Annotated in this window: 97 protein-coding genes and 1 tRNA gene (1 of these 98 running past the window's edge); 51 read left to right on the top strand and 47 right to left on the bottom strand. The window is 44.4% G+C overall.

Going from position 1 to position 115,343, the window contains the following annotated elements:
- Both CES79_RS07670 and CES79_RS07665 read left to right on the top strand, forming a co-directional pair.
- Positions 1–231 carry the final stretch of an iron-containing alcohol dehydrogenase gene (locus tag CES79_RS07670; protein WP_054654544.1) on the top strand. It extends 939 nt beyond the left edge of the window, so only the last 231 of its 1,170 coding nucleotides appear in the window; its start codon lies off the left edge, out of view; it ends in the stop codon at positions 229–231.
- 550 nt (positions 232–781) lie between these two features.
- Complete coding sequence (locus CES79_RS07665) at positions 782–1,207, top strand: Hsp20/alpha crystallin family protein (protein ID WP_054654542.1); 426 nt, start codon at positions 782–784, stop codon at positions 1,205–1,207.
- 71 nt (positions 1,208–1,278) lie between these two features.
- Here CES79_RS07665 and CES79_RS07660 read toward each other — a convergent pair whose 3' ends face one another.
- On the bottom strand, positions 1,279–2,127 hold the full coding sequence (locus CES79_RS07660) for an aldo/keto reductase (protein WP_089136811.1): 849 nt from the start codon (positions 2,125–2,127) through the stop codon (positions 1,279–1,281).
- Positions 2,128–2,279: 152 nt separating this feature from the next.
- Between CES79_RS07660 and CES79_RS07655 the strand changes: the two genes are divergently transcribed.
- From CES79_RS07655 to CES79_RS07640, 4 genes are all read left to right on the top strand, one after another.
- Entirely contained in the window at positions 2,280–4,604 is a 2,325-nt protein-coding gene (locus CES79_RS07655; protein WP_054654540.1) for a cation-translocating P-type ATPase, read from the top strand.
- A gap of 101 nt (positions 4,605–4,705) precedes the next feature.
- The gene (locus tag CES79_RS07650) at positions 4,706–5,233 is read left to right on the top strand and encodes a DUF1836 domain-containing protein (RefSeq protein ID WP_054654538.1); all 528 of its coding nucleotides are present in this window, start codon (positions 4,706–4,708) and stop codon (positions 5,231–5,233) included.
- 353 nt (positions 5,234–5,586) lie between these two features.
- Positions 5,587–8,196, top strand: coding sequence for a bifunctional acetaldehyde-CoA/alcohol dehydrogenase (adhE, locus tag CES79_RS07645; RefSeq protein WP_191983073.1), 2,610 nt, complete (start codon positions 5,587–5,589; stop codon positions 8,194–8,196).
- A 335-nt stretch (positions 8,197–8,531) separates the two neighbouring features.
- A complete protein-coding gene (locus CES79_RS07640) occupies positions 8,532–9,227 on the top strand; it encodes a glycerophosphodiester phosphodiesterase (protein WP_054654536.1) in 696 nt (231 codons plus the stop codon).
- An 87-nt stretch (positions 9,228–9,314) separates the two neighbouring features.
- Here CES79_RS07640 and CES79_RS07635 read toward each other — a convergent pair whose 3' ends face one another.
- From CES79_RS07635 to CES79_RS07625, 3 genes are all read right to left on the bottom strand, one after another.
- Complete coding sequence (locus tag CES79_RS07635; RefSeq protein ID WP_089136809.1) at positions 9,315–9,851, bottom strand: DUF1097 domain-containing protein; 537 nt, start codon at positions 9,849–9,851, stop codon at positions 9,315–9,317.
- A 92-nt stretch (positions 9,852–9,943) separates the two neighbouring features.
- Entirely contained in the window at positions 9,944–11,209 is a 1,266-nt protein-coding gene (gene preA, locus CES79_RS07630; protein WP_054654534.1) for an NAD-dependent dihydropyrimidine dehydrogenase subunit PreA, read from the bottom strand.
- Positions 11,199–12,434: an FAD-dependent oxidoreductase gene (locus CES79_RS07625; RefSeq protein ID WP_089136808.1), complete on the bottom strand. Its 1,236-nt coding sequence runs from the start codon at positions 12,432–12,434 to the stop codon at positions 11,199–11,201. Before CES79_RS07625 ends, preA begins: the two co-directional genes overlap by 11 nt.
- 403 nt (positions 12,435–12,837) lie before the next feature.
- Here CES79_RS07625 and CES79_RS07620 point away from each other — a divergent pair, with 403 nt between their 5' ends.
- Entirely contained in the window at positions 12,838–13,722 is an 885-nt protein-coding gene (locus tag CES79_RS07620; RefSeq protein WP_089136807.1) for a helix-turn-helix domain-containing protein, read from the top strand.
- Positions 13,723–13,793: 71 nt separating this feature from the next.
- Here CES79_RS07620 and CES79_RS07615 read toward each other — a convergent pair whose 3' ends face one another.
- A complete protein-coding gene (locus CES79_RS07615; RefSeq protein ID WP_225362347.1) occupies positions 13,794–14,447 on the bottom strand; it encodes a response regulator in 654 nt (217 codons plus the stop codon).
- 198 nt (positions 14,448–14,645) lie between these two features.
- Here CES79_RS07615 and CES79_RS07610 point away from each other — a divergent pair, with 198 nt between their 5' ends.
- The 4 genes from CES79_RS07610 (at position 14,646) to CES79_RS07595 (ending at position 18,025) form a co-directional block, all read left to right on the top strand.
- Complete coding sequence (locus CES79_RS07610) at positions 14,646–14,963, top strand: hypothetical protein (protein ID WP_089136806.1); 318 nt, start codon at positions 14,646–14,648, stop codon at positions 14,961–14,963.
- Positions 14,964–15,118: 155 nt separating this feature from the next.
- On the top strand, positions 15,119–16,966 hold the full coding sequence (locus CES79_RS07605) for a hypothetical protein (RefSeq protein ID WP_089136805.1): 1,848 nt from the start codon (positions 15,119–15,121) through the stop codon (positions 16,964–16,966).
- A gap of 163 nt (positions 16,967–17,129) precedes the next feature.
- Positions 17,130–17,657, top strand: coding sequence for a MarR family winged helix-turn-helix transcriptional regulator (locus CES79_RS07600; protein WP_054654523.1), 528 nt, complete (start codon positions 17,130–17,132; stop codon positions 17,655–17,657).
- A gap of 2 nt (positions 17,658–17,659) precedes the next feature.
- Positions 17,660–18,025 (top strand): rhodanese-like domain-containing protein, encoded by a 366-nt coding sequence (locus CES79_RS07595; RefSeq protein ID WP_089136804.1) that lies wholly within the window; start codon positions 17,660–17,662, stop codon positions 18,023–18,025.
- Between the two features lie 87 nt (positions 18,026–18,112).
- Here CES79_RS07595 and CES79_RS07590 read toward each other — a convergent pair whose 3' ends face one another.
- Positions 18,113–18,916 carry a MerR family transcriptional regulator gene (locus tag CES79_RS07590; RefSeq protein WP_089136803.1) on the bottom strand — a complete coding sequence of 268 codons (804 nt, stop codon included), beginning with the start codon at positions 18,914–18,916 and terminating at the stop codon, positions 18,113–18,115.
- A 92-nt stretch (positions 18,917–19,008) separates the two neighbouring features.
- On the opposite strand from CES79_RS07590, the gene CES79_RS07585 reads away from it, so the two are divergent.
- A complete protein-coding gene (locus CES79_RS07585; RefSeq protein ID WP_054654519.1) occupies positions 19,009–19,953 on the top strand; it encodes a zinc-binding dehydrogenase in 945 nt (314 codons plus the stop codon).
- Between the two features lie 60 nt (positions 19,954–20,013).
- On the opposite strand, the gene rbsK is transcribed toward CES79_RS07585, so the two are convergent.
- Entirely contained in the window at positions 20,014–20,946 is a 933-nt protein-coding gene (rbsK, locus tag CES79_RS07580) for a ribokinase (RefSeq protein ID WP_089136802.1), read from the bottom strand.
- A 209-nt stretch (positions 20,947–21,155) separates the two neighbouring features.
- Positions 21,156–21,908: a type I 3-dehydroquinate dehydratase gene (gene aroD / locus CES79_RS07575; RefSeq protein ID WP_054654517.1), complete on the bottom strand. Its 753-nt coding sequence runs from the start codon at positions 21,906–21,908 to the stop codon at positions 21,156–21,158.
- Positions 21,909–22,152: 244 nt separating this feature from the next.
- Between aroD and CES79_RS07570 the strand changes: the two genes are divergently transcribed.
- Positions 22,153–22,812, top strand: coding sequence for an HD domain-containing protein (locus CES79_RS07570; RefSeq protein ID WP_089136837.1), 660 nt, complete (start codon positions 22,153–22,155; stop codon positions 22,810–22,812).
- 133 nt (positions 22,813–22,945) lie between these two features.
- Here the strand turns inward: CES79_RS07570 and CES79_RS07565 are convergent, their stop codons facing one another.
- Complete coding sequence (locus CES79_RS07565) at positions 22,946–23,458, bottom strand: aminoacyl-tRNA deacylase (protein ID WP_089136801.1); 513 nt, start codon at positions 23,456–23,458, stop codon at positions 22,946–22,948.
- A gap of 160 nt (positions 23,459–23,618) precedes the next feature.
- Here CES79_RS07565 and CES79_RS07560 point away from each other — a divergent pair, with 160 nt between their 5' ends.
- Both CES79_RS07560 and CES79_RS07555 read left to right on the top strand, forming a co-directional pair.
- The gene (locus CES79_RS07560; protein ID WP_054654515.1) at positions 23,619–24,347 is read left to right on the top strand and encodes a GntR family transcriptional regulator; all 729 of its coding nucleotides are present in this window, start codon (positions 23,619–23,621) and stop codon (positions 24,345–24,347) included.
- A 321-nt stretch (positions 24,348–24,668) separates the two neighbouring features.
- On the top strand, positions 24,669–27,047 hold the full coding sequence (locus tag CES79_RS07555) for a phosphoketolase family protein (RefSeq protein WP_089136800.1): 2,379 nt from the start codon (positions 24,669–24,671) through the stop codon (positions 27,045–27,047).
- A 395-nt stretch (positions 27,048–27,442) separates the two neighbouring features.
- Here the strand turns inward: CES79_RS07555 and CES79_RS07550 are convergent, their stop codons facing one another.
- Positions 27,443–28,111 carry a hypothetical protein gene (locus CES79_RS07550; protein ID WP_089136799.1) on the bottom strand — a complete coding sequence of 223 codons (669 nt, stop codon included), beginning with the start codon at positions 28,109–28,111 and terminating at the stop codon, positions 27,443–27,445.
- Positions 28,112–28,293: 182 nt separating this feature from the next.
- Here CES79_RS07550 and CES79_RS07545 point away from each other — a divergent pair, with 182 nt between their 5' ends.
- The 3 genes from CES79_RS07545 to CES79_RS07535 all read left to right on the top strand — a co-directional run bounded on the left by CES79_RS07545 (position 28,294) and on the right by CES79_RS07535 (position 31,593).
- Positions 28,294–28,851 (top strand): hypothetical protein, encoded by a 558-nt coding sequence (locus tag CES79_RS07545; RefSeq protein WP_089136798.1) that lies wholly within the window; start codon positions 28,294–28,296, stop codon positions 28,849–28,851.
- Between the two features lie 123 nt (positions 28,852–28,974).
- Complete coding sequence (locus tag CES79_RS07540; RefSeq protein WP_054654509.1) at positions 28,975–29,766, top strand: MarR family winged helix-turn-helix transcriptional regulator; 792 nt, start codon at positions 28,975–28,977, stop codon at positions 29,764–29,766.
- 36 nt (positions 29,767–29,802) lie between these two features.
- Complete coding sequence (locus CES79_RS07535; protein ID WP_089136797.1) at positions 29,803–31,593, top strand: ABC transporter ATP-binding protein; 1,791 nt, start codon at positions 29,803–29,805, stop codon at positions 31,591–31,593.
- Positions 31,594–31,882: 289 nt separating this feature from the next.
- Here CES79_RS07535 and eutC read toward each other — a convergent pair whose 3' ends face one another.
- From eutC to CES79_RS07520, 3 genes are read right to left on the bottom strand one after another with little or no spacing between them, the layout of a single operon-like run.
- Positions 31,883–32,698, bottom strand: coding sequence for an ethanolamine ammonia-lyase subunit EutC (gene eutC / locus CES79_RS07530; protein WP_089136796.1), 816 nt, complete (start codon positions 32,696–32,698; stop codon positions 31,883–31,885).
- On the bottom strand, positions 32,699–34,075 hold the full coding sequence (locus CES79_RS07525) for an ethanolamine ammonia-lyase subunit EutB (RefSeq protein WP_089136795.1): 1,377 nt from the start codon (positions 34,073–34,075) through the stop codon (positions 32,699–32,701).
- Between the two features lie 13 nt (positions 34,076–34,088).
- Positions 34,089–35,504, bottom strand: coding sequence for an ethanolamine ammonia-lyase reactivating factor EutA (locus tag CES79_RS07520; protein ID WP_089136836.1), 1,416 nt, complete (start codon positions 35,502–35,504; stop codon positions 34,089–34,091).
- 262 nt (positions 35,505–35,766) lie between these two features.
- Between CES79_RS07520 and CES79_RS07515 the strand changes: the two genes are divergently transcribed.
- Complete coding sequence (locus CES79_RS07515) at positions 35,767–37,410, top strand: amino acid permease (RefSeq protein WP_089136794.1); 1,644 nt, start codon at positions 35,767–35,769, stop codon at positions 37,408–37,410.
- Positions 37,411–37,555: 145 nt separating this feature from the next.
- Here CES79_RS07515 and CES79_RS07510 read toward each other — a convergent pair whose 3' ends face one another.
- The 7 genes from CES79_RS07510 to CES79_RS07480 form a co-directional block, all read right to left on the bottom strand.
- Positions 37,556–37,960 carry a GtrA family protein gene (locus tag CES79_RS07510; RefSeq protein WP_089136793.1) on the bottom strand — a complete coding sequence of 135 codons (405 nt, stop codon included), beginning with the start codon at positions 37,958–37,960 and terminating at the stop codon, positions 37,556–37,558.
- The gene (locus tag CES79_RS07505) at positions 37,953–39,926 is read right to left on the bottom strand and encodes a glycosyltransferase-like membrane protein (protein WP_089136792.1); all 1,974 of its coding nucleotides are present in this window, start codon (positions 39,924–39,926) and stop codon (positions 37,953–37,955) included. Before CES79_RS07505 ends, CES79_RS07510 begins: the two co-directional genes overlap by 8 nt.
- 10 nt (positions 39,927–39,936) lie before the next feature.
- On the bottom strand, positions 39,937–40,893 hold the full coding sequence (locus CES79_RS07500) for a glycosyltransferase family 2 protein (RefSeq protein WP_089136791.1): 957 nt from the start codon (positions 40,891–40,893) through the stop codon (positions 39,937–39,939).
- Positions 40,894–40,895: 2 nt separating this feature from the next.
- Positions 40,896–41,546 carry a phosphatase PAP2 family protein gene (locus CES79_RS07495; RefSeq protein WP_089136790.1) on the bottom strand — a complete coding sequence of 217 codons (651 nt, stop codon included), beginning with the start codon at positions 41,544–41,546 and terminating at the stop codon, positions 40,896–40,898.
- Positions 41,536–42,192, bottom strand: a complete 657-nt coding sequence (locus tag CES79_RS07490) for a VTT domain-containing protein (protein WP_089136789.1) — start codon at positions 42,190–42,192, stop codon at positions 41,536–41,538. The genes CES79_RS07495 and CES79_RS07490 overlap by 11 nt, the downstream gene beginning before the upstream one ends.
- A gap of 240 nt (positions 42,193–42,432) precedes the next feature.
- A complete protein-coding gene (locus CES79_RS07485) occupies positions 42,433–43,809 on the bottom strand; it encodes a sensor histidine kinase (protein WP_170173447.1) in 1,377 nt (458 codons plus the stop codon).
- Positions 43,810–43,814: 5 nt separating this feature from the next.
- Complete coding sequence (locus tag CES79_RS07480) at positions 43,815–44,522, bottom strand: response regulator transcription factor (protein ID WP_054654507.1); 708 nt, start codon at positions 44,520–44,522, stop codon at positions 43,815–43,817.
- 293 nt (positions 44,523–44,815) lie between these two features.
- On the opposite strand from CES79_RS07480, the gene CES79_RS07475 reads away from it, so the two are divergent.
- Positions 44,816–45,064 carry a hypothetical protein gene (locus tag CES79_RS07475; protein WP_054654505.1) on the top strand — a complete coding sequence of 83 codons (249 nt, stop codon included), beginning with the start codon at positions 44,816–44,818 and terminating at the stop codon, positions 45,062–45,064.
- A 49-nt stretch (positions 45,065–45,113) separates the two neighbouring features.
- On the opposite strand, the gene CES79_RS07470 is transcribed toward CES79_RS07475, so the two are convergent.
- Positions 45,114–46,022: an RluA family pseudouridine synthase gene (locus tag CES79_RS07470; protein ID WP_089136788.1), complete on the bottom strand. Its 909-nt coding sequence runs from the start codon at positions 46,020–46,022 to the stop codon at positions 45,114–45,116.
- A 62-nt stretch (positions 46,023–46,084) separates the two neighbouring features.
- A complete protein-coding gene (locus CES79_RS07465) occupies positions 46,085–46,555 on the bottom strand; it encodes a universal stress protein (protein ID WP_054654503.1) in 471 nt (156 codons plus the stop codon).
- Positions 46,556–46,908: 353 nt separating this feature from the next.
- Between CES79_RS07465 and lplA (CES79_RS07460) the strand changes: the two genes are divergently transcribed.
- From lplA (CES79_RS07460) to CES79_RS07435, 6 genes are all read left to right on the top strand, one after another.
- Positions 46,909–47,919, top strand: a complete 1,011-nt coding sequence (lplA, locus tag CES79_RS07460) for a lipoate--protein ligase (protein ID WP_054654501.1) — start codon at positions 46,909–46,911, stop codon at positions 47,917–47,919.
- A gap of 110 nt (positions 47,920–48,029) precedes the next feature.
- A complete protein-coding gene (lplA, locus tag CES79_RS07455; protein WP_054654499.1) occupies positions 48,030–49,040 on the top strand; it encodes a lipoate--protein ligase in 1,011 nt (336 codons plus the stop codon).
- 362 nt (positions 49,041–49,402) lie between these two features.
- Positions 49,403–49,852, top strand: coding sequence for a hypothetical protein (locus tag CES79_RS07450; protein ID WP_054654497.1), 450 nt, complete (start codon positions 49,403–49,405; stop codon positions 49,850–49,852).
- Between the two features lie 11 nt (positions 49,853–49,863).
- Positions 49,864–50,364 (top strand): hypothetical protein, encoded by a 501-nt coding sequence (locus CES79_RS07445; protein ID WP_089136787.1) that lies wholly within the window; start codon positions 49,864–49,866, stop codon positions 50,362–50,364.
- Between the two features lie 1,200 nt (positions 50,365–51,564).
- Positions 51,565–52,719 carry an aminotransferase class I/II-fold pyridoxal phosphate-dependent enzyme gene (locus CES79_RS07440; protein ID WP_089136786.1) on the top strand — a complete coding sequence of 385 codons (1,155 nt, stop codon included), beginning with the start codon at positions 51,565–51,567 and terminating at the stop codon, positions 52,717–52,719.
- Between the two features lie 12 nt (positions 52,720–52,731).
- Positions 52,732–53,907 (top strand): aminotransferase class V-fold PLP-dependent enzyme, encoded by a 1,176-nt coding sequence (locus CES79_RS07435; protein WP_089136785.1) that lies wholly within the window; start codon positions 52,732–52,734, stop codon positions 53,905–53,907.
- Between the two features lie 23 nt (positions 53,908–53,930).
- Here CES79_RS07435 and CES79_RS07430 read toward each other — a convergent pair whose 3' ends face one another.
- Complete coding sequence (locus CES79_RS07430) at positions 53,931–54,623, bottom strand: YoaK family protein (RefSeq protein WP_089136784.1); 693 nt, start codon at positions 54,621–54,623, stop codon at positions 53,931–53,933.
- 193 nt (positions 54,624–54,816) lie between these two features.
- Here CES79_RS07430 and CES79_RS07425 point away from each other — a divergent pair, with 193 nt between their 5' ends.
- Both CES79_RS07425 and CES79_RS07420 read left to right on the top strand, forming a co-directional pair.
- On the top strand, positions 54,817–55,617 hold the full coding sequence (locus tag CES79_RS07425) for a hypothetical protein (protein WP_089136783.1): 801 nt from the start codon (positions 54,817–54,819) through the stop codon (positions 55,615–55,617).
- A 12-nt stretch (positions 55,618–55,629) separates the two neighbouring features.
- The gene (locus CES79_RS07420; protein ID WP_054654486.1) at positions 55,630–56,001 is read left to right on the top strand and encodes a DUF1304 domain-containing protein; all 372 of its coding nucleotides are present in this window, start codon (positions 55,630–55,632) and stop codon (positions 55,999–56,001) included.
- Here CES79_RS07420 and CES79_RS07415 read toward each other — a convergent pair.
- Complete coding sequence (locus CES79_RS07415; protein WP_054654484.1) at positions 55,966–56,586, bottom strand: endonuclease III domain-containing protein; 621 nt, start codon at positions 56,584–56,586, stop codon at positions 55,966–55,968. The genes CES79_RS07420 and CES79_RS07415 overlap by 36 nt on opposite strands.
- 148 nt (positions 56,587–56,734) lie before the next feature.
- On the opposite strand from CES79_RS07415, the gene CES79_RS07410 reads away from it, so the two are divergent.
- The 3 genes from CES79_RS07410 (at position 56,735) to CES79_RS07400 (ending at position 61,539) form a co-directional block, all read left to right on the top strand.
- Positions 56,735–57,697, top strand: coding sequence for a LacI family DNA-binding transcriptional regulator (locus tag CES79_RS07410; protein WP_159459477.1), 963 nt, complete (start codon positions 56,735–56,737; stop codon positions 57,695–57,697).
- Positions 57,698–57,863: 166 nt separating this feature from the next.
- Positions 57,864–59,234 (top strand): SLC45 family MFS transporter, encoded by a 1,371-nt coding sequence (locus CES79_RS07405; RefSeq protein WP_089136781.1) that lies wholly within the window; start codon positions 57,864–57,866, stop codon positions 59,232–59,234.
- Between the two features lie 52 nt (positions 59,235–59,286).
- A complete protein-coding gene (locus CES79_RS07400; RefSeq protein ID WP_089136780.1) occupies positions 59,287–61,539 on the top strand; it encodes a glycoside hydrolase family 65 protein in 2,253 nt (750 codons plus the stop codon).
- A gap of 101 nt (positions 61,540–61,640) precedes the next feature.
- Here CES79_RS07400 and CES79_RS07395 read toward each other — a convergent pair whose 3' ends face one another.
- The 8 genes from CES79_RS07395 to CES79_RS07360 all read right to left on the bottom strand — a co-directional run bounded on the left by CES79_RS07395 (position 61,641) and on the right by CES79_RS07360 (position 69,470).
- Positions 61,641–62,069: a MarR family winged helix-turn-helix transcriptional regulator gene (locus CES79_RS07395; protein ID WP_054654478.1), complete on the bottom strand. Its 429-nt coding sequence runs from the start codon at positions 62,067–62,069 to the stop codon at positions 61,641–61,643.
- A 440-nt stretch (positions 62,070–62,509) separates the two neighbouring features.
- Entirely contained in the window at positions 62,510–63,301 is a 792-nt protein-coding gene (gene trpA, locus CES79_RS07390) for a tryptophan synthase subunit alpha (protein ID WP_089136778.1), read from the bottom strand.
- A complete protein-coding gene (trpB, locus tag CES79_RS07385) occupies positions 63,294–64,508 on the bottom strand; it encodes a tryptophan synthase subunit beta (protein ID WP_054654476.1) in 1,215 nt (404 codons plus the stop codon). Before trpB ends, trpA begins: the two co-directional genes overlap by 8 nt.
- Before the next feature lie 17 nt (positions 64,509–64,525).
- Positions 64,526–65,104, bottom strand: a complete 579-nt coding sequence (locus CES79_RS07380; protein WP_054654474.1) for a phosphoribosylanthranilate isomerase — start codon at positions 65,102–65,104, stop codon at positions 64,526–64,528.
- Positions 65,105–65,108: 4 nt separating this feature from the next.
- A complete protein-coding gene (trpC, locus tag CES79_RS07375) occupies positions 65,109–65,888 on the bottom strand; it encodes an indole-3-glycerol phosphate synthase TrpC (RefSeq protein ID WP_089136777.1) in 780 nt (259 codons plus the stop codon).
- Positions 65,885–66,907: an anthranilate phosphoribosyltransferase gene (trpD, locus tag CES79_RS07370; RefSeq protein WP_054654588.1), complete on the bottom strand. Its 1,023-nt coding sequence runs from the start codon at positions 66,905–66,907 to the stop codon at positions 65,885–65,887. Before trpD ends, trpC begins: the two co-directional genes overlap by 4 nt.
- A 495-nt stretch (positions 66,908–67,402) precedes the next feature.
- Positions 67,403–68,011 (bottom strand): anthranilate synthase component II, encoded by a 609-nt coding sequence (locus CES79_RS07365; protein ID WP_089136776.1) that lies wholly within the window; start codon positions 68,009–68,011, stop codon positions 67,403–67,405.
- Positions 67,995–69,470: an anthranilate synthase component I family protein gene (locus tag CES79_RS07360; RefSeq protein WP_089136775.1), complete on the bottom strand. Its 1,476-nt coding sequence runs from the start codon at positions 69,468–69,470 to the stop codon at positions 67,995–67,997. Before CES79_RS07360 ends, CES79_RS07365 begins: the two co-directional genes overlap by 17 nt.
- Before the next feature lie 1,281 nt (positions 69,471–70,751).
- Between CES79_RS07360 and CES79_RS07355 the strand changes: the two genes are divergently transcribed.
- From CES79_RS07355 to aroB, 3 genes are read left to right on the top strand one after another with little or no spacing between them, the layout of a single operon-like run.
- Positions 70,752–71,618: a shikimate dehydrogenase gene (locus tag CES79_RS07355; protein WP_054654470.1), complete on the top strand. Its 867-nt coding sequence runs from the start codon at positions 70,752–70,754 to the stop codon at positions 71,616–71,618.
- A gap of 11 nt (positions 71,619–71,629) precedes the next feature.
- Entirely contained in the window at positions 71,630–72,649 is a 1,020-nt protein-coding gene (gene aroF / locus CES79_RS07350; protein WP_089136774.1) for a 3-deoxy-7-phosphoheptulonate synthase, read from the top strand.
- A gap of 1 nt (position 72,650) precedes the next feature.
- Positions 72,651–73,727, top strand: coding sequence for a 3-dehydroquinate synthase (aroB, locus tag CES79_RS07345; RefSeq protein WP_054654468.1), 1,077 nt, complete (start codon positions 72,651–72,653; stop codon positions 73,725–73,727).
- Positions 73,728–73,847: 120 nt separating this feature from the next.
- Here the strand turns inward: aroB and CES79_RS07340 are convergent, their stop codons facing one another.
- Together CES79_RS07340 and CES79_RS07335 are read right to left on the bottom strand one after the other, a co-directional pair.
- Positions 73,848–74,696, bottom strand: a complete 849-nt coding sequence (locus CES79_RS07340) for an SAM-dependent methyltransferase (RefSeq protein WP_089136773.1) — start codon at positions 74,694–74,696, stop codon at positions 73,848–73,850.
- A 62-nt stretch (positions 74,697–74,758) separates the two neighbouring features.
- Complete coding sequence (locus CES79_RS07335) at positions 74,759–75,202, bottom strand: helix-turn-helix domain-containing protein (RefSeq protein WP_089136772.1); 444 nt, start codon at positions 75,200–75,202, stop codon at positions 74,759–74,761.
- Positions 75,203–75,702: 500 nt separating this feature from the next.
- Here CES79_RS07335 and CES79_RS07330 point away from each other — a divergent pair, with 500 nt between their 5' ends.
- From CES79_RS07330 to rny, 3 genes are read left to right on the top strand one after another with little or no spacing between them, the layout of a single operon-like run.
- Complete coding sequence (locus CES79_RS07330; RefSeq protein ID WP_089136771.1) at positions 75,703–76,647, top strand: alpha/beta hydrolase; 945 nt, start codon at positions 75,703–75,705, stop codon at positions 76,645–76,647.
- 44 nt (positions 76,648–76,691) lie between these two features.
- Positions 76,692–77,375, top strand: coding sequence for a YoaK family protein (locus CES79_RS07325; RefSeq protein ID WP_089136770.1), 684 nt, complete (start codon positions 76,692–76,694; stop codon positions 77,373–77,375).
- 49 nt (positions 77,376–77,424) lie between these two features.
- Complete coding sequence (gene rny / locus CES79_RS07320; protein ID WP_089136769.1) at positions 77,425–79,017, top strand: ribonuclease Y; 1,593 nt, start codon at positions 77,425–77,427, stop codon at positions 79,015–79,017.
- An 87-nt stretch (positions 79,018–79,104) separates the two neighbouring features.
- On the opposite strand, the gene CES79_RS07315 is transcribed toward rny, so the two are convergent.
- Both CES79_RS07315 and gltB read right to left on the bottom strand, forming a co-directional pair.
- Positions 79,105–80,535: a glutamate synthase subunit beta gene (locus CES79_RS07315; protein ID WP_089136768.1), complete on the bottom strand. Its 1,431-nt coding sequence runs from the start codon at positions 80,533–80,535 to the stop codon at positions 79,105–79,107.
- An 11-nt stretch (positions 80,536–80,546) separates the two neighbouring features.
- Entirely contained in the window at positions 80,547–85,013 is a 4,467-nt protein-coding gene (gltB, locus tag CES79_RS07310; RefSeq protein WP_089136767.1) for a glutamate synthase large subunit, read from the bottom strand.
- A 982-nt stretch (positions 85,014–85,995) separates the two neighbouring features.
- On the opposite strand from gltB, the gene ilvD reads away from it, so the two are divergent.
- The 3 genes from ilvD to CES79_RS07295 all read left to right on the top strand — a co-directional run bounded on the left by ilvD (position 85,996) and on the right by CES79_RS07295 (position 89,213).
- On the top strand, positions 85,996–87,786 hold the full coding sequence (gene ilvD, locus CES79_RS07305) for a dihydroxy-acid dehydratase (protein ID WP_054654462.1): 1,791 nt from the start codon (positions 85,996–85,998) through the stop codon (positions 87,784–87,786).
- 22 nt (positions 87,787–87,808) lie between these two features.
- Positions 87,809–88,147: a metal-sulfur cluster assembly factor gene (locus CES79_RS07300; RefSeq protein WP_089136766.1), complete on the top strand. Its 339-nt coding sequence runs from the start codon at positions 87,809–87,811 to the stop codon at positions 88,145–88,147.
- A 73-nt stretch (positions 88,148–88,220) separates the two neighbouring features.
- Positions 88,221–89,213 carry a bile acid:sodium symporter family protein gene (locus CES79_RS07295; protein WP_089136765.1) on the top strand — a complete coding sequence of 331 codons (993 nt, stop codon included), beginning with the start codon at positions 88,221–88,223 and terminating at the stop codon, positions 89,211–89,213.
- A 581-nt stretch (positions 89,214–89,794) separates the two neighbouring features.
- On the opposite strand, the gene CES79_RS07290 is transcribed toward CES79_RS07295, so the two are convergent.
- Positions 89,795–91,375 (bottom strand): bifunctional metallophosphatase/5'-nucleotidase, encoded by a 1,581-nt coding sequence (locus tag CES79_RS07290; RefSeq protein WP_089136764.1) that lies wholly within the window; start codon positions 91,373–91,375, stop codon positions 89,795–89,797.
- Between the two features lie 503 nt (positions 91,376–91,878).
- A complete protein-coding gene (locus CES79_RS07285; protein ID WP_159459476.1) occupies positions 91,879–94,137 on the bottom strand; it encodes a cation:proton antiporter in 2,259 nt (752 codons plus the stop codon).
- A 469-nt stretch (positions 94,138–94,606) separates the two neighbouring features.
- Here CES79_RS07285 and spx point away from each other — a divergent pair, with 469 nt between their 5' ends.
- Positions 94,607–95,005, top strand: coding sequence for a transcriptional regulator Spx (gene spx / locus CES79_RS07280; RefSeq protein WP_054654587.1), 399 nt, complete (start codon positions 94,607–94,609; stop codon positions 95,003–95,005).
- A gap of 330 nt (positions 95,006–95,335) precedes the next feature.
- Here spx and CES79_RS07275 read toward each other — a convergent pair whose 3' ends face one another.
- The 3 genes from CES79_RS07275 to CES79_RS07265 form a co-directional block, all read right to left on the bottom strand.
- On the bottom strand, positions 95,336–95,668 hold the full coding sequence (locus CES79_RS07275) for an ATP cone domain-containing protein (RefSeq protein WP_159459475.1): 333 nt from the start codon (positions 95,666–95,668) through the stop codon (positions 95,336–95,338).
- Between the two features lie 375 nt (positions 95,669–96,043).
- The gene (locus CES79_RS07270; RefSeq protein ID WP_089136761.1) at positions 96,044–96,517 is read right to left on the bottom strand and encodes a C40 family peptidase; all 474 of its coding nucleotides are present in this window, start codon (positions 96,515–96,517) and stop codon (positions 96,044–96,046) included.
- 333 nt (positions 96,518–96,850) lie between these two features.
- Positions 96,851–97,735, bottom strand: coding sequence for a linear amide C-N hydrolase (locus CES79_RS07265; RefSeq protein ID WP_089136760.1), 885 nt, complete (start codon positions 97,733–97,735; stop codon positions 96,851–96,853).
- Between the two features lie 176 nt (positions 97,736–97,911).
- On the opposite strand from CES79_RS07265, the gene CES79_RS07260 reads away from it, so the two are divergent.
- Positions 97,912–98,556, top strand: a complete 645-nt coding sequence (locus CES79_RS07260) for an LVIS_2131 family protein (protein ID WP_054654452.1) — start codon at positions 97,912–97,914, stop codon at positions 98,554–98,556.
- Between the two features lie 221 nt (positions 98,557–98,777).
- Here CES79_RS07260 and CES79_RS07255 read toward each other — a convergent pair whose 3' ends face one another.
- Positions 98,778–99,335, bottom strand: coding sequence for a M15 family metallopeptidase (locus tag CES79_RS07255; protein WP_054654450.1), 558 nt, complete (start codon positions 99,333–99,335; stop codon positions 98,778–98,780).
- Between the two features lie 295 nt (positions 99,336–99,630).
- Between CES79_RS07255 and CES79_RS07250 the strand changes: the two genes are divergently transcribed.
- Positions 99,631–101,157 carry a YfcC family protein gene (locus CES79_RS07250; protein WP_408005808.1) on the top strand — a complete coding sequence of 509 codons (1,527 nt, stop codon included), beginning with the start codon at positions 99,631–99,633 and terminating at the stop codon, positions 101,155–101,157.
- Between the two features lie 233 nt (positions 101,158–101,390).
- Positions 101,391–102,725 carry a M20 family metallopeptidase gene (locus CES79_RS07245; RefSeq protein ID WP_054654446.1) on the top strand — a complete coding sequence of 445 codons (1,335 nt, stop codon included), beginning with the start codon at positions 101,391–101,393 and terminating at the stop codon, positions 102,723–102,725.
- Between the two features lie 74 nt (positions 102,726–102,799).
- Here the strand turns inward: CES79_RS07245 and CES79_RS07240 are convergent, their stop codons facing one another.
- From CES79_RS07240 to thrC, 3 genes are all read right to left on the bottom strand, one after another.
- Positions 102,800–103,441 (bottom strand): NAD(P)H-hydrate epimerase, encoded by a 642-nt coding sequence (locus tag CES79_RS07240; RefSeq protein ID WP_054654444.1) that lies wholly within the window; start codon positions 103,439–103,441, stop codon positions 102,800–102,802.
- Positions 103,442–103,609: 168 nt separating this feature from the next.
- Positions 103,610–104,104 (bottom strand): MarR family winged helix-turn-helix transcriptional regulator, encoded by a 495-nt coding sequence (locus CES79_RS07235; RefSeq protein ID WP_054654442.1) that lies wholly within the window; start codon positions 104,102–104,104, stop codon positions 103,610–103,612.
- A gap of 74 nt (positions 104,105–104,178) precedes the next feature.
- Positions 104,179–105,675, bottom strand: coding sequence for a threonine synthase (gene thrC / locus CES79_RS07230; RefSeq protein WP_089136759.1), 1,497 nt, complete (start codon positions 105,673–105,675; stop codon positions 104,179–104,181).
- A 252-nt stretch (positions 105,676–105,927) separates the two neighbouring features.
- On the opposite strand from thrC, the gene CES79_RS07225 reads away from it, so the two are divergent.
- Both CES79_RS07225 and CES79_RS07220 read left to right on the top strand, forming a co-directional pair.
- Positions 105,928–106,254, top strand: coding sequence for a hypothetical protein (locus CES79_RS07225; protein WP_089136758.1), 327 nt, complete (start codon positions 105,928–105,930; stop codon positions 106,252–106,254).
- A gap of 43 nt (positions 106,255–106,297) precedes the next feature.
- Positions 106,298–106,369, top strand: a tRNA-Arg gene (locus CES79_RS07220).
- 69 nt (positions 106,370–106,438) lie between these two features.
- Here the strand turns inward: CES79_RS07220 and CES79_RS07215 are convergent.
- The gene (locus CES79_RS07215) at positions 106,439–107,584 is read right to left on the bottom strand and encodes a tyrosine-type recombinase/integrase (RefSeq protein ID WP_089136757.1); all 1,146 of its coding nucleotides are present in this window, start codon (positions 107,582–107,584) and stop codon (positions 106,439–106,441) included.
- 52 nt (positions 107,585–107,636) lie between these two features.
- Positions 107,637–108,218 (bottom strand): helix-turn-helix domain-containing protein, encoded by a 582-nt coding sequence (locus CES79_RS07210; protein WP_159459474.1) that lies wholly within the window; start codon positions 108,216–108,218, stop codon positions 107,637–107,639.
- Between the two features lie 148 nt (positions 108,219–108,366).
- Between CES79_RS07210 and CES79_RS07205 the strand changes: the two genes are divergently transcribed.
- The 5 genes from CES79_RS07205 to CES79_RS07185 all read left to right on the top strand — a co-directional run bounded on the left by CES79_RS07205 (position 108,367) and on the right by CES79_RS07185 (position 115,237).
- Positions 108,367–108,639 carry an excisionase family DNA-binding protein gene (locus CES79_RS07205; RefSeq protein ID WP_054654431.1) on the top strand — a complete coding sequence of 91 codons (273 nt, stop codon included), beginning with the start codon at positions 108,367–108,369 and terminating at the stop codon, positions 108,637–108,639.
- 260 nt (positions 108,640–108,899) lie between these two features.
- The gene (locus CES79_RS07200) at positions 108,900–110,012 is read left to right on the top strand and encodes a VapE domain-containing protein (protein WP_225362345.1); all 1,113 of its coding nucleotides are present in this window, start codon (positions 108,900–108,902) and stop codon (positions 110,010–110,012) included.
- A 507-nt stretch (positions 110,013–110,519) separates the two neighbouring features.
- Positions 110,520–112,457 (top strand): hypothetical protein, encoded by a 1,938-nt coding sequence (locus CES79_RS07195; protein ID WP_089136754.1) that lies wholly within the window; start codon positions 110,520–110,522, stop codon positions 112,455–112,457.
- Positions 112,458–112,670: 213 nt separating this feature from the next.
- A complete protein-coding gene (locus CES79_RS07190) occupies positions 112,671–114,608 on the top strand; it encodes a DNA/RNA helicase domain-containing protein (RefSeq protein ID WP_089136753.1) in 1,938 nt (645 codons plus the stop codon).
- 23 nt (positions 114,609–114,631) lie between these two features.
- Positions 114,632–115,237 (top strand): GIY-YIG nuclease family protein, encoded by a 606-nt coding sequence (locus tag CES79_RS07185; RefSeq protein WP_089136752.1) that lies wholly within the window; start codon positions 114,632–114,634, stop codon positions 115,235–115,237.
- Positions 115,238–115,343: the final 106 nt, after the last annotated feature.

Here is a 115,343-nt window from a genome sequence, read left to right as displayed (position 1 = left end):
ACTGATGGTCTGTCAACGCGTGACGCTGCTGAATTGTCGATCAAGGCAATGCGTCAGATGTGTGACGACTGTGGCATTCCACGCTCAATCAAGTCAATTGGTGCAAAGCCAGAAGACTTCGAATTGATGGCTGAAAATGCGTTGAAAGATGGTAATGCACCTTCGAACCCACGTAAGGGTACTAAAGAAGACATCGTTAAATTGTTCCAGGAAGCGTATGACCAAAAGTAGAGAGCGCAATTAAAAGCGTTTAGCTCCCGGCCACATAAACAAATAAGAACCAGAACCCTGAACTTGGGGTTCTGGTTCTTATTTGTTTATGTGGCCGGGAGCTGCTTTTAAGTGCGCGTTTCGGCAAGAGAACATAGAAGAACCAATCCCTGAACTTGGGGTTCAAGTTCTTATTTGTTTATGTGGCCGGGAGCTGCATTTTATTGCGCGTTTCGGCAATATAGCCTAGAAAAAGGTGGGGTTTTATTGAAGCACCAACTGGCTAAAAATAGCCAGCCAATAAAGTGCATAAAAAGTTTGACCTTTACTGATAATAAATTAAAAAAGTTGTAGGTGTCATTTTTATGTAGATTAAAGTGATTTTTAAAACGCTGATATAACAGTATTTGTAAGCCTAAATTCTAAAGGAATTAGCACTCTAGATATTCGAGTGCTAATTCCTTGCATTCCTGACCAATACTGACTAATATATACACTGTAAGGTTGGTAAGGAGGTAACAAGCACCGAGTTATCGGCCTTAGCTAAAAATTCTGAAAGGGGTTTTTCTCTATGACTAACTTATTAGCAAACAGAAACATTAATGATATGGATCCAATGAACTTCTTCAACGACTTCGGTAACTTTGGTCAGAAGTTCTTTAACGATGACGAAATGAAGACTGATATTAAAGAAAACGACAAAGATTACGAAGTTTCCGCTGAACTGCCTGGTTTTAAGAAGGATGGCATTCATATTGACTATCGTGACAATACGTTACGGATCAACGCCGTTCACAATTTGGACAAGGAAGATAAGGATGAAAAAGGCCGCGTCCTTCGTCAAGAACGCAGCTCAAGCAACGTCACCCGCAGCTTCTATCTGCCAGGCGTTGATCAAGATAATGTCAAGGCAACCTACGATGGCGGTATTTTGAAATTAACATTGCCAAAGATGACTGAAGATCAGCAAGACAGCCACCACATCAGCATTGACTAATCGTTGTTGAGAATTTGATTGCAATTACCAAAGAGGCGCACCGAATTAAGTTTCGGTGCGCCTCTTTTTGTCTAATCGTGATGGACCTTATATTGTTTGCCGTTTTCGTAAACCAGTTCGGGATCGTCCCCGGTACGTTGATTGCGGTTTAATAAATCGACCATGCCGCATTCGTCTTCGGAGAGGTCAAAATCTAATTGGTAGTTTTCTTTGATTCGGCTAGGGGTCTTGGATTTAGGAATAATGGCAACGCCGTTTTGCAGGTGCCACTTTAAAATCAGCTGAGCAACCGAAACGTGATGGTGATCAGCCATTTTCTTCAGCATTTCATCATCCAGGGTGACCCCGCGTCCCAGTGGGCTCCAAGCTTGCGTCACAATGTCGTGGGCTTTATCAAATTGGACTAGCGCGCGCTGGTTGAGATACGGATGTAATTCAACTTGATTAACAACGGGCATTTTCTTGGCCTTGGTCTTTAAGAGTTCCAGGTGGGCCATGCTGAAGTTAGAAACCCCAATTGACTTCACCTTACCGTCTGCCTTGAGCTTTTCCAGTGCGCGCCACGTATCAAAGAAGTACTTCTGAACCGGCCAATGAACCAGTAACAGATCAAGATAGTTCATTTTGAGCCGCTTGAGTGAATCATCAACCGTTTGAATCGTATGATCATAGCCCTGGCTGATTTCCGCCACCTTGGTCGTGATAAAGACCTGATCGCGCGGAATTTGCAGGTTGACTAACGTTTGACCCAGAAAATCTTCGTTGCGGTAGATCTGGGCGGTATCAAATAACCGGTAACCAGCATCGAACGCCGTTTTAATCGTCGTATCCATCATTTCTTGCGTATTGATCAAGTAAGTTCCAAACCCGACCAGCGGCAGTTCATTACCGTCCGCCAGTTTAACTGTTTTTTCAACCATTCTACGTTACTCCTTCTCTGATAGTCTTCCAATCCATTATAGCAAAAGCGCTTACAATTATTGGTATTTCTTTAAAGAAATCAGCAAATTGCCCCAAGTTGGTTGGAAGTTTTGTACAATACTGTTAATAGATACGAAGGGTGGTTTGGTGCATGCCGATTTCACAGGGTCTAACAGCAAAACAAGTGCAGCAACGAATCGATGCTGGACAGCAAAACGAGCCGGCACCGTCTTTAACACGGTCGATCAAGGAGATTTTCCGGGATAATTTACTGACCTGGTTTAACCTGATCAACTTAGTTTTAGGCGCGTTGGTGCTGATCACAGGGAGCTATAAAAACGAATTGTTTTTGGGCGTCGCCATCGTGAATACGGCTATCGGTATTATTCAAGAAATTCGCTCCAAACACCAGATCGATAAAATGAGCCTCCTGTCTGAAGCAACTTATCGGGTTCAGCGAGCGGCGGGGACCGTCCAGCTTCACCAAGACGCAATCGTCCAAGATGACCTGTTAGTGATGCAGCGGGGCGATCAGTTACCAGTTGACGGCATTGTTAAGGCTACTAAGGGGATTGAAGTTGACGAATCCCAGATTACTGGTGAAGCCACGCCAATTACTAAGCAAACGGGAGACACAGTCGTCTCCGGCAGCTTCTTGGTGAGCGGTCAAGCAGTCGTCCAAGCGACTCACGTTGGGGCGAAGAGTTTCATTAATACGTTATCCGGCGAAGTTCAGTCGGGTGAGAGTACGAATAGCCAGCTGCTCAATACCATTAACCGTATCATTAAGATCTTAACCATCGTGATTGTGCCCCTTGGTGCCGTTCTTTTTATTTCAAGACTGTTAAATCACAGCAGCATCAACCAAGCCATCTTAGGCACTACCGCGGCCATGATCGGGATGATCCCTGAAGGACTAGTTTTGCTGACCTCGGTTTCTTTAGCGGTTTCTGCCATGAACCTTGCCCATCATCGGGTTCTTGTTCGGGAGCTTCCCGCCATTGAAGGGCTGGCTCGCGTTGATGTTTTGGGATTGGATAAAACGGGGACCATTACTAGTGGTAAATTGCAGCTGAGCAAAATTGTCCCGTTGAACCATCAAACACTCGACCAAGTAAAACTGATCGTGGGCGGAACAATCAACGCGATCGGCGATGATAACGAAACTGCCCGCGCTCTGAATAGTGTGTTAGCTGATCCGGGCTGGCAGGCCACTCAGGTCGTGCCATTTTCTTCAGCCAGAAAGTGGAGCGGTGTCCAGGTTGATCAGCAAAACTACGTCATTGGCGCACCGGAATTTATGCTCAAACAGGTTCCGGCTGACCTGACCAAGCAAATTGAAGGGTATGCTGCGGATGGGTTACGAGTCTTGTGTATTGCCCAAACTACTGAATTGCAGCCCGATAATTTAGGTGAAGTGACTTTACTGGGCTTGATCTTGATCGAAGATGAAATTCGCGAAAACGCCGTTGATACGTTTCGTTATTTTCAAAACCAGGATGTGGCGTTAAAGGTTATTTCGGGTGATAATCCCACGACGGTGGCTAATATTGCTTCTCGAGCGGGCATTAAGCATTGGGATAAATTAATTGATATGAGCACTTTAGGCGACGATATCGATTATGATCAGCTAGTGGCTAAATACACCGTCTTTGGCCGGGTGACACCGACCCAGAAAAAGCAGTTAGTGATGGCTTGGCAACGTGCTGACCATACGGTTGCCATGACCGGCGATGGCGTGAACGATATTTTAGCGTTGCGGCAGGCGGACTGCGGAATCGCCATGGCCAGTGGCAGTGAGGCGGCTAAGAGTATTGCTGACTTCGTGCTGGTTGACTCCAACTTTGATGCCATGCTCAACGTTCTAAATGAAGGTCGGCGAGTGATCAATAACATTGAACGGGTGGCAGCTCTATACTTGATTAAAACGATGTATTCGGTCGCCCTGAGCCTAATTTTCATTTTTATGAGCAACGGGTATCCGTTTCAGCCGATCCAGTTAACCCCGATTTCAGTCCTGACCGTTGGGATTCCGACGTTCTTCCTGGCACTGGAGCCGAACTACCAGCGCATCTCCGGTCAGTTCATGAAGCAGGTCATGGTGATCGCGGCACCAGCGGCCATTTGCGTGGTGACGTATATTCTCATCATTGACCTGTTTGGCGGTGTGCAATTTAATTTAAACTACGCGGAAACGTCGACTCTGTCAGTGTTATTAACGGGGGCAGTTTGTTTGGTGGCGTTACTGATGGTTGCCAGACCGCTTAACCGGTTGAAATTGGGGTTAGTCGTGTTAATGGGCGGTTGTTTTGCCCTGATCTTTGTGTTCTTTGGGAAACTGTTCTCGTTAGAAGGCATCTTTAACTGGGCAATGGCACTCTTTTACTTGCCGCTGTTAGCAAGCGTGTATCCCTTCTTCTATCTCGTTCAAGAGATCGTTGGCAAGCGGATTCTAGCTCGGATTAACTGGCAGTGATAGGGGTTTAATATATCGGATTATCTAGTTACTAAAACCAGATAAACGTGTTACAATAACTATGATGTAATTAATCATACGATATAAAAAGGAGTGGCAATATGGCAGAATTCGATCAGTATCACCGCTGGGAAGCTCAGATTCGGCAAATTCAGTTACCGCACTGGAGTGAACTGCCCAAGTTTGATTTGTATATGGACCAAGTCGTGGCGTTTGTTAACGATGCAATCGGGCAGCTAGGTGTGGAACTGATCACGCCCGCCATGATCAATAATTACGTGAAGCACCAGGTGATCATCGCGCCAGTCAAAAAAAAGTATCAGACCATGCAGCTAGCCGATCTACTCTTGATTGGGCTGCTGAAGCCACTCTTTTCAACGGAAACGATCCGGCACGGTATTGACCAAGTGACTGCTGGTGACTTCCCCAAACAGGCTTACGATAATTTTATCGATGTGTTGAATGAAGCACTGAAGAATTTAGGCCAAGGACAGCCGGAAACACCCGCTAAAACGTTAAACGACAAGCTTATGCAGGTGGCTGCGGATACGATCGTTAACCGGATTCAATCGGAGCAGTTATTGCGGATGATTGAGAAACCAATTAAGCCAATTAAACAAGTTAAGTAATATTTCAAAAAAGTTTCGAATTATTTCGAAACTTTTTTATTTTGCTTCAAAACGCCTATGTTATGGGAATTATAAGCACTATGAAAATTATTTTCAGAAAAAGTTTCACTTGTGAATGCTATAGTAAGTGATTTCACAAACTAGTTATTTAAGCGCTTTCATTGCTGATTTAATCATGAAAGCACTTGTATACACCGCCGATAAAGGAACTAAATCAATCAAAAAATGAGCAAAATCAATTTAAATTTGCCTATTTACATTTAAAAAAAGTGTGATAATATAGTTTTTGTGAAAGAGATAACAAAGAAATTAACCAATATTTCCATGATGGAGGGTTAGCAATGTTAAAAGAAATGAATTCAAAAGAAAATAATAAACAGGCCAAGAAGCCCGTCAGCGTCAATGAACACATCGATGCCTTAGTTAATAAAGCTCACGATGCACTTTGTGGCATGGATGACTTTACTCAAGAAAAGGTTGATCATATTGTGCACCAAATGGCAATCGCCGGTTTAGATCAACATATGCGCTTAGCTAAGTTAGCTGTTGATGAAACTGGTCGTGGTGTTTGGGAAGATAAAGCCATCAAAAACATGTTTGCTACTGAAGAAATTTGGCACAGTATTAAAAACGATAAAACCGTTGGTATCATTGAAGACGATAAAGAACGTCAATTAATCAAAGTTGCTGAACCACTAGGAATCCTAGCTGGGGTTACACCAGTTACCAACCCAACTTCTACTACTATGTTCAAATCATTAATTGCGGTTAAGACGCGGAACCCAATTATCTTCGGTTTTCATCCACAAGCTCAAAAATCTTCTGTTGCTGCTGCTAAGGTCATGCGCGATGCAGCGATTGCAGCCGGTGCTCCAGAAGGCGTTATTCAATGGATTGAAGAACCAAGCCTTGAAGCAACCACTGCTTTGATGAACCATCCAAAGGTTGCCTCAGTACTTGCTACTGGTGGTCCTGGTATGGTTAAGGCCGCTTATTCAACTGGTAAGCCAGCCTTAGGTGTTGGTCCTGGTAACGGTCCTGCTTACATTGAAAAGACGGCTAACATCAAGCGTGCGGTTAACGACATCGTGCTTTCAAAGACCTTTGATAATGGGATGATCTGTGCCACTGAAAACAGTGTCATCATCGATGCTGATATTTATAACGATGTTAAGCAAGAAATGAAAGCTCGTAAGGTCTTCTTCATTAAGAAGGCTGACCAAAAAGCTTTAGCTGATGCAATGTACGATCCAAAACGTGGCAGTGTTAAGGGCCCTATCGCTGGGATGGCTGCTGTTAAGATCGCTAAATTAGCTGGTATTGACGTACCAGAAGATACTAAGGTTTTAGCTGCTGAATTAACAACAGTTGGTCCAGACAACATGCTCTCAGCTGAAAAGCTTTGCCCAGTAATCTCTGTTTACAAGTCAGCTGACCATAAGGAAGGCTTCAAGATTGCGAACGATCTGTTGCACTTTGGCGGTCTTGGCCATACTGCAGCCATTCACACTGAAGATGAAGATCTGGCTACTGAATACGGGATCAAGATGAAGGCTAGCCGGGTATTGGTTAACACACCATCTGCTTTAGGTGGTATCGGTAACCTTTACAACGAAATGATTCCTTCATTAACCCTTGGTACTGGTTCATGGGGCAAGAACTCTGTTTCACATAACGTGTCATCATTTGACCTATTAAACATTAAAACAATCGCAAAGCGGCGGAATAATATGCAGTGGATTAAATTACCTCGAGTTTACTTTGAAAAGACGTCAGTTCGTTACCTCGGCTCAATGCCTGGTGTTAAGAAAGCCTTCATCGTTGCTGATCCAGCTATGATCTCACTTGGCTATGTCGACAAGGTTTTAGGTGAATTAAAGCGCCGTCCAGATGGCATCGAATATCAACTCTTCTCAGTAATGGAATCAGATCCAACTACTGATACGGTTGAAAAAGGCTATGCTCAAATGAAGGCCTTTAAGCCAGATACGATCATTGCTTTAGGTGGCGGTTCACCAATGGATGCTGCCAAATGCATGTGGTTATTCTACGAGCATCCAGATGCAAGCTTCTTCGGTGCAAAGCAGAAGTTCTTGGATATCCGGAAGCGGACTTACCAGTTTGAAAAGGCTAAGAAGGCACAATTCGTTGCTATTCCAACCACTTCAGGTACTGGTTCAGAAGTAACACCATTCGCTGTTATTACTGACTCTAAGACCCACGTTAAGTACCCATTAGCTGACTACGCATTGACTCCAGACGTTGCCATTGTGGATTCACAATTTATCGAAAGTCTGCCAAAGAAGACCATTTCATGGGCTGGTTTGGATGTCTTGACCCACGGTATCGAATCCTTTGTTTCAAACATGGCTTCAGATTACACTCGTCCATGGTCACTGCAAGCTATCAAGTTAGTCTTTGATAACTTAACGGCTTCATACAATGGTGATCAACATGCCCGTGAAGAAATGCATAACGCGGCTACCATTGCCGGGATGGCCTTCGCTAACGCCTTCTTAGGTGTTAACCACTCAATCGCCCACAAACTTGGTGGTGAGTTCGGTCTGCCTCATGGTTTGGCAATTGCGATTACCTTGCCACACGTTATCAGATACAATTTCAAGGAACCTCGTAAGCTGACTACTTGGCCTAAATACGAATACTTCCGTGCGGATGAAGACTACGCTGAAATTGCCCGTTACGTTGGTTTAACTGGTAAGAACAACGAAGAACTTAAAGAAGCTTTGGTACACAAGATTATCGATTTGGCTCACTCAGTTGACGTTACCTTGAGTTTGAAGGCGAACGGCGTTGACAAGAAACACTTCGATGAAAAGGTTGATGACTTGGCCGAATTAGCTTATGAAGACCAATGCACGACTGCTAACCCTAAGGAACCACTCATCGGCGAATTGCGTCAGATTATGATCGATGAATATGATGGTAAGGGTGTGGAGAAATAGAGCGTAAAAAAAGACGCTTAGCTCCCAGAATATAAGAGAAATAGCCCCATACAGTCCGGTTTTGACTGTGTGGGGCTATTTCTCTTATATGGCCGGGAGCTAAGCGTCTTTTTTTTGCGCGTTTCGACACGGTAACATTGGAGAGTCCGGTTTTGACTGTGTGGGGGATTCTTCTTATATGGCCGGGAGCTGTCTTTTTTTGCGCGTTTCGGCAAGATAAACTGATTTCTCCTAAACCTTTACACATTCAATACGCAAACCATGCAGAAACGCTAGAAACGTTCTGTACACTTAGCTTGTAGTCGAGTGAACCACTACAAATAGGAGGGCGAAAAATGTCAACTTTGATATTTGGTCACCGTGGTATTCCAGCAAAATTTCCGGAAAATTCAATGCAGGGGTTTCGGTATGCTGTTGAGCACAATGTTGAAGGATTGGAGTTTGATGTGCACTTAACCCGTGATCGCTTACCCGTTATTATGCATGATGAAAAAATCAATCGAACCACGAATGGCAAGGGCAGAATCTGTGACTATGATTACGAACAGTTAGCGCTATTTAAACTAAGTAACGGCGAATCAATTCCGACGTTATATGATTTACTAGAATTGGTGAGAAACGCTGACGTGATCTTAAACCTCGAATTTAAAACTGATCAAATTCACTATAAAGGGATCGAAGAAATCGTTTTAAAGCAAGTGAGTCAAGCCTATTTGAGACACCCCGTCATTTACTCGTCCTTTAACTTAGCTAGTTTAAAAATTTGTCAGCAATTAGATGACAGTCAAAACTATTGTTACTTAGCGGGACACGCGATTCGCGAACCGCTTCAATTTTTAAGAAAAGAACATTTAAATGGGCTGCATTTACGGCGAGCTCAGGATAATGAAGGATTGATTGAGCGTATTTGGACGGTCAATAATGAAAAACGGATGCTCAAGCTTTTCTCACAAGATGTCGACGGTATCTTTACGGATGATTTTGAGAAAGCCATGGCGACGCGCGAACAGATGCTCGTTGGGTCACTGTAAAAAATTGATATTTAACCGAATAATCAAGATAGCGCCACGGGTTCCAAGTTTAGAAACCGTGGCGCTATCTGACTGATTCTCTGAAAGTTAGTTTTTTTCGGATTCTTTCGTTTTCTTTGGTTCTTTGTCCGGAAACAGCCGGTACATCCATTTTGAAAAGTAGTTTGACCCAATAATGATTAAGTAAACGCCAAGGTACATCGCAGCAATTAATTGAATCAGAAACACTGGCCAGCTCTTGATCGTGATGTTGGTGATGATCAGCATCGTTGTCCCCCAAGCCAGTAGCCAGGCCGGGACTTCCGCAAACTTCATGATGGTTCCTTGCAAAAATAACACGAGGAAGGTTAAAAAGCCTAAAATAACAGAACTCGTTATTAAGCCGCCTAAATGTGGCAGGGCTAATAGCCAGAGGCAAAAACAGCCTAAGGCAATTCCCAACAGAAAACTAACTGAGATATTTAAAACCTTATCCATTGGTGCACCAGCACCGAAGAAGTAGGAGGCGGCAATGAAGGCGGCACCGCTCATCCAAAGGTTAAATACACCAGCAATCAGGCAAAAAATGAGGGTAGTGAGGCCAACGCCAATGGATGAGATCCAGACGTCTTTACTAATCTTCATGATTTTCACTCCTTTAACAAAAGTCAGCCACTGGAACATAATATCGTTTCAGTGACTGAGCTTTTGATTATACAGGTTTCTAAGGACTGATTCTAGTAAAGACGTTGTGAAACGACATCAATTTTTGATGGATCGCCTTTACGGCCTTCTTTCATCACGATTTTACCAGGATGAATGGCATGCACTGGACAAACTAAGGCACAAAGATGACAGCCAACGCATTTACTTGTGTCGATCGAGGGACGCCGCGTTTTTTCATCCCAAGAAATGGCTTGGTGTGCACCGTCGTAACAGCTGATGAAGCAACGGCCGCAGCCGATACACTTATCCCAGTCGATTTCGGGGTACATCTTGTAATCCCGATCCAGATCTTCAGCTGGAACGATGTTTTTATTGGCCAAACCAACGAGTTCTGACAGGTGTTCAACACCTTGTTCTTCCATGTAGTGCATCAGACCGTTCTTCATATCTTCCACGATTCGGTAACCATATTGCATCACTGCGGTGGTTACTTGCAGGGTAGTTGAGCCCATTAAGATAAATTCAACGGCATCTTCCCAAGTTTCGATACCACCAATACCAGAAATAGGTAATTGCTCCAAGCCAGAAGCTACCCGCAACTGTTGAATGAACCGTAGGGCAATGGGTTTAACGGCTTTGCCTGAAAGGCCGGAGACGGATGATTTGCCGTTAACGATCGGTAAGGCAGTTTTCTTTTCTAAATCCACGTTGGCAATTGATTTCACGGTGTTGATCGTCGCAATTCCATCGGCACCGCCGGCTAAAGCGGCTTTAGCTGCTGGTACCATATCGGTAATGTTAGGCGTCATCTTGGCCATCATTGGTAAGTCTGATCCGCGTTTAACGGCTTCACAATATTTCTTGACCAATGGCGGGTTTGACCCAACGTCAGAGCCCATGGCGTGAGACGTCATTTGCGGACATGACAGGTTCATTTCAATCATGTCGGCACCGGCTTCAGTTACCAGTCGGGCGAGTTCCTCCCAGTCCTTTTCAGTGGGACCCATGATGGAAGCAATAACCACTTTGTCAGGATAGTTTTCCTTTAGTTTCTTTAAGTCAGCCAAATTTTGTTTTAAGGGATGTTCGGCAATTTGTTCCATATTTTTAAAGGCAACGAAGGGAGTGGCTTCCTTAGTGAGTTCATCGAAACGTGGTGAAACCTCATCGACTTCGAAATCTTCGGGTCCAATTGTCTTGAAAACAATGCCGCCCCATCCCTCATCAAAAGCTTTAGCACACATTTCGTAACAGTTGTCTACCGGCGAAGAGGATAGACAGAAGGGGTTTTCAAAATGAACACCCAAAAAATCGATTGATATATCTTTATTGATCATCGCGATTACCTCCTAAAATACTATCGATCTCACCAGCGACTTCTTTCCCTTTTTGAACGGCGTAAACAACGGTTTTATCGCCTTGGGCAATGTCACCCGTAATGAAGACTTTGGGATCATGGGTCTTATAACCTGCTGAGGGGGCTTCACCGTGTTCTAGCTTGATGCCCAGATTCTTAGCGTTGGTTTCCTGGCCAATGGCTAAAATAATTGTGTCAGCTTCAATGGTCATTTCACTGTTGATGTGGCGGTGCTTGAGGGTGACAGTGTGACCGTTGACGCTGTCGGGAACGTAGCCATCAATAATGGTGACCCCTTCACGTTCAGCACCGGCCAGTTCCTTTTTAGAAGCCCGAAATTCGTCGAACTGTTCATAAACGGCGTCAGTAACGTGTTCAACACCTAATTTTTTCAAGGTCGTGACCACGTCCATTGCAACGTCACCACCACCGATCACTAATGCGTTGTCAGGTAAGTCGATATTACCTTTAGCTTGTTTAGTTCGCGCTAAGAAGGAGACGGCAGTTTCAACTGCATCGTTATTTTCAAACATGGGTAGCATTTTGGCTTCACTGGCACCGATGGCAACGATTACGGCGTCATTTTCGGCTTTGAGCTGATCCATGGTCATGTCTTTACCGATAATCGTGTTGAAATGAATGTTGGCGCCCATGTCGGTGATCCGTTTGATTTCGTAATCGACGATGTTACTTGGTAAACGGTATTCAGGAATGCCATAGGTCAAATAGCCGCCAGCTTTGGCGTTCTTTTCGTAAATATCAACACTATAGCCCTTTTCAAGCAGGGTGGTTGCGGCTTGTAAGCCAGCGGGGCCGCTGCCAATAATGGCAATGTGCATCCCGTTACTGTCACCCGCATGCAGGATGTGCATATCATCAGCCTGTTCGAAATCAGTGACGTAACGCTGAATACCGCCAATGTCGATTGGAACGTCAATACCGCTGCGTGAGCAAGCCAGTTCACAGTACTTTTCAGTTGGGCAAACTCGAGCACAAATGGCGCCTAACGCGTTATTTTCGCGGATCGTTTCGGCAGCGCCTTTGACGTTACGGAAACGGACACTGCGAATAAATTTGGCTGGGTCGGTATGGGCTGGGCAGGCAGCCGAACACGGTGCATCGTGGCAGAGCAAGCAGCGCGCTGCTTCTTCCATTACCGTAGTCATCGTATAACCTGGCGTTTCTGTTTCGTATTTTTTAGTCATGGTAATTGGCCTCGTTTCATTGAGAGTTAATAGTGAAGTGATTGTACTTTATTTCACATATCTGATGATTGTAGGATAGCATGGGGTGTCATAAAATAGCAAAAGCGCTTTCAAAATAAGCTGGGAAACAGGACAAACGACGCTAGTTGAGGAATATTTTGTATCAGATTTTAATATACAAAAGTATATAAATTGTCAGATATTTAAGCATAAATGCTGAAGTAGCAGGTTTTGATCAATTTTAATGTTTCGAAAAACCGTGCGATGAAAAAAAGTTATATCATTTTTGAATAGGATATTTTGATTAAAAATATGAACGAACTAGGGTGATGCCTAATAGTGGCAACTACTGGGTGCAGGTATAATAGTGGTAACTAAGAGTAGCGAACGGAGATGAAGATAGATGAATGTGACCGATTTTATTCAGCGGCGTAAAGCCTTAAAACTGTCTCAACGCAAGCTGTGTCAGGGGATCTGTACCCAAGCGACACTCAGTAGATTTGAGAATAACAGTCACGTGCCATCACTCACGATCCTAACGCAGCTTTGTGCCCGTCTTGGCATGACGGTCGAGACGTTATATCAATCAGAGGCCGACACGGTCAGTCAGGTTAATATCCAGCTTGATGAGATCGAAAAAAGTTTAATGATGGAGGATTACTGTCAGGCGTTTCAAAAATTGAGCGCAATCGATTCAGATCAGATCGAGTCAGTGATAGCCAAAATGCGATTTTATTATTTAAGGGGCTTGATGACCGCACTCACTAATGGCAATGTGCTTGATATCAGTTACGATCTATCGCTGATTTTTAACGTCTTAGATGTCAATCAAAAAACCATCTTCACCACCCTGGGTTTTCTCGGGATGGGTGAGATGTACGCCCGTAACCATCAACTGCAGCGTGCGCAATTTTACTTTGACAAAGTGAATGACTACCTGAGTCAATTACCAGCAGAGCAACAAAGTGAGCAGTATTACTTACGGGTACTCATGATGGTGTATTACACCGCCGAGTTTGAGATGACCCGCAATCATTACGCTGATAGTCAACGGCTGATCAAAGCCGGCGTGGGCTTGTGTTCCAGCCAGCACGTCACCTTTTATTTACCTAACTTAAAATTTTTAGCGACACGATGTGCGATTGCACTACATCAGCCAACCCAAAAGGTGCAGGGGCTGATGAGTGAAACGCTGGCCTTTGCTAAGATCAATCAAAATGAAGTGGTGGAAGTTAAATTAGCCGCGTTGAAACGACAACTAGAAAAGGGTCAGCTACGCGAGGCATAATTAAAAAGAGCTACCATTCATTTACAGTTTCCTGACAAGGGGTGTAAATGAGTGATAGCTCTTGTGATGTTTTAAAAGTCAACTAAGCCATTTTTCACGGCGTATTTAACTAGCTTGGCGTGAGACGGGTAGTCCAGCTTGCGCATGATACTAGATTTATGAGCCTCCACCGTTTTGGTCGTAATGAAGAGCCGGCTGGCAATCTCCTTATTGGAACAGCTTAAGACCATTAGCGGCAGCACTTCTTGTTCACGGCTGGATAGCGCTTTATAGTAGTAAAGCTGCTCGTCAGCTTGAGTCGAATTGATTTGTTTGAAGTCCGCCGGGGTCAAAACAATATTTTGATCGACAAAAATACGGTTTTGAACCACCGTTGTTAAAGCAGCGCTAAATTCTGATGCGGGTGAAGTTTTTAAAACGTAGCCGGCTGCGCCATAGTGCAGGCTGTCATCGATGTAGTGGTGTTCTTCGTGACTGGTATTAATGAGGACTTTGGTGTTAGGATAGTTATCGTGAATCCGGTGGGTCACGGTGACGCCGCATTCACCAGGTGGCATGGAGATGGCCATGACAACGACGTCGATGTCGCCTTCAGTGATTTTCACGTAAGCGTCCGTTGCATTACTGGTTTCCGCGATCACTTTAAAGTGCGGCTGAGCATTAATAATAGCTTTTAAGCCGGTACGATAGATTGGCTGGTTGTCAGCAACGAGCACGTGGTACATGAGCAAGCCCTCCTTTTCTTTAGTTTTTATTAACAATCAAGTCTAGTGTTAATAATGTCTAATGATTAATTCAATAATAGCATGATACATCAACAAAGTAAGCGATTTCACTCCTTTCCTTTTCATCGCTATATACTTGTGTTAAACTTAAGGAAAAATGAGAGAATCATGAATTTAAATTGAGAGTGGTGGTACAAAGTGAACGACAGTATCTACTTGCTAACGCCTGAAGATAAGAATTTCATTTCTCATGTTTGTCGCAACTTACAGACATTTATGCTCTGGGTAAATGAATCGGGGCATGCTGAAGACTTTAAAGTGCAAGAAGCACGTGAAAGCAGTGCCGACTATATATTAACGACGCTGTTAAAAAAATATCATATCGAATTAACTGATAAGGCTAAAGCTGAAAAACTGCTGGCAAATGGCAGTTTAGCAGTGGATGACATTAACGTTGTCGCAGTGGTGCAAGAGACTGCTCGGCTGATCGACACGTTTGCAGCAAGCGTTTCTTAATAAATGGACTATGAGTGAAGTAGCAGCGAGTTTTCTGATCAAACGAAAACTGGCTGCTTTTTTGGGTTCTAAAAGCGAACTCTCATACGGTAAGCGCTACAATTTGGTATACTACAGATAACAAATTCTGTAAAAAACAGGAAAGAGGATTAGACATGCTCAGTTATTTTGCCTTGATTACACTTGTTAAGTTATCAGGGTTATTGATCCCGTTTATTTGGTTCTTGTGGATCAGTAACCGGCGCTGGCGGTCTTGGGGAATTATCGCCATCGTCGCGTTATTTATCGTTAGCTACATTAACACCTACTTTAACCTGCCGGATCTAGCGTACCCATCGCTGATCGACGGCTGGCTGATGTGGCTGATTGGCGGGTTTGTCGTGGTACTGGTACTGCGGCGCTTCGTGTTCAATCCCAATGCCGTAAAAGAACGGGCGGTCAATGAGGACAACTTCTTTAGTCGGCTGCTGCGTAATTTCGGCATCACCATTGGCTGGCTGGGTCGCTTAGTTGGGGCCGCTGTGCTGGCCATTGTGATCTTGATGGTGCTCAGCGGGACTGCCTCGGTGATTACCTCGATGAATCCCAAACCGGCAGTCAATTCCATTAAGACGGATATCAATAATTCAACGGATGGCGCGCCGATGCCGGTGATTAAGAACAGTGCCGAGACACCGGTGGTCAACGCACCGCAGACCGTTTCTACTGACATGAACAACTCGCTGAACAGTTTTAAAAATTCTAACGTTTATGATTTGAATCATATGCGGGTTCAGATGTACAACGGCAAAATGGTTTACGTGGCGCCCGTTGAATTCTCTGGCGGTTTTTGGCGGTATATTCACTACCAAAAAGTACCCGGTTATTTCATGACGAACGCAACGGATAAGAATGCTGATCCGAAGTTTGTGGCCAAGCCAATGCGCTACACGCCAAGTGCCTACTTTAACCGCGATGCTGACCGGCGAATCAACGCTTATAGTATGGGGTACACCATGGTTGGCGATACTTCGCAGCTGGAAGTGGATAATAACGGGACACCGTATTACGTCCGCACACTAGCTAAACCAATTTCGTACTTTAACCGTAACTATGATTTTAAGCACTACAAAGTGGCCGTTTTAAACACGATCAGTGGCAAGGTTCACGTTTACTCGCCTAATAAGGTACCGAAGTTCGTGGATGTAGCAGCGACGCCAGAATTGGTTCAAAAAGAAGTTTCCATGTTCGGCCGTTACCGTCATGGTTTCTGGAATGCCACTAGCTTTGGTGGTCACAACGATGTGATGAAGCCAACTCAAGCTGGGACTGAAGGTGGCGACACCTTAACGCCATACGCCTATAAGGGCCGGATCTACTACTTCACTGGGATGACCAGTGTCAATAGTCACCAAAGTTCAATTCTGGGTTACGCCTTCGTGGATGCACGAACCAACACGCTGCACTACTACCGTGAACACGGGAATGTCATGACACCGGAACGGGCGATCTCATACGCGCAACAGGATATTAATCCGCAAAATTATAAAGGGACGTTACCGTTACTCTACAGAATAAACGGCAATCCAACCTGGGTCGTTTCCATGCTTGACCGGGATAATAATTCCTTTATGAAGTTTGTGTACTTGCTGGCGGATGGCAATAACCAAAGCGGGACGTACGCAATCGGTGACGATGCGCAAAGTACCTTGGAAATGTTCCAGCAACGGGTCGGTGCTAAGACAGGAACGACCGTTGAGCCGAAAGTGACTGGCAAGACGATTTCTGGGACCGTTGAGCGGGTGGTTAAACCGGACGATAAGCAGATCTTGTTTATCTTGAAGGGTGATAGCCACGTTTACCGGATGGATACATCGGCTAAGTCGTTTGAACCGATCTTCCAGTTTATTCAATCTGGCGACAAGGTCAGCTTTAAGGCGACTGCAACCGATAAGAACCAGTTAGCAACGGCAAACGTTGGGCTGGAGACTTATAAGAATCAGTCGATCAAGACGCAAAAATAAAATGGTAACGAGTTTCTAGAATATTAAAAACGTGGGCCGGCAGTTCAAAAGCGGTTCACGTTTTTTGATATCATGTGGTAATTATTATTTGACATCTGCTAAAAAGTCAGTATACTATTCAATATAGTTAGCCGGCTAATCAAATTATAAAGGTCTGAACTAAATGGAAAAAGGTAATTTCAACGATCGACCTGATGCGGCTCGTTTAGCGTTAAGCATCGGTGAGGTTCACTCGGATATTGACGCCGATACTGTTTTACAATTCTTGAATTTTCAGTGGTCTTATCGAGAAATGCAGCGGCAGTATGATGCTGTATTGACGAAATATCAATTAACGGAATCGCGATTCGTTATTTTGATGTTTCTCTATGAGGCCCCTAAGCAACAGCTGTTACCATTACAGTTGGCTGATAAATTAGGGACGACCCGTGCTACCGTCAGTAAGTTATTACGGGGGCTAGTCACCCAGGGACGGGTCACAAAACAGGCTTCACCAACTGATAAACGAGCGGCGCTAATCAGCTTGACCGCTGAAGGTGAACGGGTGTTATTATCGTTTCTGCCGCATAATTTTGATGCGGTTCAAACCCTATTTGGTAATTTAACGTCAGCCGAATTAACAACATTTTCTCATTTATTGGCAAAGATCAACCAGGGTACACAGACACTTAAAAACGAAATGGAGAACTAAACATGGATACAGAAAAAATCAACTTTTTAAAAACTTACTTGAGCCTTTACATCAGCCATCAACAAGTTATGGCCGACAAGCAAAAGCCTGATTCACAATACGTTGTTCTGGATGTTCGTAACGCCCCAGCACAAATCAAAAAGGATCAGATCAAGGGCGCTGTTGCATTAGCTGCTAAGGATCTTCCTGACCATCTGAACGAATTGGACAAGTCAAAGACCTACGTCGTTTACGACTGGACTGCCGGTACTACTTTAGGCAAAGTCGCTCTATTGACTCTGCTTTCAAACGGCTTCAAAGCATACGAATTATCATGTGCCTTAGAAGGCTGGAAGGGCATGAGCCTGCCAGTTGAACCAGTAGCTTAATTCAGATTGATACTAAAAGCTCACCTAGATTTTTCTAGGTGAGCTTTTTTGTCCGTATTTTCAAGTGAAAAATTAAAACTGACTGGTTTAAAGCAGCTGATATTCAATCGAAATTTTTTTTGAACCGGCCTTGCTAGTGAGCTGTTCCGACTCATTCAACTGCCAATAATTGTTGGCAATTTCCAGGTGGTTGCGATTGATAAACGCTTTAATGGCAGCCAACGCCTTTTCGATACTGGCTTGGCTGTTGGTTGCGCTGGCGACAATGTATTTACCTTGAGGCCGAGTAATGACAGGAACGGTCGTAATGTCTTGCTGGCTGACTTCCTTAATGATCCGAAAATTGGCGTTGGGATATTCCCGCGCTTCACTGCCGCTGAGATCAGTCAGAAAACCAGATTCTTTTTTGTTCACTAACTTCAACGGGTCGATCAGCGCATAAAATTGCTTATAAAGCGCACTGATTGCTTCGTCCGTACAGCCGACCGATTCTAAAGAAGTCCAAAACTTGCGGGCTGGTCGGTCAAGGATACATGGCGCATACAGTTGTTCGGTATCAGCAGATGCGGTGTTGCGATAACGTTCTAAAAGGGTGCTTTTTAAAGAGGTCATTTCCTGAATCTTAGTTTGGATATCGGCTAGCACCTGGTCTAAACGAGAATCCAGGGCGGCATCAGTTTGCTTAGCAATCAGTGCCTTAATATCTGCAATCGAAAGGCCTAACCGGCGTAGCTGCAAGATGAAATTCATCTGATACAGCTGATCATAGTCGTAATAGCGATAATGATTGTCCCCAACGGTTGCCGGCTTGAATAAATCTTGTTCATCATAAAACAGCAGTGTCCGGCGAGTAGTCCCTGCTAATCTAGCGAATTGGTTAATGGATAACATTTTTTTAAATCCCTCCTTGACCTGTACGTTACGTTACAGTTTAACCTAGAGTCATTGATAAGTCACTTAACGATATTTGGAGGTTTTATTTTATGAAAGCAGTTGTGATTAACCAACCCGGTAACTCAGACGTTTTAGACATTGTCGATCGACCAATACCAAGCGCTGATGCAACACATTCAGTGCTAAAAATTCACGCGTTTGGTGTTCACCGATACGAGGTGCTGACGCGAGAAGGCGGTTCACCCGACGTGAAATTTCCACGGGTTATTGGTGTTGAAGCAGTAGGTGAGATTTATCAAACCGCGCCTGATTCTGGCCTGAAATTAGGCCAGCGGGTAATTACATTGAACGGTGGTTTCGGTCGAGATTTTGATGGCAGTTATGAAGAATACGCATTGGTCCCCAATAACCAACTTTTTACCGTTGATTACGATGGTGACTGGGTATCGCTGGCACAGTATCCCGAAACGTTTGTGACCGCTTGGGGTTCAATTAAGAGTTTGCGGTTGTCGGCTGGTCAATCCATGCTGGTTCGTGGTGGAACTAGTGCAGTGGGGTTAGCAATGATCAAGCTGGCAAAGGCAATTGGACTCAAAGTTACCGCGACAACCCGGAAACCTGAACGCTTTTCGCTATTAACGGCTGCTGGTGCGGCTGATGTCATTTTAGACAAAGCCGGTCAATTGGATACTACGCAAATGTTTGATGGTATCGTGGATCTGGTGGGTACGGCAACCGCTAATGATTCACTTAGTCACGTGGTTGTTGGTGGAACTTGCTGTGTAGTCGGTTTGTTAGCCGGTGAGTGGATGATGAAGGATTTCTCACCATTTGATTTACAAAATCGCTATCTCACAGATTATGATTCTGGTTTTGTGGATCAGGCGATGATCGATGAGCTATTTCAGGTGATTAACGCGCACGACATTACTATTCCGATTTCTAAAGTCTTTCCGTTGACTGAAATTGTCGCCGCTCATGATTTTGTGATGGCCAATCCAACGGCTGGAGAAGTGATCGTGACCAATGATTAGTAGAACGACAAAAAATCACCTAGCAAAATGTTAGGTGATTTTTTTAGATTCGAATTTAAATTATTTAGCAGCTTTTTCAGCGGCGTCAATTTCAGCTAAAGTTGGAATTGAAGGGTGAGCACCCATTCGTTGTACGGTAATGGATGAGGCCCGGTTAGCGAAGCGGATAGCTTCGGCTAAGTTGCTAAGGTCAGGTTTTAGTTGAGAACTCAAAGCACCGATAAAGGTATCACCGGCAGCGGTGGTATCAACAGCGTTAACTTTGAAAGCATCGACGAAACCGTAGTTGCCATCGGCTGTGTGGTAGAAGGCCCCCTTACTACCAACGGTGATGATGACACCCTTAGCACCCATGGCGTGGAGCTTTTCAGCCCCTTTGATCATGGAAGCTTCATCGGTGATCTCAACACCAGTTAACGTCTGGCATTCAGTTTCGTTTGGCACAACGAGGTCACTAACCGCGAGCAGGCTGGCTGGAATTGCTTCCTGGGCGGGTGCCGGGTTCAAAATGGTGACCACGTTATTGTCCTTGGCAACCTTGAAGGCTGCTTCAGCAACTGCCAGAGGGGTTTCAAACTGGGTAATGATAAAGTCGCTATTAGCGATAATATCCTTAGCGTTATCAACGTCTTTGGTGGAAAGAACTTGGTTAGCACCGCCGTAAACTAAGATTGAATTTTGACCGTTCTTGTCTAGTAAGATGAAGGCCTGACCAGTTTTAGCTTCTTTAGTGACGGTCACTTGATCAACGTTAATGCCAGAGTCAGTCATGGATTTGACCATAAACTTACCGTTGGCGTCATCACCGATCTTACCAATGAAGTGGGTGTCAGCACCGGCACGTCCTGCAGCAATTCCTTGGTTGGAACCCTTACCGCCACCGGCAAAGGATTGATCACCCATGGCAAGGGTTTCGCCAGGCTTAGGTAAACGGGGGATTTCCAGGATCGTATCAACATTTAAACTACCAATTACGGTTACGCGATTAGTCATTTTAATAAACCTCATTTCAAATTGTGAATTTTTCTACGATTAAAGTTAAGTAAAACGTTTTACGTATCTTTCACTTAATAATATAGCAGATAGTGTAAGCTGTTTCAATAATTTTGATAAAATTCTTATTTACCAAGTCTTACACCGTTAAACCCTCATTTTTGACTGATTCACCATTAATTGTAGCGCAACTACTGCTAAATCAAACTTCATTGTGCAATAATTTTCAAGATCCGGCGGGTTTGATCCACGGTTAACTGACCCGGAGCTGACAGGTTCGAAGTGGTCGCAAAGGTTAAGACGCTGTTAAAGGTCTGGCCCGCGACCCGGGTAACCGCACCCAGTGAGCCCATTGCCATGGTAATGATGGGCTGTGATAACTGCTGGCTGGCTTCGTGGGTGGCCACCATCAGGTTTAAGACGTCATCGTTACTGGCGGGCATGACGGCGAGTTTGACCACGTCACCGTTTAATTGAGCCATTTTGGTGAGCTGGTCGACCATCACAGTTTTAGTTGGGGTGTGCTCAAATTCATGATGGCTGATGATTGTGCGTACCTGGTGCGCATGGGCAAGGGTGATCAGCTGTGCCGTAATGGTGGGGTCACGTTGCCATTCGACGTCGATGGCGGTGACTTCAGTACGAGCCACGAGCTGCGTGTAGAGATTGAGATAGTCCGCGTCAGCAATTTGGCGTTTACCGCCTTCAGCACGGTCGCGCAGAGTGATGATCAGTGGGAGATCACCAAGGATCTCAATCAAACGGTTAGCGGTTGAAATAATGCTTGCGGTATCTTCTAAATCGTTAAAGTAATCGAGTCGCCATTCAGCAATGTCAGCGGCTGATGAAACAGCTTCACCGGCTTGACCAATGACAGTATTTGAATCAGCGCCCGTAATAGGAACGCAAATTTTAGGGATTCCGCTACCAAGCGAAAGTCCTTTAAAGGATACTGGTGTCATAGAAACAATGGACCTCCTTTGATTAATCTATTTCTCATCTGAATTTAGCATGTTTACGCGGGTGACGCAAGTGATTATATCAAACCAGCCGTCAGCCATTGACAGATGATTTGATAGCATAATGACTATCATAAAATACAAAAAAGTTGTTCTGTAAACTTTTTAAGTGGAATGCTTTCTAATTTGATTTTAATAAAAATAAAGTATGATATTTTTTATTATTGAGAAAGTTTAGGTGAGCGACTTGGAAGCAACTGAGCAATTAGCTGCAATAAAAAAATATACCTCGCAAAAATTAGCGGGTGATGCAACTGGGCATGGAATCGACCACATTAACCGGGTAGTGACCAATGCGAAAATGCTGATGGCAGAAGAACCGTCAGCGGACTATTTGATCACACTCGGTTCAGCCTATTTACATGATGTGATCGATGATAAGCTGGTTTCGGATGTCTTAACGGCGCAACGTGGCGTTGAGAAGTTTTTGAGTTCGATTGAGTTCGGCCCGGATCAAGTGCAGACGATCATGTTTATTATTAACAATATGTCATTTAGTAAATCGCTGACGGATGATCAGCACCCGTTACCGTTAGAGGGTCAAATCGTGCAGGATGCGGATCGGCTGGACGCGATTGGCGCCATTGGGATTACCAGGGCGATTTACTACGGTGGCCATCATAGCGAAAAAATCTATGATCCCCAAATTAAGCCTCGAACCAGTATGACTAAGGCGGAATACCGTAATTTGGATAATGAAACCATCATTAATCATTTCTACGAAAAATTGCTGAAACTATCAGATAGTATGAACACTCCGGTAGCCAAAAGGATCGCCAAGGAACGTCAGAAGACGATGACGAGATTCTTGGAAGATTTTAAAGCGGAGTGGAATGGATTAAAGTAACAAGGTGCGAAAACGAGCGTTTAGAGAGTGGAGTATAAGTAAAGGCACCATAAATCCCGAACTTGGATTTGTGGTGCCTTTGCTTATATGCAACTCTTTGCTCGTTTGAGCCCGATTAGGCAGCCTAAAAGAACTATTCTTCTTTCTCCAGTAAATCCGTAAATTCACCGTGTACCAATTTGCAGACCGCTTCGGCGTTGACCTTCACTGACCGGCCGATTTGTCCGGAAGAGACAATGATTTCGCCTTGTTCTTGAGCGGTGTTATCGAAGTAAACCGGGTACTTTAACTTTTCCCAGATACCAATTGGTGTGTTGGCACCGTGTTCGTAACCCGTCGTTTTAACGAGTTCCTTTAATGGCACCATGTTGACCTTTTTGTTGCCGGAAGCCTTGGCCAATTTTTTGAGGTCCAGGTGTGTATCTATAGGAAGAACACCCACTACGGGACCGGTCGTTTTACCTGAAGCCACCAGTGTTTTGTAGATGATGTGCTGATCGATAGTACTTTCATCAATATCCATTTGCTGAACGTCACCGGCCTCGTGGGTGGCAAAGGACATTTGCGTATAGCTGATCTTAGCCTTATCGAGGATCTGTTCGACTAGGGTTTTATGTAATTTGCTGGCTTTTTTCTTTTTTGACATGAGAATCATTCCTTACTTAAATAATTTGGTACAGCCCAGATGAATAATTAATAAGGACCAATTTGCTTAATAGTTCGTTTCAATCTATCCGAAAGTTGTAAAATCTGTTATACTCGATTCAATTATAAAATCAGTAAAGCTGGTTGCGAGGGAGATTGGAATGGCAGATTTAGTTTACAGAAGAGTATTGCATGACTTAAAGTCACGAATTCACGATAATCAGTTTCCAAACAAACGACTACCGGATGAACGAAGCCTAAGTGAAGCATACAACGTCAGTCGCAGTTCAATCAAGCGAGCACTTAGTGTTTTAGCAAATCAAGGGATTATTTTTAAGAAACGTGGTTCTGGGACGTTTATTAACCCATTATACATGAAGAATCAAACGATTTTTCATTATGAAGGTTCAAATTTGGGAATCACTGACAGTTTTAAGAATGACGGCCAAACACAGGGCATTAAGTTGCTATCCTTCAAAGTAGTTCCTGCTAATGAAGAAATGCAGCAAGATCTGTTCTTAGAAAAGGGCGATTTTGTGTATGAAATTAAGCGCCTGCGGTTATTTGATGAACATCCCTTTATGGTTGAACGGGGGTTTATCCCGATAAAAATTGCACCGGAGCTATCCCAAAAGGTCGTGTCAGGTTCGATTTTTAACTATTTGGAAGACGTTCAAAACAAGGTAGTGACCAAGTCGTTTATGACGGTTAAAGTGGCCCCGTCAAATGAAGAAGATCAAGAGCTGCTGACATTGAAGCCCAATGAACCAGTGGCTATTATGGAAGGCATCTTCTTCTTGGATGATGGTACACCGTTTGAAGTTTCTAATATGCGGTTGCGGTATGATTACTTTAATTACAATACGTTTGTTACTTTGGATGAAGAATAGAATATTGATTGAAGAGACCAGCTGGCGATTATCGCAGGCTGGTTTTTTTTCATGCTATCAGTGCTGGTGAAAGCGTGGCATTCAGGGTGTAAAAAGCTTGCTGTCATCAGTCTTATAAGCGGTTGAACTGCAGTAACTTGATTATGTCTAAGAATTGGACCGTATCAATTTTCAGAGCGGTTGACTTTTATGTAAATGGGACTATCATAAGGTGTGTAAATTATCGGGTCAATTTGTATCTGGTAATTAACACACCATTTTTCAACTGCAATGATTACGTCGTGCAGTTATCTTTAATCAATCAAAAGGAGTGTTACTCTAATGGCAGAAGATTACGATTCCAAACAGTATTTGGAAGGCGTTGACACGTATTGGCGTGCAGCCAACTATTTGTCTGTTGGCCAACTTTACTTACGGGACAACCCATTATTGAACCGCGACTTAACCTCAGATGATGTTAAGATTAAGCCTATTGGTCACTGGGGAACTATTGTTTCTCAAAACTTCATTTATGCCCACTTAAACCGGGTTATTAAGAAGTATGATTTGAACATGTTTTACATCGAAGGTTCAGGTCATGGTGGTCAAGTTATGGTTTCTAACTCATATCTTGACGGCAGCTACTCAGAAATCTACCCAAACATTTCTCAAGACGAAAAAGGTCTTCAGAAGTTATTCAAGCAATTCTCATTCCCAGGTGGCGTTGCTTCACATGCTGCTCCTGAAACACCAGGTTCAATCCACGAAGGTGGCGAACTTGGTTACTCACTTTCACACGGTACTGGTGCAATCTTAGATAACCCAGACGTAATTGCCGCTGTTGAAATTGGTGATGGTGAATCTGAAACTGGTCCATTAGCAACATCATGGTTCTCAGACAAGTTCATCAACCCAATCAAAGATGGTGCTGTTTTACCAATTATTAACATGAACGGCTTCAAGATTTCTAACCCAACCATCCTTTCACGGATGAGTGATGAAGACTTGACTAGCTACTTCAAAGGTATGGGCTGGGATCCAGAGTTCGTTGAAGTTAAGAACCCTGACGATCACGAACCGGTTCATGAAGACATGGCTAAGGCTATGGATGAAGCCATTAAGAAGATCAAGGCCATTCAAAAGAATGCCCGCGAAAACAATGACAATTCATTACCTAACTGGCCAATGATCATCTTCCGTTCACCTAAAGGCTGGACTGGTCCTAAGGAAGACTTCGATGGTAACCCTGTTGAAGGTTCATTCCGTGCTCACCAAGTTCCGCTACCAATTGCCTCAGGCGCAATGGAACATGCTGATCAATTAGTTAGCTGGCTGAAGTCATACAAGCCAGAAGACTTCTTCAATGCCGATGGTACCATCAAGCAAGAAGTTCGCGACATGGCACCTAAGGGCGAACAACGGATGGCCATGAACCCTATCACTAATGGTGGGATCAAGCCAGAACCATTGAAGTTACCTGACTACAAGAAATACGCGATTAAAGTTAAGACTCCAGGTGCTATCACTGCTCAAGACATGATCGTTTGGTCTGACTGGGTTGCTGACACCATGAAGTTGAACCCTACCAACTTCCGTGCATTCGGTCCTGATGAAACTAAGTCAAACCGTCTGTACTCAATGCTTGATACTGGTAAGCGTCAATGGGAAGAACCTATCAAGGAACCTAATGACGAAAACATGGCACCTCAAGGCCGTGTAATTGACTCACAACTTTCAGAACACCAAGCTGAAGGCTGGTTGGAAGGTTACGTCTTAACTGGTCGTCATGGTTTCTTCGCAACTTACGAATCATTTGGTCGTGTCGTTGACTCAATGTTGACTCAACACATGAAGTGGTTACGTAAAGCTTCAGAACAAACATGGCGTAAGCAGTATCCTTCATTGAACTTCGTGGATACTTCAACTGTCTTCCAGCAAGACCACAATGGTTACACTCACCAAGACCCAGGTATGTTAACTCACTTGTATGAGAAGAAACCAGAACTCATCCGTGAATACCTGCCAGGTGATGCTAACACATTGCTTGCCGTTGCCGACGTTGCTTTCCGTAGCTATCAAACAATCAACTTGTTAGTTACTTCAAAGCACCCACGCCCACAATGGTTCTCAATCGATGAAGCTACTAACTTGGTTCACAATGGTTTAGGTTACATCGACTGGGCTTCAACTGATCAGGGTCAAGAACCTGACGTTGTCTTCGCTGCCGCTGGTAGTGAACCAACTTGGGAAGTCTTCGCCGCAGTTTCATTGCTGCATGACGAATTCCCTGAATTGAAGATGCGTGTCATCAACGTGGTTGACCTGTTGAGACTTCGTTCACCTAAGAAAGACCCTCGTGGCCTGAGTGACGAAGAATTCGACCGTTACTTCACCACTGACAAGCCAGTTATCTTCGCCTTCCATGGTTATGAAGACTTAGTTCGTGATATGTTCTTCGATCGTCACAACCATAACCTTCGTGTTCATGGTTACCGTGAAAACGGTGATATCACCACACCATTTGACATGCGTGTCTTGAACGAACTCGACCGTTACCACTTGGCTAAGGATGCCTTACTCAGCATGCCTGAATACGCTGTAAAGGGTGCATACTTCGAACAACGTATGGATGACATGGTTGCTAAGCATACTGCTTACATCCGTGAAAACGGTACTGATATGCCAGAAGTAACTAACTGGAAGTGGACTCCACTCAAGTAGTTTAAATCAGTAATTTAACTGTTTAAATGACACTGAAAAGCATCTCGGGATTTTTCTCGAGGTGCTTTTTGTCTTTCTAATTTGGGGTAGGGGATTTGCTAAGGGTTCATTTCGTTGCGCAAAAACCAGCAGTTCGTCGTGGCTTGCTCCGGAGCTAGCACCTCACTTCGTTCAGGGCGGATCTCCTCCGTCTGCGCAAAGCAGTTAGCTTCCAAAAGACGGAAGCTAACTGCTTTTTTTACCACGAGCTGCCAGTTTTTACTCCACTACATTTATTCAGTGTTACTCAGTCAGCTAAACAGGTTGATTGCTGTCGCAAATGGTCATCTATTCATAGCGGAAAAAGTAGTTTGATTCACATCTATTATGGATGTGGATCAAACTGTTTTTGTATTTTACGCGTTTAAAGTTGGTGCATAAAAATAATTTGTGCTGCTGCCAACGGAGTAACTGATCGATAAAGCACCTAAGACAACCTTATTTCTTTGAACGGTTAGACGATACTGGTAGTTGCCCGTTTTGCTGATTCGTTTATCTGGTAGCTTCAGCATGTTCTTTTTGGCGTAGTAGTAAGTAATATGACCCTTTTGTTTGGTTTTGGTGATCATGGTCGAAGAGATTGGCTTCTGATCGAAATTGCCGTTGGCAAAATATTCAACCCTATTATCAGCGGTGAACGTTAACTTGGGCGTTTTGGTCCAAGCACTTTGAGTGGTGAGCTGATGGCCCTTTCCTATACAGATAGGGTTTGGATAGCGACCCTTTACTGTTTTTAAATTATGGCTGTACGGAATCGTGATGGAAGTGGCCTTCGTTGTGTGCCGGATGCGATAACTCATTGAAAGCAGATCAATAGAGGCGTAGGTTTGATGATTCCTTGTTGATTTGTACCAAACAAAAACGCGTGTATTTGCTGGTAAAGTGACTTTACCGGCTTTAACTTGGCGTGTAGTAATAGCATAGTTGTCATCTTTTTTAGTGGCAGCACTGACGTGAGTTGAGAAACTAAGCCCCACGGCTGCTAATACAGCGACTGTGATGAGGCTAATCATTGATTTTTTCATCCGAATCACTTCCTTAGGCGCATTGTACTGCAAAATATGGGAAGCCCCACGGAATTATACTTAACATGGCTGGCCCACCATTAAAAATAGTTAGTCACTATTGACATAAGCTAACTAAATGATTATACTCTTTATTGTTAGTTAATTTATATATAGGCTAACTAATTAAAAGGATGATGAAAATGAAATTAACCAAGGAACAAAGCAAGGTTATGCCTGCACAGCAACCCGATAGTTTTGTGGATCACTACGATAATGCGCAAACGATCTTACCAGCTGTGGCTGACCAGTTGCAACGGTTGACCCCACAACAGGGATTAACTGACTGGGTGTTAGTGGAAAGCGAAGCCGATGGACAAGTGATCGAGATTCCACTGCATACCGGAATCTCACCAATTGAAGCCAGTTTTCGTTCTGGGCGAGAAACTATCTGGAATTTGGATCTGGATCAACCGGGGACCGTTTCCCGACTGCAAGCGGAGTATGAACATGGTGGCGATTTAGTGAATGTCTTACTGAACCGGTTTGCTGCCAATGATCCCATTAACCCTTGTCAGTGGCTGATATGTCGTTCGGTAGCTGATCCAGAAATCGTCTGGTTACTGGAATTTTTTCAGAATAAGAAGGTTAGGCAACAGTATTTAACTGAGCATCTTAGCCGTCAGTTATTTGATGTCTTGGCTAAGCCGCCCGTTAGAATCAATATTCAGGTCGTCTTATCGGGTTTTGCAATCGCGTAAAAGTTTTTTGAAATAAATAGTTAGTTTATGTTGACGATAGCTAACTAATGATTTATAGTGTATCTCGTTCGTTAGTTGAACCAAAAGCTAACTAAGGATTTAAAATTAAAGGAGATAATAAAAATGACATACAACTCACAAGATTTATTAAAAGAATTCAGCAAACTGATGCAAACATTTCAGCAACGAGGCTTCTCAGCTTTTTCAAAGCGGGGTCAACAGTTCTGGGCAAAACAACCGCAACGTGGCCAGATGCGTCTGCTGCTATTACTGAACAAGAAGGATCAATTAACTAATTCTCAGATCGTTGATGAATTAGATATTCGACCAAGTTCAGTTAGCGTGATGGTTAAAAAGATGGAAGCAGAAGGATTAGTAGAACGGCATGATTCTGATGAAGACAAGCGGGTCAGCTTGATTTCACTGACTGACAAGGGCCGTGAAACGATTACGTCTTCTCATAACTTCAAGACGGAGTTTTCTGATGAACTCTTCGATTCTTTGAGCGATGACGAAAAGGAAACCCTAGGTCAATTACTTGAAAAATTGACGAGTGGCTTGGATGAAAAGTTCACTAAGTGGGATGATGGTGAAGAACGACCAGATTTCTTAAATAACATCCCAGACGGCTTCTTTAAGGGCAACGGCCGTGGTGGCGGTCACGGACATGGCTGGAACGGCTTTAACAATCATGGCTTTGGTAACCAGAATCCTCAGAACGGTTTTGGTTCACACCAGAATGGTTTTGGTAACCAGGGACCACAAAAGGAATTTGGCAACCAAGGTCCACAAAATGGTTTTGATCCTCATTCAAACGGTTTCGACAACCAAGGCCCACAAAACGGTCAGTTCGGTTCACGTCCCAATGGCTTTGATCCAGAACATGACGGTTTTAACCCAGAACGTAACAACTAAGCATTCAAAAACTAATAGATCGAGGTAAACGCAATTATGCAACGGCAAGCTCCACAAGGCGACCCACGTGCTGGGGGTCCACAAGCAGGCGGTGTTCCATTCAAACGCCAAAAATTTAATTTCAAAGATTTTGCTAAGTTAACCATCAAGATTAAGCCGCATTTCTGGCAATTAGGAGTGGGTCTCCTGTTTGGACTGATTGCGACTGGCATTCAATTAATGGTACCGCAATTAGCTAAAACGCTGATCAATGGACTGGGTCATGCCATGAATACCCAACTCATGTTTTGGGTCGTGGCTGCCTTTATTGGCAGTGCCTTGATCAGTGCGTTCTCTGGTAGTATTCTTGGGTTCTTTGGTGAAGACGTTGTCAGCAAACTGCGTCAATTCCTCTGGAACAAGATCTTGCGGTTACCAGTTGGTTACTTTGACGAGACGCGGTCAGGTGAGATTTCATCACGGCTGATCAACGATACGTCACAGGTGAAAGACTTATTGGCTAACTCCGTCCCTAATATGGTAACTTCCATCCTGCAGCTAGTCGGTGCCTTGGTACTGATGCTCGTGATGGACTGGAAGATGACGGTGATCATGTTCATCGTGGTGCCGTTGGTACTCGTGGTTATGATGCCAGTGATCAAGCAATCACACAAAATTGCGATTGCAAGACAGGATGCCTTAGCTGATTTCAACGGTCAATCAAGTGAAATCCTCAGCGATATTCGGTTGGTCAAATCATCAACTGCTGAAGATGTTGAACGCGAAGACGGCCATGAAAAGATCGACAAACTCTACCGCATCGGTTTAAAAGAAGCGATTTACGATTCTATCGCAAGTCCATTAATGCAAATGATGATGATGGGCATGATGATCGGAATGTTGATCTACGGTGCTAGCCGAGTTTCTCAAGGGACCATGACTTTCGGGACCCTGATTTCATTTCTGATGTATCTGACTCAAATGATCGGACCGTTTACGCAATTAAGCCAGTTCTTCAATGATATGGCGAAGACTAGTGGTTCAACTGCCCGGATTCAAGAATTGCTGCAAGCTGGTGAAGAAGATCAGATTTCTGGCAAGGACGAGGACATGGATGGTCAAACTTTGACTGTTGAACACGTGGACTTTGAATACGAGAAGGATCAACCGATTTTGCAGGACGTTTCCTTTACGGCAAAGCCGAACACCGTGGTTGCCTTTGCGGGACCTTCCGGTGGTGGTAAATCAACGATCTTCGGCTTACTGGAACGGTTCTATGATCCAGATAAGGGTGAGATCAAGATTGGCAATACCAAGGTTCAAGACATTAACATGACCAACTGGCGCAGTCAGATTGGACTTGTTAGCCAAGATGCTGCGATTATGGCGGGGACGATCCGCTACAACCTGACTTATGGGTTGGAAGGTGACTACACGGATGATCAGCTCTGGAATGTTCTCGAAATGGCTTATGCTAAGGACTTTGTTAAAGAAATGCCAGATGGCTTGGATACTCAAGTTGGCGAACGGGGTGTCAAAGTTTCTGGTGGTCAACGTCAACGGCTGGCGATTGCCCGCGCGTTCCTGCGGGATCCAAAAATCTTGATGTTAGACGAAGCAACGGCAAGTCTGGACTCAGAATCTGAAATGATGGTTCAAAAAGCCCTCGATAAATTAATGCATAACCGAACCACATTGGTAATTGCACACCGGTTAAGCACGATTGTTGATGCAACGCAGATCTACTTTATTGAACATGGCAAGGTAAGTGGTCATGGGACGCATAAAGAACTGGTCAAGAATCACGCGCTTTATCGTGAATATGTGGAGAATCAGTTTGCAAATTAGAGTGTGAAACAAAGCGGTTAGAGACCGGTGTGTAAGGCCCGATTGGCGAAAATCCCGAACTTGGATTTTTGCTAATCGGGCCTTACATGCAGGTCTCTGCTTTGTTGAGCACGTTTCCGCTAGGTAAAAGCAAAGAGTAAACAGCAGGTAGAAATCCCGAACTTGAATTTTTACCTCTGGGGCCTTACATGTAGGTCTCTGCTTTGTTGAACACGTTTCGGCTAGATAAAATCAAAAGGCTTCATTTCGGCATTGACCTGAAATGAAGCCTTTTTTGTATCTCATTCAATTATTCGACAGCCTTCAACGCAATGCCAGAGACTTGTTTAGCCAGCATTTCTTTAATCACACCAGCGATATAAGCACCGGCTTCTACGGCAGGAACGCCGTTGGGGTGAATGTTGGAAACAACGGTTCGGCGCGCTTCAGGCATGCCGATAATGGGCCGGTAAACAATGTAAGCACTCATTGATTTGGCAGTTGCCAATCCCGGGCGTTCACCGATCAATAAACACACAACGTCGGCTTGAGTGGCTTCACCTAAGTAATCTTCAACCGCGACACGGGCAAACCGAATAAAGGGAATCGTGCCAATTTGAATTTGTGATAGGGCAAGTCCCTGTTTGATAGCTGGAATCACCTCGGCCGCGTTTGCTTCGATGGCTGAAGAACTGAGGCCGTCACCCACGGCTAATAAAACCCGGGGTGGGGTGGGAAAGGCTGGTTTGAGTTGATCAAGCTCAGTCGGTGCAACTATTCTGCCGTGGTCGGGGCGGGTCAAATATTCCGTTTCGGTTTTGCAAGTTGACTGGAGTGCTAACCAACCCATTTTGTGAATAAAGTCGGCACTGACATCGGTCCAGACGGCATCTTTTGCAGCCGCATGGTCGGCGCGCAGTCGCAGGACGGAGCGGGTTGTATAACGCGTACCGATGCGTCCGAGTCCCAAGCGGGCGGTTGTTTTTTGCTTCATCGCTAAATAACCGGCAGCGTTAACCGGATTCGTCACCGTCAGGACTTTTTGCTGATTAACGGCCCGCAGATCAACGATACTGCCAGTTGCATCAATCGGCATAGGTTTTACGCGCGGTGCAATTAATTTCATCTAAAACCCCTCCTTGGCTAAAAATAATGAAGCATCGCCGGCTTTACGCGTTAACTGGCCATTCTTGCTAATGCCCATTTTTTCCAGCCATTGATCAAATTCCGGTGTTGGTCGTAAGTTAAGTAACTGCCGAATCGTGGCGGTTTCCTGATAGCCCGTAGACTGGTAGTTCAGCATGATATCGTCAGCTTGAGGAACGCCCATGATATAGGTACAGCCGGCAGTTGCCAGCAAAACCGCTAAGTTTTCGATGTCGTTTTGATCCGCCTGCATATGGTTGGTATAGCAAACATCACAGCCCATTGCCAGTCCGCTGAGTTTACCCATAAAGTGGTCTTCCAAACCGGCACGAGTGACTTGCTTAGCATCGTATAAATATTCTGGGCCGATAAACCCAACGACGGTATTAACAATGAAGGGGTCGTAGTGGCGAGCGAAACCGTAACAGCGTGCCTCCATCGTTAATTGATCGGCACCAAAGTTAGCGTCTGAAGAAAGCTCCGATCCCTGTCCCGTTTCAAAGTACATGACGTTAGGACCGCTATTATGTAATCGATCGTGACCAAGTTGATTGGCTTCTTTAATGAGGTGGCCGTTGATACCAAACGCGGTGTTGGCTTTTTGGGAACCGGCAATTGACTGAAAAATCAGTCCAGCCGGAGCACCCTGTTCGATGGCCTTCATCTGGGTGGTGACATGGGCGAGCACACAAGTCTGGGTAGGCACCTGCCAAGTATTGCAGAACTGATCAAAGGCTTTCAAAATCTGCGTGACATTATCAACGGTATCACTCACTGGGTTTAAACCAATGACCGCATCACCGATTCCCATGCTCAGACCTTCCATAAGGGACGCCATGATGCCGTTAATATCGTCGGCAGGGTGGTTGGGCTGTAGTCGAGAAGAAAAGGTTCCGGGCCGGCCAATCGTAGTGTTGGCCGTTTTTTCGTTTGTGATTTTTTTAGCGGTAGTAATGAGGTCCATGTTGGTCATTAACTTGCAGACACCCGCAATCATTTCAGAGGTTAATCCCTTTGAGATGTAGTGGATCATCTGATTGGTCGTCTGGGGATCTAACAACCATTCCCGTAGTTGTTCTAAGGTCCAATTTTTGATTTGGTTAAAGGCGTCATCGTCAAGGTCGTCAATGATGATTCGAGTGACTTCGTCGTGATCGTAATCGACAGCGGGATGTTCGTAGAGATCATTTAACGTGAGCTGAGATAGAACAACCTTTGCGGCAATTCGCTCGGCGGTACTTTCAGCGGCAACACCGGCTAAAGCATCACCAGATTTAACTTCGTTAGCCTTGGCCATGACGTCTTTGACGGATTGAAACTGGTAATGGATACCGGATAACGTGACTTTTAAATGCATAAAAAAACTCCTTTCAACTGAAGATCAGTGTTTTAACGATGACCGGAACGGCCTGACCACTAGCAACCGGCAGGCCGATATCCAAATAATCACCGGCTGATGCGGTAATTTGGTCCAGACAGACCACCGGGTAATTTTTGGGGAGCTGACTTCTAAGACTATTGCCCAACGCTTGAGCGACATTTTCCTGAGTCACGATGATGAGCGGTTGCCAGTTTTGAATTACAACGGTCATGCTTTTAAGAATGATGGCAAGCCATTGCTGGATGCCTGCAAAAGTTGCGGTGACTGGACCCAAAGCTAAGGCAACGACCGAATGATCGAACAGTGCTAACTGCTGCTGAATCGCTGTGATCACCGCTGCTTGCGAGTGATCTTTCAGCGATTGTTGAACCTTAACCACCGGCAAGTTGCGCAGCGGCAACGCCGTTAGATCATAGTTGATCGTACTGCCACTGAGCATCATGGATTGTGAACCGGCGCCCACGACCGTTGCTTGAATGGTTTCATCTGCAGGGCGAACGGTGCGTTCCTTAAAGAGCAGAGAATGTTTTAAGGTGTGTCCCAGCAGCAGACCAATGTCACCATATCGAAAGGGGTCAGCTGGCAATTGATCGACCAGGCAATCCGCAACGCCGCCCGAAAAAGTCAGGTGAACGTTTGCTGGCACTGGCTGAAGCGGTTTGTCCGTTATGAATTGGTTGAAATAGGCAACGGGTTTGCCCAGCCCAACGGTATTTTCTAACAGGGCAACCATCGCGTCGATTAGCGGTTGCAGCTGCTTCACGCTGGTAACGGTCCCTAAATGGATGGGCAGTGCTAATCGGGTAATGAGTTGCTGTAGTTTAGGCGCAATGTAAGTAATGATGTTGCTACCATGAGTGACCCGAATCAGCCGGCCGCCAATGTCAAAGCAGGCGGTGTCCTGACAATCACCATTAACGAAGTAGGCCAGGTTGGTGGTACCGCCACCGATGTCTAAATTGATGACTGGCTGTGGATCCGGCTGTGTCAGTAATGAATGAGCAGCACTTTTGCCGGCAATCACACTTTCTAATCCGGGACCGGCCGTTGCGCAAACAAAGTCGCCCGCGTATTTACTGAGGGCTTGGATCACACGATCAGCGTTGGCCTTCCGAGCGGTTTCGCCCGTCATGATAATGGCCCCCATTTTAAAACTGCTTTTGTTCACGTGAGCTTTGTGATATTGAGCAGCCACGAACTGTTTGAGCTTGGCGGCATCGATGCGCGTTTCACTCAGTAACGGTGTGAAAATGACTGGGCTTCTATATAGGATGTGTTTATGACTAATTGCTAGCTGCGGGAGTGAAAACCCGGCCGCGGTATTAATGATCGTCAATTGTGCGATGATCAAAGAAGTCGTTGACGTTCCGATATCGATACCAACAGTTTGAAGTGTTTCAGTCATCATGTCACCTGGTTTCTTGATTTCATGTTATAAATCATAACATTAATATTTTTAAATGCAATCATATTTTAATCTTACTATTGAATTAGATGCTAAAACGTTCGCTTACATGCCTATGTTACCTGGAATAATGGTCAAAACGATGAAATGAAAAATAAATTAGAAAATTTTATGAAAACGTATTGAAAATAACCATAAATGTTATATAATCTAACATATAGATTTGAAATTTCCCATGGCAGTTAGAGAGGAACGTGGTTAGATGAGTTTTTTAGGCATCGCAATACTGGGATTAACGTTAGTGATGATGGGTTTCATTGGTATCAATGCAGCGCGTTCGGTTCGTCAATGGCAACTGAATCATAAGCAAACTAACTCATCAGCGAAATCATTTGGTTATCAGCAAGAATTGATTCGAGATATGGGCGGCTTTTCTAATTTTGCGGTTTCGTTTTCAATTATTTCGATTTTAACCGGTGCCGTTTCTTACTACGGCTATGGGTTTAGTCAAGGCGGTCCCGCAATCATGGGAATCGGCTGGCCGCTAGTGACGTTTTTCGTGTTGTTCGTTGCTGCGGCAATGGCGGAATTAACGTCAGCAATCCCAACGTCTGGTGCGATTTATCACTGGGCAGCCATTTTAGGCGGCCCAACGTGGGGCTGGTTTACGGGTTGGCTCAATATCATTGGCCAAGTCACGATCGTTGCCGGCATTGATTACGGCTGTGCGACGTTTGCATCTAACCTGCTGATCGCTCATCCTAGTAAATTGCAGTTTCTGATCACTTACGGAGTGATTTTAACGAGTCATGCCTTACTGAACCATTTCGGTATCGATCTAGTCTCAAAGTTAAACTCACTTTCTGCTATCTACCACGTCATTGGTGTTCTGCTGATCATCGGTGTTTTGATGATTGCCGGTCCTGAACACCATATTAGTTATCTATTCAGCACGTTTTCAACGCAAACGTCATCGACCATGCCTTACTGGGGTGCGTTTTTAATTGGTTTGCTACAGGCCCAGTGGACATTGACCGGCTACGATGCATCAGCGCATACCAGCGAAGAAACCCTGAATCCACGGGTTCAAGCACCATGGGGTGTCTTCTTATCCGTTGCCATTTCAGGCATCTTCGGTTTCATTTTGTTAGCACTCGTCACCTTATCAATTAAAAATCCCGCAGCGGTTGCCGCGGCAGGTAATAATGCCTTTATCGTTGCCATTCAGCAGGCGGTCGGCAGTCGTTTTAGCGGCATGCTGCTGTGGTTAGTCACGATTGCGATGTGGTTTTGCGGCTGTTCGGCCATTACGTCGTCATCACGGATGGTTTATGCGTTTAGCCGTGATAACGGGTTGCCGTTTTCAGCTTACCTCAAGCGAATTTCAACTAAATTCCACACACCGGCAGTTGCCATTTGGATGATTGCGATTATCGCGTTCTTAGCCGGAATCTCAGATGGCATTTACGCGGTGATCGGTACCATGAGCATTATCGGGTTATACAGTTCCTACTTCATCCCCATTGCACTTAAGTTACGGGCTCAGCTTCAAGGCGTTTGGACGGCTGATGATAACGGGCCGTGGCACCTGGGCAAGTGGAGCATTCCCGTTGGTGTTGTTGCGTGTTTATGGGTGATTTTCTTGATCGGGTTAATGATCTTATCACCAACGGACGTTCAGTTAACGGCGCACGTCATGCTGCACGATGCTACCGGAAAAATTATGTTCGTGGTCATTGTGGTGCTGATGATTGATTATGGCTTATCAGCACGTCACCATTTTATGGGTCCTAAGTTAGGTTCTTACGAGAAACTGAGCAGTCGGCTGACACACAACGTTACTAAACGGCCGACAGTGGAAGCTACACGATTGAAAAATAGCGTTTCGGAACGTAATCGAAATTAAATCGACCTTAAATGAATGGTTATCAAAAAATGAGTTATTCTGGCAACTAAATTGACAGAATAACTCATTTTATTATCGATTTAACCGGCTTTTATGTTAGAAAAGCTAGTCATTAATCATTTGATAGTTCACAATGATTAGATCATCAAGCGAAAATATGCTTACTGAAAACATAGTTTAAGGCGATCACGACAACTTGATCAATGATTTTAACGATCAGGGGCGAGCCGTGCAGCAGGTTGAGTCCCACAAATAAAATCGCTGTATCGACCAGTAATGAAGCGCCTCGGAGCGCGAAAAAGCTCACACTCTGTTTTAAAACGACACTGGCTGACGTATTAGATGAACTAAAAACCAGTTTCTTATTCGCGATAAACGCAAATAGCACACTCAAGAACCACGCCGCGATGTTGGCCCAGAACCACGGAATTGACAGGTGGGTTAAACAAAAGAAGATCACGAGGTTGATCAAGGTCGTTAAGCCACCGACAATCAAGTAACGTAGGGCTTCACCGTACTTCGCGTAGAACGTTTTGATCGGTTTATCCAATTGTAGAGCCCCCTTTTAGATGGTGGTGCAGCACGGAAGTAAACACAAAGGAACCAGTTAGATCAGGGCGGTTATTGATGATCAGCGGTTTTGCGTTGAGCCGGTAATGGTAGGTCTGAACCACGTCCACGGGCTGACTTTTTGGCGTCGCGTTACGAGCGATGATTTGATACCACCCGGATTTGAGCCGGTGATGCAGGCGATAGACATAGCCGACTTTACTTAATTGATAACGGTGATGTGTTGTTAAATTTTCTAAGCTGACTTGGACGTGTGAATGCTTATGAATCTGAACGGAGAAGTAGTTGGCGGTACTATGCAAAGCGACTTCTTCAGTCATTACGTGTCCGGACGCCAGGTCAGTTGGTTTGGCATGGTATTGGGTCGATAATTGACTACGTTGGGCTGCCACTACGGTACTGGTGGGGTATGAATGACCGAGGATCGTCGCTAAGCTAAAGGTCGTTAGCAACGTTGCACCAATACCGAGCGGGGCAACTAGCCGTGAAAAGTTAACCGCTCGTTTTGGTTCACCAACGGGAGTCGGAACAGCTGCCAGTGCGAACCAAAATAGTGGTAAAGCAGCCTGCCCGTACCGTGGCTCAGCTTCCCAAAGCAGTGTGTGAAACGCTAGGTAACCCAGTGCGGTGATGATGGCCAGTAAAGCAGCCACTTGTTTGCCATCACTTAGATCAGGCTGCCAGGTGAATAACCGGAGCGCTAAGGTGGCCCAGAGCACTAACGTTGCCGCTGTGTAACTGATCATAATCAGTTTCTGAATCGATTGAGCATGCTGCTGGTACCAAGATGGAGCTGATTGAAAACCGCCGTTGTACCAATTTTGAATGCCTTGAACATTCAGTAACACAGCAATTTTAGCAACCCACAGTTTCATTAAACCAAGGGCACCTAAGTTTTTGACCCGTTTAGAAATGTGTTTCAGGTCATAATTTCTGCGGGCGGTTTTATTAGGTAACGCGATATCTCGAGCGACATCGTGACCTGCAAACATCCCATGGTGGGAATAATTAACTCCCATCAGCATCCAGTGAGTCACTGGAAACGCGAAGGTCGTTTCGGGGGTGTAATTGCTGGCACGGTAAATTGCTTGGGTGGTGGGGACGCTTAAGCCAAAGCCTAACGTAATCAAGACCATGGGCAGGAGGAGCTGGCTCTTTTTAAACAACTTCTTTCGAGCCAAGATGAGCGCTACGATTGCTAAAGCCGGCAATAAAACAACGATGTTGGGCTTAAGCAATGCACCAATTAAAACGGTGAAAACCAGACCGCTGCCAACTAAGAGCTTGCGGGTACGTGAACTATGCGACCAGCCCATAACAGTTCTCATGATGATCAAAAGGACGAGCATGGTTGGTAGATCAGTGTAGAACACCTGTAGATAGTAGGTATAAGCAAAGGGTGTTAAGACTAAAAAGATAAAGGCACCAATTGTTGTACTGTTGCGGTGACTTAATTTCCAGGTAGTGGTTAGGACTAGCGTAATAAAGCTGTCAAGAACGATAATACTTAAAATATGAATGGACGCGTTAGTCGATAGACTGAACAATTGCGTGAATCTGAGCCAAAGCGACATCAGATAAGCGATGGGAACGTTATTTGAATAACGCCAAAAATAGGTAATGTCCCAGCTTATGTGACCCGCGGCCATTTGATCAGCTTGGGAAAGTACCCGGTACGGATCGTGGTAGACCGTATCAGGCATGACTTTGAGGATGAAAATCTGAACGACTAACATCACAAGTAAGCCGACACCGATTCCTAAACGAACATAGATGGGTTTAATTTTGTTGATGTCGGCAGTAAACAGCCGAATGCCAGTTAGACCTAGAATTGTCACGATCAACATCGCGGCGCCTGAATAGCCAGTTAAGTTACCGAGTGCGCCGATTGCTAGGCAGCCGACTAACACGATTGAGAAAAATAGTGGATATCCTTTACGAGCCATCTTTTTTCACCTACTCTAATTTGGTTTGAATCGTATAACGGGGTCGGCCCTTGATCTCCGTCATGAGTTTGCCGATGTATTCGCCAATGACACCGAGGCTGATCAGCTGAACGCCACCTAAGAACCACATGGAAACCATTAGTGAAGACCAGCCGTGAACGGTCAGCCCAAGAATCTTTAAAATAACCGCGTAAACTACCATTCCAATCGCAAGCAGGCAGGCCACCATTCCTAGAATCAAAATCAGTCGAATTGGCGCAATCGTTAAGCTGGTAATGCCATCCCAAGCAAAGGCCACCATTTTTTTAAACGGGTATTTAGATTCACCAGCTAGTCGTGGTGTCCGCTTGTATTCGACTTGACCAGTCTTAAAGCCCAGCTTTGGGATGATGCCCCGAATAAATAAATTACGTTCGTGGTAATTTAAGAGGGTTTCCGTGGCCCGCTTAGACATCAGCCGGAAGTCAGCGTGGTTAGGGACCAGTTCAACACCTAACAGTCGTAAAGTCCGGTAATAGCCCTGAGCGGTAGTCCGCTTGAACCAAGAATCTGAATCACGGTTATTGCGGACACCGTAGACGAGGTCATCGCCGGCAGCGTACAGGTTCACCATGTCGGGAATCTTATCGGGGTCGTCTTGCAGATCAGCATCAATGGTCACCAGCATATCAGCGGTTTTAACCGCTTCAGTTAGTCCAGCAATCAGCGCTGACTGGTGACCAAAGTTGCGTGAGAAGCGTAAGCCGCATACTCGTGAATTTTCCTGATGTAACTGTTCAATTAACTCCCAGGTACGATCTTTAGAACCGTCGTCCACGATTAAAATGTCGGCTCGGATCTCTTGGAGTCCCTGATTGGAGCGGGTTGCAATCTGGTCTTCAATATCGATCAGGCGGTGAACGGAGCTGACAAGAATTTCTTCTTCGTTATAGGCTGGAATCACAATGGTTAATTTTTGAGTCTTCATAGTTACTGAATCCTTTCTGGTAATATGTGACGTAATAGTTTTTTAATTGCCCCTTCATAAGGCGTGATCACGAGCCAGTAGCCTGATGCTAGGAGGATACTAGCGAGAACGTCCGAGGCAAAATGGTCGCGGAAATAAAAGCGCGAAAACGCGACAAAACCGATCCAAATTGCGCCGGCAAGTATCGCGGCAACCCGACAGTGGCGTTTCTTGATGGTTGGTAGGACTAAAGCCAAAATTGAAAACACAAAGAGCGCTGTACAAAAGGTGTGACCGCTGGGAAAGCTAAAACCGGAATCGGGGATTAACTGGTGCAGTGGCCGCGGCCGGGCAACAATTTGTTTGGCAAGTTCGGTAATGACCGAACCTAAAAACTGCAGGCCACCAATCCAGAGACTAGTGATAGCGCTGTTTCTGACCCAAAGCCAGACGCACAAGATGCAGGTCAGTGCGATGACAACGACTGGGCTGCCAAGAAAGGCAATGGCGTTTAATACGATTGTGTTTGACGGTGTGACAGCACGGGACATGAGGTGACTAACGTTGGTATCGAGTTGCTGCAACCAAACCGCTTGGCGCATCACGCAATAGGCGAGGTAAAGAAAACCTGCTAGCAGGCCAGCACCCAAGCGTCTTTGATGACTATCCGACATTTGCCGCACCTCCATGATGGTGTAACGTCACGATGGCAGCAGGTAGCAGTGAAATCACGACGATGGCGAGCATGATCAATTCAAAGTGGGCTTTGACGATGACGTTGTTGCCAAAGAAGTAACCGGCGCCAAGGACGATAAAGACCCATGACGTGGCGCCCAGAACGTTATAGATGATGAAATCACGATGACGCATTTTACCCATCCCCGCAGTGAATGGAATGAAGGTGCGGATAATGGGAACGAATCTGCCTAGGAAAATGGCTGGTTTACCATATTTTTTAAAGAAATTTTCTGAACGTTTTAAATAGGCTGGTTTTATGAAATGATTAAGCTGTTTAATGCGAAAAAGGCTGCTGCCGAAATGTTTACCAATTTCGAAGTTGACTGAATCGCCTAGGATTGCCGCGGCGCCTAGTAACGCGATGAGTACCCAGATATTGAGCGAGTGAGCGCTCATTGCTGCCAGCGACCCGCATAGAAATAGCACTGAATCTCCGGGAAGAAAGGGTAAAATGACGACGCCAGTCTCGATGAAGATCAGGGCAAATAAACCAAGGTAGATGAGGCCGCCAAATTGACCAATTAAGTGCGGCAAGAGTTGACTGAGATGCGGTACGAAGCTTGCCAGTAATACTGTAGACATAAATGAGCCCCCTTTTAGAGCCGGACTGTTTCCGGTTGATGATGGGTCAAGAATAGCCGTAATTTGAGAAGCTACCCACCTATAAAAACTGAATTAAAACTGAATTTTTTTCAGCTTAGTCGTTAAAAATACCGGTACATCGGGATTCTTATCTGAAGAAAATTCAGAATGCTAAAAAATGGCACACAAAAAAACGCCTCAAATTTTTTTGAGACGCTTTTTGTGTGCTATACGAGGAATTTAATTATTTGAATGCGGCGTTATTTTTAACGTGAAAATGGTACCAGTGGGGTCGTTATCTTTAACGCTGATCTCGCCGCCAATCAGCTTGGTGAGCTGGGCTGCGATTGCGAGACCCAGACCAGTTCCTGCAACCGAACCGCGAATATCCGCACTGCGATAGAAGCGTTCAAAAATATGGGCTTTATCAGCCTCGCTAATCCCCCGTCCTTGATCGGCTACGGTAATGAAAATGGTACCAGTCTTAGTCTGCTCAAGTTGAACCGCAACACTACTGTCATTGGGCGAATACTTGGAAGCGTTAGTCAAAATACTATTGAGAATCTGTTCAATGGCATTTTCGTTGCCAACGTAGTGAATATTGGGGGTAATTTTCGTTGTAAAGGTTTGTGGAAAGGTCCCCGTCATTTTTTGCACGGTATTTGCGATAATGGCGCTTAAGTCAAAATCGTGAACTTCCAAGACCAGTTGATCGGCACGCGACAAGGCTAACAGTTCTTCAATAAGTTGCTGCATTTGACGCGATTCTTCGGTAATGTAGCCGACCGACTTCGCAATGATCTCTGGATGGGCTTCACCATGGCGTTCAATGAGCTGCGCGTGACTGCGAATCGTCGCAATGGGCGTCCGTAATTCATGGGCGGCGTTCATCACAAAGAGTTTTTGTTGTTCCTGACGTTTATCTAACATGGCTAATAGTTCGTTGAAGTTAGCTGCTAATTCAGTCACCTCAGCTGGGTGATCAGGAACTGGCAGCTTCATTGAGCCAGGTTCCTTAGAGGCGGTGATGATCTTAGTCGTATGCGACAAGTTGGCGATTGGCCCGGTCAGCCGTTTAGTGAGCCGGCGAATATAGAATGGCGCTATCAGTAAGGTTAATAATAATAGAATGACGGTGACTTGAATGACCCGCCAAAGTACCGCCAGTTGGGCGTGCATACTTTGCCAAAGCGTGTAGTGGATACCGCGAGCGTGAACCATCCGGCGGTACAGAAAACCAAATTTGGGGCGGTAATAGAGGTTAGAAACGAGCGGCACCTTTACCGGCTTAATTTTTAAGATCTTATTGGCGTTGGGCGAAAAATAGTACTTGTCCTTAGCGTCCTTACGCAGATTATGAACGTAGACGTAGCTGGCGCTGGTATCGAGTGGACTGTTACGTCGCCAGCTTTTCCAGTCATCATCGCCGTCAATATTAACCTTAATGAGGCTATTGGTGATGTTGATCGTTGTTGCAGCGACTTCTCGCAGTAACTGCTGACCCACCGCCAAAATGATGAATAGCCCTAAAAACAGGGTAAGGCCAATCACCATCGTCATTAAGTTGCGGAGCATGATCGCTGCGCTGGACTGACTTTGCTGCCGCCATTTCTTCATCTAGATCACCTTTCCTGAACGTTTTCCGAAAGCATATAGCCAATGCCACGAACGGTATGAATCAGCTTCTGGTGATGATCATCAGTGTCAATTTTAGACCGTAAATTTTTAATGTAGACGTCTAAGATATTTGGCTGACCGTCAAAGTCGACGCCCCAGACATTGTCCAATAGTGATTCACGTGAACAGGGTTCGTTTTCGTGAGAAATTAAGACCACTAACAGTTCGTATTCGCGTTGCGTCAGTGGAATGATCTGGCCGTTATGTGATACCCGCTTGCTTTCAGTATCCACGGTTAAATTGGATACGGTGTAAACTTTGGCAGTCTTTGGTGCGGGAACACTGCGTCGTAACGCGACTTCAACCCGGGCAATGAGTTCTTCCATCTCAAACGGTTTCGTGACATAGTCATCAGCGCCGCCAGTTAAGCCGGCGACTTTATCGCCAATGTAATCACGGGCGGTCAGCATGATGATGGGGACTTGGCTAGTTTTCCTGATTCGCCGCAGCACGCTGAAACCATCGAGTTTTGGTAGCATCCAATCTAAAACAATCAGGTGAATTTGGGCTTCGTTGTCATGAAACTTATCAAGTGCTTCCAGCCCATCTTTAGCCCAGAGCACTTTAACGTCTTCAAGCTCCAGTTCGAACTCCGTTTTCAAAGAGTCGGCTAGGGCCGCTTCGTCTTCTACTAGTAAAATTTCAGTTTTCAAGGTAATACCTCCATGGATATCGTTAAAAGGCTTTATTAGTTTGCATGGTGCTAAATGACGTTTAAATAATGGAATTTATTAAGTCATATATCTTTCATACTATAGCACTATATGTGCTTAGAAACGCTATTTAACGGCAAACTAAACCGATTTGTAAACATTTTTAAAGCCGGCGATTTTTGTCATCAACTGTGATGTAAGCTATCATATTAGTAGCATTAAATGAGGAGTGTTAGTTTATTAAAAAAGAGACGCTGACGCAACGAGAGGCTGCGTCGTTTACAGATAAGGGATTGCGTTACCTGTTAGTTGTCGCAATTGGTGTTTTGGCGGTTTCGGTCATTTTAGAATTATTTCGGACAACTGCAGGTTTTTCAACCTGGATTTTGGATCTTGCGGGTTTTGCTTTTTGGGATTACTTTAACGTGAAGTTCTGTAAAAAAAACATTTACTGGGTCATTAGTCTGCTCCTGTCAGCTATTGTGACTGGCCTGATCATGTTAGTTGTGATAGTTGGTTTAGCGATACTGACTGGGCATTAAACTAAAAAAGGCTTCAGCATAGTGATTGCTGAAGCCTTTTTTGCTAAATTCATAATTGACCTTCAAAGCGCTGAAAGGTATCTGGTACGCTAGCCGTCAGCGTGACTTGGTTAAATGAAAACGGTAGGGGTAACCGTAATTGCCAGCTGTGCAACAGCAGTCGTTGCTGTCGCGAATCATTGGCGTACAGCGGATCGCCGACGATTGGATGACCCAATCCTGCAAAATGGACGCGAATTTGGTGTGTACGACCGGTTCGCAGCTGGACGGCGACTAGAGTGGCGTTGAGTCGGTGCTTCATGACCTTGTAGTGCGTCATCGCCATTTGCGGATGCGCCCCGTTTAACTGACGTTTGCGTTTGTCAGCCAAGTTACGGCCGATCGGCATCGCAATCAGTCCTTGTGAACTGTTCAGACGGCCGTGCACCCAGGTGAGATAGGTGCGGTGAATCAATTTTTCCTTTACCAATCGCACCAGAATTGGTACCACAGCGGGATTCTTAGCAATCAGCAGTGCGCCGCTGGTTTCTTGATCCAGACGATTGATGACGTAGGGCTGCTGGTTTTTAGGTGCTAGATAAGCTGCCACGTGGTTTAACGTGGTTCCAACTTCACCAGGTTGATTAGGGTGGGTTTTGCTGCCTTGAGTTTTATTCACGACCATTAAATTGTGATCCTCGTAAAGAATATTGACGGTAGCAGCGCTGTCTGGCGTGACGTTAGAGTACGGATGATCAAAGTCCGCCGGCAGAAACGTTAAGTTAATTCGGTCTCCTGGATGCACGTTAAAGTTAACGGGGAGATACAGCTCATTGACCAGCACGCGCTGGCCCTTTTTTAAACTAAAGACGAGGTGTTTGGGCAGGTACCAGTCCGCCATGAGCAGTTGTCGCAGCGATTTGGTTTGAAAGTCACTTGGCAGAACGGTTGTGAACTGCCACTGTGTGGATTGTGTCATGATCAACCTCCAAAAAAAGCACCCTTACCCAGTAATGGGCAAGGGTGCTTGACGTTTAAGAACTACTTCTTATTTAACTTTGCTAATTCAGCAGGCTTAACGATTAAGACATCGCAGACCGCTGAACGGCTGACGTAGTTGGTAACGGAACCGATCATCAAACGTTCAACAGCGGTTAAGCCGGTTGAGCCAATGATGATAAGCTGCGTATCATGGTCAGCTGGAAATTCACGAGCGATAACGGGTTTAGGATTACCAAACCGAACGTGAATATCAACTGACTTAACGCCAGCGTCAAGGGCCTTTTTCTTTAATTCAGCTAAGCGTGCCTGGACGTCTTCTGAAAGCTTGTAGATGACATCACCACTGACGGCACCACCGTAAGTATCACTGAATTGATTGACTTCCAAAACGTTTAGGATATCCAGATGGGTATCGTTTAACTTTGCGACTTCAATTGCTTTATCCAGCACTGGGTCGGTAGCTTTTGATCCATCAACCGGTGCGAGAATGTTTTTGTATTGCTGGTCCATATACGCCACTCCCTTACAAAATAATCAGTACATGTTGAAACTTTTCGTAAGCACGCCATGGTTTTGCCCAACAAAACGAACCACTTGTACTTCAACATTCATTTTACCATAATTTAGCAATTAGTATTAAGAAAAACATCAACTTATTGTGCTAAATATCACAAGTGAATTTTGTCAAGCAACATCCTTGCGAATTCAGCTTGATCGCAGGATAATGTAACCATAGCAATGATTGGCGACCAAGGCCGTCATTAAGAGACCGCTGTGATTGGCTTTAAGCTGATTGCAGCGGTTTCATTTTACCTATAATGCGGTAGACTTAGAGTAACTACACTTGAAGGAGCATCCGGCCTATGTACTATTACAATATGGAAACGGAAGACATTGGCTATAATCTAGCAACCGAACAGTACTTAATGAATAATAAAGATTTTGATGAACCGATTTTACTATTTTACTATCAAAAACCCTGCATTATTGTGGGGCGCAATCAAAATACCCTAGAAGAAATCAATCAGGATTACGTGGCCAAGCATAACATTCAGGTCACCCGGCGACTTTCCGGTGGCGGTGCGGTTTATGACGATCTGGGCAACGTTTCATTTAGTTTCGTGGTTGATCGTGACGATGAACGGTTTGGGGATTTTAAATCCTTCACTAAACCGATTGTGGAAGCCCTAAAAGAAATGGGGGCGACGGCCATCAAAGTTTCTGGCCGCAATGATATTTTAGTTAACGGCAAGAAATTTTCCGGGAACGCGATGTACGTGAAAAATAATAAAATGTTTTCCCACGGGACGTTGATGTATAACGTCGATCAAAGTGTGATTTCGCACGCCTTAAACGTGCCAAAGGACAAGATAGCTTCCAAGGGGATCAAATCGGTGCGTTCACGGGTGACTAATCTGCGACCGTATCTGAAACCAGAATACCAAGACCTGACCATTGCGGAATTTCGGGACACAATCTTACGGAAGGTCTATAACGTCACGGACCTCGCACGAGTTGCTGACAAAGCCTATCACCTCACTGATGAGGATAAAGTTCAGATCAAAAAACTCTACGATGATTACTATAATAACTGGGACTGGGTCTACGGGACTTCACCGGAATTTACGGTGAAGAAGCGGCAGCACTTTGATTCGGGCACGATCGATGCGCGCGTTTTAGTGGACAAGGGCCGAATCCAGCAAGTGACCTTCTTCGGTGATTTCTTTGGTGAAAAGTATGCCGTTGATTTGGCGAAGATGCTGCAGGGCGTTCGTTATGATCAGCCATCGCTGCGGAAAGCACTGTCTAAGATCAACGTGGGTGATTATTTTGCCGGAATCACTCTAGATGAGTTTGTGCAATTTTTAGGTTAACGGTGAAATGAGGGCTCTCCAAGTGCACAAGCTGTAACCCCTTTCATGGTTATGGTAAAATGAAAGCAGTTACAAGATTGTTATTTCATATTCTGAAGGGAAGTTTGGACATGCGGTATGTTTCTATGACGGCCCACGATATCGGTCGTAACTTGGCTACTGAACAATATTTAATGAACAATAAAGATTTTGGTGAACCACTGGTACTGTTCTACTATGAAAAACCATGTATCATTGTTGGACGCAACCAAAATACACTAGAAGAAATCAATCAAAAATACGTTGAAGAACACAATATCACCGTTACGCGGCGGTTATCTGGTGGCGGTGCGGTTTACCAAGACCTTGGTAACCTGTGCTTCAGCTTCGTGTTAGACAGCAACTCGGAACAGTTCGGGGACTTCAAGTCCTTCGTTCAACCAATCGTTGATGCGTTACACGACATGGGGGCTTCTTCAGTAGAAGTTTCTGGTCGTAATGACATCTTAGTTGACGGTAAGAAGTTCTCTGGTAACGCCATGTATACCAAGAATGGTAAGACGTTCTCACATGGGACGTTGATGCTGGACGTAGATCAAAACGTGATTGCGGATGCGCTGAGCGTGCCAGAAGATAAGATTGCTTCCAAGGGCATTAAGTCAGTGCGTTCACGGGTAACTAATTTGAAGCCCTACTTGGCACCTGAATACCAAAACATTACGGTACCAGAATTCCGGGACAAGTTATTAAAGGAACTGTTCCACGTGGATAGTTTGGATAAAATCAAGGATAAGGAATATGTGGTTACCCCTGACGAACAAAAGGAAATCGACAAGATCTACGAACAGTACTATAACAACTGGGACTGGGTCTACGGCACGTCACCAGAATTCACGGTCAAGAAGCGTCAGCACTTTGATTCCGGTACTATTGATGCCCGGATCTTAGTTGAACAGGGTAAGATCTCAGATATCAAATTCTTCGGCGACTTCTTCGGTCCAAAGGATGTCAGTGAATTAGCTGATCAATTAAAGGGTATCCGCTATGACCGTGAAAACCTGGAAAAGGCGCTGGCTGATGTGGATATTAGTCAGTACTTCATGGGGATTAAGAAGGATGAGTTGGTGGAATTGCTGGCATAAGGTGCGAAGCCAGGCGGTTAGGAAGCGTAGTGTAAGTCACTTTTGGTAAAAATCCCGGTTTTGGATTTATACCGAAAGTGACTTACATGCAGCTTTCTGCCTGGAGTAGCCCGATTCGACCAAGGTGCGGAACTAGGTGGTTAGAGACTGGAGCCTAAGACGATTCTGGTAAAAATCCCGATTTTTGGATTTATACCAGAATTGACTTAGGTGCAAGTCTCTGCCTAGTGCAGCCCGATTCGGCAATATAACATCAAAAAATACAGGTTTGCGCCCACAGCAACATACTGGTCGTAAACCTATATTTTTTGCCTAAAACTATGCTACAATTTGAATTATTAACAACAATTAAGGAGAATTTTATGTTAAAGCAAAGATTAATGACCCTGAGCATCGTTTCGTGGGTGCTCTTCTCCGCGATGAATCTATTGATGTCATCAAAGTTGGTCGCGTTGGGGCATCCGCTTCAGATGAGTGCAATTATCCGCTCAATTATTATTTCCTTAGTGCTGTACGCTTTGCCGATGATCTGGGGTGCACTGGGTCATAATTCCGGTTATTACCTGTTGGCAATGGTGATCGTCATCTATTCATTTGGCTTGTTTAATGGTATTGTAACGGTGATGTCTACCAGTCATGCTGTACTTGGTATTAAACTGGGAGTCTCAATTGCAAATCTCTTAGTTATTGTCTTTAACGGTTATTGGATGGTGTTAGCATTACGGTATCGGCACTTGCTTGATGATAAGCGTGATAAGGATAAGCTGGAAGAAATTAAACAGATGCAGAAAAAGGTCAAACAAAACAAGTAATCGAGGTAACTATGGAAAGTTTAGTAAAGGACTTCATTGAAGAAGTTGAAGCTGAAAACTATGATGTACAAAATTTCGGCAGCAGTTTAGCTGAAATTAAAAAAACGGGTGCGGTCAAGGCCCTTGAGCCGATGGTTGAAATGATCGTTAAGGCGGTTGGGGAAAATAAGCTAGCCCAGGCTACGCTAACTTTGACCGATGCTGATATTCAGGTTCATTTGGAAACCAGCGTTGTGAACCTGCCACTGCGTTACGTGAACGCCATGAAGAAGATGCTGGCAGATGATGATACCCTGCCAGTCAGCATTTACAGCATCATTGAATCGCCCGATGTTAACGTTTCTTCTTTACGAATCGATAAGGTCGCATCAGCGGATGATTTTGTCAGTCATCAAGGCGATATGGCCAAATCCGTTGCGGCTTGGTTAGATAAGCAATTAGATCAAATCAAAGAAAATCAGGCAAAGAAAGCTGAAGAACCAGAGGCTGATGACGCGGAAACTAAGGATTAAAGCCCGTGTTGATTTGCTTCTGCCCGGAATCCGTGCTATAGTGTTTTACATGCGATGAGTCGAGAATATCACGCTACTAGCAATAGTAGTTTGCGCAAGCAACTAGGTGATTTTTTGCACAGCAGGCAATGTAACACCGCCGGATTTGCGGCTGCCTTGGTTCAAAGGAAATGTGGATTTTTGAGAACCCATTTAGTTTCGGCTAAGTGGCTGTATGGACGCTCCAGTGATGGAGCGTCTTTTTTTGTGCAAAATAAATGATAGGTATGTATGTCGTTCGATTATATGGTAAACAGGGAGATTACTGGCGAAATTAATTAACCTGTGCTATTCTATAAATGCAATTAAAGAGGAACATTTAAGACACCAAGACCCCCAGCAGGCGTAAACTGCTGAGGGCCTTTTTTATCACTAAAATAGCGGGTGGGTTAGATGTTGCCTAATCAGTTTTACTTGCGGTGTTTGTGGTCTAACCAGTCAGCAAACCAAGCACTAATAAGCGCAACCACAAGTGGGGCAATTAAAGAGGAAAACATTTATAGACACCTCCCAACTGTTACGCAGTATGGGTAGGCAACTCTGTTATTTTATCATAGACGAAAGTACATCTCTAAGTATGGTAAAGCAATTATATTAATTTTATTGAAAATCTAGAATCAAACTCATTTATACTACATAATTTTATCTTTGTATGAGATTGATAAGTCCATGAACAAATTGGTCGAGGAACTAGCCGTTATTAGATTATCTTTAGCAATGTTCAGTGCTATGTTTATGAATGTCAGTGTATCCGGAAGGTACTTGGGACGCATATGACAATTGTTGATTCAACTTGACACTCATTAACATTAGAGTACAATGAGAACTAATCTAATAATTAAGCAACGACGAGAAGAGTAAGTGACCACGTTTTGTTAAGCGAGCTGCAGTTGATGAAAAGCAGTCAAAACGAGTTAACTGAAGATGATCTCTGAGCCTGATTGGGGGTAGGTCAACCACGACCCGTGCTACCCAGTCCGTTAGCAATCGATATCTTGCGGAGTATAATAGTGTCATTATTGTACTTATCAAGGCTTGAATTGTGAGGTTCAGGTAAATTTCAGGTGGTAACGCGAATCCTTCGTCCCGAGTAACATGGGGCGGAGGCTTTTTTTGTTGCTTAATTAAGTTAAAATAGCCAGACTTTCGGAGGTAATTCTAATGTCAGAAAAAACAGAACATATTGAAACGATTTTAGCACAGGCAGGTAACCGGACAGATGATGTTAAAACGGGTGCCGTATCGACACCGCTGTACTTTTCAACGGCATACCGTCATGCTGGCTTAGGCCAGTCGACCGGCTACGATTATTCACGGGAAACCAACCCGACGCGTGACGTGCTCCAGCAAACCCTCGCCAAACTGGAAAATGGGGTGGCTGCCTTTGCCCTTAGTTCCGGGATGGCCGCGATTCAACTGGTTTTCTCACAGTTTAAGACCGGTGACGAAATCGTCGTATCCGATGATCTGTATGGTGGGTCTTTCCGATTCTTTGATTTACTGACCGACCATTATGGCTTGAAGTTTCATCTGTGGGATGGTCAAGACTATGATCGTCTGACCAAGTTAACCACGCGTGATGCGGTTAAGGCAATTTGGTTGGAAACACCCTCCAACCCAACGATGAAAATCATCGATATTCACCACACAGCTGAGGTGGCTCACCAACATGACGTACAAGTCATTGCTGACAACACGTTCTATACCCCGCTATTACAGCAACCGCTTAAGGAAGGTGCCGACCTGGTTGTTCACAGCGCGACGAAGTACTTGAGCGGTCACAACGATATTTTAGCCGGGGCAGTGATCTGTAAGCATGAAGCGGATGCGGATTGGCTTCAGTATAATCTGACTACCACTGGGGCGACACTTGATCCATTTGATTGTTGGCTGTTACTTCGGAGTCTTAAAACGCTACCGCTAAGACTGGCGCAACATGAACGCAACGCCAAAGCAATCGTGGCTTCCTTGAAGCAAAACAAAGCCGTTGATAAGATCCTTTATCCCGGTCACGGTGGCATGATCAGCTTTTATGTTCACGATGAAAGCTGGGTCAATACGATCCTGCAGCATTTAAAGATCATTTCATTTGCGGAAAGTCTTGGCGGCGTGGAAAGTTTGATGACCGTTCCTGCGATTCAGACTCACAAAGACCTGACCGAAAAACAGCGTCAGGAAAAACACATTACCCGCAATTTGTTACGGCTGTCAGTGGGGATCGAGAACAGCGATGATCTGATCCAAGACCTGACACAAGCTATTAACGCTGCCGCAACCACGGTGACAAGCCACGCAACCACTGTGGCAAATAAGTAGGGAGGAATTTCAATGAGTATTAAAGATTTTTCAGATGACACTAAAGTTATTAAAACGACTACCCGTCCGGATCCAGAGACCGGGGCGATTAACCCACCAATTCAATTATCATCAACCTTTGTTCAGCCGAGTTTAGACCATTTCGGCAAGTACGATTACACCCGTAGCGGAAACCCGACTCGAGACGTACTGGAAGAAAGCATTGCCGCCTTAGAGCACGGTAATCGTGGCTTTGCCTTTGCCACTGGGATGGCAGCTATTTCAACCGCGTTTCTCACTCTGCATCAAGGCGATCACGTGATCGTGACCAAAGACGTCTACGGCGGGACTTTCCGGTTAGTATCTCAGCTGTTGCCCAACTACGGCATTGATTATACGTTTGTGGACTGTAATGACGAGGCAGCTTTAAAAGCGGCGTTTAAACCCAATACGAAAGTCGTTTACATTGAAACCCCATCGAACCCAACCCTAAAAGTTACGGATATCAAACGGGTGGTTCAAATTGCCCATGCCCATGACGCGTTAGTCTTTGCGGATAACACGTTTATGACGCCAATTTTCCAGAAACCTTTGGATCTGGGTGTCGACCTGGTACTCCATTCAGGGACGAAATTTCTAGCGGGGCACTCAGACATTCTAGCCGGCCTCATTGTGACCAAGTCTAAAGAGCTGGGCGACGCGGTCTATTTCATTCAGAATGCGATGGGGGCAACCCTTGGTATCAGTGACTGCTGGCTCTTACTACGGGGAATCAAGACGTTAAGCATCCGGGTCAAAGCGGAAGCCGCCAACGCCCTATCACTTGCTAAGTGGTTAGCAGAACAGCCGATCGTTGAAAAAGTGAACTATCCAGGCCTCGAAGATTTTGACGGTCATGACCTGCAATTCAGTCAAGCAACTTCTGGGGGTGCGGTGCTTTCCTTTGACATTGGTTCAGAAGACAACGTGCGCCAATTAGTACAGAAGCTGAAGATTCCAGTGTTTTCAGTATCACTAGGTGCAGTGGAAACGATTCTTTCTTATCCGCCGAAGATGTCACACGCTGAGATGTCAGCCGAAGAACGGCATGCTTGCGGGATCACGGATGGCTTGCTGCGGTTATCAGTTGGTGTTGAAGACGTAGATGATCTGAAGGCCGACTTTAAACAAGCGTTTGAAAAAATTGAGGCATCACAGTTACAGCATTAATCCATTAAAAAAGCGGTGGGCACTTAGCCAACCGCTTTTTTAGTTCTTCTTTCTAAATGGCTGACGATCAAAGTGATGACTAGAATCACTGCTGACAGCCAAATCGTGTGGCCGTGCCAAGTTAAGGTCAATAGGGCGGTCACGCCAGCACCGGCGACAAAACTCAAAATAATAGTACCAATCGTTAGCCCCTTGGTGACTGCCTGTTTGTCATGTCCCGCCACACCGTCATAGATTGATTCCGCTAAAGTGCGCAGGTTACCCGTCATCATGAGTGACGTGAAGGGCCCGCCGTTGAGTTGACGAAACTCCTGTAATTGGGCGGCAGCGACCATTGATAATAGGCCAGTAATCAGCATGTTGGGCCAAGAACTGGAAAAAGTGCCGGCAATCAGCAATAGAATAATTTCGTACGTAATAATGAATCCGGAGCGGCTGACGGTTGGCAAGAGCCGTAAGGGCCAATGTTTTTGAATTATTCTGGCAATGATCGTCCCAACCATGAACATCATAATTGACGTGGCGTATTGCGCCATTCTAGCAAACTGACTTTGACCGATTGATGCGCCTAACAGAATTAAGTTACCGGTCTGTAAGCCAGCGAAAACTTCCCCGTGTTGTAGGTAGGTATAAGCATCTAACCCACCAGCAGCCGCTGCCAGCAAAGCCCCGACTGGTAGCCGGTCATGGGTCGGTTGAGCCGTATAGTTTAACATGGTACCCCTCCTTTATCTGACACATACTGACAGTTTAATCAGATTGCAGGGGTGGAGCAACTCAGATGACTTGAAAGTTTTACCGTGAAATAAAATGAGCCGTACCCCTTGCGACCAACGTTTACCTCTGCTACATTTGAGACAAATGTATCCAGTATCCGAATGGGGGAAATGTCAAATGAGGAAAATGGTGATGGCATTAACAGCGGGACTAGTGCTTGGCGGTTTAGGGGTAACACCAGCTTTGCCGGCAGCGGGGAAGACGACCACGTCCTGGAAGGTCGTGAAGACTAAAAAATACAGTGATGTGGCCTGTTATCCAAAGAAGAGCGGCAACGCCTATATGTGGAATTTGACTCACACCAAAAAAATTCACAACCTGAAGAACTACCCACGAACCACGTGGTACATCTATAAACGGGTTAAACTTCAGCTTGGAAAAAAGTCGGGTTATTACTATCAAGTGATCAATAATACCGGCAAAATTAAGGGGCTGGTCTACCAATCGTATCTCACTAAGGGGGATAATCCCAAAGATGCCTTCGCGCACAGTGCTGTTGTGAAATCTTACGGCAGCGGGTTAGCGGGAATTAAATCAGTCCGTGAGTCAGCGAAACTACAGGCGGATATTTTAGCCCTCTTTCCGGGAACGATTTTAGACTCAAGTTATTCAAAGGCTGCGCAAAATGATCTGAATGCCGGTGTCAGTAAGACGGCTACCTATTCAAAACTCAATAAGAATGCGCTTGCTATCGGGATCTTTACCCCGTATAACTGGACGAGTACTTCCAGCAAGACCAGCTATACCAAACTAGCAGCGGCTGCGTTGAGCGCCCAGGGGTATACGGCCTCCAAACGGGCGAAGTATAAGGGCTACCAGATCGGCATCTACGCCACGCCGCACGGGTATACGTCAGCCTACCATACTTGGCCAAGCGGGTATGGGTCATTTGGTATCTACTTAGTCCCAACTGGTGATTCAAAGTTATTTTAAGGGGGAATTAGGATGTCACTAATCAGTACGGTTTTGATTGTGATCGTAGCAGTGGAAGCACTGCTGATCTTGTGTTTGGAAATGTTTGGTTCTCAGACGGCTGCTGCTCGCAACGCGTTTGGTTTTTCAGCGGAATATCAGCATCAGCCAGAAACCAAGACTACAATGGCTAACATTGGTCTGTATAACGGTTTTGTGGGGGTCGGTCTGCTGTTCATGCGCTTCGCGTTACCTGCCAGCGCGGTGATTTCGGGCAGTCTGTTATTTACCGGGTTTGTGGTGGTTGCCGGCATCTATGGCGGTTTGACCGTTAACCGGCAAATTGCGTTAACGCAAGGGCTTCCGGGGTTACTGGCGTTTTTGAGCCTGCTGATATTTAAGTAAATCATGGGCTAAAAAACTGCTAGTAAAGGTATCTTCACGTTGAAGATACTGTTTGCCAAATTCATCTAACTGACCGTGAAAATCCTGTGCCATTTCAAAGGTGAAGCTGTCAGGTAACGTGATCTGTCGCTTGAGGTGCTGATAAGTATCCGTTTGCAGATAACCCAGGTGTTTGAATAAGCGTCTCGTATAAGAATCAGCAATGAAGGCCGGTAGATCAAAGATATAGACGAGGTAGACGTCGGCCGTTTCCTGGCCCACACCCGGCAGTGCCAAAAGTTGTGTTCGCAGGTCCGATTGGGTCGTCTTGGAAGCGACGCCGGCGTAGTCCCAGTGATGGTCGTTGAACCACTGGAAAACATTATGGATGGCCTTAGCTTTATTGCGATAAAACCCACTGGCACGGATCAAGGCCATTAATTCAGTTTGTGATAACGATAACACCGTAGCGGGGTCTAACCCGGTGCGGTGTTTTAAATTATTCAGGCCCACATCGGCGTTTTGCCAAGCCGTATTTTGGACTAAGATGGCACCAACAATGATGTCACGCTTATCGTCTGCCGGCCACCAGCCTGAAGGCCCCATGTGGGTGAGAAGTGTGTGATATAACCAGTTGATATCGATTGTGATGGTACAAGACTTCTTTCAGAATTAAGATTGTGATGGAAATATATCATTTTAAATAATCATGGCTTACAATAATATCAGAATATTAACGGGAGGGAAGACCGCCATGGTAGTGACAATTCGAGATATTGCTAAACGTGCTGGTGTTTCTGTTTCAACGGCTTCAAGAGCACTTAACAATCATTCAAGTATTAGCTTAAAAACACGCAGTAAGATTCAAGCACTAGCTAAAAAAATGGGGTATAAACCTAACTATAATGCTAAGACGTTAACCACTGGTGTTTCTAACGCAGTTGGCGTTATTTTTCCGCCTGGTGAAATGAGTATGTCTGCTAACCCGTTTTTCGTTGATCTCTTAATGGGCATCAACAAAGAATTACAGTCACGTCATGCCATGCTGTCGGTGGCCATTGCTAACAGTAGTCAAGCACTGGTTCAAAACGTTGAGACACTGATCAGTCAAGGGCTGATCCATAATTTTATTTTACTCTATTCGGTCAGCAACGACCCAGTGATTGAGCTATTGAAGAAGCAGGGGATGACTTATGTGTTAGTAGGTGATCCTAATGAAGACTCTGAAAATTACGTCAACAATGATAATCGGCTGGCAGGTCAAAGAGTCGGTGAATACCTCATTGACGTTTTTAGAGTGACACATACCTTATTTGTTGAGCAGCTGCCAGAACTGAAGTTTGAGCAGCAACGGCGATTGGGGTTTCAAAAAGCAATGAAGGCTGCCAACGTGAAAACGGAAACGTTACAGCTGCCAAGATTGAGTCAATTGCACTTAGATCAGGCGGTCGAGCAATTTTTACGGACACGCGAGACGATTGACGGTATCGTCACAACTGATGACCTTTTAGGCGTCATGATTTCGCAAACGATGTGGGAACTGCAGGATACCCGGACGGCATTGATTAGTTTTAACCGCAATCAAGTCGGGTTCTTAGCGGATGAACAAGTTCGATTTGTGGAACTTTATCCCGAACGGATGGGTCAAGCAGCGGTCCGAGTACTATTTGATAAAGATAAACAATCGGAATTGATTCCCTTTACGATTGAAAAATAAGGTTGACGATAAATAGCGGTTTAATCAGGTTGACTTGTGAAATGGTTAACCTCTTTTTAAAAAAATCAATGCAACCGGTTGCATTATTGTGCAAACGGTTGCATAATATGTGTGCGAAAGCGTTTGCAATTATTATTTTTCGTTTAATCCTGTAAGGAGGGTAAATATGTCAGATACAACTGCTTCAACGCCAACGGCAGAAACACCAAAAAAAGATATGCTGCCTACGTTACCGTCATCAACTATTTTTCTGATCAACTTTGGGTTCTTAGGTGTTCAAATGGCCTTTCAATTACAAAGTACGAATATGGGCCGGATCTTTCAAACGATTGGGGCCAATCCTAACAACTTAGGCTGGTTCTTTATCCTGCCACCACTAGCTGGGATGATCGTTCAACCGTTAGTTGGTCACTTCTCAGACCGGACTTGGATTCCAAGACTTGGCCGTCGAATCCCTTATCTGTTGATTGGGGCCGTTATCGCCATGGTCGTTATGTTCCTATTGCCGAATGCCGGCAGTTTTGGCTTTGGTTTTGGTTCACTGGCCGCGTTATGGTTCGGTGCGATTGCCTTACTATTCATGGATGTTTCCTCTAACATTGCCATGCAGCCATTCAAGATGATGGTTGGTGACATGGTCAACGAGAAACAAAAGGGGTTTGCTTATTCGATTCAAAGTTTCAGTTCTAACGCCGGTGCTTTATTAGCCAGCATCTTCCCATTTGCTTTAACTGCTTTGGGGATCGCGAACACGGCTAAAAAGGGAACGGTTCCGAATTCCGTTGTTTGGTCATTTTATGCCGGTGCCATTATCCTGTTACTTTGCTGCTTACTCACCGTGTTCCGCGTTAAAGAATACGATCCAGTGACTTACGCCAAGTATCATGGAATTGATAAAGATGAAAAACGGAAGGGTATGTTTGAAGCCTTGAAGACGGCACCTAAAGTCTTTTGGACGGTTTCGATTGTACAATTCTTCTGCTGGATGGGCTTCCAGTACCTTTGGACTTACTCTACTGGTGCCATCGCTTCTAACGTTTGGGGTGTCACTAACCCAACGAGTGCTGGCTATCAAGCAGCCGGTAACTGGTACGGTGTGATGTCTGCTGTACAGTCAATTGCCGCCGTCATCTGGGCCTTAGTCTTATCACGTGTAGGTAACACCCATCACAAAGCCTTCTACTCAGCAAGTTTAGTCATGGGTGCGGTTGGTTTTGGTTCTATCTACTTCATTCACGACAAGTACACACTACTGGTTTCCTTTATTTTGATTGGTTGCGCTTGGGCTGCAATGAACGCTTTCCCATTCACTTTCTTGACCAATGCGATTACCGATTCTGCCAACATGGGAACTTACTTGGGCTTATTCAACAGTTCAATTTGCTTACCGCAAATCGTGGCTTCACTGGCCAGCTTCGCCATCTTCCCACTGTTAGGATCACACATGCCAACCATGCTCTTATTATCAGGTATTTTCCTGGCACTAGGTGCATTATCAGTTGGTGTGGTAAAAGAAGTTTGGGCACGCAAAGCTTAGTTAAACGACTTTGACCGTAATGAACAAACACTAGAAAGGAATCATGATCAATATGAAAAGAACGTTTGAAGTGACACCGTGGCACGTTATCACGCATGAATTAAAGCCGGAGAATAAACGCCTGCAAGAATCCATGACCAGTCTAGGAAACGGTAACATGGGGATGCGCGGTTTCTTTGAAGAAAACTACTCGGGTGATACGCTTAAGGGCATCTACCTTGGCGGCGTCTGGTTTCCAGATAAGACCCGGGTCGGCTGGTGGAAAAACGGGTATCCTAAATACTTTGGTAAAGTGATCAACGCAATCAATTTCATTAAGTTAAACGTGCTGATCAACGGTGAACCGATTGATCTGGCAACCGATGTTTTCAGTGATTTTGAAATGGACCTTGATATGAAGCAGTCGGTTTTGACCCGGTCATTTACCCTTACCAAGGGCGGTCAGCAGATTGGTTTTAAGTTTGAACGGTTCATCAGTGCGGATCAAAAAGAGTTATCAGTGATTCGACTGACTGTGACTAACCAAAGCACCCAATCAGCTCACGTGACGTTTAAATCAGCACTGGATGCAGATGTGCAAAATGAAGACGCCAACTACGATGAACGGTTCTGGGATATCCTGAAGAAGGACGCAACATCCGATACTGGGTCGATCGTGGCCATTACGAAGGAAAATCCATTTGGCACGCCGCGGTTCACGGTTGGTATGAAGATGACCAACGTTACCGATTTTTCAGCTGATAATGGCGAAAATGGCAGTGATAAAGAGGTCGTTAATCAATTTAGCGGTGACCTAGCGCCGCAAGCAAGTACTCAGTTGGTTAAACGAGTGGTCGTTTTAACATCCCGGGATTATGACACGCAAAGCGAACTGGAAAGTGCCATGAATGCCCTTAGCAAACGGGTGACAGCAACTTCTTATGACGATTTATTAGCTCAACATACCAAAATCTGGGCTGACCGGTGGGAAAAATCCGATGTTGAAATTGAGGGCGACACCGGCGCACAGCAGGGAATTCGTTTCAATCTCTACCAGCTATTTTCAACCTACTATGGTGAAGATAGCCGTCTAAACATTGGTCCTAAAGGGTTTACTGGTGAGAAATACGGTGGTGCGACTTATTGGGACACCGAAGCCTTCGCCGTTCCCGTTTATCTGGGGATCACTGATCCCAAGGTTACCCGTAACTTACTGATGTACCGTTACCAGCAATTGGACGGTGCTTACCATAACGCTCGCGAACAAGGACTCAAAGGTGCCTTGTTCCCAATGGTGACCTTCGATGGGATCGAATGTCATAACGAATGGGAAATTACGTTTGAAGAGATCCATCGAAACGGTGATATTGCTTTTGCTATCTTTAACTACACGCGCTATACCGGCGATAAGAGTTACGTACTGAACGAAGGCAGCAAAGTTTTGACCGAAATTTCTCGCTTCTGGGCTGATCGGGTCCACTTCAGCGAACGTAAACAGCAGTACATGATTCACGGTGTTACGGGCCCTGACGAATATGAAAACAACGTTGATAACAACTGGTACACGAACTATTTGGCCCAGTGGACACTGCGTTATACCCTGCAAATTTTGGGCGAAGTCTCAAATGAGGTTGCTCAAAAGCTCGATGTCTCCGATGCTGAAAAGCAGCAGTGGCAAGATATCGTCGACCGGATGTATCTGCCAGCCGATAAGAAATTAGGCATCTTTGTGCAACACGACGGTTTCTTAGACAAGGATATCAAGCCGGTTTCATCAATCCCAGCTGACCAGTTACCAATTAATCAGCACTGGTCATGGGACCATATTCTGCGGTCACCTTACATTAAGCAAGGCGATGTCCTGCAAGGTATCTGGGACTTTATCGATGACTTTACGCCAGCACAAAAGAAGGCTAACTTCGACTTCTACGAACCATTAACGGTCCACGAATCAAGTCTGTCTGCTGCCATTCATTCGATCTTAGCCGCTGATCTCCATTATGAAGATAAAGCCGTTGAGATGTACGAACGGACTGCACGATTAGACCTAGACGACTACAACAACGATACCGATGATGGGCTGCACATTACTTCTATGACCGGTAGCTGGTTGGCAATCGTGCAAGGGTTCGCAGGGATGCGGGTTCACGATGACCAGCTGCACTTCAAGCCATTTTTACCAAAGAAGTGGACGAGTTACCAATTCCGGGTACTGTTCCGTGGCCGTTCAATTCAAGTCCACGTGGATGGCGATGGTGCTAAACTAACGTTGCTGTCAGGTGATCCCATTGAAGTTGAGTTGAATGGTGCCAAGGTATCACTGTAATTTAAGGCAATTCCACGTTAATCTATCAACTAGAATATAATAAATCCCCCTGATAATCGATTATCAGGGGGATTGTTATTTTTAAATAATTTTAACACCCGTTATTTTTGAATCGTATCAAGGTGTTTTTGAACGGTATTGAGTAATTCGGTTAATTTAGTTGCATCAGCGTCTGACAAAGGATCTTCTAAGGTAGCATTGATTTGCATAAATGTCGCTTGAATCTTAGCAACTAGGTCATTACCGGCCTGCGTTAAGGATAATAACTTGGTCCGTTCGTTTTCAACTGGAATCGTGCGGATGACTAAGTTACGACGAACTAATCCCTTTAACAAGTTCGTGACGCTGGCTTCTTGGCGATTGAGGTAGTGTGCAATATCGCGTTGCATACTATCGGGGTGACTGGAAATGAAATTAATGGCGCGCGCCTGATCAGTATTCAGACCAAAAGTGCGTAGTTGTTGATTCAAATACTGAGTCTCAAAACTCGCGATGCGATGAATAAAACTAGAAGTTGTTTTCGTGTACAAAACTTCCCCCTCCTCCAAATAGAAATTATCTGTAGAATACCAGCATATGCTTGCAAATACAACAGAAAAGACTTGATTTTGACAACTTTTTTTGAAATGATGGTTTTCCTTTAAAGGTTTAGTGAATGGTTGGTAGATTGTAAATCGAGCTAATGGTGGGTAAAAAGCGATTATTCATAACTTAAAAAACGGCTTATTTGCTTTAGTGATGGAGCAAAAGTTTATTTCTGTTTAATTTTATGATATTGTGACGGTTGTGCAACTCATCAAGCACCAGAAGCTCCCCAAGCCCGTTTTTTTGACTTGGGGGGCTTTTGATTAGCGTCATTTCGCTTAAGTTGTTTACTTATCAAGCATATTAGATTGAGTTATCAAACAAAAACAGGTATCACTTTCCCAACTAAAGGGAGAAGTGTTACCTGTTTTTGTTAGCAGCCTGTCTATCTCACTGGATGGGCATTGACCGCTTTTTCCATTTGTTTAGTGTAGTCTAATAATTTAGCGGGTGCCTGCTTGCCGTATTCAGCGACAATGTTGACGCAGGCACTACCCACGATAGCACCGTCAGCAATTTGGGCCATTTCGGTCGCTTGCTCTGGCGTATGAATTCCAAAGCCAATGGCAGTTGGAACGTCGGTCACTTTACGGATCCGCGTAACGAGTTCTGAAAGGTCGTTCGCGAACTCACTGCGTTCACCAGTGACACCTAATGAAGAAACCACGTAGATGAAGCCGGTAGCTGCTTTCGCAATTTTTTCGATCCGGTCACCGGAAACTGGGGTGACTAATGGGATCAAATCAACGTGATGTTTCTTAGCGGCTGGTTCCAGTTCACCGCGTTCTTCTAGTGGCATATCAGGAATGACCAAACCGTAGATTCCTAATTCCTCACAACGAGCTGTGAAAGCTTCATAGCCGTATTGGAAGACGATGTTTAAGTAGGTTAAGAACGCTAGCGGCACATCGGTCTGCTTACGAATTTCAGCCACCATATCAAAAATGGTATCCATCGGTAAATCTGGATCTTCCTTTAAGGCACGGATATCAGCAGCCTGAATGACTGGGCCATCAGCAATCGGGTCTGAAAATGGGATCCCGATTTCGACAATATCTGCGCCGCCCTTAGCTAGTGCGACCACGTTGTTGACAGTGCCTTCAAAGTCCGGATCATTAGCTGCAATGAACGGGATGAAAGCCTTCTTGTTTTTAAAAGCGTCTGTTAGTTTAGTCATCAATATCCACTCCTCTGTATTTAGCAATCGACGAAACATCTTTGTCGCCCCGACCTGAGAGGGTGCAGACAATAATTTGATCCTTGCGCATCTTTGGCGCAATCTTGCGCACGTAAGCCACCGCGTGACAGCTTTCAATGGCGGCGACGATGCCTTCCATTTTGGCGATGTATTCAAAGGCGTCAACGGCTTCGTCATCGGTGATCCCAACGTACTGGGCACGGCCAGTTTTAGCTAAGTAAGCATGTTCTGGGCCGACACCTGGGTAATCCAGGCCAGCTGAGATTGAGTATACTGGGTTAATTTGACCGGTCTTGTTCTGTAAGAACATCGACTTCATCCCGTGAAAAATACCGTTTGAGCCCCGTTCAACAGTGGCAGCAGTCAGTTCGGTTTCAACCCCTTTACCAGCGGCTTCAGCACCCACCAGTTGAACACTTGGGTCATCGATGAAGTTGGCGAAGGAACCAATGGCGTTTGAACCGCCACCCACACAAGCAACGACCATGTCAGGCAATTTACCAGTCTTCTCTTTGAGTTGAGTCTTAGCTTCTTGGCTAATGACACTTTGGAAATCCCGAACCATTAATGGGTATGGGTGAGGACCAGTAGCTGAACCCATCAAATAGTAAGTGTCGTCGATCCGTTTAGTCCAGTCTTGCAGCGCCGCGTTGATGGCATCTTTTAAGACCATTGAACCACTGGTAACGGGGTGGACCTTAGCACCTAACAATTCCATCCGGTAAACGTTCAGTTTTTGACGGTCAGTATCCTTCTTACCCATGAAGACTTCACATTCCATACCGAAGTAAGCGGCAATCGTGGCAGTCGCCACACCGTGTTGGCCGGCACCGGTTTCAGCAATCAAACGGGTCTTGCCCATGTGCTTAGCCAGTAATGCTTGGCCAATGACGTTGTTGATCTTGTGGGCACCAGTATGGTTCAAATCTTCACGCTTCAAGTAAATCTGCGCACCGCCAAGATCTTTGGTCATCCGTTCAGCGTAGTAGAGTAATGAAGGCCGGTTAGCGTAGTCCACTAACAGATCGTGCAGTTCAGTTTTGAATTCTGGGTCGTTTTTGTAATGCTCGTAAGCTTTAGTCATGCGATCCAGTTCGTTCATCAGAGTTTCTGGAATATATTGACCACCATAGTCGCCGTAGCGGCCGGTAGTGTTCTTGTTAAGGTTTAAGTTAAGTTCTGTCATTGATAAATTTCCTTTCGTTAGTTAGCATGTGTAGTTGCAACGATTGCGCGAATCTTGTCGGCGTCTTTTTGACCGTTAGTTTCAACACCGCTGGAGACATCGATCACATCTGGATGAACAGCGGCAATCGCGGCCGTGACGTTTTCGGGGGTGAGCCCACCGGCTAAGATAAAGGGGTGCGGGGCTTGTGGCACTCGCGACCAGTCCAGGGTGATTCCTGAACCGTTCCCGCTATCCAGCATCACGTAATCAGCTGCAGTTGGGGTAATTTCGGCATTGGGTTTAAAGACTTGAAAGACGGTTGCGCCCGCCTGTTTCAACGCCTTGACCGTATCTTCGGATTCATTGCCGTGAAGCTGAACGATTTGAATGACACCGCTGTGGTAGATGTCTAACATGTTTTGCAGTGGTTCATTGACGAAGACCCCAGCAGTTGGAATGTCATCATCGATCAGTTCACGAAATTTTAACGCAGTAGCAAGCGAAATCTGACGACGGCTTTTCGCAAACACAAAACCAGCGAAATCTGGGTGCACTTCATTAATCGCTTGCGTATCTTGTTCTCGCATTAACCCACAGATTTTGATTTGCGTCATGTCATCACACTCCTAATAATTGCGTAATTTTTTTAGCTTTATCCGGTGCAGTCATCAAGGCTTCACCGATCAAGATGCCGTTCACGTGGTTAGCTTCCATAACCTTAACGTCGTCTCTGGTATGAATCCCAGATTCGGCGACAAAGGCAATGTTGTCAGGTACCAGCTTGCGGAGCTTGAGGCTGTTGTTCAACGAAACATTGAAGGTTCTTAGGTCGCGGTTGTTAACACCAATTAGTTTAGCGCCAACAGCGAGTGCCCGTTGTAATTCTTGTTCATCATGAGCTTCAACTAAGGCTGCTAAACCAAGATCGTGAGCCAGCTTGAAGTAATCTTTCAGCTGCTGATCACTGAGGATTGCTACTATTAATAGGACGATACTGGCACCGGCTGCTTTGGCCTGATACAGCATGTAGGGATCAACCACGAAGTCTTTGCGTAAAACGGGGACGTTCACAGCTGCTGCGATATCTTTTAGGTAATGAATGTCACCCTTGAAATAATCGGGTTCGGTGAGCACTGAAATGGCGCTGACACCGTGCTGATCATAATCCTTGGCAATCTCTAGGTAGGGGAAGTTTTCGGCAATCAGTCCCTTAGAAGGAGAAGCTTTTTTGACTTCACCAATCAAATGAATGCCGGGCGCATTGAAACGGTCATAGACAAGTTGCGGATCTTTCGTCGGCGTTGCGGCCGCTTTCGCTTGCATTTCGGCTAAGGAGATCGTTGCTTGTTCACGTTTCATGCGGCGCTTAGTTGCTGCCACAAGGTCGTCTAAGATCATGCTACTTGTGCTCCTTTCGTCAAATCGATGAGTTCGTTCAACTTAGCTTGGGCTGCACCGTTATCGATGACTTCAGCAGCCTTTTGAACGGCTTGTTCAATGGTCATCTCTGGATGAGCGGTGTAGAGGGCTAAACCAGCGTTGAGAAGCACGATGTCGCGTTTAGGACCTTTCTTACCAGCTAAGATGTCGCGGGTGATCTGAGCATTATCGGCTGGTGTACCACCAACGATATCCTGCTTCTTAGCCCGCTTTAAACCAAATTGTTCTGGGGTGATAGTGTAAGCCTTGAAGTTATCGCCGCGAACTTCAACCACGTGGGTTGGTGCTGAGATTGAAGCTTCATCGAGGCCATCGTCACCGTGAATGACTAATGCGTTATTCACGCCTAGTGCGTGGAGCACATGTGCCATTGGTTCGAGTAAGGCTTCATCGTAAACCCCGAAGAGCTGCATGCCAGCATGGGCTGGGTTTGCCAGAGGTCCAAGGACGTTGAACAATGTCCGAATGCCAAGGGTCTTACGAACTGGTGCCACGAAGCGCATGGCCTTGTGATATTCCTGAGCGAATAAGAAGCAGATGCCAATTTGATTTAAGATCTCTTCACTGGCTTCTGGTGTGACGTTGATGTTAACACCCAAGGCTTCAAGCACATCAGCGGCACCGGACTTTGATGAAGCAGCTCGGTTACCGTGCTTAGCAACTGGGGTACCAGCCGCTGCGGCAACCAGTGAAGAAGTGGTTGAAATGTTGAATGAGTTGGCGTGGTCACCACCAGTACCGACGATTTCAAGCACCGGTTCGCCAGCCTTAAAGGTTAAGGCGTGATCTCTCATGGAATTAGCAGCACCGGCAATTTCTTGAACGGTTTCGTGCTTAACTGTTAAAGCGGTGAGTAAACTTGAAATTTGAATGTCGTTGGCTTTGCCATCCATGATTTCGTTCATCACGTCGTTCATTTCGTCAAAGGTTAAGTCGGTACGGTTTGCTACTTTTGTAATTGCATTTTCAATAGTCATTTGGGTCATGGTAATTCCTCCAATTAGGTTAGTTAGTGTCAGTCGATTGAGATGTTGCTGCTAACAGGCTTTGCCATCGTGTTTGATTGAAGTTTTTCATGATTAAGATCTCCTTTGGAATAGAAAAAATCCGCCCATAACATAGACGCTAAAGAATTAGCGTTTATATTAAGGACGGATATTAATTCCGCGGTGCCACCTTAATTTGATGCCGAGACCAAGAGCCTCGCACATCACCCTTTGCGAGATGCGTATTCACATCTCCGACAACTGACGTATGTCTGTACGTGCTCCCGTACTTGGAATCTTTCGGGGCGCCCCTCTGTGGTCCATTTAACTACCTGCGTTCGGTCGCATTCTCAGCTACGGCGACTCTCTTTACGTGCACGATAATCTTGATCTCCACATCATAGGTTTGTATGAGCGAACTTGTTTGATTGACATTAGATTAAAACTTTATGAAAATAATGTCAACACTTTTTTCTAAATTTAATTTTATGCAAGCTTATCAATTGCCATTGCAACGCGGATTTGAGCCAAATAATTTTTTATGATCTGAGCGCCAACTTTGGCATCAGTCATAATGGATTCCGGATGAAACTGAACGCCATATACTTGGTTGGCTTCATCGGCAACGGCCTGAATCGTGCCGTCATCAGCGGTTGCGGTCACAGTTAAGTTCGTGGGCATGGTGGTTGGATCAATGACCAGTGAATGATATCGGGCTGCTTCAAACTGGGTGGGGCAGTCGTTAAACATGGCCGCGTGTCCCAACTGCGTCATCTGTGAAGGCTTGCCGTGCATCAGTTTAGGGGCGTGAATAACCTTGGCACCATAGGCTTCACCAATTGCTTGGTGACCCAGGCAAACACCTAGGATCGGTACCCGGCCGATAAAGGCGTTGAGGATTTCCATCATATTGCCGGCGTTTTCTGGACGGCCCGGGCCTGGTGAGAGAATGATTCCGGTCGGGTGTTTTGCCAGCAGTTCTTCAGCTGTCAGTTCATCGTTTTTCACAACGGTGATGGGTTCTTCGCTGAGAGTGCCAATGAGTTGGTACAGGTTATAGGTGAAACTATCGTAATTATCAATTAGATAAAGCATGAGCGACGCCTCCTTGGTCTGCCGTGTTGATCGCGTTCACAACTGAACGGGCTTTGTTGTTAAATTCTTGATATTCGTACTTCGCAATACTGTCAGCGACGATGCCAGCACCAGAATGAACGACGATTTGGTTGCCCTTCCGGTAGGTGAGACGGATGCCGATACATAGGTCCAGGTCACCACTAAAGTCGAGGTAGCCTAGGCAGCCGCCGTAGACGCCGCGTTTGCGGTTTTCCAATTTGGAAATGATCTGCATGGCTGAGATCTTGGGTGCTCCGGAAAGGGTTCCGGCGGGGAGCACGGCGTTGACGATATCCATAGCGGAAGCCTTTGGATCAGCGGTGCTTTCGACCGTTGAACCCAGATGCATCACGTTTGAAAATTTTAGTAAATTACGCGTCTTGGTGACCTTAACGGAGCCAAATTGACTGACAACACCCAGATCGTTACGACCTAGATCGATCAGCATGTTGTGCTCGGATTTTTCCTTTTCAGAAGTTTGGAGTTCATGGGCGAACTTGTCGTCTTCTTCTTTGGTAGCGCCCCGGCGACGGGTGCCAGCCAGTGGATAAGTGAAGAGGGTGTTGCCGCGCTTAGTGATCAAAGTTTCTGGTGAAGCCCCTAACGTTTCGAAGTCCCGGTGATGGAAGTAGAACTGGTAGGGACTAGGACTATCTTTAAATAACGTCGGCGCCACGCCCAGCAGTGAGCCGCTCATGGCCGCCTGTTGCGGATTGGAGAAAATCAGCTGGAAAATATCACCGTCCACGATGTGTTTTTGTGCCACTGCGACGTGTTTCGTAAACTCAGCGAGGCTGAACTGAAAATGAAATGGCTGTGTTAGCGCAAACCGTGGTAATGGCTTGGGTTGCGCGTTGATAATGAGGTTTTGAAGGTGTTTTAAATCTTCAATCACGGTGTCGTAACGGGCAGCTAATTCATCAGTTGGGATAATTTGGCTGAGGGTGACTTTTTGCTGGCGGTGATTATAGGCAATCACACGGTCAACCAGTAACAGGTCAGCGTCATCCAGCCCCATTGGATCGGCAACTTGTTGTTTGAGTGCCGTGGTGGCATATTTGGCATAATCATAGCTGAAATAGCCGATCAGGCCACCGGTAAATGGTGGTAGTCCGGGAATGAGAGGTGTTTGATGCTGGGTTAAAACTTGTTCCAAAATGGGTTTCAATGCTGTTTCTTTAGTAGTGGTTTCGCCACCTTCAGTCGTGGTCGTCAGCACGTTATCACGGTAAGTGAATGTTTGTCTGGGTGCTAAACCAATGAACGTGTAGCCATCCTCAGTTTTCTTGGGCTTTCCTGTTAATAAAAAGCCTGGTTCCTTAGCTTCTTTCAAAGCATTGAAGATGGTTACAGCGTCAAAGTCAGGCAGCTGAAAGTCTAAGGTGACGGGGGCTGCCGGATAACCCTTGGCAGCGGTGAGCAGTTCATTTAATGTCATGTTGATTCCTCCAATTTAGTCGTTAGTGTCGGTTGATTGAGGTGTTGCGACTAACGAGTTTTGCCATCGTGTTGATAATAAATTGAAGTTTGTCATGAATGAGATCTCCTTTAGAATAGAAAAATTCCGCCCATAACATTAACGCTGAAAAATAGCGCTAAAAGTTAAGGACGGAATTTTTATTCCGCGGTGCCACCTTAATTTGATGCCGGGACTTCTCCCGCACATCACCCTTTACGAGATGCGTATTCACATCTCCGACAACTGACGTATGCCTGTACGTTTCTTCGTACTGAACGGCTGTGTAATGCTACATAGCCGAAACGTGTTCAAGCTGGCAGAGAGCTGCATGTAAGTCAATTTCGACATAAATCCAAAACCGGGATTTTTGTCGAACTCGTCTTACACTCCGCTCCCTAACCGCCAGCTTTCACACTCTTCAGAAGAACCCTCTGTGGTCCATTTAACTACCTGCGTTCGATCGCACTCTCAGCTTCGGCGACTCTCTTGACGTGCACGGTAATCTTGATCTCCACATCATCGGTTTATATGGACGGTGTTTAATTGGCACTTACAATACCGAATAAATTAATTTTTGTCAAGTTAGCAGGTAACTTAGCTAATGTAATTCTCATAATCATTTAGAAAAGTTCCCACTTTATGGTAAAAATTCGGTGGCGGTCCTTTAATGTAAGAATAAAAGTTGACGATTGTTTTCAAGCTTCACCAGTAGTTATATTAGAAGCTATTGAGCACTTTATTCTATAAAGACCGAAATAAAGGCATTTTTGACTTAACTAATCCACTGAATGCCATACATCAAAAATAGTTAAAATTAATTATTCGGTAAGAAAGGCTGATAAGATGCCCGTTTGCGACGTTTTTAAAACGTTAAATTAGATTAAAAACAGATTAGTACTTGACAGACTGATTCTAATAGTTTAAAGTCATTCATAACAAATCAAACACAACTTCAAAGGAGTTTTAAACTATGAATCTGAAAATGAAAGCATTAAACCGACAATTAAATCGATTTAGTTACTATTGGTCAATGTAGTGTCTACACCGGACAGGTTGCAGGCACGCATCACTGCAATCTGTGCGGCCAATAGTTTTTCAGGTATCATTGCCGGTCACACAGTTAAGTTTTTCAAAACACTGTGTGACACGGACTAAACTTCCGTTGTTATAATATCGACGTTCAACGTCTCGCAGTGTTTTGTGAAAGCAAAGCATCGCGAGACGTTTTTATTTTGAACAGAATTTTTAGGAGGTGACAAATTGGTTGATGCACACACAAGTTTATATGGCTTTATTGCCAAACCAGCGCGGCATAGTTTGTCACCGCTGATTCATAACACGAGTTTTCAGGCATTAGGCATCAACAGCGTTTACCTCGCCTTTGACGTTGATCAGTCACAGTTCAAAACGGCTGTTCAATCACTGCGAGCGCTGCCGATTTGCGGTATTAACGTTTCGATGCCCTATAAGCAACAGATCATTGCCTATCTTGATGAGCTAACCCCGGTGGCTAAACAACTGGGGGCGGTCAATACCGTGATCAACCATGAGGGTCATTTGATTGGCGACAGTACGGATGGTGAAGGTTTCCTTCATGCGCTGCAAGATGAGCACGTCACCGTCCAGAACAAGCAAGTCGCGGTATTAGGCGCTGGCGGTGCTGGCCGGGCAATTATTCTAGCAACGGTCAACGCCGGCGCGGAAGTCACGGTATTCAAACGGCAGAACAGCACGTTTAATGCGTTACAAAAGCGGCTGACGAGCTGGTCGGATAAGATTCGCGTGTTGCCCTATGAAGATGAGGCTCAGATGGCTGCGGTGCTGACACAAGCAGACGTGGTCGTCAACACCACCAACCTGGGTATGGCGGGTGACAAGCATTCACCAGTTTCACCACGGGTGATGCAGGGGCTTCACGCAGGCCAGCTGGTTGCGGATGCGATCTACGCACCACTTGAAACACCATTTTTAGCCCAAGCAAAACAGCAGGGTTGCCACACAATGAACGGCCTTGGCATGTTAGTTCAGCAAGCAGCGGGTTCATTTTACCGCTGGACGAACCAGCAGATGCCAATCGCCAAAGTTAAAGACACGATCAAACAACAATTAGAACACACCAAAAAGTGAGGATGATATTTATGATTATTGTATTAAAGAATAACGACCAAAACACTATTGCAGAACTTCAGGAACACTTCGGTAACACCCATGAAGTCTTCGTCCATAATAACCGCGTTGCCGTGCAAGGCATCAAAGAGGCTGATTTATCAGCTAGCGAACGAGCAGCAGCTACGGACATCATCACTAACGTCCCAAAGGCGGTTCAAGGTTCTCGTGAATTCCACCCAGAAGATACTGTTATCCGGACTAAGCACAGTGTCATTGGCGGCGACAACTTCACCATGATGGCTGGTCCATGTTCCGTTGAATCAGAAGAACACATTGCTAAGATGGCGGCAGTCGCTAAAGCCAATGGTGCAACGATCCTGCGTGGCGGCGCCTTCAAGCCACGAACCTCACCATACTCATTCCAAGGGTTAGGTGAAGATGGTCTGAAGTTCATGCGCAAGGCTGCTGATGAATACCACATGGACATGCTGACCGAAGTCATGGACGATGAGCACGTGAAGATGGTTGCCAAGTACGCTGACATCTTCCAAATTGGCGCTCGGAACATGCAAAACTTCTCCTTGCTGAAAACTGTTGGGAAGACTAATGTTCCCGTCATGTTGAAGCGTGGGATGTCAGCCACCGTTGACGATGTGCTGAACGCTTCAGAATACATTGCTGCTGGTGGTAACCACAACATTATGATCGTTGAACGGGGCATTCGGACCTTCGATAACAAATACACCCGAAATACCATGGATGTTGGTGTTGTGCCAGTATTACAAAAGCTGACCCACTACCCAGTGATCATCGATCCTAGCCATGCTTCAGGTCACACTGAATTCGTCACACCATTAGCTTTGGCTGGTGTTGCTGCCGGTGCTTCTGGCTTAGTTGTTGAAATCCACGATGACCCAGAACACGCTTTCTCAGATGGCCCACAAGCATTGAAGCCAAACGAATTCAAAGAGCTCTCCGACAAAGCATTTGCCATTCGTGAATTGTTATCGACTGGCATGCCGGTCGAACAAGCGGAAGCGGGGCGCTAGAATGACGACTGTTTCTGTGACGTTACCAGAGACAAAATACGATGTTCTAATTGAGCGCGGCCTGTTAAAATCGGTTGGCGAACTAGTTGCCAAACAGTGGTCAGCGCGAAAAATTGCGCTGGTTTCAGACAGTAATGTCGCACCCTTGTATCAAGAACAAGTTGGCACATCGCTGGAATCAGCGGGGTTTGAAGTGCACCGCTACGTTTTTCCAGCTGGTGAAGCGTCAAAGTCATTAACGACATTGGCGGACCTAGCCCAACAAATGGCTGTCGATGCCTTCAACCGCGATGATAGCGTGATTGCGTTAGGTGGCGGTGTGACCGGGGATCTAGCCGGTTTGTTAGCCGCATCGTACATGCGCGGATTAGCGTTTATCCAAATTCCAACCTCACTATTGGCGCAAGTTGACAGTTCGGTGGGTGGCAAGACCGCCGTTGATCTGGATAACATTAAAAATATTATTGGTGCTTTCTATGAACCAGATTTAGTGATTGTTGATCCAGATACACTGGCAACCATGAAACAGCGTGATCTGGTTGAGGGCTACGGTGAGATCGTGAAGACCGCCGCATTGGAAGGTGGTGAATTCTGGCAACTGATTGAGACTATCAACAGTCCAGCAGATTTAATTACCCATTCGCCTGAATTGAGCGCGCGTTCGATTCATTACAAGGCGTCCGTGGTAATAGCTGACGAAACCGAAAGCGGCACGCGTCAGTTATTGAACTTTGGTCATACGATCGGTCACGCGGTTGAAGCGTTGGCTGATGGTGGCCTGCGACATGGTGAAGCAGTCAGCATCGGGACCGTGGCAATTATGCGGGTGTTTGAAAACGCCGGTTTGGCGGAGAAGGGCATTACCGCAAAATTACGCGAGCGTCTTGCGGCTGTTGGTTTACCGGTGACGGATGACTTATTAACGTCACCCAAAGTGTTAGACAAGGTTAAAAACGATAAGAAAAATCGTCATGGTCACTTGAATCTAGTTTATCTGACGGCCATCGGACAACCCAAGATCAAGTCGATTCCAAGCAGTGAAATTGCATCATTTTTACATCTAACAGTGGCTGATTAGTCGCTGATACGTGGTAGCCATGTTTGGGAAGGCGTGGTTATAACGTTAGGAACATTGAAGTGAAAATTTGAATAGTTTAAAAAAAGTTCTGAGGAATAGGATCCTCAGAACTTTTTTGATTTATTTGACTAAATAAACATGATCATGAATCAAATCAAACTGATTAAAGTGTTTGTTCAGCGCTTTGACTGCCGGTGTCTCTAACAGTTTAGCGTTTTGCCAGAACACTTTTGAATCCGTGGCGCCATCCTTTTCGCCAATCACGATAAAATCGTAATCCTTATCGGCTGCGCGAATTTGCTGCAGGAGGTCCCAGTCGATAGTTAAGCCATCTGGTGACCAGACCATAACGATCACATCGACTTGATCATGGTACTTAGTGAATGCTTCACTAGCAGTCAGCCGTTCCACCTTGGTTACGGGATGTTTGCCCGTTTCATTTTCCTTCGTCCAATCCTTAGAGTCGGTGGTGATCACGGTTTGACCATTGTCCTGTAAGCCTTTAGAGACGTAACCGTTGCCTGCCATAACTTCCAAGGTAGGCCGACCATTAATGAAATCGGCGAGATCCTTAGCAACTGGTGCTGAGATATAGGCCCACATGCCATAAGTGTCCTCGAGATAATCCCGAAAACTACGGAGCTTTTTATCTAAGTCAGGCAGGGCGTCAGATAATTGGTTCCAGCGCTTGTCACCTGCTGGATCGCCAGCGGGAAAGGTCTCGTTGAGTTGCTTAAAAATGACATCCTGCGTGTTATCAGGTAGTAGTAACTGTGGCAGAGTTTGCGGTAAAAGTCCCTGTTTAAGCAACCGGTCAGCTTGCAAGACATTATTGATCAGTATTTTAATGGTCGGAAAGTCGGCAAACAGTGTGTTGTATCGTTCCATGGTGGCAATGTAGCCGGATGGTTTAACTGTATGTTGTTGCCGTGCACGTTTGAGTAATTTCTTTTTTTGTTTTGGATTCAAGACGAATACCTCCAGATACAAACGCGTCATTCGACAAATAAATACGAATGGCGCGGTTGGGTTTATTTTTGTTTACCACCATCAAGCCCAAGTTCAAGGGATTCTTGATGCGTAATGGGCGTATCCTCTTCATCGTTAGTATCTATTCGTCGCGAACGGCCGTGAAGGTAGCCGTTCATGAGTTGATAGATGGCGTACCGGTCATCGGATGACAAAGTTTTTTGTCCAAATGTTAATTCCTTGCCGGACAGAAATAAGCGGTCTAAATCGTATTCATCACGTTCTGATTTACCAGCGAGATAGTCCATTGTGACATCAAAGAACTCCGCTAATTTGCGGACTTCCATGTAGGAAGGTACCCGGATGCCACGCTCCCAATTACCAATTTGAGCTGCGGTATTTTCGTGTTCTTTATCTGGTTTAAATAATTGATTTAAGGCGGTTGCCAACTGGGCCAGCGTTAAATCCTGACCACGGCGCAATGCCCGGAGTCGTTCGGAAAACATGCACATCACCCTTTCTCTACTATTGTATACCTAACGGAGCGTTTTGTGGGAGACTGAAATCATATTTCGTTGCGTGTGAGCCGGCCCATCATAGTGAACTCGCTCCGGAGCTAGCACCTGCGCTTCGCTTGGAGCGGATCTCCTCCGTCTCGTATGTCACTAGATTACCAAAAAACGGTAATCAACTGACATCGACACTACGATGGGGTGGCTCACACTCCACTACATATAGTGTGTTCAAAATTCAACGTAACGGAGTGGGCGGGAGTTGGTCGTGGTGGCCGTATGAGTTGGCTTTGGTACTTTGAAAGCCTACTCATACAATTGACGGAGGAGATCCAGTTTGGCATGGCCAAACTTAGCTCCGGAGCAATTGCCACTTCGACCGACTCCCGACCGCGCAGTGGCGTGACCCCTTAGACTAACAACCTGCTGAATTAAAGGGAAGGTATGGTATGATATACCGCGTAAACTTTTAAAAAGAATTGGAGTGTAAACAAGTGAATAAGCGGTTAAAACACTGGTTGATTGGTCTAGCAATCTTCGTGGTAGTAATTTGTATTGGCATTGGCGCAGCAGGGTGTTACTTCTATAATATGGCGGTGGCTCGTGGCCGAAAAGCATTTATCAATAACAGTACGGTCATCAAAAAGAGCGACCCGCTTTACCATCAAAAGAAGTGGTACCAAGCGGCCAAAAAGTACACGTGGCGCGAAACCTCAGCCACTAAGAACCTTAAATTAGTGGCCAGTTACGTACCAGCCAGCAAGCAAACGAATAAAACCATTGTCATCGCGCACGGTTTTGGCGGTAGCAGCAGCAAAATGGGAGAATACGCAGGGTTATTCCATGAGCTGGGATACAACGTACTGTTACCAGACGATCGGGGTGCTGGCAGAAGCCAGGGAACTTATATCGGCTATGGTTGGCCGGATCGGCTGGATTACTTAAAATGGATCAGACAGGTCATTCATCGCAACGGGCCGCAGTCGCAGATCGTGATGTTTGGGACCAGTATGGGCGGTGCCACGACGATGATGGTCAGCGGCGAAAAAACACCGAAACAGGTTAAAGCCTACATTGAAGATTGCGGCTACACCAGTATTTATGACGAAATTAAATACCAGGCGATGTCGATGTATCATATTCCGGAATATCCGCTGGTACCAGTAGTTAGTGGGATCAATTACCTGAACAACGGCTATACCTTTAAGCAGGCGAGTGCCTTAAAGCAGGTTGCGAAGAACCATAAACCGATGCTGTTTATTCACGGGACCAGCGATACGTTTGTCCCGACCAAAATGGTTTATCCGCTATATCGAGCGGATAAGGGACCGAAACGACTGGTGTTAGTGAAGGGTGCCAAGCACGCCAAGTCGTACAGTCATGCACCGGGACTGTACCGAAGCGTTGTCAAAGCATTTCTAGACCGGTATTTTAATTAACGGATGCTATAATTCAGCCGAAGACCTTTTCTAAGGAGGCTGATATGATGACTGCAAACCGTTATACTTTTAGCTGGCTGACGTTTTTAGCCACTTTTTCGATGGGTGCGATCGACGCGTATACGTATATTGCTCATGATGAGACGTTTGCCAGCGCACAGACTGGCAACTTGATTGTTTTTGCGGTGAAATTTGCTCGTGGCGGTTTTAGTCAGGCATGGGTCTGTCTGCCAATTTGGATCGGGTTTGCGCTAGGGTGTTTTGTGGCCCAAGCGGCTTTAAGCTGGTTGAATCATAAACGGAATCTGCGGCAGCGCTACCTGTGGTTAATGGGCATCGTGGTGCTGACGCTGTTCGTAGCGGCTTTAGGCCAAGATTGGTTTAGTGAGCTGGTTTTGATCTTCATTTTAGGCTGGCTGTCCGGGTATGAACTGACCAGCTTTCGTGAAGTCAAGGAAACCACGGTCAATAACGGCATCATGACGGGAAATACCAAGAATATCATGGTGGCACTATATCACTGGCTGGTGGAACACGATCGCAGTGAGCGCTCGAAGTGCCTATGGATCGCGGCGACGTTATTGACCTTTGTCCTGAGTGCCAGTCTATCAGCAGTGGTGTGCGTCCAGCTCAGTCCCAATTTAGTATTGTGGGCGGTATTGGGGTTAAATGCAGCTGGTCTCTTGGCGATTTACCTTGCCAGTTGCTTTAGAAATGGCGCACAATAGCGTATAATAACAAACGTATATCGAAACTATAAATTGAGGAAGTGCCGACATGATTAATACGATCATCGTGGTTGCTACTCTCGTGATCGGGCTATTGGCAGGATACATAATCCGGCGCCAAAAGCACCGTCGCGACGTTGATGCAGCAACCCGACAAGCAGCGGCACTTCGGGAGTCCGCGCGCAAAGACGCGGAAAAACAAGCAACCAAGTATCTCACTGAAGCAAAAGCAAAGGTTCAACAAGATCGGCAGGCAACTGAGGCCGAACTGGCAGATCAGCAAACAGAGACTGATAACCGTCAAAAACGGACGGAACAGCGTCAGGTGACTTTGAAGCAGATGGCCGAACGGTTGGACCAGCGTCAGGATGCCATCGATAAGACCCAGTCAGAACTGAATGCTGATAAGGATCATCTCAACGAGACGAAGAATCAGGGACATCAGCTGTTCATTGACCGTCAAGATGAGGTGGCCAAGCGTGCTGAGTTAACGACCAACGAAGCGAAGGATCAGATTCGGCTTGATACTGCCCGTAAGTTAGAGCAGGAAAAAGACGTGACGGTTCGTGAGTTAACGGAAAGCGCTGAGGCATCGGCGGACAAAGATGCCCGTAATCTGATTATCGAATCGATTCAGCGCGGACCAGTGGACTGGCCCCGTGAACACGCGGAGCATTCTGTGCTGGTACCGACGAACGAGACGAAGAGTAAGCTGATTGGCCGTGATGGTCAGCATATTCGCTTACTCGAATCACTGACTGGTACTGACTTAGTCTTTGACCCTGATCAGCCGAACCTGTTATTGATCAGTACCCATGATCCGATTCGGCGTGAGACGACGCGTATTGCAATTGAGAGCTTGTTGGCTTCCCGTAAAATTACGGCCGCTGCAATTGAAAAACAGGTACAAACTGCCCAGAATGATGTGTTGAAAGACCTTCGCCAGACTGGTGAACGAACGGTCAGCATGTTGAAGATCGGCTTTATGCACCCTGACCTGATGAAAATTATTGGCCGTTTGAAGTTCCGAACTTCATATGGTCAAAACGTGCTGAATCACTCCATTGAAGTGGCTCAGATAACTGGTGTTATGGCTGCTGAGTTAGGCGAAGATGTTCGAATCGCTAAGCGGGCAGGGCTACTCCATGATATTGGTAAGGCCATCGACCACGAGATCGAAGGGACCCATGTTGAGATCGGGGTGGCTTTGGCGAAGGCCTTTGGTGAAGATCCAATCGTCATTAATGCGATTGCTTCTCACCATGGGGACGTTGAAGTGACGTCACCGATTTCATCGTTAGTTGCCATCGCGGATGCCGTGTCAGGTGCCCGTCCTGGTGCCCGAAGCGAATCGGTTGAAGAGTATATCAACCGGCTGCACAGTCTGGAAAAGATTGCCAACGATCATAAGGGTGTGCAGGAAAGTTATGCCATTCAAGCTGGTCGTGAGATTCGCATCGTGGTTCAGCCAAAGGTCCTGGACGATAAGGCCACTGCCGATTTAACTGAAAACGTGAAGGATCAGATTGAAAATGATTTAACGTATCCAGGCAAGATCAAGGTAACAACGATTCGTGAACTGCGGGCCGTTGAGTACGTTGGTGATAAACCAGGTAAAAAGAAGAAGAAAAAGCGTGCTTAGAGTAATCTAAGCGCTGGAAATCAAAATAACGTGCTTCTCAGTCATTGACTAAGAAGCACGTTATTTTTGTGTCATCATCGATCTTAATTAAGCTTTTGCCGAAAGCACTTCAAAGGAGGCATCGACTTTTTCAGCACACATCCGGCCTTCGTGAATCCCCCAAATTACAAGGCTGGGGCCACGCCGACAATCGCCGGCGACAAAGACCTGACTGTCATTGGTCGTATACTGGTCAGTCGTTTGGGTAATACCAAAGGCGTCAAACAACCCTTTTTCAGCGCCGGTAAAGCCCATTGCCAGTAAAACCAGATCGGCTTTGACCCGTTCTTGGCTGCCGGCGATTGGCTTGAAGTGGTCAACCTGGCTGACTTCAACTTCTGAAACCTGGTCATCGTGACCGAAAAAGCCAGTCGCTGTCGCCGTGTACTGGGTAATGTCACCGTAAAGGGCACGGGCTTCTTTTTGACCATAGCCGTTTTTTAAAACCATGGGCCATTCAGGCCACTGGTTATCCGGCTGCCGTTTCGTTGGCAGTGCCGGTGTGATCTCCAGCTGCGTGATGGCGGAGCAGCCTTGACGAATGACGGTACCGATGCAGTCGTTACCCGTATCACCGCCGCCAAGGACTAGAACGTGTTTACCAGCCAGTTCTTGAGTGGCCTGCGTCCCGTTTTTAATGACGGACTTAGTGGCTGACTTAAGGTAGTCCACCGCCTGATAGATGCCCTTTAGCTGCCGGCCAGGCACGTTTAAATCACGCGCTTGCCGAGCGCCGGTACACAAAATGATGCGGTCAAAATTTTGACGCAGAACGTTAACGTCGATATCTTTACCAACTTCCGTATTGGCAACTAGGGTAATGCCCACATCTCTTAAAGCTTGAATCCGACGCGCCACGATTGATTTCGGCAGTTTCATATTGGGAATGCCGTACATCAATAGGCCACCGAAACGGTCATCACGCTCATAAATCGTCACGGAATGGCCCAATTGATTCAAGCGCCAGGCAGCTGACAGGCCAGCGGGACCACTGCCGACGATGGCAATTTTTTTACCCGTTCGGTGCAGCGGCTTGCCGGAATCCACGACCCAACCATTTTTAAAGGCCTGTTCGATAATGAATTTTTCGTTATTTCGGATGGTGATGCCAGAACCGTTCAAAGCCTGAACACAGGCTACTTCACACGGCGCTGGGCAGACTCTGCCAGTCATATCAGGCAGGTAATTAGTACGGGTCAACCGTTCAAATGCTTGCTGATCACGGTTCTTATAGATCAAGTCGTTCCATTCAGGAATCAGGTTATCGTTGGGGCAGCCACTGACTGCGCGGCCACCGCCGTAGAAAATGCCGTGATGACAAAAGGGAATCCCGCAGTTCATACAGCGGGCTGCCTGCTGACGGCGTTCACCGTCATTTAAGTCAAGTTCCATGACGTTAAAGTCTTTGATCCGCTGCATCACCGGACGCATTGGATTGTTTTTTCGATCGTAGGTTAAAAAGCCTCTTGGATCAGCCATAGACAAGTCTCCTAACTCTTCTTAGTCGCAACATCGAACGCTTTTTGAACCGCCTGTTCCTTTGAGACGCCCGGTTGGGTGTAGTGGGCGATCAGATCCTGCATTCGATGGTAATCACGTGGATAAACTTTAATAAAGGTCTGCTTTTCCTGCTGCCAATGATCAAGAATTTTTTTGGCTTGTGAGGAATGGGTAAAGTCATAATGTTTTTCGATCAGCTGTTTTAAGATCTGGTCGTCGCCCGTCTCATCCAGGGCGTAAAGGTCAACGAGATCAGTGTTGCAGTTTTGCTTAAATTGGTGCGTCCAATCATAGACGTAAGCGATACCGCCAGACATACCGGCCGCAAAGTTCCGACCAGTACGGCCGAGAATCACGGCCACGCCACCGGTCATATACTCACAGCCATTGTTGCCGATACCTTCAACGACCACGTTAGCGCCCGAATTACGGACACAGAACCGTTCACCGGCCCGGCCGTTAAAGAAGGCTTCACCGCTAGTGGCACCGAAACACGCGACGTTACCGATGATCGGAGCGTGAGCGTAGAGGTCCTCAGCCCCCTTAGTCGCAGCAACGATCAGTCGACCGCCGGATAATCCCTTGCCTACGTAGTCGTTAGCTTCGCCTTGAAGCTTGATTTCAAGACCTTGGGTGATAAATGCGCCGAAGCTTTGACCGGCGATACCCGTGTAATTGAATTTAATACTGCCGGGCTTTAATTCCTGGGGGCCAAAGTGAGTGGCAATCCAGCCGCCTAAACGACTGCCAACCGCACGATCCGTATTGTTGATGGGTAACTGAACGGTGGTGTCGTCGTGGTGCTGCTGCAGACTGGCAGCCATGACGTGATCCAGATCAGGCCACTGGTACTTCGATTTAAATGGTGCTGTTGCCTTTCGTTTAATTGGGATAGTTTTGTTGATGATGCGGTCATAATTTAACGTCTTGGCTTTGCCGGATGGCACGTAACGGGGTGTCAGGTGTTCGCCATGGCCGACCATTTCATCAACGGTTCGATAGCCCAGCGTTGCCATTTGCTCACGCAGGTCTTGGGCTAGAAAATGCATCATGTTGATGACGTATTCCGGCTTGCCAGCGTAGAGTTTTCGCAGGTCTGGGTTTTGGGTCGCGATCCCGACAGGACACGTGTTTAAGTTACACTTGCGCATCATCAAGCAGCCAATAGAAACCATGGTCAAGGTAGCAAAGCTAAATTCTTCGGCACCTAACATAATGGCAATAGCGATATCTCTGCCAGTCATCAGCTTACCATCGACTTCGAGGGTCGTTCGTTGACGCAGTTTATTGAGTGCCAGTGTCTGGTGCGCGTCCGCCAAACCCATTTCCCACGGTAACCCGCAGTCACGAGTCGAGTTTCTCGGCGCCGCACCGGTACCGCCGTCGTAACCCGAGATCACAACGGTATTCGCGCCGGCTTTAACCACCCCGGCAGCAATCGTACCCACACCAGTTGAAGAGACCAGCTTGACGTTGATCTTAGCGTAGGGATTGACCTGTTTGAGGTCGTAGATCAGCTGAGCCAGATCTTCAATGGAATAAATATCGTGATGGGGCGGCGGTGAGATCAACTGCACGCCGGCAATGGAACCACGGATACTAGCGACCCAGGGATAGGCTTTGCTGGCGGGTAGTTGACCGCCTTCACCGGGTTTAGCCCCCTGTGCCATTTTAATTTGCAGTTCATCGGCACTCATTAGGTATTCCGTATTCACACCGAACCGGGCGGTAGAAACCTGTTTGATGCGGCTATTGCGGTTTAAACCGTCTTTACCGACTTTGAAACGCCGGCGATCCTCGCCGCCTTCACCGGAGTTACTCCGGGCACCGATGCTGTTCATGGCGATCGCGATGGTTTCGTGAGCCTCTTGTGAAAGGGCACCAAAGCTCATTGCCCCTGATTTGAACCGCTTCACAATTGAGCTGACCGGTTCGACTTCGTTAATGGGAACGGCAGGCTGCTTAGTGGTATCAATTTGCCACATGGACCGGAGCGTCACCGGATTTTCCAGCGAGTCCTGATTCATTTTGGCAGCGTATTGCTGATATTGCTGATAGTTGCCAGAGCGGACCGCTTTTTGAAATTGATAGATCGTTGTGGGCGCGTATAGATGATGTTCACCGTCTGATTTGAATTGAAAGCTGCCACCAGAGGGGAGGTCATCTACGGCGTGCCGGCTATAAGTCAGTTGATAGTTGCGGTAGTATTCCGCTTCGATCTGATCTAGATCCAAGCCGCCGATCCGCGAAGGCGTTCCCGTGAAGTACTGATCCACAACGGAATTGGCTAACCCAACGGCTTCAAATAACTGCGCACCTTGGTAGCCGGCAATGGTTGAAATCCCCATCCGGCTCATGATTTTGATGATGCCATTGACGGCGGCTTCACAGTAGTTATCCAGACATTGCGCTAAGCCGCGTTGGCGTAAGGTCGCAAACGCGCCGTACGGATGAATGGCGGCGGCACCATAACCCAGCAGGCAGGCAAAATGATGAATCTCGCACGCTTCGGCGGTGTTGACCACGATGGAAGCGGCGGTATCTTTTCCTTGGCTGACCAAATAGTTGTGTAACCCAGCCACTGCTAACAAAACGGGAATGGTCAACCGGCCTTCCCGGGCATGCTCATCGGATAAAATAATGATCGTCGTGCCCTGATCAATGGCGTTTTCAGCTTGCTTGAATAAATTATCCAACGCATGGGCCAATCGATTAGGATGATTGGTGAGCGGGTAATCGAGCTGAAGCGTTGTGACTTGCAGGGTCGGCAGGTCTAAATTAATAATTTTGGTGTAATCTTGATCGGTTAAAATAGGACCGTCTAATCGTAATTTTTGGCAGTTAGCCGCGATGTCTTGCGTCACGTCACTGTCCCGTCCTAAGAAAAGGGTGGTACTGATGACAATTTTTTCGCGTAACGGATCGATCGGTGGGTTAGTGACCTGCGCAAAGGCCTGTTTGAAGTAGGTAAACAGCGATTCACTGTGGTGGCTAAGAACGGCTAACGGTGAATCAAAGCCCATGGCAACGACTGGCTCATGACCATTTTTAGCCATGGGGATCAAGTCGGTTTCAATCACTTCATGGGTGTAGCCATTGCGTTGCCATAACTGTTTTAAGGTTTCATCAAACGCGGTTGGTGCGGCCTTAACCTCTGGAAGAGTCTTCAAAGGCAACCGGTTAGCTGCCAGCCACTGGGCGTACGGATGAGCCGTTGCATAGCGATGCTTGAGCGTTTCTGATTTATAGATTTTACCCGTGCTGGTATCCGCCACCAACATTTCTGCTGGTGAGAGGATGCCCTTTTCTTTAATGGCAGTTGGCGCAACGTCCACCACCCCAGATTCGGAAGCTACGATCAATTCGTTGTCCTTGGTGAGGGTGTAGCGCGATGGCCGTAAGCCGTTACGGTCTAGGAAGGCACCGACTTGAATGCCATCAGTAAAGCACAGGGCAGCTGGTCCGTCCCAAGGGGCCATAAAGGTCGCGTTATATTCATCAAAAGCGCGTTCTTCCGGTGACATTTGGGTACCGGCTCCCCAAGCTTCAGGGATCATCATCATCAGCGACTGGGGAATGGAGCGGCCGTGGCGATACAGGTATTCCATACAGTTCTCTAACTTGGCGGAATCGGAATCATCGTCATCGTAGATTTCAATGCCGTGACTGGTCATCCAGTTTTCAGCGCCCTTTAACGTGTTGATCTCGCCGTTATGGGCCAAAAAGCGGAAGGGCTGTGCCCGATCCCAACTGGGAAAAGTATTCGTTGAAAAACGGGAATGGATAAGACAAATCGCACTGGCCATATCAGAAGCGTGCAGGTCAGGATAAAATAAGCCGACTTGGTAGGCATGTAACATACCTTTATAAACCAGAGTCTGGCTGGAAAGCGAACAGATCGATAGTTCTGGCCGTTCAAAATTCTTTTCAAGATGGCGACGCAGGGCGTACAGATGGTCTTCAAAATCACGTCCGCTGGCAACGTCTGCTGGTCGCTGGAGGATCACTTGCGCGAAGCCCGGCATTGATTTTTGGGCAGCAGGACCGCAGCTTTCATAAACGAACGGGACGTAACGGGTCCACAGAATTGGGAATCCGGCGTGGCTGATCTGATCAGTTACGGCTTTTAGCATAGCGTCGCGTTTTTGTTCGTCATGCGGTAAGAATAGCTGCGCCACTGCATAGTCACCAGCAGCGGGTAAGGTCAGGTCAACCTTAGCCATTAGGTGACGGAAAAAAGCGTCGGGCATTGCCATTAAAATTCCAGCGCCGTCACCGGTATCAGGTTCAGCACCCGTTCCGCCACGATGGTTCATCCGCTGCAGCATGGTAAGCGCCTTTTCAACCAATTGGTGGCTTGGCCGGCCATCAACTTGGGTGATAAAGCCCATTCCACAAGCGGCATGTTCATATCGAGGGTCATACATTAATCCATTTTTATGCTTGGAATCAAGCATGCCATCACCTGCTTTGTTTAAAGTGAAATCAGTTTAATGATTTAAATCTCATGGTATTCTAATTTAAAATAGAATACAATTCATTTTTAAATAAATATGTATTTTATGAAAATAATCGCATTCTTTAAAATGGCTCTAGTTGTTTACACATCAACGATTAACGAGAAAATACACTGGTAAATTAGCGTTTTAAAAAATATTTAGTATTTAATTTTAGAATATCAACTAATTTTTATTTAAAAATAACTTTATAAATAGTCACTTTAACAGCTAATTTAAAATTAATTTTTGGAAAAATTAGAAATATATAATGGACAGGTAGAATGTAACTTAATTTAATTTTAATGAAATGATATGTTTTAAAAAATTAAATGCTATGTAGTATTTTTCATCAGATAGCGTGACTTAAAGCACACTAAAAAAACTAATATTATTTCCATTTAAAATAAACTGTGATTACGGTTTAGTAGCTCGATCCAGCATGTTTTTGATCAATTGCTTATGAAATGAGTAAAGTGAAATATTTAAGAATGAAATATTAAAATAAAATGAGAATACAGTAAAAAATTAAAAAATGTGTAATTTTTACTGGTTGAATTGTGTCTTTATTTAATATTCATTTTAGATTATTGCTTTATTAACAGCATTTATAAAAGAAATTATCGTTTTTTATTAAGTAGTAAATTTAATTATTAAAATTTTATTTATTAAAAACTGATGAGGCTATCTATTGACTTTTAAAATTCGTATGTTAATGTAATAACCATTACAAACTGGTAATTTAAGTGATCGTGAAATGAATGTTTGAAAGAAAGTGATATTAGCTGCAAAGAAGTCTGAAACAACAAGGATATTTTAGATGACACGACTTTTTTTGAAGGTGAGGCTCTTAAATAAGTAATGCAGAATGATAAAATTTTAATAATTTGATTCGCAACTTTTTATTTGCAAACGGGTAATTCAGTTAACGGAGGTAGGATATATGAGTGATACGCTAAATTTTAGCGTTAGTGGCGATGATATGCAGAAGCGAAGCGATGAAATTAAGGTTGGAATTGATCGTGCGCCGGGTCGCAGTTTATTATATGCAACTGGGAGAGTTAAAAACCCAGAAGATATGAAAAAGCCATTTATTGCAATTTGTAATTCATACATAGAAATTATTCCAGGACATGTGCACTTAAGAGAACTAGCAGATATTGCTAAAAAGGAGATTCGTAAAGCCGGCGGGATTCCGTTTGAATTTAATACAATTGGCGTTGACGATGGTATTGCTATGGGTCATATTGGGATGCGATATTCTTTGCCAAGCCGGGAGATTATTGCGGATTCAGCGGAGACTGTCATTAATGCTCATTGGTTTGATGGTGTGCTCTATATGCCTAATTGTGACAAGATTACACCAGGGATGTTGATGGCATCACTACGAACCAACGTACCATGCACCTTTGTTTCTGGTGGTCCAATGAAAGCCGGAGTTGATCCAAATGGTAAAGCAGCAAATCTGTCTTCAGTTTTTGAAGCGGTTGGGGCGTTTAAAGATGGCAAGATGACCAAAGAAGACTTTATGGAACTTGAACGTAACGCCTGTCCAACGTGTGGTTCTTGTGCAGGTATGTATACAGCTAACTCCATGAATTCACTAATGGAAGCTCTTGGGGTTGCTCTACCATATAACGGAACAGCATTAGCTATTTCAGATCAACGTCGAGATTTAGTTCGGCAAGCAGCACGTCGAGTTATGGCAAATGTTAAAGCTAATCTGAGACCACGCGATATTATTACTAAGGATGCTTTGGATGATGCGTTTGCCCTTGATATGGCAATGGGAGGTTCCACTAACACTGTGTTGCATGGCCTTGCAATTGCCCATGAGGCTGGCATTGATTATAGTGAAAAAGACATTAACGTTATAGCCAAACGGACACCGCATTTAGCTAAAATTGCGCCATCATCTTCGTGGAATATGGAAGATGTACATGCAGCTGGGGGTATTCCGGCTATTATGAACGAATTAATTGAAAAGGGTGTTTTCCATCCAGATCGGATGACAGTAACGGGTAAAACGATTCGTGAGAACGTTAAGGGAGCCCATACACTAAATCCAGAAATCATCCGGCCGTTAGATAATCCTTATTCAGAAGAGGGCGGTCTATCAGTACTTTACGGTAATATCGCTAAGGATGGTGCCGTCATTAAGGTGGCTGGTGTTGATCCTGACATTCATAAATTTGTTGGTAAAGCGGTTTGTTTTGATTCTCATGACGATGCAGTCGAAGGTATCGATAGCGGGAAGGTTAAAGCCGGTGATGTTGTTGTGATTCGTTATGAAGGACCTAAAGGCGGGCCAGGTATGCCGGAAATGCTGAATCCGACCTCAGATATTATTGGTCGTGGATTAGGAAAGACTGTTGCTTTGATTACAGATGGCCGGTTCTCCGGTGCAACACACGGTATCTGTGCTGGTCACATTTCTCCTGAGGCCGCCTCAGGTGGTGAAATTGCTTTAATTCAAAATGGCGATCAGATTACCATTGATTTGATAAATCGGACATTAGATGCAGCTGTTTCTCAAGCTGAATTTGCAGAGCGACGAAAATCTTTGAAACCATTTAAACCAAAAGTGCGCTTCGGGTATTTGGCCCGTTACCAAGCCTTAGTGACCTCTGCTAATACAGGAGGTGTTATGCTCGGGGCTGATGAATTATTTGGTAAAGAAACACCAACTCAGACGGTTCAATCGACGGATGATGAAGTAAAATCAAAGAATTAAAAATAGAAGGGCGGTGTTATTCATGACTGAAAAAACGCTGGCTAAAACTGATCCCGTTTCCGATCTGCAAGACCGCATGATTAAAGAACTGGAAACAGTGATTGATCCAGAACTGCGAATTGATTTGATCAATCTAGGGTTAGTATACGGACTTAGTCTAACGGATGGTGTTGCAACGGTCACGATGACTTTAACCACCATGGGCTGTCCAATCACCCAAGTGTTAACGCAGATGATTGAAACGTCACTTAAACGTTTACCCGAAGTAAACGACGTTGCCATTGATTTAGTATGGGAACCCGCTTGGTCACCTGCTAGAATGAGTCGTTTTGCGCGCGTTGCTTTAGGTTATCATCAATAATTATTTATAGTTTTAGTTAATAGGCGAAGCGGGAAATCTGCTTCGTAATACATAAAAAGCGAGGAATTTGCTTATGAATAAAATTGAAACTTTCGGCAAGTGGGTAGGCCACTGGTTTACGTTGTTGGTGGTTATTTGGGCGGTAGTGAATTATTTATTACCGCAAATCAGTACTTGGGTGATTCCTAATACATCATATTTATTAGGAATTATCTTATTTGGAATGGGTCTCACATTAAAAGGTGAGGATTTTGCTCACATTGTTAAAAAACCGATACCAGTGATTTTAGGAACGGTTGCGCATTACGTGATCATGCCTTTAGTAGCGTGGGTTTTGTGCTTGATTTTTCATTTGAATGGTGCAACTGCTGCGGGAGTTATTCTGGTTGGCTCTTGCCCAAGTGGTACGTCTTCAAGCGTGATGGCTTATCTTGCTGGTGGAGATGTCGCACTGGATGTTTCAATTGAAACGTTATCAACATTGTTAGCTCCCATTGCATTACCCGGATTATTATTACTTTATGCGGGACGGTACGTTACTATTCCGACTCAATCACTGTTTTTGAGTACTATCCAGATCGTTTTAGTCCCAATCATTTTAGGAGTTGTGATTCATTCAATTTTTGGTAAAAAAATTGACGTCATTACGCGAGTATTGCCATTGGTATCTCAAACCGCTATCTTACTGATTATTGGTGCAGTTGTGTCAGCCAATCACGCAGGATTGTTTACGGCTGCAACTGCTATGGTTATTCCTGTAGTGATGTTGCATAACTTATCTGGCTATGGATTGGGCTTCCTATTTTCTAAATTGATTCGCTTGAAAGATCCACAACGAAAAGCAATTACGTTTGAAGTAGGAATGCAAGATTCAAGTTTAGGCGCAACGTTGGCGATGAAATACTTTTCTCCGGCAGCCGCTATTCCATCGACTATTTTTAGTATCTGGCACAATATTTCTGGGTCAATCCTGTCATCATATTGGCGTGGAAAAGCCGCAAAGACTGCTGATAAAAAGGCTGCTGATAAATCAACAAAATCAATTGCAGCAGCAGAAGAGCAATAGTATTTTTAGCTGAATCTTAGTTGGTAAATAACACATGGGCAAATCTGTCCATGTGTTATTTAATTTTAAATGTAGGTGCTAATTAATTGGGGATGCTTGATTGACAACAGACGCAAAATAATTAAATCGTTAAGTTGATAGGAAAATTTTAAACGTGTATCATATAGTTCGTTTAAAAATTAGTCACTAGCGGTTTTAGAAAACGTTGTTGATTTAGAGTTAAGTGTGGATATTGTTAATTTTTTAGAGTATTGGGTACGCTCAATACTCTTCTTTTGTTTTTAATTTAACAATTCGAGATATTAAACAGCTGACTGGCAAAAAATCAAAAGATTTTGCCAGTCAGCTTTTTCGGAGGCTTAAAGCACAGTTCCCTTTTTAATTAGTAGAATTTGTAAAGGAATTATCATTTTTAAATTAAAGAAATTATAGTATAAGGGATATTAATGAATTGAAACATAATCTAGTTTAGTTTTAATGTCAAGCTTCAAGAAATGACGCACTTTGAAGCAGACTAAAAAGCCGGTCAACAGCAAATGCTGTGACCGGTTTTATAAAAAAGATAATTTTAAAAATAGCGACTATTCAGGTTCATTCACAACTTCAAAGTTGTTATCGACGGTTGCTTTAATAACGGCATGAGCTCTGAGATAATCCGCGATCAGCTGACTCATTGGGGTTTTATTTTCGGCAATAATTTTATCGGCGTGGAACATGTTGTAGTGGCCGCCACCACCCGCGCGGTAGCGGTTCAATGCAATCTTGAAAGTCTGGTCATCGGTAACAGGCTGTCCCTGATAGAGCAGTTTATCAATGCGGTGGCCAACTGGTTTAGCGACGTTGATCCGGTAATTGATACCTTCATACATATCATAATTATAATGGCGAAGTTTCGGTGAATAGAAGGCCGGATTAACGACGATTTGATGGTCAAGATTAAGTGTAAAATAAGTTGCGGCTTTTTCCAGTGCCGCTTTGAGTTCCTCGCCAGTGATTAATTCTAGGGCGAGGCCGTCCGGATAGACGTAGTTAGTCATGATGTTGCGCATGGTGATCGGGTTTTCAAAACCGTGACCCTCATTATTAAAGAGTGAAGTGGCGGAAATGTCGGCGCCCATGGTGGTCATCTGAACGTGTTGAATAAATTCGATATACGTTGTTTCTTTCATTCTGGCTTTCTGAGCGCTTTTGAAGGTGAGGTCACCATCGATATGGGCCAGGGGTTCGGCCAGCCAGTGATCCACCTTTTTATCCAGTTGATGACTATGAATGGCGATCTTTTTATCGAACTCAGCGTTTTTAGTTTCAATCAGGTGAGCAGAGTGATCAGCAACCACGTACCCGCCTTCGTCTGAGGGCTCTAAGTTGAGTACGATTTTACCAACCGCTTCACCACGATAGCCGGGCATGGTCACCGGGACGTCAAAGACGGTGGTGGCGATTTTACGGTGCTGATGGCCAGTAATGAGGGCATCGATCCCCTTGACTTCAGAGAGTAATTGATAGGCTTCATTTTCGCCGTTGCTCAATGATTCGATGATCTTGCCCGTCTTTAAATTGCGTTCAAAACCACCGTGATAACAAACGATGACAACGTCTGCGATCTTCTTTAACCAAGGGACTAATTCCTTAGCAATTGAAACCGCAGTGCGAAAATGAACCTCGTCGCTCACGTTATCGTGGTTTTTCCATTGCAGCACGGCACTGGTCGTGAGCCCAACAATGGCAATCTTGACGCCAGCTTTTTCGATGATCCGATACTGCTGACCAAATAGCGGCCGGCCAGCGCCATCCAAAACGTTGGCATTCACAACCGGTCGATCACTGGCATTCAGTGCCCGTTCCAAGTAGTCAGTGCCATAGTCGAATTCGTGGTTGCCTAGAATTTCAGCGTCATAGTGAATTTGATTATAAATTCTGGCCAGTGGTTGCGGGTCTGAATGCGATTGTACCTGAGCGACATAGTAGGCTAGTGGTGAACCAGCCAAAAAATCACCATCATCAATGGTGATTACCGGACCCGGTGCTGACTTTTGTTCCTGCGCCAGTACGGTTGCAGCTCGAATGAGTCCAAAGGGCATGTGCGCTCTGGGTTTGACATAATTGGTTGGAAAAATAAAGCCGTGCGTATCGCTGGTTGAAAGAATCGTAAGTGTGAGCATGTCGTTTCCTCCAATGCGGTTATATTTATAGAAAATTATAGTTTTTTTCTGACGGGATAGCAACCTGGTGGCTAACAGTTAGGGGATTTTATGTGGGTTAACTGGACTGTGGAAGGGTGAATGTTTGGTTTTGAGTTGGGTTAGGTTGCCGTGGCTAGTTGAGTTCAAACAGACAGAGACTTGCACCTAGTGGGACTAAGGTATAAATCCAAACCCAGGATTTCTACCTTAGTCCCACTAGGCTCCAGTCTCTAAGCGTCTGTTTTCACATCCTACAAAAAAAGATCCACCCGGGGGAGGGTAGATCTCAACATAGGAGTAGGTATTTCCGTGATGGGGTTCACGAAAATAGTATTTTACTTTGGAGGAGTAAAATGAAAAAGCTTACTTAATATCTTTAAATATTAGGTTATTCGTAATATAGAACTTAAATGTGAAGAAAGTGTGAAGATAGGATAACAATTCTGTTACTATTACCGTATTCCGTTGGGTTGCCCATTTTACTAGTTACCATTTTGCATATAAACGGTTTGATCCATTGAGATTTTTTTGTGCAGCTCATCCACCAGTTCACTTGATAATTTCTCATGCTGGCTGACACTTTGGACGTAACTGTACTCAAATTGAAAAGCCATCAAGAACAGCTCGTTTTCAGCTTCACTGGCGGCATCATCGCGGTGACTGATTTTAGACTGGCGGACAGTGTAGTAATGCCGCAGCACGTCAACTTCCTGACGGTTATCGTCAGTTTCAACTGAATCAAGATAGCCGATAACCCGGTCGTAACCAGTTTTACTAAGGTTACCAAAGGCTGCTTGATCCTTTTTGCTTACGTTACGGTGTCCTCGAGACCGACGCGCGACATCATGTTGATGCTGTTTTGCAACCTGGTTTGAGGACGACTTATCTATTATTTCTGGGTGCTGGTCGTTTTTTTGTTTCACAGCAGGGAGTAACTTTGGCTTAGCTGTTGTTTCATTGTCGGTGTCATTCAGCTGAGCAAGCTGCTCTTTTCGCTTTTGTTTCTCTGCTGGTGTGATATCGTCAGCATTCCTGTCAAGAAAGCGTTTTTGATACTCGTTATATTGCTTAGTTTCACCATGTTCCTTTAACCATTTGGCCTTGGTTTCTTGCGATACCTTCATGGTTTTCTGATAGTGTTTCCGGGCTGCTTTAGGAAACAGCCGAAAACCAATCATTTTGACCCACATTTTGATGGTTCCAAATGGACTGAGGAAGGCAAACTGGGACTGAAACATGATGGCCCGATTATACTGCCAGCCAATTTGCGGTTTGACCTCACCTTTGTCGATCATATCTGCAACGGTGGCGTGTTCCACATCTTCAGTCTGCACCAGCAGTTGATGCACGAGTTTGGAATCAGCATTCTTACGGTATTGATTTTTCTGACTGTTGAGAACTTCGATAACACCAGGCAAGGCGCCGGATTTATCGTTCACATTACGCAGCTGATCAATAGCGTAATTCACCATTTTAACTAATTGATCGTTGAATTCATCTGCAGAGTAGGGCGCTTGTTTATTTGGCAGTAAAATTGGTAGCACCAAAGTGGGTACGATCATGCTGAGCAAGATGATGATCCCGGCAATTAAAATGATCGCGGTTCGGAAGGGAAAGGCTTTTCCAGCGACCACTAAAGGCAGTGAGAAAGCCATTGATAACGTAATGGTTCCGTGAACACCGCTAAGTGCCATGATGACACTGTCTTTAATGCGCGTTTCCTGCGATGATAACGAAACCAGGTTGAACATGCACCAGAGAAAACGCATGAGCGCCATTAATAGGAATAATCCGAAAGCTGTTAGTAGCAGTGTTGGCAGATTGTGAACTTCATCAGTGGAAAGGTCATTCCAGACGCTTGGAATGGAAGCCCCTAATAATACGAAAACGAAGCCGTTAAGCAGGTTGGTGACCGTTTCCCAGGTCGTTTTGGTAACGACCTGCGTTTGAGTAGAAGTTAACCGCAGCTGTTTTCCTTGAATCCCGTGAACGATACCGGCAGCGACAACGGCTAAGATCCCTGAAAAGCCAAAGTGTTCAGCAGTCATGTACACAATAAAGGGCGTTAGCAGACTAAAGGGGAGAATCACCGCAATCGTATCCAGTGTCTTACGTTGAAACAGCACCCGGATCATGACGATCAGCCAGCCTAAAATGAGGCCAACTGCTATCCCGCCAAAGAAAACCACGCAGAAGTGTTCAAACCCTTTAGATAACGAAAATTCACCAGTAGTAAAGGCGGTTAGCGCCAGATCCATGGCAACGATACCGGATGCATCATTGAACAGAGATTCATTTTCCAGCGCGCCCATGACGTTTTCAGGCATTTCGATACCGGAAGTAATGGAAGAAACCGCCACAGCGTCGGTTGGCGTCACGATGGCAGCTAATGCAAAGCACAGCGATAATGGCAGGGCTTGCCAAAAGGTGTGCGTCAATAGACCGCCGACAATAATCGTGGCGAGTGCGAGAACGATGGCGAGCGATAACGTGGATTTAATGTTTTTTCGTAAGCCATGGGTGTCCGTATTTTGACCGTCGTTGAACATCAATGGTGCAATAATGACCAGCATAAAAACCTCTGGCTCCAGGTGAAAGTCATTGAAGAGCGGCACCAGCGACAGCAGTACCCCAGCAATGATTTCGTAAAAAGCCAACGGAATTTTTGGATAGATTGCAAAGATGATGTTGGCAGCAATAGCAGCAACAACTAACAGTAAAATTGTAAAGAACGATGTCAACGAACCCACTTCCCCATTATTTATTGACTAAATTGTAACGCGTGTTTTGATTGATTACTATAATCTCATAACTTAAGGGTTAATAATAATTTTGACGCGTGATAAATAGAAATAATAAATGCGAGATTTAACTTCCAAAGAGTAAGTAAACCTAGGTAAATCAAGCGTTTAGGGACGTTATAACGGATTCACAATTAAACAAAATTATTTTATAAACCGTAAAAAGTCTATATTGTTATAACACCCGTGGTTATAACATTTTCAATAAAATTATGCGATTACTATATTTATCTTTTCACAATCAAAAAATATAAAAATTGTCTTGAACTTTGCTAAAATTGATGGTATTATAAAACTGTTCATGATGAAGTGTTGGGGACTTAGTAATGAATGGATTAAGATGTACCTTTGCTTTTGATTTAGTTTTTGTTAGTCGCTAGGAGAAAGCGAAATGAAGGAAGTGCTTAATATGATTAATTTATATGTTGCACCGAGCAGCGCATCAAGTCGTAAGGCTCGTGCATGGTTAGAAGATCATCACATTCCGTTTAAGGAACGCAACATTAAGTCTAATCCACTTAATGCCGATGAAGTTAAGCAGATTTTACGCTTAACCGAGAACGGCAGTGAGGACATTATTTCAACGCGTTCCAACGTATTTAAACAATTGCACATCAATTTAGATGACTTAGCAGTCAGTCAATTAGTTGATTTAGTTGTTAAGTATCCTGACTTGATCAAGCGGCCAATCATCTTTGATGACAAGCGTTTGGAAGTTGGTTACAACGAAGAAGAGATTCGCCGGTTCTTACCACGTGAAGTTCGTGTGGCTGAATTGCGGGATCTAGAATCACAGTTGAGTTCATAATTTCATATAAAACCGGTAACAGCATTTCCAAATGGAATGCTGTTTTTTGTAGTGTGTGACCAAACTCGGTAGATTCCAGAATTTAACCCCAAACAAGCCTATTTCGGCGAACTTTGTCGAAATAGGCTTGTTTGGGGTTAAATGGCCGGAATCTGAGTTTGGGAACACGATTAGACTATATAGAAGTATCGAACAAATAGTTTATTTGCTTGTTATCTTCAGTTAAGAAGTCAGTTGAAATCCTTACCAGTATAAAACGACGAAAAAATCAGCCTGATTATCAGTAATGAATGCTCTGATAATCAGGCTGAGTCGATTTAAATGTTAGATTTAAAGATTAAAGAAGGATAGTTGCTTAAACTGGTCCTGCTTAGTAGCGGACGGGCGGTATTCATCATAACGCTTGGCCAGTTCGGGATGATCCAGCAGATTCAGCGTTGAAATGATCAACTGACGAATCGTTGCGGTATCAATTTGAGAGTAGCCGGCAATTTGAGCAAGCACTAGCGCGTTGATACGGCGGATGAGGCGGTCATCATGTGTCAAGTGGTTCAAGCTGCGGAGAATCTTGCGCGCATCAAAGAGCGCTTTTTTCCCATTTTGCTTTTCCACAAAGCGAACCGTAATCTGAATATGCGACTGTTGCGGTTTTTGTTTGTTCACGGCTAAGTCTCCTTTTTCTCGATATGTTAATCCTAGAACATCTGTTTGAAAAAAGCAACAAGATATGGCGTAACTTTATTATTTCTGTACCAGATATGGTAGATAGGCAAAACCGGTACACAACATTCTGTTAGGTGACTTTTAAACTGTAAAATAAACTGGTTGTTAAAAGTGGGCGTTAAGCTGAATATATCATGGATAACATAAAAATTTGAGTCAAAAGCATGATAAATTGAATTTTATATGCTCATAAACGTGCCACAAAGCGGCATGCCCCGGCCATATCAGTCAAAAAATAGGCGAACAGTCAAGAAACGATTGTTCGCCTATTTTTCGTCTTATATTCTGGGGCAAAACGCCTATTGTCCCACTCTTTTACTGTAAGTCAGTTACCCGAGCAGTACCAACATGGTGCCACCATGGGGCTTTAACGGATTCCACGATCACGCCGCGGTTTTGAGCATCGATCATCTTCCCATTACCGATGTACATCCCAACGTGGCTGATACTGTGGCGACTGCCACCAAAGAAGACCAGATCACCCTTTTTAGCATGGGCGTATGAAACTTTCTTGAACTTGTTGTACTGCGCTTGGGCAGTACGGGGAATCTGCTTTGAGACACCCTTCTTGTAAACGTAAGAAGTTAAACCAGAGCAGTCAAATGATGAAGGACCGGTTGAGCCCCAACTGTAACGCTTGCCCAGTTGCTGTTTAGCAACATTGTAAACCTGTGAATAAGATTTAGTGGTGTCAGCGTGTGCCGTTGTGCTATGAGTCATATTAGTGGCAATCGTAATACCTAAGATTGCAATTGCTGTTAATGCGATTCGTACAAACCATTTCTTCATAATTTTAAATATCCCCTTTATCTTTGAGTAATGAGTCGTTTTTTTTTAATTTCGTATTCGTCTTAATCAATTCAACGAGACTAAGTGTATCAATTGCAGGTTACAGTCGTGTTGCAGTGAATTATCGATTAGGTTAACGAAAACGACGGAAACGTAATTTTTAGGGGATATTGCCTAATTCTTGATTCGATGAACACCGTTATAACAAGCTGTATCCTTTTATTTCACGTTTGTAACAAACACGGTAAAATTCGGGCAGATTTTCAAAAAAAGAGTCAAAAAAACTGCGATTTTAGTTGAAATCGCAGTTTTTGGGGCGCTATTTACAGTAAATTAAAGGTTAATTTCTGATTTTGACGTGTCATCTGTCGGTAATTGCAAGTAGCGCAGATGCGTTGTATCGATGATACTAATATAGTGGGTAAAGTTATGGTTAGCAGGATGCTTACCAGCCTGTCTGGGAATAATGACTTGAGTTAGAATGGTCTCCGCTTCCGCAACGGCTGCCTCAGCGGTTGCCGGTTTGGGCTGCCCCCAAAGATTGATTACAGTTTTAATGAAGCGGTCGGTAGGAATCGGCCCTTCTGGTAGGGGCTTGTTTTCAGCTAACCATTGGCTGGCAGCGGTTGGTAAATGGGCACTGTCGGTATTTAAAAACCGGTTCACGCGGCCCAGATGGTCAGCCAGTTCGGGCGTGTTGGTCAGCACGTTTAGCGGATCAGCGATTAATTTTAGCGCGTGGGCCGTGGGTTCTAGAACGGCAGTTGCGCCAGTGGCGTCTGCTAGCAGCCAATGAAAGGGGTAGACCTTGTTTTCTGCGTACCAGACCCGGCCAACTAACGCAACGGTTGGCAGGTCGGCCGCTACTTCAGCAATGCTCCGGTGCTGACCTAAGACCCAAAGAATGAAGTCCTGCGGGGTGAGATTGGTCATCCCAGCTTGTGGGGCGTCATAATAGGTGACGCGGTTAGGAAAGTACAGCTCGGCACAGCTCAGACCAGCACTGTTCAGACCATCGCCAAATAGCGAATAGCCGTTTAAATGACGGGCAGAGCCAACGATCCGGTACCGCGTAGTTTGTGGTTTTCCTAAAATTGGCCGCCAGTTCGTGCCGGCTTCAAGAACAGTCGGCTGCCACGGATCAACGTTTGGAAAATCCATCGTTCTTGCCAGTAAGTGAGTGCCATCAGCCGCGGTTAACGTGAGACTAGTACACATTTCGGAACCCCCCTTAATAATGTTGTATAATGCTATTATAGGTCAGCGAGACATTTCTACCTAGGGACTTGTTTTCGAGCGTGACTTTCGATAATCTAGAAGCAAGTTAAACGCTATTTTGGGTGAAACATTACAACCAAAGCGTTAAATCAGGGATAAGAATGAGAGGAATCAACATGAAATCAGCATGGAATTTAGTTGGTATGGGGCTTTGGCTTCTATTATTGATCTACTTAATTTGGATGGTACACGATATGCGCGTGCGTCGGCTGAAGCTTTTGGTGACGGAGAAACGCTCTTGGTCGTGGGAAAATATTATTAAATCAAGCATTGAACTGGTCATTTTCCTCCTGTGCCTGTGGGGGATGGGGTACACAACGCTGTTTCAGGATGTCAGCCAGCTGAACCCGAAGCGGGTGACCGTGGCTTACCAATACAAGCCATTGGTCTTAGACACCAGTGCAATCGGTAAATCAGACTACGTGATCGTGAAAACCGGTAATGGCCGTAAGCCAGCGCAGTATTACACATTCTACACGCAGGGTGAAAAAGACATGGTGCCGGGTGACAGTGCCACCGTTTCAGCGGGTGACCACCCAATCAACCTAGTTGCCTCTTCGTATAAGTGGAATAAGACGAAAATCAACGAAATGGAAAAACAGCACCAAAAGGCGTGGGTTGGGGTCGTTGAAACGACCTATAAGAAGACCTTTCTAAATGGCGTTGGTCTTCACGCCGGCCGGTTAGCGAACCGCTTCACGCTGATTCGGGTACCCGACCATTCCTTTGTCAAACAAGTCAGTGATCATCAAGAACAGTAAAATAGGAGACACTAAAAGCACCGTCCTTCACATAAAGGGCGGTGTCTTTTTTGAGTTAACTCAATTCCAACCTATGGCAGATTGGTAGGGTGATCACTTGAGCCAAGCCTGGTCGCAATTTCGGCGGAGCCACGTACTTGAGCTGATCGTTTGGAGGTGGTAATCACCACTTAATAGTATAGTCAGTTTTGGACTGAATGTTTAATATATCGCTCATGTTTTTACGATTTCGCGTAATCGTTGGGATCGGCAGCTAACGGGCCGTACTGATCCATTTCGGTGTCGCGGTAATCCCACCATTCGTTTTCATAGCCAACAAAGCCCGCCTTAGTCATTGCTGAAAGGAGGGTCTGGTAATTGGCTTCCTGAGCGGCGGTTCGCGGGTAGCTGCGGACAGCTTTACCGGTAAAATCATCAAACCCGGACTGCATCTCGACTTCTTTACTGTCTAAATCGGTCAAAGTCAGATCAAAGGTCACCCCTTTTTGATGGGAGTAATTCGGGTTAGGTTCAGCTACCCACGTGGGGTTGGAGACTACTTCGAACAGTTTTTCCTGGGCGCCGACTGGACGGTAGGAATCCCAGACTTTGATGCGATAACCCTGCTGCTTTAAGATCTTAGCAGCGTTGCCGAGTTTCTTAGCGGTTCCCGTGCGTGCAATTGCCGTGGTAAAGTCATAGATCTTGCGGCCAGTAAAATTATCCGTAGTGGCGTATTTCAGATCAACAATAATGTCTGAATCTGCATCTTGGATGTTCATGAAACCATCTTCAACCATTGCATTTCCTCCTTTGGTGACGCTTTCAAAAGGATTATAGCATATTTACCAGAGAACTTAATACTAGGGTATAAGTGATTATTAATCATTTAAAAATAAACGATGGCAAAATCAACCAGTAATAAATGAGGCCATGATTTCAGCCAATACTGCAATGTCAGACACCATAAATTAAACTAATAAGTAAAGATTAATGCTCACGATTAACAAAAAATTTGAAATTTTCAAGAAATAGTCATAATTTGGTTACTTATCTTCGCTAGACTAAAAGTGTCAAAGAATACGCAATAAGGAGATGAGGACGATGCAAGCACCTAAACTAGAACCAAAGAAGAGACGGTTTAAAATGCCGTCAGCCTATACGATTCTGTTTATGATCATTACTTTAGTTGCCATTCTCACCTGGATTATTCCGGCAGGGGCTTATAACACAGATAAAGCAGGTAATATCATTGCGCATACTTATAAGAGCGTAACGGCAAACCCTCAGGGGATCTGGGATGTCTTTATGTCGCCAATCTACGGAATGATCGGTAATGATCATACTGAAGGCGCCATCTCGATCTCACTATTTATTCTCGTTATCGGTGGTTTTCTTGGGGTGGTCAACAAGACCAAGGCTTTGGATGATGGGATCGGTGCTGTCGTCCGCAGATATAAAGGTAAGGAAAAACGGTTGATTCCAATTTTAATGATTCTGTTTGCGTTAGGCGGGACCACTTACGGGATGGCAGAAGAAACGATTGCGTTTTATCCGCTGCTGATTCCGGTCATGATCGGGGTGGGGTTTGATTCGTTAACGGCGGTGGCCATTATTCTGGTTGGCTCACAGATTGGGGTACTGGCATCGACGGTGAACCCGTTTGCGACCGGGGTGGCGAGTCAGACGCTGGACCTTTCTATGGGGCAAGGAATCTTCCCACGGTTAATGCTGCTGGTGATCACGCTGGTTGTGGGAATCTGGTACGTTTACCGGTACGCATCCAAGGTGGAAAAGGACCCAAGCAAGTCGGCCGTGTTCGAACAGCGTGAAAAGGATCTGGATCGCTTTTCTGTCAAAGACGCGGATGATGCCGGCACGATGACGGGACGGCAAAAATGGGTTCTGAGTTTATTCGGACTCACATTCCTGCTGATGATCATCGGGCTGATTCCGTGGAGCACGATTAACGATAAATGGACTTTCTTCGAAACGGCGACTAAGTGGCTGTCAGGCATTCCAATTCTGGGGAATATTTTAGGTAGCGACATGGTGCCGATGGGTGACTGGTACTTCTCAGAAATTACCATGCTGTTTCTATTAATGGCAGTGATCATCATGTTTGTTTATAAGATGAAGGAAGCCGAATTTATCGACGCGTTTCTGGGTGGGATGAAAGACTTCCTGAGCGTAGCCATCATCGTGGCGGTGGCGCGGGGAATTCAAGTGGTAATGAACGACGGTCTGATCACCGATACAGTGTTGCACTGGGGTGAAATGGGACTGAAGGGTCTTTCAGAAAGTGTCTTCATTATCATCACGTATATCTTCTACATTCCAATGTCGTTCCTGATTCCGTCAACGTCTGGGCTGGCATCGGCAACCATGGGGATCATTGGACCGATGGGTAAATTCGCTGGCGTTGATGGCAGCGTAGTCATTACAGCGTACCAAGCAGCGTCTGGCTGGGTAAACCTAATTACCCCAACTTCAGGCGTTGTGATGGGTGCCTTAGCCATTGCCCACATTAACATCAGTGTTTGGTGGAAGTGGATCGCAAAACTGATGATTTATCTGTTCATTGTGACTTGTGTATTCTTGGGAATACTGGCAATTCTGTAAGGTGCGGAGACAAGCGGGTAGAGAGCGTAGTGTAAGACGATTCCGGCAAAAATCCCGAACTTGGATTTATGCCGGAATTGACTTACATGCAGCTCTCTGCTTGTTGTAGCCTGATTCGGCAATGTTGAATCTGCTTGTTGTAGCCCGATTCGGCAATGTTGAGTCTCTGCTTACTGAAACCCGATTCGACTATGTAATATGTAAAAGAGAGAAACAAAAGGGAGGTCATATCCATGCAACCATACATCAAAGCAACCCACCAAAAAGCCGCCGTAGAAGCCATCAAGCGGCTGGTAAAGCACCCTTCTAGTACCACTGAGCCAGCCCCTGGCGCACCGTTTGGTCAACCGATCAGAGACGCGCTAGATGAAATGATGCAGATCTGCTCGGAACTGGGTTTTAAAACTTATACGGATCCAGACGGCAACTACGGTTATGCCGAAGTCGGTGAAGGCGATACTATTTTCGGTATCTTAGGTCACGTGGACGTGGTGCCGGCTGGTGACGCGGCTGACTGGTCTCACGCACCATTTAGCGCCGTCGTTGAAAACGGTGTGATGTATGGGCGTGGCGTTCAAGATGATAAGGGGCCATCGGTGGCAGCACTGTACGCGGTTAAAGCGCTGATGGATGCCGGCGTGACCTTTAAGGAACGAATCCGATTTATCTTCGGAACGGATGAAGAGACCCTCTGGCGCGGGATTGCGGTTTATCAGCAAAAAGAAGAACCCATCACTCATGGGATCGCACCGGATTCAGCGTTTCCAGTGACCTACGCAGAAAAGGGCCTGCAACAGTCCTACTTTGTGGGCCCCGGCAGTAGTGAATTTAGTCTGAAAATGCAAAACGCCTTTAATGCGGTGCCGGCTAAGGCCCAGTACAACGGGCCCAAGCTGGCAGAAGTTAAGGCCGCGCTGGACGGTTTCGGTTTTGACTACGAAACGGGAAAAAATGGCATCACCGTGACTGGCAACGCCGTCCATGCCATGCTGGCATCGGAAGGGACTAACGCGGTGTTGCGCCTGGCAATGGCGTTAGACCAAGTTTTCCCGGATGGCCCGCTGGGGTTGATTGGGCGCTGTTTCAAAGAAGATGCTACCGGTGCGAACCTAATGGGTGACGTGGCGGATGAAGCATCTGGTCATTTAACGATCAACATTTCAAACATTGAAGTTAGTCCAGAAGAGACCCGGATGCAAGTCGACATGCGGATTCCGGTCACCGTGGATCACGATGACCTGATTGAAAAAATGACGCACAAAATTGCTGAATACGGGTATCGTTATGAAGATTTCGACTATTTAGCACCGCTATACGTACCAAAGGACAGCGAATTAGTTGAAAAATTGATGACCGTTTATCGGGAAGTGACGGGTGATGCCACCGAACCGCAAGTTTCTGGCGGGGCAACCTACGCGCGGACGATGAACCAGTGCGTGGCGTTTGGCGCAATGCTGCCGGGAGTGGCGGACTACATGCACCAAGTAGATGAACAGTGGGAACTGGAAAAGATGTTTACCGCAATGGACATTTACGCGGCGGCCATCAAGGCGATTGCGGGCGAATAGTAACGATTTTGAGTAAATGAAAAGGACTTAGAGCTGGAATATTAACCAGTCCTAAGTCCTTTTAGCGATTTCAATTAGCCTTCGTAATGATCATCGAGATAGACACCAATGTCTTCCACAAATAGCTCACCAGTATACTGCTTGCCTTGAGCGGTCACAAAGCCGTTCTTGGCGTAGGCAAACGTACTGGTAGCGGTGGCTTTTACCGTGGCACCCTGTGGTTCGCCGGTATCCGCGTTCAAGCCAGAAGGGACATCCACACTGAAGATCTTGGCGGATGAGGCGTTGATGGCGTTGACCCAGTCGGCAAATTTACCGCCGACCGGTCGATCCAAACCGACACCGAAGATCGCGTCAACGATCGTGGTATAGCCGGCTAAGTCAGTACTTGCTGGAATCACCGGGATCTGATAGTAATGCAGGCTCTTGAGTTGCTGAGCCGTTTCAGTAGAAGTGCGGTCTTCTGACCCAGTCAGCATGATGGTGACCTTGACGCCGCGGACGTACAGCATCCGTGCAATTGCCAGACCGTCACCGCCGTTATTACCGGTACCGGCGAAGACTAAAACGTTGGTGAGATCAAAATCGCCATTTAATAACCGGCCAGTTGCGCCTAATGCGGCTCGTTCCATTAATACTAATGAAGGAATGCCAACTTCTTTAATCGTGTGTGAATCGCCCTGACGTGCCTGAGCGATACTTACTGTTCGTGCCATATTATCAATCACTCCTTACTAGATTTATTCAAATATAGCGTAGTCGTTTGTGGGCGAAAATACCAGTCAGGACTGATTGGTCAGTACCTGACGATATCAAAAAATCCGTTAACGCGCAGTGTGTGCCGTTAGCGGATTTTTAAATTTTAATCGTTGGGAGAGGGGTGCTTACTTCTCCAGTTCTGAATCGGTACGGTCAGTTCCCAGCGCTGTTTGATGTCGATCGGATAGAACCACTTTTGAAATATCAAAAAGTTCACGCCCGAGATTATTGATATCGATATCTTTTAAATCCGGTTCAATGGATTCCCACCACTCGTTGACTTTAGATAGGCCGTAATCCAGCAGCTTTTCGCCATCTTCAGTCAGCGTTAATTCTTTAACACGCTTGTCTGTGGCGGCTGCTTCCTTATGAATGAGGCCTAGTGCAGCTAAGTGTTTAACCATTCGGGTCATCAGACCTTCATCAACAGCTAACGTAGTGGATGCCCGGCGCTGGCTGATCGGTTGACTTTCGAGGATAAGGACCATCAGATACATTTCAGTAATATTGACGGGTAATTTATCCTTGATCAGCAGTTGGTTCATATCACGTTGAAGCTGGCGATGGAGAATGGCGTTATAGGTTGAGACGGTTAAATAATCCTTCTTGATTTCTGCCACTAACTTTCACCTCGGTTACTTAAACATTTGACTATTAAAGTATAACTGTATTTATATAATTTGAATAGCTTTACCTATTCAATTTTCAGAATTTTTGTGATTGCAGCCTGCATTTCGTCGGGCTGCACGGTGGTGTTGTGGCGAATCTTTGCTTGAAAGAGGGTTTTAATCGCTTTTGGTAAGGGAACCTGGATGTGGTCTTGCAGCTGTTTGACAGCGTCTAGGCCGTCCACTTCGACCGCGTGGCCTTCAATGGCGCTGAGAACGGCATTCGGAAATTTATACGGACTGGCCGTTGAGACAATGACCATGGGATGATCATCGTTGGTTGCCTGCCGATATTGGTCAGCCACGGCTTTCGCCACCGCCGTATGTGGATCAATGGCAAAGTCAGACTTACTGAAAACAGTCGCAATGGCTTGACGATCTGCATCACCACTAGCGAAGCCTGCTGAAAAGGTCATTTGCAATTTTTTCAGCACGGCTGGCTTAATCTGGTAGTGGCCCGTTTTTTCCAGTTCATGCATGTAAGCCGTGGTTTGGTCAGCGTCTTCGCCAGTTGCGAGGAAGATCAGGCGTTCCAGATTACTGGAAACTAAGATATCCATTGACGGCGAAGTTGTAGTAAAGAACGGCCGGATACGGTCATAGTAGCCAGTCTGGAAGAAATCAGTCAAAACGTTATTTTGATTTGACGCGCAGATCAACCGGTTGACCGGTAAGCCTAACTGCTTGGCGTAGTAACCGGCTAAAATGTCGCCGAAGTTCCCGGTTGGCACGCTAAAGTTAACCGGGTCGCCGTTTTTGACAGCACCTTGCTTAACCAGCTGACCATAGGCGTAGAAGTAGTAGGCTACTTGCGGCACTAACCGGCCAATGTTGATCGAGTTAGCGGAAGAAAATTGGAAGCCGTGGGTGGCGAGCTGTGTTTTGAAATCAGCATCGTTGAAAATTTCTTTCACGTTAGTCTGAGCTTGGTCAAAATTTCCGTTAATGGCGACCACGTAAGTATTTTCACCAACTTGGGTGATCATCTGCTGTTTTTGAATCGCGCTGACCCCTTGGCTGGGATAGAAGACGATGATCTTTGTGCCAGGAACGTCGGCGAAACCGGCCATAGCGGCCTTACCAGTGTCACCAGAAGTGGCCGTTAAGATTACGATTTCCTTTTTAAAATGGTTCTTTTTGGCTGCGGTAGTCATCAGATGCGGCAGAATGGACAGTGCCAGGTCTTTAAAGGCAATGGTAGCGCCATGAAACAGTTCCAGATAGTAGTCGTCACCGTGGTGGCTGAGTGGCACAATCAGTGGATCGTCGAATTTGTCATCGTAGGCCGCCTTGACGCAAGCGCTGATTTCAGCGTCGGTGAAGTCGGTCAGAAAGGCTTTGAGGACCTTTGTGGCAACTGTCTGGTAAGTCATGGTGGGGAGCTGTTTAAGATCTAAATCGAGTTGAGGCGTTTCAGTCGGCACATAGAGGCCGCCGTCTGGACTTAAGCCTTGTAAAATTGCTGCGGATGCGGTCAGTGCATCGGCTGCATCGCCACGGGTACTCCGGTATAAGAGTGTCATAATATCCTCCTTATTGATATACAGAATCAGGTCTCTTTAGTCACTAGTTTACCTGATTTGATGAGAAAATACAGAGGATATTTTAATTTGTTATTCATTTTTGAATCTTAAAATAAGCCAAGTTTGACCCAAGACTTTAGGCGGTACGGGGATATTTTTAAGCAATGAACTTCTTCAGGAAAATTTAACGCGAGTTTTGTAAAATATCATGCTAAAATAGCTTGGAGAGTATAATGAAAAGAGGACTTAATCATGGAAATTGACGTACCAGAAACGATGGACGAAGTTAAAAAAGAAGTTGCCCGTCGCCAGGCAAACGGTGAAACAGCTACCGAAGCTGATGTGATCAAAAAAACAGTGCTGGCCTCATTTCAGGCTTATCTCGAGTTCGCCGAGGAAGGCCACTATGATTCAGCCCAGTGGCAAGGCGACAACCTGGAAGTTACCGATATCATGAAAAAGCCGATCCAAACGGTCAAACCGCAGACTGACTCCTTCGTAAGTGATTTCAAAGCCAGCAACGATGCGTTATTTTTGTACCTCCAAGAAGCAGCCGCAAAGATTGCAGGCATGCGTTAATGCTTGAAATCTCCCGTCAACACCGCTATCATAGTTGTGTTGGGCGCCCTTAGTGTAATGGATAGCACATGAGATTTCGGTCCTCATGATCCGAGTTCGACTCTCGGGGGGCGCAATAATAGGTAGTGAATCCTTGTTACATCAGGGATTCACTTTTTTCTTACAGAAAATTTACAGAAATCAGCTATTCTGACAAGAACTGACTATACTTTTTAGTCGTTTCTTTTTTCAAAGCGTCATCAACGTGAGTATACGTATTTAACACAACAGAAACATCCGCATCACCCAATTGTAGTTGAACTTGTTTAACGGGAATCCCTGATTGGCTTAGCAATGATGCCACAGTATGGCGAATTCCATGAACATTAATATATTTAAGGTGGTATTTCTTAATTATGTTCTTCAGAAAGTGATTTGGTGTCATTACCGATATCATTTTTTCCTTAGAAGTCGAAAATACAAATTGATTAATGTTAATTATTTCAGAATGATTCAAAATCTCTTTTTGTTGATTCTTCCAATCTTTAAGCAATTCGACCATCTTGCTATCAATATAAAGTGTCCGATAAGCATTAGCCGTTTTGGGTTTGCCTATTTTTTGCTTATTATCAAGAGCTCTAGTGATTGTTTTATTAATTGAAATAGAGTGTTCAGTAAAGTTGATATCTTTCCATTGAAGCGCAAGTAATTCACTTTTTCTAGCAGCAGTATTAGCTGATAAATGGAAAAAGGCTCGCATCATTGGTTGATCTAAGTAGTCAGTGTCTAATACATTTAGGAATCTCAACAATTGTTCTTTATTCCAGTAATTATCACTCTGTTTAACTTCTTTTTTAGGTCGAATGACTAGTGACATTGGATTGTTTTGAATGTAACCTAATCGGATTGCATGTCTAAAAACGGCACCAGTATAGGAACATATTTTTTTCAGACTGTACATGCTTTTTGTACTTTCAGAAATTTTATCGACGAATTGCTGACAAAAACGTACATTAATCTTCGTAATAGGAAGATCTTTGAAAACAGGAGAAATATGATACTTAAAGGTTCCTAAAACCTTATTTTGGGTGCTTTCTACTACAGTTGCTGACCATGCTTTGTACCACATATCGTAGACCTCACCATATGTGATTTGATCATCTTGAAATGGATCAGCATGTTCAGCTTCGTATTGAAGCCTGTCTAATTCAGTTTTTGCTACTTTAGCTGAGTTAAAGCCAGATCGTGATACTTGTTTTCTCTTCCCAGTGATTGGGTCTGTACCCAAATATGCTTGGAATTTATAATACTTTTTACCTTTTTTACTATATGATTTTATTGCGTTTGTCATTATAATTCCTCCATCTTTACGTTAGTGAGGGCAATGATGAAGTAGTTATTTTTTACGATAGGTTATAGCGATTCTTTAGATTTTGAATATCATTTTTAGCACTTTGAATGATATTAATGAGGTCTTTATATACATCATTGGGTTCTTTATTCGATGATGAATGTTGTTTTAAGTTTAAAAGATCAACTTTATTTGAACCGAAATAAGATGTATTTATCCTCTGTTCGAGTTCAAACAGAGTATCGTAAGCTGATTCCACTACACGTAGATCTTTTGTACCTGATCCCATCAAAACATTAACAGCACTTTGAATTTGTTGCTGAGTTGACATTGAGGAAGTTATTTCCCCAGTGCTTTTTTGTGTTTCAATCTCTTTTTTGATCTGTTTCTGTGTTAGACCAGTATTTTTCTCCCATTCTTTCCAACCTTCTTCATCGTTGGATAGCCCCTGAATGTAGGTGATTGGGACTTTGAAAAAGGTAGCAAGATTTTCCCACGTTTTAAGCTTGGGTTCTGTTTTCTCGTTTTCGTAGTTATTTAATGTCCCACGTTTTATACCCACTAATTCAGACATTTGGTCTAAAGTTAGCTTATTTTTTTTTCTGAGTTCTTTAATTCGATTATGGGTATTCAAAAAATCACCTCTATTAATAAGTTTATGGATTAAGTTTAACACAGAAAGGATTGAAAATCTAAGAAATTTAGATATTGACATCTAAGAAATTTAGATATATGATGTTGAAGCTGTCTAAAAAACTTAGAAAAAGGGGATTGATTAATTAATGGACGTAATGGTTTCGCTAACGGATGATTTTTCATCACAGTTGCTTCAGCAGTTTAAAGACACAGCTACAGAGGCTGTCAAGGAGTTAAATATCGTTAACAGTTATCCAGAGTATTTGACTATCAAACAAGCAGCGGAGTTTTTGAATTGCTCTCGCTCAACTTTAGAGAGAAAGTATATTCCAGCAGGATTAAAAGTAATAACAATCGGTTCATTAAGAAGAATATCTAAACAAGAGTGTATTGATTTCTACGAAAAATTTGATTATTAAATAGATACACAGTGAGGGCAATGATGTGGTAGAAATTAATAACACTTATGTTTAGGCTCTATGAAGATTTGTAATGGAAAGCAATTAAGTAGGAAGCAAAAATTTACTAGGAGGATCTTATTATTAGCGAATTAATCAAAAAAGAGAAAGATGGTTTATCAGGGGAAGAAAAAATCAAATTAAAACTGAGAAAAGGAAATAATGGTTTTGTATTGACCAATAGCACGCTTAATTTTCGTCTCATTTTGGAAGAAGATCCATTGTTAAAAGAACTCTTTGCGTTTAATGAATTTTCTAATGAAATAGAAGTAACACGTGACGTTCCTGACCTGCATATAAGAAAAGGTGATCTCACAGATTCAATCGAGCCAGCAATATTGGATAGTATCGAGCTAAGATATGGACTTATTTTTAATGATAATGTCTTTTGGAAAGCAGTAACAAATGTGTCTCGAAACAATAGTTATAATCCAGTTGTTGATTATTTAGAAGCAGCGGATCGTAATTGGGATCATGTGGAAAGAGCTCAGGAGTTTTTACCTAAATATTTAGGTGCTAAAAAAGACGATATTACAACACTAATCACAAAACAGTTTTTTGTCGGGTGTGTCGGGAAAGCATTTGATCCTACCATGCAATTTGATCAAGTTTTAGATCTAGTAGGAGGACAAGGTATTGGGAAAACAACCCTCTTGAAAAAAATGGCGAATGGACTGTATACCGACTCGTTCACTAGTTTCACTAATAAGGATGATCTCGCAATGATGGTTAGATCTTGGATTGTTAATGACGATGAAATGACAGTCAGTCAGAGAACGGATTTTGCGTCGTTAAAGAAATTTATTTCTCAACAAAGAGTTGAGTATCGAAAGCCTTACGGGAAAGTCATAGAAAAACATGATAAAGGTTTTGTCATCGCAAGAACTACAAATCAGTTAACATATTTAAAAGACAGGACTGGTGATCGACGCTTTTTGCCCATTAGGACGAATAAGAGTAATCAAGAACTTCATCCGTTTTATGATTTAAAACAAGATTATATTGATCAACTATGGGGAGAATTTACATTTTATTATAAGGATGGATTTGATTTTGGCTTGAGCAAGGAACAAGAAAAAATGTTGGAGAAAAATCGTGAGCAATTTATGTATGTAGATGAAATTGAAGCTCGAATTGCAGAGATTCTTGACACTTGGAAAGAAGATTTTATAACTTCCAGAAATATTGCGGATGAGTTAGGAGACAATATAAATTTAGTTCATGATCGTAAACTAGCACAAAAAATTAAATATGTTATGGATAATCAAAAAAGTTGGAAACAAAATAATAAAAAGATAAATGGAACATCTCAACGAGGGTATGAAAGGTTTTGATGGAGTAGTTTACACTGAATTGTCAACTCAAGAATACCGGCATAATAGCTTTTAATGATGATTGGATTCTGTTTATAGTGTTTTCTATTTTAACTTTTATATTTAATCATTGATGACAGTCAGCAATAACTGTGAAAAATAAGTGTAAACTGTAAACACATCGTTTAAGTGGAATTTTTGCGAAGCAAATAATTTCACGTTGAATCAAAACGAGCGTAGCGTTTCGTTTTGATTCAGGCCTTCATAGTAATGTTATAGAAAATAAATAAATTATACGAACACTATGGCATCCTAAAACAAAAGTTTTGGGGTGTTTTTTATTATTATTAAGTGTTCTGTTTAATAATTTTTCGATTTTCGTGGTTAAATTGTCCAATAATTATTTGAAAGTGAAAATATAATTATTTCCTATCTGTTTAATAATAATTTAGTTATGTACATTTGAGTAAATCTATGTTTAAATATAGAAATTCTAATTTTCTCATAAAAACAAGGTGGAGATGGAGCATGGCTAATAAGAAACTTACCAATGCAGATATTCAAAAAAAACTTGATATAATGCAAAAGGGTCAATATGAATTACAGAGTACCTATGAAGCTTGGGATAAGAAAGTATCCATTATTTGCCGAGATTGCGGACATGAATACTTTCGTGTTGCAGGTGATTTTTTCAAAGGTAAATTGATTGGTAACAATTGCAAACACGGTCGTGGTAAACGTGTCACTTACACTACTGAAGATGTTCAACGTAAAATTGATGATGCACAAGATGTTCAGTATGAGGTAATTGATCATTTTACTAGCACGAAAATAAAAATCACTATTAGATGTCGAAAATGTGGCTTTGAATACAATACTTTTGCAAATGAATTTTGGCAAAAGAGACGAATTGGCAAAGACTGCAAACATTACCATCGACTGACAATAGAAGAAGTACAAAATCGAGTAGATAAGATGCAAAACTCACAATATAAAGTATCGGGGTTCCATGGTGCAGCTAAAAATTGTAAATTTACGTGTCGTATTTGTGGCTTTTCATATAATGATCAACTTGGACAATTTACTAACAGTGGAAGAGTAGGGAAAAATTGTAGACATCTTAACAAGCATTTAAACACTACGGAAGTGCAAAAAAGGATAGATGAAGTTCAAGAAAATCAATACGAATTATTGGATAACTATAATGGGATGATCAAGAAAAATAAATTTAAATGTCGCATCTGTGGTTTTGAATATTACAGACGCTGTGTTGATATGATTAATAAAAGAATCGGTAAAAATTGTGAGCACCATAAGTACAATCTGATTTATGTAAATTCAGAACAAGTGCAACGAGCTTTGGATACGTATCAAGATGGTAAATATGAATTGATAGATGAGTATGATCCTGAAGCAGGTAGAAAACATAAGTACAAAGTATTGTGTCGAGATTGTGGATTTATATATCGTTCACCTCTAGATACCTTTTTGTCGAAGCCGTTGGTTGGTGTTAATTGTGAGCATAAAAATCGAAACAATAATACACAAGAGCTTCAGAGTAGGATTGATAAAACTCAAGAAAAACAGTATGAACTTATTGGGCCGTATAAAGGTTCAATGGTTAATCATATTTTTCGATGTCGAAAATGTGGTTTTGAATATTTTACTATCTCTGGTCCATTTTTATCTCATAGGATTGGTGAAAATTGTAAACACAAAAAGGCTAAATATTCTCAGGAGGAAGTTCAGCAACTTTTAGATATCAAACAGGAAAAGCAATTCGAAATTTTAACTAAATATGAAGGCCTGAGAAAGAAAGTTTGGATAAGGTGTAGAAATTGTAATTTAAAATATGAAACGACATTGGCACCATATTTGCGTCTAAGAATCGGAGTAAATTGTCAGCATCATATTAAATTGACAAAAGCAAGAGCAATTCAAAGAGTGACAAAGATTAGCAATGGCCAGATAGAGATGGTAGGAGAATTTAGGGGGACAAGCAAAGCCACTCAATTTTTATGTAAGATTTGTAATCGAAAATGGGAGGCTAATCCTGCGGATATTTTTGATGGGCATGGATGTCCTTCATGTTATGGATCTCGAGGAGAAAAAGTTATAAAGGCATATTTAAAAAAAGAGAAGTATATATATGAAGAGCAGTATAAAATTGATGAGTGTAAGGATAAAGATTATTTACCGTTTGATTTTGCAGTGTTTAATGATGATGGGTCGTTAAGATGTTTGATTGAATACCAAGGGATACAGCACTTTCAGCCAATTAAATTTTTTGGAGGAGAGCAAAACTTTTTGGGATTAAAACACAGAGATAAAATTAAGAAAAATTTTTGTAAGGTCCATAATATTTCACTTATAGAAATTGCTTATCCGCAGGTTCAAACCTACTTTCAGATTAGAAAGAGGGTTAAATCAGTTCTGGATGTATCTTTAAAAAATGAGATGATTTAGAAGTAAAATTAAAATCAAAAGAATTGACATGGTAATGGCACTATTAATACGTATATAATTGCGGTGACTAAAGATAGCCACCGTATTTTTATAAGAAAGTAAAGTATTCAGGTATTGTAAGTATTTATTTAGATAGATTACTGTACAGATAAAATAATTTCGTATGTACAGGGGAAACGCACATAAAGAATACTTTAAGGAGATGATTCAGTTATGAATGGTGTATTAAAAACTGTAAACAATGCTCTTGAGGAATGTAAATCTAAGAAGTTACCTAACGAATTATGGCAATATGAACATGGTGAAGATGCAATTAATACCTCCGATGCTGAATATCGTTCATGGGAAAATTCACTGCCAGTTCTTTTAAAGGTAATTAGTGCTGCTGGGCTGGGAAAATTAGATATTGTTTTTGAATATCCGGCCATTGGTACGGCTGGAAGAATGGATGCAATTTTGATTGGCACTAATCAAAATGGTGAAAATACACTTGTTATCTTTGAATTAAAGCAATGGTCATATATTGGTAAACCGGATGAAGTAGACGTAGAAGACTCATTGTACATACCATTGGATGTTGCGGTTCCAATAAGTAATGGAAAATATGTTGTACGCAGGCATCCGTTAGAGCAAGTTAAAGAATATAAAGATAGTTTATTGGCATATAATTCGGTCGTTAAAGGTAAAAAGAATACGGATGTGCAGGCAGTTGTGTTTATGCATAATTGTATCGATACTGATAAATTAATATCAGATCGATATAAAGCGTGGTTTAAAGATAGCAACCTAATATTTGGAGAAGATGATTTTGAGAAACTTGAAAGAAAGTTATCTGGCCTACTGACTTCGCAAATGAATCATCAGTTTGCACTTAATTTTGTAAAGGCTGAATATAAATTAGTTTTAGCTGACTTATCAGGATTAAAGGATGCTTTAGATGGTAAAAGGAATGCAAATATGATATTTGAGCAGAAAAATGTAGACAAATTTGTTCAAGAAAAAATGCGCCAGTTAAGATATGCGCGTACACATAATAAACGGAGTCACAAACAGATGATTGTGATATCAGGAGATCCAGGTACAGGTAAAACTATTGTTGGACTCCATTTGTTGTATGCTTATGTGAAAATCTTTAATCGAGATATAAATGTTGATTCGGTAATTTCTCATTCAAGTTCAGGTATAAAAAAAGCAACAACGGAGATTTTCAGACAAGTTAAAGCTACGTATGCTTTACCGCGCAGTAAAACTGTACACGCTGTAATTGCTAAAGAAATTAAGCTTTCGGTGCCCTACCTTTTCGATTCTGACATACCGGAAGACGGTGATGTTGTTATTATTGACGAGGCTCACCGAATTCAAAACATAGATAAAGAACTTGGCCTTGTGTTTAATAGAGCTGATTTGGTAATTATATTGCAAGATGATAAGCAACGTGTTTTGCCAAGTGAGAAAGGCACAGTAGCGTCATTTAAAGATTTTGCACGGGGAAAAGAAATTGAGTTTTTCCCTCAGAATCTGATTACTCAAGAAAGATCAGGGCTTCAAGGAAATATTGTAAAATGTTTAGACTCATTACTATATGGTAGTGAAGAAAAGATAAGCTTGAAGAGTCCTCTAAAATTGAAGGTGTTTGAAACACCAATTCAGCTAGAACATTTTTTGAAAGTGGATGCACTTGAAAATCAACGCAGTCGAAATAAATTGATTGCACCCTTTGATTGGGAGTGGAAACCGAAAGGAATATCGATTAAAGTGGGTCAAAAATATTTTACTAAAGACTGGAACCCAGGCAGTCGACGGGATCAGGCTGAATGGTATTTATCAAGTGGCAAGCAAAGTGTTGATTCAGGAGAAATAGATAAAGTAGGATGTATTTATACGGTTCAAGGCCTTGAGTTTGATAATGTAGGTTTTATTTGGGGCAAGGATTTTAAATGGAATTCGGCTGAAAAACGTTGGAAATTTGATCTTAATTTTCTTAAAGATGAGACTTTAAGGGATGAATTATCTAATATATCATCAGAAGATGCAATAAATATAATGAAAAATATTTATCGAATCTTACTAACACGTGCTACAAAAGGATTGGGTTTGTATTTTCTGGATAAGGATACTGAGCAGCATGTTCGAAGTGTTTTAAAAATTTAATTAGTGATAATGGAGAATTAAGAATGGCCAAGTATTTCTGTGTAACTTTATCAATAAGAAAAGGTAATATCCAAGGATTGGATAGCCTTAGAGAGTCTTTAAAAAATGCTTTAATGAATAATGAAGCCATTTATATATACAGAGGAGTGCAGTCAAAAAAAGTTTACATTGGTCAAACTAAACACTTTTTGACTCGCAATAAAGAGCATTTTTCTGGTAATGAAAAGAAATTCAATAAGGCAAATTTTAATAAAGTCATTGTTTTATTTTCGGCTTATTTTAATGGTTCGGCCTTGGATGATGTAGAAAATCAATTAATTACTTTCTTTACGGCTGATAATCCTGGCACTCAAAAACAATCAGTACAGTTTAATAGTGATGACGTTATTAATTTAACGAATGGTAATAGTATTACTGAATATCGCGGCCGAGAGAGGATTTCTACAGAAGTTGTATTACCTTTTTGGGAAAACGAGTTATTCCCTAATGGTTGGGTCAATACTCCTACAATTGAAAAATTAAGAACTCAAGAACTGGTTAAATATAGTCCAATCAAGTCTTTGACTAAGCAACAAAATGATCTAATTGATGAAGTCATTGACAATCAAAATCAAAATTTGAGAGCGTAAAATATCTTGTGTAAATGCATAAAAGATTTCTGAATTGTATAGAAATAGGGAATGCCTTCCCTTATGATATTTAGTAACCACAGAAAACATCACAGGAGGCATTCCC

It is taken from the genome of Secundilactobacillus silagei JCM 19001, assembly GCF_002217945.1.
In the GTDB taxonomy this organism is placed as follows: Bacteria; Bacillota; Bacilli; order Lactobacillales; family Lactobacillaceae; genus Secundilactobacillus; species Secundilactobacillus silagei.
Note: the sequence above shows the minus strand (reverse complement) of the source record. Positions and strands in the feature narration are given on the sequence as shown.

Bases quoted from the DNA above. Each gene is read 5' to 3' on its own strand.
- CES79_RS07590 (WP_089136803.1), bottom strand. From the start codon at position 18,916: ATGTTATCCATTAACCAATTCGCTAGATTAGCAGGGACTACTCGCCGG.
- CES79_RS07465 (WP_054654503.1), bottom strand. From the start codon at position 46,555: ATGGACCAGCAATACAAAAACATTCTCGCACCGGTTGATGGATCAAAA.
- rny (WP_089136769.1), top strand. From the start codon at position 77,425: ATGATTAATACGATCATCGTGGTTGCTACTCTCGTGATCGGGCTATTG.
- CES79_RS07420 (WP_054654486.1), top strand. From the start codon at position 55,630: ATGTCACTAATCAGTACGGTTTTGATTGTGATCGTAGCAGTGGAAGCA.
- CES79_RS07550 (WP_089136799.1), bottom strand. From the start codon at position 28,111: ATGAAAAAATCAATGATTAGCCTCATCACAGTCGCTGTATTAGCAGCC.
- CES79_RS07640 (WP_054654536.1), top strand. From the start codon at position 8,532: ATGTCAACTTTGATATTTGGTCACCGTGGTATTCCAGCAAAATTTCCG.
- CES79_RS07425 (WP_089136783.1), top strand. From the start codon at position 54,817: ATGGCATTAACAGCGGGACTAGTGCTTGGCGGTTTAGGGGTAACACCA.
- trpD (WP_054654588.1), bottom strand. From the start codon at position 66,907: ATGACTATTGAAAATGCAATTACAAAAGTAGCAAACCGTACCGACTTA.
- aroB (WP_054654468.1), top strand. From the start codon at position 72,651: ATGACGACTGTTTCTGTGACGTTACCAGAGACAAAATACGATGTTCTA.
- CES79_RS07300 (WP_089136766.1), top strand. From the start codon at position 87,809: ATGACTGAAAAAACGCTGGCTAAAACTGATCCCGTTTCCGATCTGCAA.
- CES79_RS07265 (WP_089136760.1), bottom strand. From the start codon at position 97,735: ATGTGTACTAGTCTCACGTTAACCGCGGCTGATGGCACTCACTTACTG.
- CES79_RS07245 (WP_054654446.1), top strand. From the start codon at position 101,391: ATGCAACCATACATCAAAGCAACCCACCAAAAAGCCGCCGTAGAAGCC.
- CES79_RS07445 (WP_089136787.1), top strand. From the start codon at position 49,864: ATGGAAAGTTTAGTAAAGGACTTCATTGAAGAAGTTGAAGCTGAAAAC.
- CES79_RS07595 (WP_089136804.1), top strand. From the start codon at position 17,660: ATGGATACAGAAAAAATCAACTTTTTAAAAACTTACTTGAGCCTTTAC.
- CES79_RS07560 (WP_054654515.1), top strand. From the start codon at position 23,619: ATGGCAGATTTAGTTTACAGAAGAGTATTGCATGACTTAAAGTCACGA.
- CES79_RS07250 (WP_408005808.1), top strand. From the start codon at position 99,631: ATGAGGACGATGCAAGCACCTAAACTAGAACCAAAGAAGAGACGGTTT.
- CES79_RS07450 (WP_054654497.1), top strand. From the start codon at position 49,403: ATGTTAAAGCAAAGATTAATGACCCTGAGCATCGTTTCGTGGGTGCTC.
- CES79_RS07335 (WP_089136772.1), bottom strand. From the start codon at position 75,202: ATGTTTTCCGAACGACTCCGGGCATTGCGCCGTGGTCAGGATTTAACG.
- CES79_RS07665 (WP_054654542.1), top strand. From the start codon at position 782: ATGACTAACTTATTAGCAAACAGAAACATTAATGATATGGATCCAATG.
- CES79_RS07635 (WP_089136809.1), bottom strand. From the start codon at position 9,851: ATGAAGATTAGTAAAGACGTCTGGATCTCATCCATTGGCGTTGGCCTC.
- CES79_RS07545 (WP_089136798.1), top strand. From the start codon at position 28,294: ATGAAATTAACCAAGGAACAAAGCAAGGTTATGCCTGCACAGCAACCC.
- CES79_RS07225 (WP_089136758.1), top strand. From the start codon at position 105,928: ATGGAAATTGACGTACCAGAAACGATGGACGAAGTTAAAAAAGAAGTT.
- CES79_RS07625 (WP_089136808.1), bottom strand. From the start codon at position 12,434: ATGACTAAAAAATACGAAACAGAAACGCCAGGTTATACGATGACTACG.
- CES79_RS07555 (WP_089136800.1), top strand. From the start codon at position 24,669: ATGGCAGAAGATTACGATTCCAAACAGTATTTGGAAGGCGTTGACACG.
- eutC (WP_089136796.1), bottom strand. From the start codon at position 32,698: ATGAAATTAATTGCACCGCGCGTAAAACCTATGCCGATTGATGCAACT.
- CES79_RS07600 (WP_054654523.1), top strand. From the start codon at position 17,130: ATGGAAAAAGGTAATTTCAACGATCGACCTGATGCGGCTCGTTTAGCG.
- CES79_RS07215 (WP_089136757.1), bottom strand. From the start codon at position 107,584: ATGACAAACGCAATAAAATCATATAGTAAAAAAGGTAAAAAGTATTAT.
- CES79_RS07430 (WP_089136784.1), bottom strand. From the start codon at position 54,623: ATGTTAAACTATACGGCTCAACCGACCCATGACCGGCTACCAGTCGGG.
- CES79_RS07615 (WP_225362347.1), bottom strand. From the start codon at position 14,447: ATGTACCACGTGCTCGTTGCTGACAACCAGCCAATCTATCGTACCGGC.
- CES79_RS07605 (WP_089136805.1), top strand. From the start codon at position 15,119: ATGCTCAGTTATTTTGCCTTGATTACACTTGTTAAGTTATCAGGGTTA.
- CES79_RS07410 (WP_159459477.1), top strand. From the start codon at position 56,735: ATGGTAGTGACAATTCGAGATATTGCTAAACGTGCTGGTGTTTCTGTT.
- CES79_RS07535 (WP_089136797.1), top strand. From the start codon at position 29,803: ATGCAACGGCAAGCTCCACAAGGCGACCCACGTGCTGGGGGTCCACAA.
- CES79_RS07440 (WP_089136786.1), top strand. From the start codon at position 51,565: ATGTCAGAAAAAACAGAACATATTGAAACGATTTTAGCACAGGCAGGT.
- CES79_RS07365 (WP_089136776.1), bottom strand. From the start codon at position 68,011: ATGCTTTATCTAATTGATAATTACGATAGTTTCACCTATAACCTGTAC.
- CES79_RS07500 (WP_089136791.1), bottom strand. From the start codon at position 40,893: ATGAAGACTCAAAAATTAACCATTGTGATTCCAGCCTATAACGAAGAA.
- CES79_RS07585 (WP_054654519.1), top strand. From the start codon at position 19,009: ATGAAAGCAGTTGTGATTAACCAACCCGGTAACTCAGACGTTTTAGAC.
- trpB (WP_054654476.1), bottom strand. From the start codon at position 64,508: ATGACAGAACTTAACTTAAACCTTAACAAGAACACTACCGGCCGCTAC.
- CES79_RS07520 (WP_089136836.1), bottom strand. From the start codon at position 35,504: ATGACTGAAACACTTCAAACTGTTGGTATCGATATCGGAACGTCAACG.
- CES79_RS07290 (WP_089136764.1), bottom strand. From the start codon at position 91,375: ATGCTCACACTTACGATTCTTTCAACCAGCGATACGCACGGCTTTATT.
- CES79_RS07495 (WP_089136790.1), bottom strand. From the start codon at position 41,546: ATGTCGGATAGTCATCAAAGACGCTTGGGTGCTGGCCTGCTAGCAGGT.
- lplA (WP_054654499.1), top strand. From the start codon at position 48,030: ATGCGGTATGTTTCTATGACGGCCCACGATATCGGTCGTAACTTGGCT.
- CES79_RS07325 (WP_089136770.1), top strand. From the start codon at position 76,692: ATGATGACTGCAAACCGTTATACTTTTAGCTGGCTGACGTTTTTAGCC.
- CES79_RS07650 (WP_054654538.1), top strand. From the start codon at position 4,706: ATGGCAGAATTCGATCAGTATCACCGCTGGGAAGCTCAGATTCGGCAA.
- CES79_RS07185 (WP_089136752.1), top strand. From the start codon at position 114,632: ATGGCCAAGTATTTCTGTGTAACTTTATCAATAAGAAAAGGTAATATC.
- CES79_RS07515 (WP_089136794.1), top strand. From the start codon at position 35,767: ATGAGTTTTTTAGGCATCGCAATACTGGGATTAACGTTAGTGATGATG.
- CES79_RS07360 (WP_089136775.1), bottom strand. From the start codon at position 69,470: ATGACATTAAATGAACTGCTCACCGCTGCCAAGGGTTATCCGGCAGCC.
- CES79_RS07540 (WP_054654509.1), top strand. From the start codon at position 28,975: ATGACATACAACTCACAAGATTTATTAAAAGAATTCAGCAAACTGATG.
- adhE (WP_191983073.1), top strand. From the start codon at position 5,587: ATGAATTCAAAAGAAAATAATAAACAGGCCAAGAAGCCCGTCAGCGTC.
- CES79_RS07470 (WP_089136788.1), bottom strand. From the start codon at position 46,022: ATGACACAATCCACACAGTGGCAGTTCACAACCGTTCTGCCAAGTGAC.
- CES79_RS07295 (WP_089136765.1), top strand. From the start codon at position 88,221: ATGAATAAAATTGAAACTTTCGGCAAGTGGGTAGGCCACTGGTTTACG.
- CES79_RS07195 (WP_089136754.1), top strand. From the start codon at position 110,520: ATGGCTAATAAGAAACTTACCAATGCAGATATTCAAAAAAAACTTGAT.
- ilvD (WP_054654462.1), top strand. From the start codon at position 85,996: ATGAGTGATACGCTAAATTTTAGCGTTAGTGGCGATGATATGCAGAAG.
- CES79_RS07490 (WP_089136789.1), bottom strand. From the start codon at position 42,192: ATGTCTACAGTATTACTGGCAAGCTTCGTACCGCATCTCAGTCAACTC.
- CES79_RS07505 (WP_089136792.1), bottom strand. From the start codon at position 39,926: ATGGCTCGTAAAGGATATCCACTATTTTTCTCAATCGTGTTAGTCGGC.
- spx (WP_054654587.1), top strand. From the start codon at position 94,607: ATGATTAATTTATATGTTGCACCGAGCAGCGCATCAAGTCGTAAGGCT.
- CES79_RS07435 (WP_089136785.1), top strand. From the start codon at position 52,732: ATGAGTATTAAAGATTTTTCAGATGACACTAAAGTTATTAAAACGACT.
- trpC (WP_089136777.1), bottom strand. From the start codon at position 65,888: ATGATCTTAGACGACCTTGTGGCAGCAACTAAGCGCCGCATGAAACGT.
- aroD (WP_054654517.1), bottom strand. From the start codon at position 21,908: ATGACACCAGTATCCTTTAAAGGACTTTCGCTTGGTAGCGGAATCCCT.
- CES79_RS07260 (WP_054654452.1), top strand. From the start codon at position 97,912: ATGAAATCAGCATGGAATTTAGTTGGTATGGGGCTTTGGCTTCTATTA.
- CES79_RS07315 (WP_089136768.1), bottom strand. From the start codon at position 80,535: ATGGCTGATCCAAGAGGCTTTTTAACCTACGATCGAAAAAACAATCCA.
- CES79_RS07205 (WP_054654431.1), top strand. From the start codon at position 108,367: ATGGACGTAATGGTTTCGCTAACGGATGATTTTTCATCACAGTTGCTT.
- CES79_RS07400 (WP_089136780.1), top strand. From the start codon at position 59,287: ATGAAAAGAACGTTTGAAGTGACACCGTGGCACGTTATCACGCATGAA.
- CES79_RS07660 (WP_089136811.1), bottom strand. From the start codon at position 2,127: ATGGTTGAAAAAACAGTTAAACTGGCGGACGGTAATGAACTGCCGCTG.
- lplA (WP_054654501.1), top strand. From the start codon at position 46,909: ATGTACTATTACAATATGGAAACGGAAGACATTGGCTATAATCTAGCA.
- CES79_RS07380 (WP_054654474.1), bottom strand. From the start codon at position 65,104: ATGACGCAAATCAAAATCTGTGGGTTAATGCGAGAACAAGATACGCAA.
- CES79_RS07565 (WP_089136801.1), bottom strand. From the start codon at position 23,458: ATGTCAAAAAAGAAAAAAGCCAGCAAATTACATAAAACCCTAGTCGAA.
- CES79_RS07415 (WP_054654484.1), bottom strand. From the start codon at position 56,586: ATGGGGCCTTCAGGCTGGTGGCCGGCAGACGATAAGCGTGACATCATT.
- trpA (WP_089136778.1), bottom strand. From the start codon at position 63,301: ATGACTAAACTAACAGACGCTTTTAAAAACAAGAAGGCTTTCATCCCG.
- CES79_RS07655 (WP_054654540.1), top strand. From the start codon at position 2,280: ATGCCGATTTCACAGGGTCTAACAGCAAAACAAGTGCAGCAACGAATC.
- rbsK (WP_089136802.1), bottom strand. From the start codon at position 20,946: ATGACTAATCGCGTAACCGTAATTGGTAGTTTAAATGTTGATACGATC.
- CES79_RS07190 (WP_089136753.1), top strand. From the start codon at position 112,671: ATGAATGGTGTATTAAAAACTGTAAACAATGCTCTTGAGGAATGTAAA.
- CES79_RS07240 (WP_054654444.1), bottom strand. From the start codon at position 103,441: ATGGCACGAACAGTAAGTATCGCTCAGGCACGTCAGGGCGATTCACAC.
- CES79_RS07620 (WP_089136807.1), top strand. From the start codon at position 12,838: ATGAATGTGACCGATTTTATTCAGCGGCGTAAAGCCTTAAAACTGTCT.
- aroF (WP_089136774.1), top strand. From the start codon at position 71,630: ATGATTATTGTATTAAAGAATAACGACCAAAACACTATTGCAGAACTT.
- CES79_RS07270 (WP_089136761.1), bottom strand. From the start codon at position 96,517: ATGAAGAAATGGTTTGTACGAATCGCATTAACAGCAATTGCAATCTTA.
- thrC (WP_089136759.1), bottom strand. From the start codon at position 105,675: ATGACACTCTTATACCGGAGTACCCGTGGCGATGCAGCCGATGCACTG.
- CES79_RS07525 (WP_089136795.1), bottom strand. From the start codon at position 34,075: ATGCATTTAAAAGTCACGTTATCCGGTATCCATTACCAGTTTCAATCC.
- CES79_RS07485 (WP_170173447.1), bottom strand. From the start codon at position 43,809: ATGAAGAAATGGCGGCAGCAAAGTCAGTCCAGCGCAGCGATCATGCTC.
- CES79_RS07255 (WP_054654450.1), bottom strand. From the start codon at position 99,335: ATGGTTGAAGATGGTTTCATGAACATCCAAGATGCAGATTCAGACATT.
- CES79_RS07405 (WP_089136781.1), top strand. From the start codon at position 57,864: ATGTCAGATACAACTGCTTCAACGCCAACGGCAGAAACACCAAAAAAA.
- gltB (WP_089136767.1), bottom strand. From the start codon at position 85,013: ATGCTTGATTCCAAGCATAAAAATGGATTAATGTATGACCCTCGATAT.
- preA (WP_054654534.1), bottom strand. From the start codon at position 11,209: ATGATCAATAAAGATATATCAATCGATTTTTTGGGTGTTCATTTTGAA.